We start from the raw sequence: 112,131 nt of genomic DNA on the forward strand, positions 1-112,131 counted from the left end.
GTTTGTTGTGCTTCTGGTTTCATAAGAAACCGGAAACCGTCCAAACAGTGAAGCTGACACTAGATCATCGGGTTGCCCCTACTAGCGCGACATATGTGCAGTTGTTGTCCATCGAATGAACCAAACCGCCCACATATCTCTTCAGATACCATCGATTTCAAAGAGCGTGAGAGACAAAATCAACCGGATGCGCCACTTGCTTTTTGGCGCGCCCCGCCTCATCGATCTCTCTTTTGTTTTGTCCGCCTCGTTGCCGTCTGGCCCGTCTGGCGCCCCGTTGTGCGCCTCAGCGCCGCCGGTGAGGGGGTATTTACGGTTTGGACCCGTGACCCGCAACCCCTTTTTTCACCAAACGATGCATTTTTTTGATTTTTCCGGTTTTTCCAATGAAATTAGGGGTTTGCTTGCCAAGAGTTGCGCGAATGGTCAGCGACTTGGAATTTTGTTGCCCAAGGATCGGGGTGGAAATCGGCCTTTTTGACGTCGCCTGGGGACTTATCCCCAGAATCCGGCGTGGAATCTCCTGTGCGCGGCCCGGAATCAGGTCATCGAGTCGCGACTCGGTCCGAAATCCCCGACTCGGCCGGCCGATTCCGTCGGTGGTTCAGCGTTTATGGATGACCGCGATCTGGTCTTTGCGGTGCTTCTGATAGAGCGCGGGCAGGAGGATGCAGCCCGAGATATCAGGAATGAGCGCGTTGAACGCCTCGGCCACGGCCGGATCGGAGTGGCTGAACCGGCGATCGTCCAGGAATGAGCGAAACAGGGCCGCCGTCTTGGTGATACCGGCGCGCTCGTAGGTTTCGGGCTGCCAGCGCAGATCCTCGATCACATAGAGGCCGCCCGATGTCAGCCTGGGGAAGATCTCGAGGAAGGCATTCTGCTGGTGATGCGACGCGTGGCTTGCATCGTCGAGCACGATGTCGAGCGCGCCGTCGATCTCCTGCATCGACGCGGCGATCTCGGCCGGGTTCTCCATGTCGCAACGATGGAAGGTGAAGCGGTCATGCTTGAACCAGGAAAAGTCGGAAACATCGAGGCCGTGAATCTGGGCCTTGGGGAAATAGTCCATCCACATGCGGATCGACGGCAGGTCACCGGTTTCCCGGTCGGCGTCCATCCCGTGTTCCGGTCCGCCAATGAGAAGCCCCATCTCGAGGAACGCGATCTTGCGCTGCCGATAGGGGTGGAACAGCATATGGTAGAACTCGGTATAGCGGTGCTTGGCGCTGCCCTTGTCCGACCCGTAGTGATCGGCGAGATCGGTCAGGTTCATGTTCTTCGGGTTCGATTTCGCGGGTCCTGCATCAAGCATTTCGCGTCTCACTCCACGTCGGCGGTGTCGCGCACCACGGATTTCTCGGGGATGGGGGCCTCGCGTGGGTCGATGCCATGCTTCTTGAGAAGATCGTCGAGCAACCCTCCCTCGGTCGGCAGCCCCTCGGGAAGGCTTGTCAGGTAGGCACGCAGACGGCGGCCATAGAGATGGATCGAGGTGGTCTTGTCGGTCAGATACGTCCCGACTGTTTCCCGGTGCCCCGGCTTGACCAATTGGCGCCGCTTCTGGAACGGGACCGGGTAGAGCACTTCGCGCGGAAACGCGTGTTCGACTTCTCCGGTCTCCTTGAGCCACGCGGTCACCGCATGTGGCCCCCACACGCCCCAGGGCAGCTCGCTCACGTGGACGGGATCGCCCTCGTCGATGCGCGCCTGCAGCTTCTCGCGCGCGCGGCCGGTATACCAGAAGGGAATGCCATATTCGTCTTCCGTCATCTCAAGCAGGCCGGCGAGCGCCGGGCTGTCCTGAGGAAGACCGAGCACGCCGCCGTTCAACAGGTTCTGGGATTCCCAACCCACGTAGTGCCCCGTCTCCGTCTCGAACGGTCGCATGCAATAGGCATCGGTATCGGCCCAGATCGTGCGGTCGTGTTTCGTCAGCAGATGATAGCGGAACACGTCCGAGAAAAGCGCCACGCTTCCGGTGCGGCCGTGCTGAACGAACTCGTCCCGGACAAGCACCTCGTTGCCGTGGACGACGTCGGCGCCCTCTGGCACACGCTCGACCGTGCCGTAATGATAGAGCGTGACCTCGTGGCCGGCGTCGAGAAAGGATTTGACGCAAAGCTGCTCGACATAGCTCAGGGGGCCTTCGACCCACAGCATTGCAATCCGCGGAAGTTTCTTCATTGGCTCGTCTTTCTGCCTGATGGCGACCGTTGACCGGCCTTGTAACTTGGTTTCGAGTTTATCCACCGCGCTTATTTGCGGCAATCTCAATCCTTCGGCACACTGGCAGACCGGATTGCATGAGACCGGCGCGCAACAGCGCGCTCAGGGAGAGAGGATCGTCACGCCGGGTCGCGTTCGGATCTCGGCGCAATCCGCGTCATACATCCGGGTCAGGTGGGCCCGCTCGCTCGGCTCCCAAGGATCATATCCCGGATACTCGGGGCCGCGCGGGTATCTCTCCTGTATCTCCACCCTCTGCGCCAGCGCGGCATCACCGCCGGAGCGTTCGATGGCCATGAGGATCTCCTGAACCGCGCGGTGACTGGCCGAGGGGCGGCTTCGGCTGCGCTTGGGCACCGCCAGATCGTCCACGTCAATTCCCGGTCCACACAGGTTGCCGATGATGGTGGACGACAGATCACCGAAATCCTCGTGTCGCCAGAGCGTGAGATGAGCATCGGGGAACGCCTCGCGGACCACATCTATGAACGGGGTCCAGCTTGGCACCTTTGAGAGAACCTGTCGCTTCATCTGGGCCTCGGGGAAAACCCGCTCGCCCGAGGCGGAGCGCAGGAATTCGACGTAGGTAGAGGCGAAGAAGTCCGCATAGTTGCGAATGGCCAGATGAACCTCGCGCACGGGGAAAGGGATGTTCTCGGCAAAGCCCGTTACCAGCTTGTTGCGCCAGCGATAGATCAGCCCGCGTCGCACGCAGTGGCCGCTGTGGCCCGCCATGTTCTCGTCCGAAAGGATGACTCGCTCACCGGGGCCGGCATCGATCTTGCCGAAGAATTCGGCCGTCAGCACCGCGAGTTCCTCGTCAGTTATCTTGGGATCGAAATCCAGCCCCAGCTTCTCGTAGCAGTTGAGCTGCACCGGAACGGTGTATTCCTTGCGGACATCACGATGATGGACATAGTGCACACCGCTTTTCTTCAGACGCCCGGCGTTCCGCTTGAGCCGGCCCTGGATGAAGCTCGTCGCCGTCTTGTGGACGCCACCATGCACGACGACATAGGGGAGCTCGCCGGCCATGGGCCATCAGCCCTCGATCAGTTCGGGCGCAGCATTGATCCGGCTGATCTTGTCACGGAACTCGTCCCAGCCCTCGCGCGCCTTCAACTCCTCGATCTTCGCCCGATGCCAGGCGCAGGCTTCCGCATGAAGCCGCGCCAGCGTTTCGTCTTTCATCAGCTTGGTGAATTCGCGCCGAAGACCGGGCAGACGCGCATGCAGGCTCGTGTCGGTGGTGGAGTTGAAATTCATGTTCTCCCAATACGAGACGCCCTGGTCGTCGTTCACGTGATTGGTGCGTCCACGATCGCGCTTGACGAGAAAGCTGTCGACCGAGCGGACCGCGTAATGATGCATCCGGACGAGATCGTGGGTGAACCCGTCCCATGCCTTCCATCCGCCATCGAGATAGGCGGAGGGCATCGGCTGACCCCCGCCATCGACCCAGGCCACGTCGCCGCGGTCGACGTGATAGGCGGGCCGGTGGATCTTGAGGCGCTCGAAACGCTCTGTGTTGCGCGCCAGGGTTTTCATGCCCTGCGCGCGGAAGTTCGGAAACTCGAACTCGCCGCAGCACCGGTCGAACTGCTCGACGACGAAACCCTCCTCGTATTCCAGCCGGCCACTATTGCCGAAGAGCTTCCAGCAGACCGAGATGCCATCGGCCTCGCCCACCGCCGCGAAAAGGTCATCGAGCCGCCCCTTGCCCACCCGGACGTTGAGAAACTCGTCGCAATCGGCACAGATCAGCCAATCGGCGTTCTTGTAGACCTCTTCCTTCGTCGCCGCCCGGAGCGCCGACCGCTGCGGGCTGCCACCCTTCTTGAAGGGATTGTCACGATGCTGCGCGAGACCCAGTTCTTCCAGACGCTGTGCGATCTTGTCGGTGCCGTCGTCGCAGTCATTCGTGTAAATCAGGAAATCGGTGAAGCCGATGGACCGGTTGAACGCGACCCATTCCAACATGAACGGCCCCTCGTTCTTCATCGTTGTCACGATGAGGCGGCTTCCCTTGCCCTGCTTCGCCGGTGCCTTGCCGCCTGCGTTGGCGGGCGCCACGATCTGGCAATCATGGGTGGGCGGCTTCATCTTCTTGGCGATCTTCGGGCCCGGTGGAATCTTGGCCTCCGTGGGCAGTTCGGTGATCTCGGGCTTGGCCTTCTCGGACGGCGCTTCGGCCTCGGCGCCGATCTCTGCCTTGGCCTTCCTGCGAAGGCGGCGGCGGAAGCTCTTGTCGAAATGCGTGGCCAGGTCTTCGCGCCCCTTCTCGCGGAAATAGTTCGAGACGGCCCCGCGATACCACGGAAGGTTCCGGCGCGCACGGTAGAGACGATAGAACTCCTCCTCGGTCAGCTCATCAAAGATGGCGTGCCGCATGACGGGTTTCAGCGCGTCGATCTTGCGCAGGAAAACGGCCGTCTTGTGCTGCGAGAACCAGCACTTGAAAATGCTGATGTTATCGCCCGCAAGGCGATCCACATGCTTCTGATCGAGCTCGTGATAGGGATCGTAGAAGACGTTCACGCGCCCCGCCGAGCCGGTGAGCGCGGCCGCATCGCCCATTGGTAGCGTCCAGTCTTGCCGCTGTCCCTTTTCGTAGCGCGTTTCCCACGGCACGAGCGCCGGATCGAGCGTGGTCTGCGGATTGACCGTGATCACATGGGCGCCGGGAACGTAGGATGAATAGGCAAGCGCCGCGTAGCCACCCATCGACACGCCCGCGAAGATGACGCGCTCGTAGCCCTCGAAGAAACCCTCGCCCACCAGCTTCTCGAAACGCTCCATGAGGCCCGCATCGCGATACCAGTCCGAGACATGAGCAAGGACGCCCAGATGGGCGAGCCCCTCGTCTTGCGCGAACTTGTAAGCCCAAGGCTCGCGCGCGGGGTCTTCGTTGTTCACGTTTGACAAGTTGTCGAATGTCACAAGGAGCCGGTCGCTCTTGCGCTGGGCGAAAAGGAGGCTGTGGCGGAGCGACTTGATGAGAAAGCCCTCGCCCTCGGCGCCTGGGCGCAAATCCTCGAACCAACGCGGATTTGCCTGCGACTCGTCGTCTTCGTTCTCGTCTGACGCCATCTCGTGACTGCCTGCTTCTTTCCTCGGCGCATTGGCAGTGCGTCCGCCCACGCTCTTTGCCGGCCAGTATAGGCGGAGCACCCGAAACTTCGCAACGGCGGAACCGGATCACCCTTGTTTTTTCGTTACTGTGCGCAATATGCATCGACCGATACACGCCCCGGCGCGACCGTCGGTCACGATCAGCCCGGTCGCGATAACAGCGAAACCGAGCATCGCGTCCGGACCTATATGCTCGCCCAGCAGGACCGAGCCGAGGAGGATGGCGAAGGGCGGGATCATCAGCGTCACGAGCATCAGGTTCGCCGCCCCTGCGCGGGCGAGGATCGCGAAATAGAGCATGTAGGCCATGGCGGTCGAGAACACCGCGATGCCTGCCAGCGCGCCCCAGGTCTCGGGCGCCAGAGAGAGGCGCGGCACACCGTCAACCGAGAGAACCAGGGGGATCATGATGATCGTGCTACCGCACAACATGCCGAAGGCGTTCACGACAGGCGGTTGGTCCGCGAGGCGGGTCTTGGCCCAGACGCTTGCCAGCGCGTAGGACAATGCCGCGCCCAGCACCGCGAGCTGTGCGAGGCTGCGCAGCGACATCGCGGTCAGCGCCTCGGCTCCCATGATGACGGCCACCCCTGCCACCCCCAGCACCGCGCCCGCGATCTTGCGCGGCAAAAGCGGCTCGTCGGCCAGCAGGAGCCCCGCGAGAACCGCGCCGAAAACCGCCGTTGTCGCGTTGAGGATCGAGGCAAGCCCGCCCGTGATCTCGGTCTGCCCCCAGAAGATGAGTGAAAACGGGATGGCGTTGTTGAGCGCACCCATCACCAGGTAGGCACCCCAGACCCGCGCACCCCTCGGCAGGCGCAAGCCACGCCACCGCTGCACACCATAGAGTACCGGCAGCGCCCAACCGACCCGGTGCAACGTGATGGTAAGCGGGGGCACCTCACGCAGCGCCACCTCGGCAAAGAAGAAGGAGCCACCCCAGACAAGGGCAAGCAGCACCAGCATCGCGGCAGCCACGGGGTCGATCCTGGGAGAAATCAAAGGCGTCATGCGCCTTTTCTAGCCAAGGTTCGCATTGATGCGACCCGGATCATGCGCAAGCCGGCTCAATCCGACAGGCGGCGCGCCTCTTCGATAAGAAGAACCGGGATACCGTCGCGGATCGGATAGGCCAGGTCGGCGTTGCGGCTGATGAGTTCCTGCGCTTCGGCATCGTATTCGAGAACCGCGTGAGTCTTGGGACAGACGAGCGCCTCGAGCATGCGGCGATCGAACCGGCCTTGAGCATCGTCGGCGTCGCTCATTGCATCACCTCGTCGCTCGCGCCGCCACGCAGCGCGAACTCCATCAGCGTCACCAGCGTTTCGCGCCGGGTCGCAAGCGATGGCGCCTCAAGCAGGGCCTGCTTGTCCTCGCAATCGAAGCCGAGCAGCATGGAAAGCGAGTTGATGAGCAACTCGTCATCGGCCTCCTTCAGGGAATCCCAGTCGGTCTGCAACTCCTCGGCGGCGAGGAACTGCGCGAGCAGGGCGAGGAACGCGCCCCGGTCGAACTCGGGGTCGGACTCTGACGGCCCAAGATCGCGCTCGAACCCCTCCCAGCTGACCTTGCAGCGGCGGTAGGGGGTAAATCCCTCGAGTTCTTCGAGCACGCGAAACCGCGAAATGCCGGAAAGGGTGATCATGTATCGACCGTCCTCCGTCTCGGAGAACTGCGTGACACGTCCAACGCAGCCGATCCGGTAGAGCCCCGTCTCCTCGCGGCCCGGCACCGTGACGGGCTGCACCATGCCGATCAGCCGACCGGGCGTCTTGAGGCAATCCTCGAGCATTTGCAGATAACGCGGCTCGAACAGGTGAAGCGGCAACCGCGCGCGAGGAAGCAGGAGCGCGCCCGGCAGCGGAAAGACCGGGATCACCTCGGGAAGGTCGGGTTGATGCATCATGCCCGTGAACCTAGACCGATAGGAAGGTCAGGCAAATATCATGGAACTGAGCCTGCGGCGGCCGCTCTGCACCACAGGATCGCTCGGCTTGAGCGCTTCGAAGATGGTGAAAAGCTGTTTCTTCGCGGCCCCGTCATTCCACTCCCGGTCGCGGCGGAAAAGTTCGAGCAGATGCTCGACAGCTCCCTCTGCGTCGCCGTTCGCGTGAAGCGCCTGCGCCAGATCGAAGCGCGCCTGGTGGTCGTCGGGGTCGGCCTCGACCGCCGCGCGCAGATCGTTCACCGGGCCTGCATCCGCGGCCTGCCGGCTGAGCGCGAGCTGCGCGTGCGCGGCCTCGATCTCGGGCGCCTTCGCGATCTCGGCGGGGGCGCCGTTCAGGATGGCCTCCGCCTGGTCCGCGTCGCCCATCGCGATGTGGGCGCGCGCCATGCCGGCGAAGGCTCGCGCGCTCTTGGGGTCTTCCTCGAGGATCGCGGCGAAAGTCTGGGCCGCATCCGACGCCGCGCCCTGATCCAGCATCTCTTCGGCCGCATCGAGCGCATCGTCGAGCCCACCGCTCGGATCGCCACCCGCAGATTTCGCCACCCGCTCGACGAAGGCGTCGATCTCGGATTGCGGCACCGCTCCCTGGAATCCATCGATCGGCTGCCCCTGCCAGAACGCATAGACGGTGGGGATGGATTGCACCCGGAGCTGGCCCGCGATCATCTGGTTTTCATCCACGTTGACCTTGGCCATCCGCACCGCGCCCTTGGCGCGCTGGACCGCGGCCTCGAGCTGTGGACCCAACGTCTTGCAGGGTCCGCACCACGGCGCCCAGAAGTCGACGATCACGGGAACGGTTTGCGACGCCTCGACCACCTCGGTCATGAAATCGGCCTCGGTCACGTCCTTGATAAGGTCGTTCGCCGGTTGATTTGCGCCAAGTTCGATCATGTTTCGCCTCTCGGATTGGGCCGTCGGATTATCCAGATTACATGGCGCAGCGTCCGCTTGGTTGCAAGGGGTGGCCTTGCTGCGGGTCCGCGCACCCGCGCCGTCACAGATCGAAAGTCGCGAAGACCGGCGCGTGATCGCTCGGCTTCTCCCACCCGCGCGCACGGCGCAGGATACGGCTGGAATGCGCGGCGTCGCGAATGTCGGGCGTGGCCCACACATGATCCAGCCTGCGGCCCTTGTCAGCGGCATTCCAGTCGCGGGCGCGGTAACTCCACCAACTATAGAGCTGCCCCTCGGGAATGTCGGCGCGCGTCACGTCCGTCCAGCGACCGGCGTCCATCACGTCCTCCAGATGCGCGACCTCGACGGGCGTATGGCTCACCACCTTGAGAAGCTGCTTGTGGCTCCAGACGTCATCCTCGCGCGGCGCGATATTGAGATCGCCCACGAGAATGGACCTGTCGGGCCGCTCGTCGCGCATCCAGTCGCGCATCTCGGTCAGGTAGTCGAGCTTCTGCCCGAACTTCACGTTCACATCGCGATCCGGCACGTCCCCGCCGGCGGGCACGTAGAAATTATGGATCACCACCCCGTTCTCGAGCCGCCCGGCCACGTGGCGGGCATGGCCCAGCGCGGCGAAATCATGGTCGCCCACGTCCTCGATCGGCAGCTTCGAGAGGATCGCAACCCCGTTATAGCCCTTCTGTCCCCGCGCGATCATGTAGGGGTAGCCCAGCGCGGCGAAGCTCTCGGCGGGGATCTTGTCGACCGGACTCTTGCACTCCTGAAGACAGAGGATGTCCGGCGTTTCCTCCTCGAGCAGCTTGCGCACGATGGGCTCCCGAAGCCGGACCGAATTGATGTTCCATGTGGCGAGGGTGAAGGGCATGTCAGGCTCCGTCCAGTGATCCGGTGTGACTTGGCCCTCGCTATAGACCGAAACGGCGCGGCCTGCACGTCATGACCGGCTTCGGCATACCTTCCGGCGGGCACGCTCTCTTTCTCCCGGCCGGGGAATCACGCGAGCAGGCGATAGCCTCCGGATTCCGTCACCAGGAGGCGCGCATTCGAAGGGTCGGGCTCGATCTTCTGGCGAAGGCGGTAGATATGCGTCTCGAGCGTGTGCGTCGTCACTCCGGCATTGTATCCCCAGACCTCGTGCAGCAGCGTATCGCGCGCCACGACCCCCTCGGGCGAGCGGTAGAGAAACTTCAGGATGTTGGTCTCTTTCTCGGTCAGGCGCACCTTCCGGTCGCTTTCGTCGATCAACATCTTCATCGCCGGCTTGAACGTATAGGGGCCAAGCTGGAACACCGCGTCCTCGGATTGTTCGTGCTGGCGCAGCTGCGCGCGGATGCGGGCCAGCAGGACGGGAAACTTGAAGGGCTTCGTCACGTAATCGTTTGCACCCGCGTCGAGGCCCAGGATCGTGTCGGCATCGCCATCGTGTCCGGTTAGCATCAGGATCGGGCTCTTGACCCCCTGCTTGCGCATCACGCGGCACAGCTCACGCCCGTCGGTGTCGGGCAAACCGACATCGAGGATGATCAGATCGAAGATCGTGTCCTTGACCCGGCTCGTCGCGTCGCTTCCGGTTCCCGCCTCGAACACGTCGAAATCTTCGGTCATGACGAGCTGTTCGGCCAGAGCTTCGCGCAGATCGTCATCGTCGTCCACAAGAAGGATCTTCTTCAGTTGTGCCATGTCTCGTTTTCCTTGTTCTCGATCGCTTTACGCGATGCGGGGTGCTGCGGATCACAATTGACCGCTGCGCGCCCCCGCGGCAAGCGCGGCACGGGCGTGATCACGGGCACGTGTTGAAAGCGCGGTCGTTTATTTCAATCGCGTCGAAAATGTCGTAATCGCAGGGCGCAACAACAGGATCGCTCCATGACCTTGCGCCCCTCCATGTCCGAGATGCTCGCCCGCGCGCGGGCGGACCTGCGCATGGGACTTCCCATCGCGCTCACTTCCGCTGGAAAGATCGCTCTGATCGCCGCGGCGGAAACGGTGGACGCAGACCGGGTCGCGGCGATGCGCGCCATGTCGGACACGCTGGCGCTCGCCATCACGGCGCGGCGGGCCGAAACGCTCAAGGCGCGGGCCTATGACGGCGACGTGGCGCGGGTTCTCGTGCCGGACGACGCCGATCTCGCGTGGATCGGGGCCGTGGCCGACCCGGCCGACGATCTCGCGACGCCGATGAAGGGCCCCTTCGCGACGCTGCGCGAGGGGTCGGCAGCCATGCACAGTCTCGCGATTCGTCTCGTGAAATCCGCGCGGCTGCTTCCCGCGGCGCTGGTTTCCGAGCCCGGGCGCGACGTATCCGCTGATACTCTCGCCGCGCTCACCTGTCTCGATCTGGCCGAAGCCGAGAGCTTTCTTGCCGAGGAGGTTCCACTGGACCGGGTCATTTCGGCGCGACTGCCACTGTCGGTGTCGGAGGCGGGGCGACTTCATGTTTTCCGCCCCGAGGACGGCAGCGAAGAGCATTACGCGGTCGAGATCGGGCGCCCGGACCGCGCCTTGCCGGTTCTGGCGCGGCTCCATTCGGCATGTTTCACCGGGGATCTGCTCGGTTCACTCAAGTGCGATTGCGGGCCGCAGCTTCGCGGCGCGCTGGCGCAGATGGGAACGGAAGGCGCGGGCGTGCTGCTCTACCTCAATCAGGAGGGGCGGGGGATCGGCCTGGCCAACAAGATGCGCGCCTACGCACTTCAGGATCAGGGCTTCGATACGGTGGAAGCCAATCACAGGCTGGGCTTCGAGGATGACGAACGCGATTTCCGCATCGGCGCCGCGATCCTGCGGCAGCTTGGTTTCTCGGCGGTGCGCCTCATGACCAACAACCCCGCCAAGATCGCCATGATGGAACAGACCGGCATCGCCGTGCCGGAGCGGGTGCCGTTGCAACTTGGGGAGACCGCCTTCAACCGCGCCTACCTCCGCACGAAGGCTACCAAGTCCGGGCACCTCCTCTAGGCGCGCACCCTTAGTGGGTGCTTCATCCGAGTGAGGGTCAGGCTGCGGTCCTCGAACTCCAGCCGAGAACCCCGAAGGATGAACAACCCGCATCAAGGGGTCCGTCTTACCGTCTAAAGCCGAGCGCTGATCGTTGCGCACCACGCCGAAGCGCGGCGGGTGTCGCGGGGCACGCGCGCTCAGTGAGCCGGCCAGCGGCGGCTGCGTGCGCTTTTGGCGGGCGGCCTTCACTCTTGCCTTACCCGCGTGGCCTGACGGCTCTCGTTTCTGACACACACCCGTGCCGCCATCACACCACGAATTGCCGTGGCCCCATCGCCCCGGGTTTCAAGCGCGCGCAGCGACCCCTTCCAGACGCGATCAGGTCTCGACCAAGACTCTTGGTGCAGGCATCCTGATATCAGTCGATCATCCTATGGGTCCTCGGGTGAAGTTTGGAAGTTTCCGCCTGTCTTCGAGCCGAACCAACGACCCGTCGCGAGCGCAAACCTGGTCGCGTCATCCGCCGAGCCTTTCTTGCGCCCCACCCGTCTCGCATCTCGGCCTTCCCGCCTGCGCAGTGCAACCCATCACGCGCCGGCCCGGGCATGGTCCGCGGCGACCCCGATCCAGAGCCTGCGCGCCAGCCGCGCGAAATAGTCGGGGCCCACGTCCTCCCGGTGAATCGTACCCGGGGGCGGCTCATGCTGACCGAACGCAAAGCCGGGTTGCACGCGCGATACCGCTCTCGCGAACTCTAGGTTCGAGGGCGCGAAGTGACGTTCAAGCCGCGCCAATTCGGCCCGGGTGAAGATGCAGGTCGGAGTGCTCTCTCCGAATTCCAGCGCGAAAGCGGTCTCGGCCGAGGCTTGCAGGCGCGCATCCGGTGCGCCGCACCCAGCCACCGCCAGCGCCGCCCAGAGGGCCAGGGCACGCGGCGAGACATTGGCCCGCGCGCCATGTCCGGCCGTCAGGTCGCGTTCCGTCAGATCGGGGGCGACATGGCGCAGCAGAGTGCCAAGAACACCACCGGGGGCCGCGCAGGCATCCGCGTAGTCGAAGAACCTCAACTCCTCCGCCGCGAAGACCGTTCGCAGGGATCGATGAAGCGCCGCGAAATCGCAATGAAGGCCGTCCACGAGCCCCGTTTCGAGTGCCGTTCGCAGAAGCTCGGGGGGGCGTGGGGGTACGCGGCTGCGGCAGATCTCGGCATAGACCGACTGGAGGAATTGCCCCTGCTCCCGCACGACGCAAAGCACAAGGATGTCGAAACCATCGAAGATGCCGCGCAGTTCGCGATAGTCGACGCGCCCACCGGCACCGCCCGCGCGCGACATTTCCTCGCTCGACAGAAGGAGGCAGGTGTCGGTGCCGCGCAACTCGTCCGCGATCCGGGCGAGCCCCGCTTTCCCCCCGCCTAACTTGCGATAGGCCGCCGGCAGCGCGATCCAGTCGGTGAGAAACCCGTGATGTCCCGTATGCGGGGAAAGATCGGGATAGAGGACGCCATGCGCCGCCAGCGCTTCGCGATTCGCGTGAAGGGCATTCTGAACCGTCGTCGTACCGGTCTTGTGCGTGCCGATATGTAGAACGAGCCTAGCCATGTGCCGCCCGTCGCGCCTGATATTCCTCGTCCCTCCTGCCGAGACATTCGCGGGTCACGTCGAGATACATCGAACCGAACAGGTCCGAAGGCTCCAGCATCGCTTTCTCCGCCCACTCGTTCCAGGCGTTGATGAACAATTCTTCACGGTAGGAGCCGGCCAGTGGTCCGGCCTGCAAGCCCCTCAGCCAGTTTCGGTAGGTCGCCGGGTTTGCGCCGCGCGCGATATGAGCCCGTGCGCCGCGACGCGCCGTGTTATCCCAGCTTGGCATGATGCCGGCGATCGTGCGCGGAGGCAGAGATGCGCGGTATTTCCGGGTAAGGCTTCGACGCGCGATCGCCGTGTAGTCATAGATCAATCCACCGAAATCCGGCGACGGCGTGGCCTCTCCCAAGCGATTGCCAAGCGGCCCACCGAAGACGAAATCGTCCCCCTTGACGAGGCCATGCGGGGGCATCTCGACCCAGAAGTCGAAGAGATCGTGGGCCACCTGCGTTTCGCCCGGCAGATGGAAGCTCACGGCGCCCAGTTCCACGTCACCGATGCCCCCCTCGATCCAGGCCTTCCGCAGGCGGGCGACGTTCTGCTCCGGCGCGGGCATATCCTCGGGGCGATAGATGACGAAGCGGGGCCGGCGCCCGTCGGGCCTCTGATAGCGCGGGTCACGCATGTAGGGCAGCGTCGATGCGACGAGCGCGGCCTCGAACCCCGGGCGGTATGCCTGATCGAGCAGAATCTCGCCCGAGAGACCGTCCCAGTTGCGCCGCCAGCTTTCGTTCGCCCAGCAGAGATAGAACGGGAAATCGATCTCGCGCCGTTTCATGAGATTGTCGAGCGGCGCCTCGAGCACGCGATGTCCGCCGAACCAGTAGTGATAGACGCAAAACGCATCGATCCCCGCCTGGCGCGCCAGGTCCGCCTGCGCCGCCATGACTTCGGGGGCGCGCAGATCGTAAAACCCCAAATCGGCGGGCCGCAGCGGTTGAACGTGGCCCGGAAAGGCGGACACCGCATTCACCACACCCCGCCACTCGGTGAACCCCTTGCCCCACCACGCATCATTCTCGGGGATGGGATGAAACTGCGGCAGGTAGAATGCGGAAACGAAGCGAGGTCTGCGCGGCGCCACCGGGACGGGCCTGGCGCCGATCTCGCTTGCCTGAACGATCTTCTGACCGGCTGCATCGGCGAGACCCCCTATCGCGCGTTCGAACGCGTGTGCCAGCGTGCCATCCACCTGTCCCTGCTCCGGCTCGAACATCGCCTCGCCAAGGCGCAGGGACCGGATCATGCCGACCATCAGGGGTTTCAGCCAATACATCGACCCGGCGGGGAAACTCAGCCCTTCCGTGAAATCGTCGAGTTCGACCCGCCTCAGGATGGCCGCGGCCTTGTCGCGATTCGAACCCCACCAGTCCGCGGCGCGCAATTTCTGACCATCGGCCACGAGAAACGCCGCATCGGGATCGTCGATGAACCCCTGGATCAGCCGGGAAAGCCCCTTCGGCGGCAAGATGTCCCCGACGAGATGGCGGCGCCATGCGTCGCCATCCTGGCGGTGCGGGGATTTCTTGGTGTGAAGCTTGCACACGCCCTCGTAACCATCGAACGCACCCGCCTCGACGAGGCGCAGGAACGGCAGGATGTCGCGCCCGCGGTTCGGGACCGGCGTGACGAAGGCCGTTGGAAATGCCTCCCGTATGTCATCGGCCAGCCAAGAGGTTTCGTCACCCCGCCACGTGATCGTGACGTAAAGATCGGCACCCACCGAAAGCTGCGACAATCGCGAGGCGAATTCGGGCCAGAGATCGGGATAATAAATGTGAAGATGTATGGCGAATCGCGCCTTCTCGCGCCCGGGATCGAACCTGAGCATCGGCATCCTATATGGTGGCAGCGGCGTCCTATCGACCTTGCGCCCGGCGCGGCCCTCCTTCTGCCCCGACGAGATGAAATGCCGGAACGGGGCAAGGCCCGAACTGGCGACATCGGGATTGAGGAGAAGATAGCTTTCGGGAGAGAAGTCGGGATTGGGCTGAAGCCCCGTCCGCTCCCCCCAGATCGCGTAGTGGCGCATCGGCATCGCCCGGCACAGCCGGTTCAGACCGGGATGAGCACCACGGTAGAAGTCGACATCGAAAAGCCCGCTCCGGCGCATCTCCCGCACGTAGCGCAACGTGTCGAGCCCCGGGAAAAACAGGCGCAGGCCCTTCGCTGCGCGGGCGAGCGTGTAACGCATCCGGCTCATCCAGTCCCTCCTGATCTGCTGGGTCATTCGTATCCCACGGCGGTTAACGGGCTCTGAACGCCCATCCCTTTTTCATGGTGTCGCCAGGAAATCATGCGCGCTTCGCCGCAACAGCATCAGGCCGAAGGCCATCGCGACGCCGCCTATGCCCAGCACATAGAGCGACGACACCTCGGCAGGGCCGTACCCCGCATAAAGGCCGACGCGCATCTCCGTGACCACGTGGACAAGCGGATTGAGCCAGAAGAGATCGTCGAAAGGCGGGGGCACCGCGTCGGGCAGGAAAAGAACGCCGGATAGGATGAAGAGCGGCCGGTTGAGTATCGCCCAGGCACGTTCCCAGACCGGAAACGCCTCGAAGAGGTAGGCGTTCAGGCAACCTACGCCCGCGCCCAGGAACGCGGCGAGGCCCAGCGCCGCGGCGAGGCTCGGCAACCTGAGGTTCACCGGAATGCCTGACCACGCGAAAAGCGCCGCAAGAAAGAGGACCACCACGACCAGATGCGTCAGGGTGTTGAGGATGAAACGCGCGGCAAGCGCGTCCCACCAGCTTACCGCCGGATAGGCCATGAGCGGCCGGGAGTACCGCAAGGCGACGCCGACCTTCTGCGCGAGATCGCTATAGAGCATGAAGGGGAGGTAGCCGCTTGCGTAGAAGAGCGCGAAGTCCCGCCCGAGCGGCGGCTTGTCGAATGCGAGCGTGAAGATCCCGGCAAGCAGCGCGACGGCGGCGACCGGCTCGAGGATTGCCCATATATACCCGCCCGGCGTGCGCCCGAAGCTCGATCCCATTTCGCGCAGAACGAGTGCGGACGTCGCGCGGGTTGCAGCGAATCTTCGCATGGCGGTCTCCAATCCCTCGGCGCCGGCCGTCGTCGATCCGCACGAAGGCGGGCGGCATTAGTCAAATCTTGAGAGATCATCCTTAGACCAGGGAGGTGAAGAAGCTCTTAGTGCAGCCAGATTGGTGATGATCTTCATGTCCCGTCCGATGACCACGACCAAACATTTGCCTCCTGCGCCGAAGCCGGTGGCGCAGCAGTTTCCAGCCCTCGTTCCGGCACTGCCCTCGGACCGGGCACATCCGCCGGCCAGGCCCGCGCGTGCGCGGCGGCGGCACATCCTCCTGACGGTCAGTTTCGTGGGCCTGGTGCTCGGGCAGGTGATTCTCGCGGCTTGGTATCTCTACGGGCGCGCGGCCGATCAATACGGGTCCACCTTCGGCTTCGCCGTGCATAGCGAATCGGAAACCGATGGCTCGCTGCTTCAGAGGGTCTCGGGGCTTGCCGCCATTTCGGGCGTGCAATCGTCGGATACCGACATACTTTATGAATACCTGCACTCGCAGGCGCTCGTGGCGCGGATCGACCGCGAGCTCGATCTGCGCACATTATGGGCAGCGCCCGAAAATGACCCCGTCTTCGCCTTCGATCCCGCAGGGTCGATCGAGGATCTGACCAGCTACTGGTCCCGCATGATCCGCGTCTCGTACGATTCGGGCGCCGGCATCATGACGATCGAGGCGCGTGCCTTCGATCCGGCCGACGCGCAAGCCATCGCCATGGCCATCGAGAGCGCGTGCAGCGAACTCATCAACAGGCTGAGCGCGGTCGCACGACAGGATCGGCTGGGACATGCCCAAGGCGAATTACGGCAGGCCGAACATCGGCTGAGCGACGCGCGCCAGGCTTTGACGGCCTTCCGCGTGCGCCACCGGCTCGTCGATCCCATGGCCGACCTTGCCGGCGAAATGGGCGTGATCCAGGAACTTCAACAGGCGCTGGCCGAGGAACTCGTGACGCTCGACATGCTCCGCGCCACGATCGGCAATGGCCGCGTGGGCGCCCGCAAGGGCGAGATCACCGATGTCCGCATCACACAAAGCGAACTCCAGATCGAGGTCATTCGCGACCGGATCGCGCAGGAGCGGCAGAAATTCGGCGGCGAAGGCGGATCGAGGGACTACGCCCGGCTCATGGGCGAGTTCGAGCGCCTCCGCGTCGATGTCGAAGTGGCGCAGGAGGCCTACGTGGTAGCACTCGCCGCTTTCGAGACGGCGCGGGCCGCCTCCGACAGGCAGGTGAGATACCTTGCCCCCTACAGCGCCCCGACCCTGCCCGAGACCTCGCGCTATCCTGACCGATTCGTCCTGCTGGCCGCGATCGCCGCGGGCCTCTTCCTTCTGTGGAGCGTTCTTGTCCTCGTGGCCTACAGCCTTCGCGACCGGACCTGACACAGGGGCGCCCGACCATGATCTCGCTGCATCACGTCTTCAAGACCCATGTCAGCCGCGGCGTCGAAACCTGCGTCGCCCGCGATCTCAGCTTCGAGTTTCCACGTGGCGAGGCGATGGCCCTGCTGGGCCGGAACGGTGCGGGCAAATCGAGCCTCCTTCGCCTGGTGGCGGGCACGATGAAGCCCGATTCGGGCCGTATCCGGCGACGGGGACGCGTCTCGTGGCCGGTCGGCTTCCAGGGCAGCTTTCACCCCGACCTGACAGGCCTTGAAAACACCCGCTTCGTGGCACGGGTCTACGGGGCCGATACCGATGACGTGACGGATTTCGTCGAGAGCTTCACCAACCTGGGTGCTCATTTCCGCCTGCCGGTGCGCGGCTACTCCGCGGGGATGCGCGCGCGGCTGGCCTTCGCCACGTCGATGGCGATCCCGTTCGACACCTACCTCATCGACGAGGTGACATCCGTGGGCGACGGCGCCTTTCGCCGGAAGAGCGAAGCGTTGCTCAAGGAGCGCCTCGGCACCGCCGGTGCGATCGTCGTGTCCCACGCCACCGACCTGCTGCGGCGCCTGTGCATCTCGGGCGCGGTGCTCGAAAACGGCCGCCTCTTCTTCTATGCGCGGGTCGAGCGCGCGATCGAGCATCATGACCATCTCATGCAGGGGCAGCTGCCGCCCTGGCTTCGATGACGCGCCGGGCCGCCATGGCGATCACCGTACTCATGCCGGTCCGCGACGGGGCACGATACCTGCCGGCACAGCTTCACAGCCTGGCCGCGCAGGAGCATCTGCCACACGCCCTCATCGTGTCGGACGATGGCTCGCGCGACGAAAGCCGCGCGGTGGTCGAAAAATTCGCCCGCCACGCGCCCTTCGACGTGACGATCCTCCGTGGCCCCGGCCGGGGTCTGGCCCGCAACATTCACACCCTCGTGGCCGCGATGCCGCCGGGCATGATCACGTTCTGCGACCAGGACGACGTCTGGCTTCCGCACCGGCTCGGCTCCGCCTGCGCGGCTCTCGAGGCGCAAGTTGGACCGGCGCTGCATGTTACCGCGCGGATCGTGACCGATTCCGCCCTTCACCATCGGCGCATCCTTCGCCCGCCTGCCACGACCGGCTTTGCCGAGGCGCTCCTGCGCAACGCCGCCCCCGCGAACGCCACCGTGCTGAACGAGGCGGCGGCGGCACTGGTCAAGAGCGCCCTGCCCGCGCCCGACCGCCTTCCGCATTTCCCGGATTGGTGGATCCATGCGCTTGTCACCGGGGCCGGCGGCTCGGTCTTTCGCGACCCTCGGCCGGGGCTTCTCTACCGTCAGCATGGGACGAACCTGCTTGGCGCATCGGGCAGTATCCGGGGCGGCCTCCGGCGGCTTGGCCTGCTTTTCGACGGGCGATACGGCGAATGGCTGCAATCCCATCTCGACGCGCTCGACGCCTGCCGCGCCCTGCTCGCACCGGAAGCCACCACGAAACTCGATGCGCTTCGCCGGGCCCTCGCCGACCCAAGCCGTCATCTCCCGCCCCCACGGATGGGCCAATCAGGAGCGATCCGCCACGCCGCCCTTTGCGCGGCAAGGTTTTGTGGTCGCATTTGAAAGCAACTTCGGCAAAACTTTTGGAACACGCCACGCGGAGGCCACAAATCCGCCCCGCTCCTCGCGCCCCACCCCGGCACGCTTCCGTCAGATTGATCCTCTGTCGGAGAAACCATGCTGTCACTGGCCCTACGCTCGACCCGCCTGAGCGAAGATCCCTTCAACCTGAGCGGCGTCGGAAGCCTCATCACCCATCAAGACGACGCGACCGGGCGAACGTGGCTTCATGCCGCGTCCGAGGCGACGGGAACGATTTCGCTCTTCGAGCTTGGCGAGGGCTGGAGCCTCGGCACCGAAGTCACGACCACGCTTTCGGGACCGGGCGCGACCTTCCGCGCCGCCGATCTCGCCATCATCTCCGGCGACGGCCAGACCACGCTACTCGTGAGCCGCGTGCACACCCAACAGATCAATACGTTCGACCTACAAGCCGATGGCAGCGCGACAAATCAGACCCAGATCGCCGCCCCGCTCGGGAGCGAGGTCACGCAAATGACCACGCTCAGCACGGGAGGCGCCGAGTTCCTGATCACAGGCACGCGTGACGGCCCCGGTCTTCGGGTATTCGAATGGACCGCCGCGGGCCAACCCGAGCTTCGCGATAGCATCACCGATCACCCCAAGGTCGCCGCGGGCAACACGAGCGATCTGCAGACGCTCACCGTGGCGGGAACCCCCTACGTTCTCACCGCCTCGTCCACCGATGGCGCGATCAGCAGCTTCACCATCGGCGCGGACGGAAAGATGAAGCTCGTGGACACGCTGGGGGTCAAGGACGGTCTCTGGACCTCCGGCCTCGACGCGCTCGCACCGGTCGAGGCGCATGGTCACAGCTTCCTCGCCGTCACCGCCGTCAACTCCTCATCCCTGACGCTTCTGCGCGTCAACCCCATGGGCGTCCTCTTCGTCGAGGATCACGAGGTCGACAGTCTCGGCACGCGCTTTCACCGGGCCGACGCCGTCGCGTCCTTCACGGTGGGCGCGCGGGGTTTCATCCTGGCGGGCGGGGCCGATGACGGCATCACCCTGACCGAGATCATGCCGGATTTCTCGCTGATCCCGCATGATCCCCTCGTCAACGCGACCGGGGGCGCACTGGCCAATATTTCCGCGATCGCGACCGCCACGTTCCAGGATGAGGTGCAGGTCATCGCCGCCGGTCAGCCGGGCCTCTCGCTCGCGACACTCGACACCTCGCTTATCGCGGCGCCCCGGATCGGGACCGGTGGCAGCGACGTGCTGACCGGCGGGGCGGGCGATGACCTGATCTGGGGCGAGGCCGGGAACGACACGCTTCACGGTGGCGCGGGCGACGATATCCTGATGGGCGGCGCGGGCGCAGACCGGCTGACCGGCGGCACGGGGTCCGACCTCTTCATTCTCGACCGCGGCGCGGAGCGCGACATCATCACCGATTTCACCTTGGGCGAGGACATAATCGACCCGACGCGCTGGGGCCGCATCTACGACCATCAGGCGCTTTCGATCACGGCACAATCCGACGGCGCCGAGATCCGATATGCCGACTTCCGCGTCCGGCTCTATACCGATGACGGCTCGTCACTCTCGGCGGATGATTTCTCGAATGCCGACTTCCTGTTCTGAGCGTCTGCGTTTCCGTCGATTTTGCCCGGTTATCTTGAAGGGCTGGTCATCTTTGACTGCTAGATATTGTCTCGAGAGGTCAAGAAGGAGGCGAACATCATGCCGGTAACGGGTCAGGTCGTGCGGGGTCTGGGCGGTGCAAAAGGAGTCGGCGAAACCCCTCTTCCGAGGTCGGATGACGGCTCGGTCCGGCTCGATGCGCGGGATATCTTCGAGAGCGGGCTGTCGATTTTCGGCACGTCCTACGCCGGCGACGCGATCTACGTGAACACGAACGGCGCGATCAGTTTCGGCGCGCCCCTGCCCGGTTTCCCCCAGGACGGCGCCGAGCCGATCAGCGGCAACATCCTTGCCCCGTTCTGGGCCGATATCGACACCCGTATCGACGGTGAAGGCACGGAAAGCGGGCAGATCTGGATTGACCGCGACCTCGCAACCGACACGCTGACCATCACCTGGGAGGATGTGGGCGCCTATAGGCGACAGGCCGATCTCACCAATCTCTTCCAGGTTCAGCTCATCGACCGCGGCAGCGGCGACCTCGACATCATTTTCCGCTACGAGCGCATCGAATGGACCCAGGGCACCGCCGAGGGCGATGCAGGCGCAGCGGCATTCCTGTCGGGGCCGCGCGTTCCAGAAGCGCTCGTCCTCGCGGCCGATCCCGCCGCGTTGCACACCACCATCGGCAATACCGGGGAGGTGGGGGTTTGGCATTTCGAGATGCGGCAGGGTGCGGTAGATGGCGCGATACCGGTGAACGGCCTCGTGCTGACCGGCGATGCGGGCGCTAATGTCCTGGACGGCGGAGCCGCCGACGATCTTCTTCGCGGGCGTCCCGGCCCCGATGTGCTGCGCGGCTTCGACGGGGACGACTGGCTGTTCGGTGACGATGGCGCCGACACGCTCAACGGTGGCGCGGGCGATGACGTGATCATCGGGGGAACCTCCGACGCCGATCTGCGCGACGTGATCTATGCCGGCGACGGCAACGACCGGGTCGAGGGCGGGCATGGCAACGATCTCGTCTACGGGGGGGAGGGCAACGACAGTATCGAGGGGGGCTTCGGCGTCGATGAGCTCATCGGCCAGGGCGGCAACGACGTGATCACCGGCTCGGCCCTGTCCGATCTCATCTACGGCGGCGACGGATCGGACTTCCTCAACGGCGGGTTCGGGTTCGACCGGCTCAATGGCGGCGCCGGTGCGGATCGGTTCTATCATCTCGGCATTCCCGATCACGGGTCGGACTGGGTTCAGGACTACGACGCAGCCGAGGGCGATCTGCTGTTCTGGGGCGGCGGCCCGGTCTCCGCATCGGATTTCCAGGTCAACTGGGCCGACACCGCGAATGCGGGAAAGGACGGCGTGTCCGAGGCCTTTGTCATCCATCGCCCGTCGGGACATATCATCTGGGCGCTTGTCGACGCCGCCGATCAGCCCGAAATCAACCTCCGGACACCTGCCGGGATCTATGACCTCCTTGCCTGAGAGCTGGCTGGACAGGCGACACCGATGCGCGTAACACTTTCCGACCTGGGTCCGGCACGATGGCTCACACCACCGGCGGTGCGCAATGGCCCGGACCACCGCCGATTTCCATGTTGCGGCAACGGAGGCACGGCATGGCCCTTGGCCGGTTCAAATCCATTCTCGGCGACAAGCGGGCGGTCGTTCCAGACGGTCACGTCGCGCCCGCGCCAAGTGTCGAAACCGTTCTCGCACCGGACCGCCCCTTCGTCGCCATCGGCGACGTGCATGGCCGCATCGATCTGCTCGTCCCCATGATCGACGCAATCCGCGCCGAGACCGGGCCCGATGTGCCGATCGTCATGCTGGGCGATTACATCGACCGCGGCCTGAATTCGGCTGCGACGCTCAACACGCTTTTCGAACGGCAATCACAATCGCCCGAGAGTTTCATCTGCCTCATGGGCAACCACGAGAAGATGATGCTTGAATTCATCGACGACCCCGCAGGCAAGGGCGCCCGCTGGCTCGTCAATGGCGGTGACGAGACGCTTGCCAATTACGGCGTCGCCGCGAAGCGCGCCGAGATGACGGCCGAAGACGCGGTCGCGGCCGCCGATGCGCTCGAAGCCGCCTTGCCCGAAGGGCTGCAGCCGTGGTTGCGCGCGCTGCCCCTGACTTGGTCGAGCGGGAACATGCATTGTGTCCATGCCGCGATGGATCCCGACAAGCCACCGCATGCGCAAGACCGCCGCACGCTGCTCTGGGGTCATCCCCGGTTCCTCTCGGAACCGCGTACCGACGGGTTGACGATCGTGCACGGTCACACGGTGATGGCGCAACCGGCGATCGGCGATGGCCGCATCTCGCTCGACACCGGGGCTTACATGACGGGCGTGCTGGCCGCGGCTTTCATCTCCGGGGGCGATTGCGTCTTCAACGTCTGACCGGGCGCGTCACTCGCCCTTCTGCGGACGCACGATGTGAAATGACCCGCTCATGTAGGTCAGCGGCTTCTCCCCCGCGTTCGAAATGCCGGTCACGTCACCGATGCAGATGGCATGGCTTCCGTGCACGTGCCGATGCCGCATGGTACAGGTGAACGAGGTGGCGCGGGGCAGGGTCGGGCCGAATTCCGTGATGTTCACGTCAAGCCCGTCGAACCTGTCGGGATTCTCCTGGTCGAACGCGCCGGCGAAGCGCTGGGCAAGCTCGACGCCATCCTCGGCCAGGATGTTCACGCAGAACGTCCCGTTCGCGGCAACGGCCTCGGCGATGCGCGAATCGGCCTTCAGGCACACGAGGACCGAAGGCGGATCGGCCGAAAGCGAACTGAAGGCGCTGACTGTCGCACCCGCCTGGCCGGCCGGCCCGTCGGTCGTCACGACCGTCACGGTGGATGCGACCTGCCGCATCGCGTCAATGAAATTCTGCCTGTGACTCGCCATCTGGCAAATATAGCTCCCGTCGCGCATGGATCACCCCGTTCGTCGTCTTGTGCCAATCGCAGCGCGGTGTCCAGCCCCGCCCACCGGGCCATGAACCGCGCGGGCCGGACCATCGCAGATCGCGGGAATTCGGAACATCAAAAGATTTCGCTGATATGATGCGGGATCATTGAATTAGAGGAATCAACCGCGATAGCGCTTGACGAAGTTCCTCAATATCCGCTCGGGCGCGCGCACATCGGCCGCCCGGCACATCTCGATCAGATCATCGGCGCGTTCCGGCTCGAAATATCCGCGATCCTTGTAGATATGTATGCGTGTCTCGAACCCTGCCGCGTCGGCCTCGGGGTGGAACTGCGTCGCATAGACATGCTGTCCATACCGCACCATCTGGAACGGGCACGGCTCGGACGAGACGAGGTGAACACAGCCCTCGGGCAATGTCTGCATCGCCTCCTTGTGGCCCACGAAGGCATCGAACCTCTTCGGCACGCCGTCGAGCAGCGGATCCTCGCGCCCCGCTTCCGTCACCTCGCAGGTCGAGGTGCCCACGGGCTCTCCGTAACGCGCCTTGCCGATCTCGCCGCCCAGATGCGCCCCGAGGATCCCGATGCCATAGCAACATCCCAGGAACGGCAGGTCCCTCCCCGTGATCTCGGGCATGAGCGACAGGACACTCCGCTCGATATGGGCCTCGACTTCGCTTTTCTCATCCGGGGCGTCGCTCACGCATCCCGGTCCGCCACCGACGATCACGCCGCTGAAATCCTCGAGATCAAGCTCCGGCGGGAGCGATTCCCGATCCAGCCGAACGCGTCGCACCTCGTCGGCGCCGAGGCCCCCTTTCTCGAGAAACGCGAAGAATTCGCTGTCCGAAGCCGGCGTCTCGGGCCGCAGTTGCAGGATCAGGAATGGTTTCGTCATGGCGCGCTCCGAAGGGGCCGGGAACCCGGTTGTCGATCTGTTCTAGCCCCCTCACCGGATCGCACAAGGGGCAGGCACCAAGCCCGGCCTCGCACCTTGACGCCCGGAGCCAAAGGAATAGGTTGCGCCCATCTTCTAGGAATTGGACCTTTTGTCATGACCCAACGCCTGCATCTCGTCTTCGGGGGCGAACTGACCGATCCCACGAAAAACGTGTTCAAGAACGTCGATGACCTGCATGTCGTCGGCATCTTTCCCAATTACGAAGCCGCCTACAACGCCTGGAAATCCGAGGCGCAGCGCACGGTGGACAATGCCCATACGCGGTATTTCATCGCCCATCTCCACCGCCTTCGCGACGAGGAGGCCGAGGCGTCGCCGACCGAGGAACTCGGCTGACGGGCCCTCATCATGGCCCGCTCGATCAGCCTTTCCGCCTACATGGCGATGGCCCGCAAGGGGCAACGGTCCCGCGAGGCTCCGGTCGAGCGCGCGCCGCGCCCCGATGGTGAGCTTGTCTGGGGACACGCCAGCACCGTGGATCACGCGCACGCCCTGGTGCAGATGGCCGACCGCCTGATCCAGCTCAGACCGGATCTGACATTGCTGCTTACCACGCCGCCCAAGCTCGAAGGTCTCGGCCTCTCGGCGCCGTGGCTCCGGCGCGAGACCGCGCGGGACGACACGGTAGCCGAGGCAGAGGCGTTTCTCGATCACTGGCATCCCGATCTCTGTCTCTGGACCGGCGGCAGCTTGCAACCCGCGTTGCTGACCTGCGCCGACCACCGCGAGATTCCGCTTTTTCTTGTCGATGTCGACGAGGCGGTAGTTTCGCGACCGGGCTGGCGGTTGCTGCCGGATGTCTCGCGGTCCGTGCTGAAATCCTTCTCGATGATCCTGGCCCGGAACGCGGCGACCGAGCGTGCGCTTCACCGTCTCGGCATCTCGCCGGCCGAGGTGGCGGTGACGGGCGTATTCCAGGAAGGCACCCGCCCTCTGCCCTGTGACGAAGGCGAAAGACAGGCGCTTTCCGATGTGCTCGCAAGCCGGCCCGTTTGGCTCGCCGCGATGGCGCAGCTCGATGAGCTCGATGTGATCCTTGCCGCCCATCGTCAGACGAGCCGCATCTTTCATCGGCTCATGCTGATCCTTGTTCCCGATGCTGTCGAGGATGGCGATGCCTTCGCGGAGCGGCTCGAGGCCGAGGGGTTGAGCCATGTTCGCTGGTCCGAGGGAAAAGAGCCCGACACCGGCACACAGGTGCTGCTCGGTGACACGCATGGCGATCTGGGGCTGTGGTATCGGCTTGCCACGATCTCGCTCATGTGCAGTTCCCTGGTGCCGGGTCACGGCGGCCGCGATCCGAACGAACCCGCGGCGCATGGCTCGGCGGTTCTCTACGGACCCAACGTGAGCCGCTACCTCGCAGCCTACAAGCGCTTTGCCGGGGCCGGCGCGGCCCGCATCGTGCGCGATACTGAAACGCTCGCGGCGGCGCTCGAGCGATTGATCGCCCCGGATCAATCGGCCGCCATGGCCCACGCCGCCTGGGAGGTCGCCTCGGTTGGTGCCGAAGTGACGGATCGCATTCTCGATCTCGTGCAGGACACGCTCGACGTGCTCGAGGCGACCTGATGCGCGCGCCCGCGTTCTGGAACACCCCTCCCGAACGGCCCGCGCTCGCGGCGCGGCTTCTGGCGCCGCTCGGCCATGTCTATGCGCGGGCGACGGCGCGGCGTCTCGCGCGCCCTGCGCGTCACGTGGCCTCGGTGCCGGTGATCTGCGTCGGCAACCTCAACGCCGGCGGAACGGGCAAGACGCCGACGGTCATCGCGCTGGTATCGCAGCTGCAAGGCAAGGGGATCGCCGTGCATGTGGTGAGCCGGGGCCACAAGGGCACGCTGAAAGGCCCCGTGCAGGTCGATCCGCGCCGGCACCGCGCCGCCGAAACCGGCGACGAGCCGCTTCTTCTCGCGGCCTTCGCGCCCACCTGGGTGGCCTCGGATCGCGCCAAGGGCGCCATCGCCGCGGAACGCGCCGGGGCCCAGGTCATCGTGATGGATGACGGGTTTCAGAATCCCGCCTTGGCAAAGGATCTGTCGATCGTCGTGGTCGATGCGCATATCGGGTTCGGCAACGGGCGATGCATCCCCGCAGGCCCCTTGCGCGAACCGGTCGAGACGGGGCTGGCCCGGGCCGATCTCCTGCTGTCGATCGGCGGGCCCGCCGCGCAACTGCGTTTCGCCGAGCGCTGGCAGACCTTCCTCGACCTGCCGCATCTCACCGGGCGACTCGCTCCCTTGCGCACCGGGATGGACTGGGAGGGCCTTCGCGCGCTTGCCTTCGCCGGGATAGGCCATCCCGAGAAGTTCTTCGCGACCTTGCGCCAGCTCGGCGCCGATCTGGTCCGGTCCGAAGCGCTGGCCGATCATCAACCGCTTACCCCGGCGCTGATGGCCCGGCTCGAAAACGAAGCGGCGCTCCTCGGCGCACAGCTCGTCACCACCGAGAAGGATGCGGTGCGCCTTCCACCGGAGTTTCAGCAGAAGGTGCTCACGCTTCCCGTCCGGCTCGAGATCGACGATATCGGCCCACTGGACGAGGCGTTGACCCGGCTGGGTCTTTGACAGGCCGGGGCGCCCGTACCGGACGCCCCGATCATGCTTGCCGGCTCAGTCGGATGCATCGCCGTCCGACTGCGCGCCATGGCCCGAGTGATCCATGCCCTCTTCGCCGCGCTCTTCGACGTCGAAGATCACCTCGACCTCGCCCGCCTTCTCGAAAACGAGCGTCGCCGGGATCTCCGAGCCGGCTTCCAGCGGCTCGGTCAGCCCCATGAACATGACATGGAAGCCGCCGGGCTCCAGCGTGACAGAGCCGCCCGCCGGAACCTCGAGCCCCTCGATCGGCATCATCTTCATCACGCCGTCGACCTCCTCGCTCTTGTGGATCGACACGTTCGGGAAGTCGGCCCGAACCTCCAGCAAGCGGTCGGCGGCGTCGCCTTCGTTGCTGATGACGAGGTATCCGGCGCCCGCCTTGGCGGCCGGGGCGGTCGCGTAGGCCATGGGATGATCTATGGTCAGGTCGCCCGCCTTGAAGTCATGGGCGATGCCGGGCTGTGCGACGAGGGCAGCAGCGGCCAGCGCCGCAAGGAAAGTGCGTTTCATGTTTGGTCTCCAGTCGTGTTCGGCACCGCGCATCGGCGGGCCGTTTCGATAAGTTTGAAATGACGGCGTGTTCAGACGCGCGGCGGCCCGCGCGCCTGTCTCGCGGGATCGCGCCACGGCGTGACAAGGCGCGTGCCTTGCCAGCGATTCGGCTGCTTCAGGGCTTTCCCGTCAAGGCGCGCAAGCGCATCCGCAGGCACGGGCAGGATCGCGGCTCCCACGAGGCGGCAGGCCTCGCAAATCTGCGACTTGGCGTGATCGTCGCTGCCGACATCTCCGCAGATCTCGGCCAGCGAGCCGCCCGCATCGAGATAGGCTGCCAGCCCCGGATCGGTATCGGAAGCCCCCACGCGATGCGCAAAGCCCGTGAGGGCAAAGCCAAGAACGACAGTCAGAAGGACAAGGGGCCTGAACATGATCGGTATCACACGGGTCATTCGCATCTTCCGGCGTATCCTAAGCCGCCCCGGCATCCAACACCTTGATGCGCGACAAACTCAATCACGACCGCGCGCTTCCGCCGCCACGAGTCTGAGCGCTCCGCGCAACGCCCGCGCGGTCAGACCACCCCCCGTCCCGTACCCCATCCGCGCCATCGCCGCATCCTCTTGCGGGTGTGCGGGCTGCGTGACCGATGCCGCCAAGAGCAGCAGCTTGCCCCGCAGCGAAGGCGCGAGATCGCCCAGGCGCTCGAGTGCAGGCAAGAGCACCTGCTCGATCTCGTCGAAATCGGTGCCGAACGGGAAAGCGGGAAGCCGATCGCGATGCGGAACGAGCCATTGCCGCACGGTGTCGGGCAGGTTTTGCCGCGCCGTCTGAGGGATCGTGTAGCTCTCCGGCAACTTCCCCGCCGCCTTCGCCTTCCGCAGCAGCTCGTCCTGGAACCGGCTGTCGGCGATCTCGATCATCCGGGCGATCACCTCGGCATCTGACAGCCCGCGCAGCCGGGCGATGCCGTACTCCGTCACCACCGCGTCCCGCATGTGCCGCGGCACCGTCACACTGTCGAGCGTCCAGCAGACATTGCTCTCGAGCTTGCCGCCCGACCGCCGCGTCGCCGGCAGGGTGATGACCGACAATGCGTCATCGAGCGCGAAGGCCTGCTCGACGAAGTTGAACTGTCCGCCCACCCCGCTCACAACTTGCCCGTTCGCCACCGTGTCGGACATGACGTCTCCCAGAAGCGAGACCTTCATCGCGCCGTTAACGAACCGCGCCTTGACCCGCGCCGCGCGCTTGGCGGCCTCGTCCCCGTAAAGCTGATTAGTGAAACTCACCGGCATCATCGCGATTTTCTCGCGTTTCGCCTCCGGCATCTCCCGCAGGCGGCGATAAAAATCGCGCGTGTCCACGAAAAAACCCGCATGCACGACCTTGCCGTCCACCTCGCGGCGCAGCACCCCCTCCTCGTAGAGCGTCAGAAGCCCGCCCACGAACATCTCGGTCACCGCATAAAGACCCGTCTTGAAACTGCCACCGGGGTCCTCGGAGACCGGAAACGGGCACTCGGCCTGGATGGCTTGCGCCTCGCCGCGGTGTCGCAGGCGCAGGGCATGGGCCACCGCGTCCCCGATCGCGCCGATGCCGATCTGCAACGTGCCGCCATCCGCGACGAGACGCGAGACATGCAGACCGATCGCCTGCGCCGCATCGTCCACCGGGCGCTTGACCGCCGAGAAAAGCTCGAACGGCTCTTCCGGCTCGAGCACCATCGCGAACTCCCCCGCGTCGAGGATCGCGCCCGCGCCATCGAGGAACGGCAACTCCGGCCCGATCTCGGCCACCGCCATGAAATCGATCTTGCCCGCGCGCCGCATGTCGAAGAGGTCGGTGGAGATGTCGGTGTTGCACGACAGGCTGAACCGCCCTTCCCTTTCGGGCACGAGCTGGACAAGCACGTTCGGATCGCTCTCGATCAGAACGTCACGCGCATGGGTATAATTGGCCGAGACATAGCTCTGCTGCATCGTCTCGACCCCCAGCCACCGCCCCGCCAGAAGGAAAAACTCCGTGACCTCGATGTTGGCGGGCAACCGCCCCCTGCGCATCAGGTCGGCATAGAGGATCTGCGGATACGCACCGAAAAGCCTGTCGCTCGCAGGTTCGAGAAACCGCTTTTCCACGTCGGATTTGGTTGCCGGCACCTCGAGCGTCAGCGCGGTGAAAATCGTGAGCCGCGTCTCGGGATGCTCGCAGGCGTACCTGACAAGCGCATTGACCAGCGTGACGGGCTTGCCCAGTCCGAGGGGCAGCGCAAGGCGCACCTCGCCCCCGGTCCGCTCGAAGATGGCGCGCGCGGCGGCGTCCGCATCGCTCAGGCGCTCGGGCGTCAAATCTCGCTCCACCCCTCGTCGGGCTTGAACCGGTCGCCATGCCGATCCGCCAGGTCCTCGAGCCGCTTGCGCACCTCCTCGGTGCCGCGCGACCGGGCATAGTGGATGGGGCCGCCCCGGAACGGGGCAAAGCCGGTTGCGAAGATCATTGCGCCGTCAACCTCCTCGGGGTTGCGGGCGACGTCGCGGCGCAAACATTCGACGCAGGCATCGACCATCGGAAGGATCAGCCGGTCGGTCAGGTCATCCGGGCCATCCTCCTCGGGGTCGGGATGCGGCGTGCCGTCGGACCAGTCATAGAATCCCTCGCCGGCCTTCTTGCCGGTCTCGCCCGCTTCCACCTTCTTGCGCAATCTATCGCTGATCTCGGGCATCGGCTTCTCGAGCGTCTCGCGCAGGCTCTCGGCCACGTGAAGACAGATGTCGAGCCCCACCTGATCGGCAAGCGCGATCGGCCCCATCGGCATCCCGAAATCCATCGCGGCCTTGTCGATCACTTCCTTGTCCACTCCCTCATCCATGAGGACCATCGCCTCCATGAGGTAGGGCGTCAACGCCCGGTTGACGAGGAAGCCCGGATAATCCCGCACACGCGCCGGAAGCCGGTCGATGGCGCCGCAGAACGCCGCCAGCCTGTCGATGACCTTCTTCTCGGTGCCATCATGCGCCACGACCTCGACAAGCTGCATCTTGGACACGGGGTTGAAGAAATGCAGGCCTGCGAATTTCTTGGGCCGTTTCACGCCCTCCGTCAATTCGTCGAGCGGGAGGCTCGAGGTATTGGTGGCAAGGATCGCGCCGGTTTTCATCTTCTTCTCGGCATCGGCATGGATCTTGGCCTTGAGCTCCGGGTCTTCCGGCACCGCCTCGATCACCAGGTCCGCCTGCGACAGGCCATAGCCCTTCGGATCGGGCATCAGCCGATCAAGCGCGTCGCGCGTCTCGATCCCGCTCAGGTGCTTCTCCTTGCACAGCTCGACGGCCAGCTTCATCGCCTTGCCCAGCGGGTCGAGCTTCACGTCGCCGAGCGTCACGCGCTTGCCCCTGATCGCGGCCCAGGCGGCGATCTCGGCCCCCATCGAACCTGCGCCGATCACATGCACATGCGCGATCCCGTCATCGCCCTTGGCGGCGTCCTTCAGCCCCTGCCGGAGGAAGAACACCCGGCGCAGGTTCTTGGACGTATCGGTGTCGAGAAGCCGCGCGAAGCTTTCGATCTCGGCCTTCTGCATCTCCTCGCGGTCGTCGCCATGCTCTTCCCACAGGTCGATAAGCGCGTAGGGCGCCGGGTAATGCTCCTTCGGGGCCTTCTTGGCGGTTTCCGACCGCATCCTGCGCGCGGCATAGCTCCGCGCCTGGTCAAATCCCATCGCCCGCGCCTTGAGGCCGGGACCATCCCGCTCGACCTCGCCCGCGACGATGGCCTCTACCGCGGCGCGCACATGCCGCTCCTCGGTCACGACATCCGCGATCCCGAGCTTTTTCGCCTTGCCGGTATGCGCGGTCTTGCCGGTCAGCATGAGGGTCATCGCCTCGAGCGGATCGATGAGGCTCGTGAGGCGGAATGTCCCGCCAAGCCCCGGATGCAGCCCGAGATTGACCTCCGGAAAGCCGAACTTCGCCCCGTCAACCGCGATCCGGTGGTCGCAGGCCAGCGCGATCTCGAATCCGCCGCCCAACGCGGCGCCATGCACGACGGCGATGGTCGGACATTCAAGCCCCTCGAGCCGGTCCAGCACCTCGTGCCCCTGCCGCAGCAGGTCGGCGGCCCCCTCGTCGCCCATGTCCTCGAACCCGCGGATATCGGCGCCCGCGGCAAACCCGCCGGGCTTGGCCGACCGGATCACGACGCCCTTCGGGGTATTTTCCTCAAGCCGCGTGATCTCGGTCTCGAGACCCTCGATCACCTCCCGCGAGATCGTGTTGGTCCCGCTTCCCTTGCAGTCGAGCGCAAGCCAGACGATCCCGTCCGCCTCACCCCGCCGCCACGGCTTGGCCTTGGACTCCTCGGCAGGCCCGAGCTCCAGTTTCGTCTCACCCAGATATTCAAGCACCGGTCCCGTCATCACACCGCCTCCATCAGCATCGCACCGCCCAAGCCGCCGCCGATACACTCGGTGGCGATCCCGGTCTTGTGACCCAGCCGTTTCATCGCGTTGACAAGGTGCAGGACGATGCGGTTGCCGCTCGTCCCGACCGGGTGGCCCAGCGAGATGGCACCACCGTCGACGTTGAGCCGGTCGCGGTCGATCGCGCCCGCCGCTCCATCGAGGCCCAGCACCTCGCGACAGAACCCCTCGTCCTGCCACGCGGCGAGACAGGCCAGCACCTGCGCCGCGAAGGCCTCGTTCAACTCCCAGAGGTCCACGCTCTCCATGGTCAGATCATGCCGCTGCATGAGGGGCGTTGCGCTCAACACCGGCCCGAGCCCCATGACGGACGGGTCGAGCGCGGCCCACTCACTGTCCACGATCCGCGCAAGCGGCGTGAGCCCGTGTTTCTCGACCGCCTCCTCCGAGGCCACGATCACCCAGGACGCGCCGTCGGTGATCTGGCTGGAATTGCCCGCCGTCACCTTGCCATATGGCCTCTCGAAGGCGGGCTTGGGCTTGGCGAGACCCGCCATGTCGCTGTCGGGACGCACGCCGTTGTCGTGATCATAGGCGTTGCCGTCGCGGTCGAAGGCCGGCATCACCTCGTCTTCGAGCCAGCCTTCCTCCTGCGCTCGCGCAAGGCGATGATGGCTCTCCATCGCGTAGGCATCCGCCGTCTTGCGGTCGATGTCGAACCGATGCGCCAGAACCTCGGCGGTCTGGCCCATGTTCAGCTCCGTTATCGGATCGGTGAGACCGCGCTGGAGCCCGATGACCGGCTTGAAGAATTCCGGGCGGATACCCGTCATCGCTTTCGCCTGATCAAGCGGCCCCTTCGCCTGCGCCATCTGGCCGAACCACTCCACCGCGCTTTGCCGCAGCACGAGCGGCGCATGGCTCAGCGCCTCGGCCCCACCCGCGAGGATCATGTCGTGGCTTCCGTCGCGGATATAGCGATAGGCCGTGTCGATGGATTGCATTCCGGATCCGCAGTTGATCTGCATCGTGAACGCCACCATCTCCTCGCCAAGGCCCAGCCTGAGCGCCGCGACACGCGCGGGGTTCATCTCGTCGGCGATCACGTTGACACAGCCCAGGATGACGAGGTCCAGCGCCTTGCGATCGAACCCCTGACGCGCCAAGAGCGGACGGCCGCATTGCACCGCAAGATCGACCGGGGTGAACGGTCCGGGTTTTCCTTCGGCCTTGAGAAACGGGGTTCGCGCCCCGTCGACGATATAGACAGGTCGTGTCATTCCGCAGCCACCTTCTCGATCCGATCCTTGTTGAGCCCTTCGAAGTAGTGCGCAAGCTCCTCGGGCGTGAAGTCGTCCACGGCGATCACCTTGGCCACGACCTCTTCCATCTCAGCGATCCTATCGCGATCGTCCTGCGAGATGATACCGGCGGCGAGTCCGCTGTCGGGTGTATGCTTCGCCTCCCGCAGGGTCTTCATGGTTGGCGCCAGCGCGTTCACCCGCTCGAAGGCCTCGTTCAGGATCGCGATACCGCCACGCGCGCAGCCGGGATGGATGCGGCCGGTGATCCGCTCGCGCGTGCCCGAGGGCGCATAGATCAACTCCGCGCACTCTTCGGTGAGCTTGTCGCTCGGGCCGCGCGCCGATCCGCCGGGAACGGTCAGGACCCGCGCCAGCCATGCCGCCGCCCGTGAGGGGAAATTGGCCAGCACCTCGTCCATCGCCACGCGGATCGCGCCGAACGCGCGGATCGAGGCGAAACGCAGCAGCGGGACGTCTTCCTCGGGCTTGCCGTCGTCGCGCCACCGCTTGAGCGCGGCCGAGAGCAGGTACATCTCCGACAAGATGTCGCCCATCCGGGTCGAAATCATCTCCTTGCGCTTGAGCGCACCACCCATGGTCAGGAAGGCGAGGTCGGCGACAAGCGCATAGGACGCCGCCCAGCGCGACAACTCGCGGTAGATCGGCGTCGCCGCCCCCGCATCGTCGGGCGCCGGTGCGAGATATGATCCCGACCACGACCGCAGGATGCTGCGGCCCACCGTCTTGAACGCATGACCCACGTGCTTCCAGAAATACGTGTCGAACTCGGCGAGGCTCTTGTCCTTGTCCTCTTCCTGCAAGGCCAGCATCTCGTTCAGCAGGTAGGGATGCGCCCGGATCGACCCCTGCCCGAAGATGATGAGCGACCGGGTCACGATATTCGCGCCCTCCACCGTGATCCCGATGGGCACCGCGCGATAGAGCGGCAGAAGATAGTTCGACGGCCCGTCGATCACCGCCTTGCCCGAGTGGACATCCATTGCATCGTTGATCGCCTCGCGCATCCGGAAGGTCGCATGGGCCTTCATGATCGCCGAGATCACCGAGAGCGCGCGCCCCTCGTCCAGGCCCGCACAGGTCAGGCGCCGCGCCGATTCGATGACATAGGCATCGGCGGCAAGCCGGCCCATCCGGGTCTGAACCCCGCCGAACTTGCCGATCGGCAATCCGAACTGCTCGCGGATGCGCGCGTAGGCCCCGGTCGTGTGCGCCGAGAGCGCGACCGCCGCCGCACCCATCGACGGAAGCGAGATGCCGCGCCCGGCCGCCAGCGCGCTCATCAGCATCATCCAACCGCGCCCGGCATAGTCCGGCCCGCCGATGATATGATCGAGCGGCACGAACACGTCCTCGCCGGTCGTCGGCCCGTTCATGAACATGGTCGAGGACGGAATATGGCGCCGCCCGGTTTCGACGCCCGGAAGGTCGGTGGGCACCAGCGCGCAGGTGATACCGATATCCTCTTCCTCGCCCAAGTGCCCGTCGGGATCCCGCAGCTTGAACGCAAGCCCCAGGACCGAGCAGACCGGCGCAAGGGTGATATACCGCTTCGCCCAGTTGAGCCGGATGCCGAGCACCTGCTCGCCGTCCCACTCGCCCATCTCGATGATGCCCTCGTCGACCATCGCCGAGGCATCCGACCCCGCCTGATCGCTGGTCAGGCCGAACGCCGGAAGCTCGCGCCCGTCGGCCAGCCGCGGCAGCCAGTAGTCCTTCTGTTCGTCGGTTCCGAACATGTGAAGAAGCTCGCCGGGGCCGAGCGAGTTCGGCACCATCACGGTCACCGCCGCCGCCACCGAGCGCGTCGCGATATAGCGCACGACCTCGGAATGCGCGAAGGCCGAGAAGCCCAGGCCGCCGTATTTCTTCTCGATGATCATGCCGAAGAACTTCTTTTCGCGCATGAAATTCCAGACCTCGACGGGCAGATCGGCCGCCTCCTGGTTGATCGTCCAGTCGTCGATCATCCCGCAGAGCTCTTCGCACGGTCCGTCGAGAAACGCCTGCTCCTCGTCCGTCAGAACGGGTTTCTCGACATCGTGGAGCTTAGACCAGTCGGGGTTGCCCGAGAAAAGCTCGGCCTCCCACCAGACCTCGCCGGCATTCAGTGCCTCGGCCTCGGTATCAGACAGTTTCGGAAGCACGGATTGCGCCCATTTGTGGATGGGTCGGGTAATCCACTTGGCACGAAAGGAATGTTCCATTGATGCGTTCCCCCTTTTGACGGACAACCGCGAGACAGTGCGCGCGGTTCCACCGGGAACAGCTTGCCACAGGTCAGCGTCTCAGTCTTCAACCTCGTCAAGCGACGCAGGTTCCAACGCCGCATAGTAGGCGGCCAGCGCCTCGATCTCCGCATCATCGAGATCGCGGGCCGACTTGAACATCAGCTCCGCCGCCGGCCCCCCGCCCCGTGCGCCCTCGCGCCAGAGCTTCAGTTGCGCGGCAAGATAGGGCGCACCCTGCCCGGCAAGCGACGGGAAAGCGGGGTTGAGCGGCTCCGGCCAGGGGCCGTGACAGGCGCGACAGGACGGCACGCTCTCGGATGCGCCCTCGGCATAGGCCAGCGTCTTCCCGTCCCGCGCCAGGTCATCCATCGGCGCGGCGTCCCCCTTGGGCTCGACCTCCGCGAACCTCCGCGCGATCCGCGCGATCGCATCCTCCGGCACCCCCGACATCGCCTGCGCCATGATGCCACTGTCACGCGCGCCCGTTCTGTAACCCGCGAGACTCTGCGCGATGTAGCCCTCCGAGAGGATGTCGAGGCGGGGGACATGCGGGTTGGTGCTTCGGCCGTTCTCACCGTGGCACATGGCGCAGGATCCGGCAGCCTCGCCACCCGTCAGCGTCTCGTAGTCGGTCCCGCTCATGCCATCCATCGCCCTCAGGAAGGCCACCACGGGCCAGACATCGTCCGCGCGCTCGGCGGGCCACGCGGGCATCCCGCTCATCTTCACGCCGTTGTGCACGATCCAGTGCAACTCGGCGTCGCTCCAGTCGCCGCCTACCCGGTCGAGGCGCGGCGGCACCGGTAGCATCCGCTTCACCGTCGCGCTGCGCTCGACCCCCGGCGCGCCATGGCACGCCTTGCACGCACTCTCGTAATGTCCCGCCCCCAGCGCCACCATCCCCGGCGTGTCGAGGTCCTCGGGCACCTCCGTCTCGGCCAGCGCCCGCAGCGCCACCGCATTCTCGAATGTCGTGTGAAGCGCCCAGCCGACGCCCGGAAGGTGGTCCTTGCGCGCCGACACGTTGTAGAGGCCGAAGGCCACGACCGCCGCGCCCGCCAGCGCGCCAAACCCCGCCAGCGTCAGAAGGACCACGCCCGCGGTCCGACGATCCAGGTCACGCAGTTTCATTCGCATCCTCCCGCAAACTCGACCGCGCCAGTGCCAGCGCCCCGAAGAGGTAGATCGGCGTACCGATTCCCAGCATCAGCATGCCGCCCAGTTGCTGCCCGGTCAGGTTCGGCGCCCGCCCGCAGATCTCGGCATAGAGATCGTTCGGCGCTAGGATCAGCAAGGCCCCCAGAAGCGTCATGTGCATCGACGTCACGAACAGCCCGCCGGCGCCGAGGAGCGGCTCGCGCGCGGTGAGCGCACTGGCCCAGACGGCCCATCCGGCCGCGAAAAAGCTCGCCTGCTCGACCACCGCGACCCAGAGCGAAAGCCGCGCCGGCCCGTGCAGCCCCGGCAGGTGCCAGAACCAGACGATGACGAACTCGATCAGCACGCCCAGCATGACCGGGAGTCCGACCCGCCGCGCAAGCCCCGGCGCAGCCAGCACCACGAGCGGCGCGGCGACGGCGACAAGACCCATGTGCCGCAGCATGTGCCCGGCGAACTCGCCCAGCCACGCCTCCCACGGCGGAAGGTAGAGGGCCGCGAAGGTCATCGCCGCGCCATATGCCGCGAACCTCCTCATATGCAGCTCTCGATGATGAGAGCGGGCAGCGCGCCGAAGATCACGCCGATTGCCGAGACCATCGCCAGCAGGAGCCCGGCATGGCCCAGGAACTCCTTGCGATGCGGCTTCGTAGCGCGATCATGCACGTAATTCTCTCCGGGCCGGTAATCCCACTGCCGCCAGGCCCGCCATCCGAGAAACCCGATCAGCGCCAGCGCGAGAATGGTCAGCGCACCGACGCCCAGCCGCGCAAGGTCCGGTGCACCCATCTTCACGCAGGCCAGGGACATCACCGCGTAGCACAGCACGAAATGAAACGCCCAGACCGTCGGGGCAAGGATCATGTGCCACAGGCTGCGATGACGATATGGCGGTTTCTCGTCCTGTCTCATGACACGAGCCTCGGGAAGACACCCATCATCAGCGCGGTGACAAGGCCGGTGAGGCACAGGAAATGCCAGAAAAGGGTCACGTTGCACAGGTCCGCGTCGTATCGCGGCGTGAGCTTGCCCGCCAAGCTGCCCGCAAGGCAGTAGAGAAGCATGATGACCGCCACGGCCGAATGCGCGCCGACCCACACACCCAGCGCATACATCATCGCCGGATAGGCATGGCTCGCGGGCTCCAGCCCCGGCAGCCACAGCGCGAGGCCCATCGCCCCCGCCGCCCCCAGCGTCGCCACCACCGCAGCGACCAGCAAGGCGCGCGCGGCGCCCCGCCGTTCGCGCCGGTTCAACCCGCGTGCCGCCACCGTCGCGCCCCAGGCCAGCACGAACCCGACCGCCGACACCGTCACCCACACCGCGTCGGCATGGGACGTGCCCTCGGGCGGAAAATCGGGCCGCGCCGTCCAGAAGAAGAACACGCCGAACACGATGCTGGCAAAGGCCGTCGCGTCGCCCAGCATGGTGATGAACATCGCCCACCATCCCGGCGCGCGCCAGCCCGAGACATAGACCGGCAGGCGCAGGCCCAGCCCCACGTCGCGATCCGGCGCCTTGGGAACCTGCGCCGTCGCGGTCCAGAGCCAGTAGATGATGAACCCCACGGCAACGGCCCCCGACATCGCGGCCAGCATGTAGAACTTGAAGACCGGGAGGATGAACGCCCCCCCGGTGAACGCGGCCGCCCAGAGCGTGCACCACGCCGGACCGGTGATCGGCACCACCGCCTGTGGCAAGGCATCCACCGCCGAGGTCACCATGGTCTCGCGCTTCAGCCCCGGCGCATCGGGCATGTAGAACCGCCCGCCGTCTAGCCGCTCCATGAACTTGTGATCCTCCCACAGCGGATAGCGGGAGGTGACGTAGGGCACGCTCCGCACGCCCCAGTTCTCTTCGGGAATGTCATGCGACCATTCAAGCGTTCCGGCGTCCCAGGGGTTGCGCTCGCTCAGCGGCTCATGCCGCTTGGGCCGGATCAGGTCCCACACGAAGACGAGGATGCCGGCGGCAATGATGAAGCTGCCCACGGAGGAAATCATGTTGAGCCAGCCCCACTCCATCTCGCTCGAATAGGTGGCGACACGGCGCGGCATCCCCAGAAGCCCCGTGAGGTGCATGGGCAGGAAACAGATGTTGAAGCCGGAAAAGGTCAGCCAGAACGCGATTTTCCCCAGACGGTCCGACATCATCCGCTTGGCGAAGAACGGGTAGAAGTAATAGACCCCGCCGATGATCGGAAAGACCAGCCCGCCGAAGAGCGTGTAATGCAGGTGTGCCACGATGAAATAGGTGTCGTGCACCTGCCAGTCGAACGGCGCGAGCGCGACCATGACGCCCGTCAAGCCGCCGATGGTGAAGATCGCAAGGGCGCCCGCGATCCAGAGCATCGGCAGGATCATCTTGACCCGCCCGACCATGAGCGTCGCGACGAAGGCGAATATCTGCACGCCGGTCGGGATCACCACCGCCTCGCTCGCCGCCGAGAAGAAGCCCAGCGAGAGCGAGGGCAGGCCGGTCGTGAACATATGATGCACCCAGAGGCCGAAACTCAGGAACCCCACGCCCACCGCCGACAGCACGATCCACGAATACCCGACGATCGGTCTCTGCGCGGCCGTGGGCACCACCATGGCGGCAACGGCGATCGCGGGCAGGAAGACGATATAGACCTCCGGGTGTCCGAAGATCCAGAAAAGGTGCTGCCACAGGATCGGGTCTCCGCCCCGGTCCGGATCGAAGAAGGGCCAGTCGAGCGAGCGCTGGAGTTCGAACAGGAAATCACCGGCGATGAGCGGCGGGAAAGCGAAGAGGATCATCACCCCCACGACCAGCACGTACCATCCGTAAAGCGGCATGATGTTGATCCGCATGCCGGGTGGCCGCGTCTTGACGACGCCCACGATCAGTTCGACCGCCGCGGCGATCGACGCGATTTCGATGAAGGAAAGACCCAGAAGCCAGATATCCGGCCCCACCCCCTCCTGCTCGGTGGCGAGGGGGGGATACATGAACCACCCCGACTTGGGCGAGGCATCGAACAGGATCGAACCCAACACGAACGACCCGCCGATCAGGAACGACCAGAAGCCGAAGGCCGAGAGACGGGGAAACGGCAAGTCACGCGCTCCGAGCACGGCCGGCAGGACCAGGATCGAGATCGCCTCGAACATCGGCACGGCGAAGAGGAACATCATCGCCGAGCCGTGCATCGTGAAGAACTGGTTGAAGCGGTCGGCACTCAGGAAATCGTTTTCGGGCACGGCGAGCTGCACCCGTATCAACAGCGCCAGGACACCCGCGCAAAGCATGAATCCCAGCGCCGCGAACGAGTACCAGATACCGACATCCGTATTGTTCACCTCGGACCAGTAGCGCCAGCCCTTCGGTACTTCCCACGCCTTCCTGAGCCGCCCCTCCCGCGCCTCCCGCTCCGCCGGATCGACCGGCGCATCGAGCATCTCCTCGGTGGGCGGATAGGTCCCCGAGGGCTCGGCGGCCTGCCCCTCCCCGGCTGGGGTGTCGCGATGGTCCGGTATCGTCGTCTCGGTCATTCCAGGCTCATCAGGTAGGTGGCGAGGGCGTCCAGGTCGCGCTCGGCAAGGTGATCATAAGCGGGCATCTCGACGCCGGGCTTGAACGCCGCGGGATCGGCGATCCAGTCACGCAGCGCCGCGTGGCTCATCGGCAGAATACCCGCCGCGAGCGTGGTGCGCCCCGCAAGGTGGGTGAGGTCCGGCCCGACATTTCCGCTCGCCGCCGTTCCCCGGACCCGGTGACATCCGCCGCACCCCTCCGCCAGGAAGACCTCGCGGCCCCGGCGTTCCGTCTCGGTCTCGGGCGTCATCGCATCGCGCGCCTCCCGTGCCAGCCAGTCATCGAAGGCCTCGGGCGTCATGACGACGGCCCCGAATGCCATGTAGGCATGGCTCTCGCCGCAGAACTCGGTGCACTGGCCGCGATAGACACCGGGTTTCTCGGGTTCGAGCGACATCCGCGTCTCGCGCCCCGGGATCATGTCCGTCTTGCCGCCCAGCGTCGGGATCCAGAATGAATGGATCACCCGCTCGGCATTCAGCTTGATCTCGCTCCGCTGCCCGGTCGGAAGGCGCACCTCGTTCGCCGACACAACCGGCGCTTCGGCTCCGTCGGGCCAGTATTCCACCCGCCACCAGTATTGATGCCCCGTCACCCGCAGCGTCAGCCCTTCGCCCTCCGCCCGCTGCTTCGGCATCTCCGACAGCGCATAGATCAGGAGACCCGCAAGCACGACCGTCGGGAACACGATGCCGCCCCCGATGATGAGCGCCTCCGCGCCCTTCCGGCTCAGCGGCTGCGGTGCGATCCTGGTGACGAAAAAGATCAGCCCGTTGAGCGCCACCCAGAGAATCACGGCGCCGATCAGCATCACCCAGAACAGGTCGGAAAGCACCTGCGCATCGCGCCCCGCCGGGTCGAGGACCGACTGGACCCCCTCGCAGCCGCCAAGCGGCAGGATCGTCAACGCCGCCGCCGCTCGTCTCAAGTCACCACCCTGTAGATCAGGTAGAATACGGCCCCGTATGGTAACAGGGCGATGAGGAAGAAGACGCCGTCCTCCGTCAGCATGGCCATCACGAGGAAGCAGACCGCGATCGCGCATAGCGAGGACGAGAAGGGAATGAATTCGAGGAACGGCATGGCCGCGCCGGTCACGACGCAAAGCCCCTGCGGCACCCAGATCATCGGCCGGTGGAACAGGAAGGTCATCCGGTCCTTCGTGCGCCGCTCGATCCAGCGCACATAGGGCTCCGCCGTCTCGAGCCCATCGCGGAGCTTGCGCCCCTTGATCGAACGCCTCGTCACGAACCCCGGCAGCCAGGCGCGCCGGAACCGGAACAGAAGCTCGAAGGACAGGATCGCGATCATCACGCCGCAGATCATGGACACGCCCGGTATTCCCGACAAGGGCGTCGCACAGATCAACGCGGGAATCAGCACGAGCGGAAGCAGCCCATGATCGCCAAGCCGGTCGAGCACGTCCCCGAACGACACCTCGTCCTGCGACGTCAGCGATTCGAGCTCGTCCATGATTTCCAGAAGCGGACCATCATCCGCGGCGTGCTGTCCCTGCTTCTTCGTGGCACCCGCGCTCATTGCAACGCTCCCGTCCGGCATCGCACGTCCGAAGAGGCCCGCATCACTGGTTTCGACATACGCTATACCCTCCGGACACCGGTTCACGGTCGAAGATCAACCGCGCAGGTCGCCCTGGGTTCCGCCGGTCGCGGAACGTCGAGCGGCTCTCCGGCCCTGCCACTTCCTCTCGATCTGTGCCAGAGATCGGTCCAACGATCCCGACGAAAGACCATGCCATGATTCGCACCCGCCCCGATCTCGTCTCCGCCATTCGTGACCGTTTCGCGCATGTCGATGCCTGTCCCTTCCAGGGCCCGCGCATCTTCTTCGAGAACGCGGGCGGCGCGCTCACGCTCAACTCGGTGGTGGAAACCTCCGCCCGCTTCGCCGCGATCCCCGACAACCAGGGGCGCGACAACGCGGCAAGCCATGCGCTCGTCGATATCATCACCCGCGCCAAGGCTGACATGGCCACGCTGATGAACGCCTCATCGGGTCAGTTCTTCGTGGGCGAAAGCGGCACCGAGCTACTCTTTCGCCTGATCCGCACGGCCTGTGTGAACGCACCGTCGGGCGGACGGGTCATCGGCTCGTCCATCGAACATCCCGCCAGCCGCTCGGCCGCGCGCCGCTGGGCCGGGATCGCGGGGCTGCCATATATCGACGTGGGCCATGATGACCCCACGGGACAGGTCACGCCCGATCACTACCGCGCGCATATGACACCGGACGTGGCGGTGGCGACGATCCTGCACGCCTCGCCCGTGACCGGCATCGGCATGGACGTGGCCGGCATCGCCGCAGCCATCCGCGAGGTAGCGCCCGAGGCCTTCATCATCGTCGACGGCATCCAGCACGCGGCGCATGGCCGGATCGACATCGACGCCTACGGCATCGACGGCTACGCGATCTCGCCCTACAAGATGTTCTCGCGCCATGGCTTCGGGGTCGCCTGGATCTCGGACCGGATGACCGCGCTCCCCCACGACATGCTGGCCGGTGCCCCCGAAACCGGCTGGGAGTTCGGGACACGCGACACCGGCAGCTACGCCACCATGTCCGACGTGGTCGCCTACCTCGACTGGCTGGGCGGCGAGGTCTCCGACGCCACCGACCGCCGCGCCCGGATCGAGGCGGCAGGCGCGGCGATCCACGACTACGAGACGCATCTCACCCGCGCCATGATCCACGGCACCGGGAACCTCCCGGGGCTCGCCGACCTGCCCGGCGTCACGATCCTCGGCGGCGCCGACAATCCCGCGCGCGAAGGACTGGTCTGCATCTCGGTCGAGGGTCACGCCTCGGCCGATATCGTGCGCCGGCTGGGCGAGCAGGGCATCCGCACCCACACGCGCAAGGCCGACCACTATTCGGGCAACATCCTCGATCCGCTGGGGCTTTCGGATGCCGTGCGCATCTCGCTTTGCCATTACAACACCGAGGCCGAGGTCGCGGCGCTTCTCACCGCCCTGCGCGAGATGCTCGACTGACAGGGGGACGCATCACTCCGCGGGAGGAATCTATTACGGACCATTTGGTCCGAGGCCCGTTGCGGACTATATGGTAACATATAGACGAAGAGGAGGCCCAGACATGGCGCGACCCCGTGAATTCGATCCGTCGAAGGCGTTGAACGATATCCAGAAGGCGTTCTGGATGAATGGCTATCATGGCACCTCGATGCACGATCTCGAGGACGCCACCGGCCTGCGCAAACAGTCGCTCTACCGCGAATTCGGCAACAAGGACGCGATGTACGAGCGCGCGATGGACCTCTACATCAACCGCGACGTGGCCGACCTCGCGGGCGCGCTCGAAGGGCCGGGCGATGCGTCATCGCGGTTTCGACATTTCTTCGACCGCGTTCTCGAAGCGCCCCGTGCCGGTGACAGATCGGGCTGCTTCCTGTGCAATTCCGCCATCGACCGCGCACACGAGGACGAAGCGACCGCCGAAACCGCGCGCGAGGGTATCGCGGGCACGGTTTCGTTGTTCGAGGACGTGCTGGCCGCAAGTCCGCCCTACGATTCCGATGCCGCCGCGCGCCATTTCACCGCGCTGACCATCGCGTCGGGCTACCTGGGCCTGCGCGTCATGATCCGCGCGGGCGTGCCCATCGACACGCTGGACGAAGTCGCGGACTACCTCGTCGCCTCCGTCTGAGGCTGGCGCCGCGTCATTTCAGCAAGAGCCCGCCATCGACCACCAGGTCCGCCCCGGTGATATAGGAGGCCCCGTCCGAAAGGAGGAAGGCCGCCGCGCGGGCCACCTCGTCGGGACGTGCCACCCGGCCGAGCGGGGCGAAGCTGCCCGCCTCGGCAAGCTTCTCGTCGCTGTCCCACCGCGCCTGCATGGGTGTCGCGACCGAGCCGGGATAGACGGTATTCGACCGGATCCCGTCCCGCGCGAGCTGCATGGCCAGTGACCGCGACAGCGCCGCCACCCCGGCCTTGGCGGTCGAATAGGCATCCTGTGGCTTGGGATCGCCCCGCAGGCATTGCACGGTCGAGAAATGCACCATCGCGCCGCCGCCGGTCTTGCGCATATGCGGCACCGCCGCGCGCGCGGTGTGGACCATGGATTTCAGCGTGATCCCGAAAACCTCGTCCCAGACACCCATGTCGATGTCGAGCAGGCTCACATCCCGATCGAACCAGAGCACCCCCGCCACGTTCGCGAGATAATCGAGCCGCCCGAACCGCGCCGCCCCCTCGTCGATGGCGGCGCGCACGAAGTTCTCGTCGCGCAAGTCGCCCTCGAAGAAGGCCAGCCGCGCATCATGCGCCGTCAGCGCGTCGGGACTGGGCTTCAGGTCGATCGCGATCACGCTCCCCCCCGCCTCGAGAATGATCGTGGCAAGCGCAAGGCCCATGCCTCCGCCCGCCCCGGTCACGACGGCCACGCGGTCCGAGAAATCGAAAGCGATCTGCTGGCGGTCCATCTCCTACCCCTTGCCCAGTTTCGGGGACGCCCGATCGAGCTTCAGTTCCGCATCCGAAAAGGTGATAGGCGCGCGCACGCCCGGCACACCCTCGGGCGCGATCTGCATCCCCCGCGCCACGACCTGCGGATCGGCGAATACCTCGTCCATCTCGTTGATCGGCCCCGCGGGCACGCCCTCGGCCTCACAGGCGGCCAGAAGCGCCTCCTTCGAGAATTGCCGCGTGCGCTCCTCCAGAAGCACGTTGAGCCGCTCGCGGTTCTCCACGCGGTCGGCATTGGTCGCGAACTCGGGCGCATCGGCAAGCGCGTCGACCCCCAAGAGCCCGCAAAGGCGCCGGTATTGGGCATCGTTACCCACGGCGATGATGATGTGGCCATCCTCGCAGGCAAAGACCTGGTAGGGGCTGAGATTGGGATGGAAATTGCCCAGTCTCTGCGGCGCCCGGCCCGTCGAGAGATAGTTCAGCGCCTGGTTCGCCGTCACGGCCACGGCCACGTCCAGAAGCGACATGTCGATCTGCTGGCCCTTGCCCGTGCGCTCCCGCTGGTGCAGCGCGGCGAGGATCGCGGTGGTCGCGTAGACGCCGGTGAACACATCCGTCACGGCCACGCCCACTTTCTGGGGCTGGCCATCGGGATCGCCGGTGATCGACATGAGCCCCGACATGCCCTGGATGATATAGTCATAGCCCGCGCGATGCGCATAAGGCCCGTCCTGTCCGAACCCGGTGATCGAGCAATAGACGAGGCGCGGGTTGATCTCCTTCACGCTGTCATAGTCGAGCCCGTATTTGGCGAGACCACCCACCTTGAAGTTCTCGATGACCACGTCCGCCTCGCGGATCAGGGCGCGGAGTTCGGCCTGACCTTCCTCGGTGCGAAAGTCGATGGCGACGCTCGTCTTTCCGCGATTGCAGGAATGGAAATAGGCAGCCGTCCGGTCGCCCTCGCGCTCGATGAAGGGGGGTCCCCACTTGCGCGTGTCGTCACCGGCCGGGGCCTCCACCTTGATCACCTCGGCGCCGAGATCGGCCAGGGTCTGACCGGCCCAGGGACCGGCCAGGATACGGGCCAGTTCGACAACCTTCAAACCGTCGAGAGGCGCGCTCATTCCGCAAGCTTCTCGTCGATCAGGCGGCTCAGGTCCGAATAGCTCATGTTGCCGTATTTCTCGCCGTTGATGAGGATCGTGGGCGTCGAATCGATGTCGTCCGCTTCCGCGTGCTGGCGGAACCATGCAACGAGCGTCCGCGCCTGCTCCTCGTTCTCGAGACAGGCATTCACCGTCTCGGCATCGAGCCCCGCGGCCCGGCCGATCTTGCGCAGCGCATCACCCGCCTGCACCGGGTCGCCCTCTCCGATCCAATCCCGCTGCTGGTCATAGATCATGTCCGCGATGCCGAAGAACTTCTCTTCTCCGCCGCACCGCGCCACCATCGACGCCCAGAGGCCCAGCTGATCGAAATACACGTCGCGATAGACGAAGCGTATCTTGCCCTCGTCGATATATTCCGACTTCAGCTTCTTGAACTGGGTCTCGTGGAAATCCGCGCAATGCGGGCAGGTGAACGAGGCATATTCCGTCACCGTGACCTCGGCGTCTTCCGGCCCCATCGTCATCTCGACGATACCCGACGTGTCGATATCCTCCCACGCCGCCTCCTCGGTCTGCGCCGTGGGGTCGCCCTCGGGCACGCGGCTCTGCGTCATCCACCATACGGCACCCGCGATCAGGGCAATGGCCGCAGCTCCGGCGATGAGTAGTCTGTTCATGGAAATTCCTTTCCGGTCAGTGTTCTCGTCTTGTCAGGATATTGGCGCCCAGGGCGTCGAGCGCACGCTTGAGATCGTCATCCGCGACGTCGCCAACAAGCGTCGTGGCCCGGCTCCGTGCTTCCGGGGCGGGAACGGGCGGCCCGGCTTTCGGCTTGGGGTCGAAGGCGACCTGCCCCTCGGCAAAGCCCGTGGGCGCGGTCTGCGTGATGCGGATGCGCGAAATGGCGTTGTAGCCATAGACCGCGTTCACCTTCTCCCGCAGCGTCTCCTTCTGCATCTCGAGCATCGGCGCCTGCGCCCCGGTCGTCAGCAGCGTGAGCGTCGCACCCAGGCCGCCCCGGCCATAGGACACCTCGACCGGCCGCGCGATTCCCGCCACCTCCGCGCCCGCGATCTCGGCCCAGCGCGTGAGCAGGCGCGACTGCGCGAACCCCCGGCTTTCCGAGGCGCGCCTGATGCGCTCCTGCAAAAGCTGCGAGGTCCGCTTGAATCCGCGTGACGATCTCTGCCCGTTCATGGACTGGCCCCTTCTTTCGCCCATATACTATGAGAAGCGGCGCCGGGTGCCAGCCCGAATGGCGCGGAATGGGATAAAACATGTGTGAAACCGCCGATCCCCGGCATCTGCTCGACTGGTATGACACCCACGCGCGCGACCTGCCCTGGCGCGTGCCGCCCGCCGCGCGCGCCGCGGGAGTGCGGCCAGACCCCTATCGCGTCTGGCTCTCCGAGATCATGTTGCAGCAGACGACCGTCGCGGCGGTGCGCGCCTATTTCGACCGCTTCACCGCGCGCTGGCCCACCGTGGGCGATCTCGCCCGCGCCGAGGACGCCGAGGTGATGGGCGAATGGGCGGGGCTCGGATACTACGCCCGCGCGCGCAACCTGCTCAAATGCGCCCGCACCGTGGCCGTCGACCACGCGGGCCGCTTCCCCACCACGCGCGAGGGACTTCAGGCGTTGCCCGGTATCGGCCCCTATACCTCCGCGGCCATCGCCGCCATCGCGTTCGATGCGCCCGAAACGGTCGTGGACGGCAATGTCGAGCGCGTCATGGCCCGGCTTCACGACATCCACACGCCTCTTCCCTCGGCCAAGCCCGAGCTGACCGCCCGCGCCGCCGCGCTGACGCCCGATCACCGTCCCGGCGATTATGCACAGGCGGTCATGGATCTCGGCGCCACGATCTGCACGCCGCGTGCGCCGGCCTGCGGCATCTGTCCCTGGATGCGCGCCTGCGCCGCCCGCGCGGCCGGCACCGCCGCCGACCTGCCCCGCAAATCCCCGAAAAAGGCCAAGCCCATCCGCTTCGGCATCGCCTATGTCGCGCAACGCAGCGACGGCGCCCTCCTGCTCGAGACGCGGCCGGACCGGGGGCTTCTGGGCGGAATGCTGGGCTGGCCCGGCTCCGACTGGTCCGAGGCGCCCTCTCCCGCGCCACCGCTCGCCGCCAACTGGGTCGAACTCCCCGAGGAAGCGCGGCACACCTTCACCCATTTCCATCTGCGCCTCCGCGTCATGGTGGCGCAGGTCGACATGACCGCCGCGCCCGAAATCGGCGAGTTTCACCTGCTTCCGGGCTTCCGTCCCTCGAAATTACCCACCATCATGCGCAAGGTGTTCGATCTGGCCCGTGGCGCGCTTCGCGAAATGGTATAAACTTCGCACGACGTCTCTCTCGCAGGTCCGGCCCCATGTCCACCGCAACCCCCGTCGCCCATATCCGAAGCGCGCTCCCCTTCTGGATGTCGCTGCTGCTCGTGCCGCTGGCGATCCTGGGCGCGCTCGCGGGCGGATGGACCGTGATCCTCCTGCCGCTGGCAACATGGTATCTCTTCACGATCCTCGACGCCTTCGTGGGGCTCAACCTCGAGAACAAGGACGTCGACACCCCCGAGGCCGACCTTTTCTGGTATCGCGCCATCACGCTCATCTGGGCGCCGGTGCAATTCACGCTCCTGTGCTGGCTGCTCTGGTACGTGCCCGCCGCCGATCACCTCTCGACGCTCGAGGCGGTCGTGCTCTTCTTCGGGGTCGGCGTGATCACCGGCACCGTGGGCATCAACTACAGCCACGAGCTCATGCACCAGAAACCGCGGGGCGAGCGCCTCTTGTCCGAGGCCCTTCTCGCGATGGTGCTCTACTCGCATTTCCGCTCCGAACACATGCTCGTCCATCACCGCTATGTCGCCACCCCGCGCGACCCGGTGACGGCACGCTACAACGAAGGCTTCCACCGCTTCTTCCCGCGCGTGCTGCGGCAATGCTACGTTTCGGCGTTCAACGCGGAAAAGGCGATGCTCGCGCGCAAGGGCAAGCGGTGGACCGACCTTTCGAACCCCTTCTTCCGCTATTGGGCCATGCAGGCGGGGATGATCCTCATCGCGATCCTGCTGGGCGGCGTGGCGGGGCTGCTCCTGTTCCTGTGGCAGGCCTTCATCGCGATCTGGCAGCTCGAGCTGGTGAACTACGTCGAACATTACGGCCTCACCCGCAAGCACCTGGGCGACGGACGCTACGAACACGTCCAGCCACGCCATAGCTGGAACGCCGCGCACAAGGCTTCGAACTGGCTCCTGATCAACCTGCAACGCCATTCGGACCACCATTACAAGCCCGACCGCCGCTTCCCGCTCCTGCAAAACCACACCGAGGACGATGCGCCGCAACTGCCCTACGGCTATCCTCTCATGACCATGGCCGCGATGGTGCCGCCCCTCTGGCGCCGCGTGATGAACCCCCGCGTGCGGCAATGGCGCAAGACCTACTATCCCGAAGTCACCGACTGGAAACCCTACAACAAGGCGCTCAACCCGGCGCCGCGCTGACCTTCGGGTCACTCCCTGCCCGACAGGAAAAAAGGCCCCACCACGAAGGGCGGGGCCGTCAGTTTAGCACCCATGTCAGGCCACAGGCACCGGCGGTGTTCTTGCTTGTCCCTTGAAGGCTCAGTTCGGCCGCTCGGCCATTTCGGCGCGGATCTGCTGGCGGAAGACGTCGATCGGCACGCGCTTCCCGTCCTTCTGGATGCACCAGTAGGTCCAGCCGTTGCAGCTCGGCGCGCCTTCCAGCGCCGCACCGACCTGGTGGATCGACCCTTTCACGTCATCCCCGATCAGCGTGCCGTCGGCGCGCACCTTGGCCTTGTGCCGGTTGTTCATCGAATAGAGGCTCTCGCCCGGCCGCAACATGCCCCGCTCGATCAACTGCCCGAAGGGCACGCGCGGCTCGGCGCGCTTCGAGGTGCTCACCTGCAACGCCTCGCGGTCATATTTGCGCACCTTCGACAGCCGCTTCTCGGCCACCTCGCGATAGGACGCCTCGCGCTCGATCCCGATGTAATCGCGGCCCAGCATCTTGGCCACGGCCCCCGTCGTGCCGGTCCCGAAGAACGGGTCGAGCACCACGTCGCCGGGATTGGTCGTGCCCACCAGAACCCGGTGCAGCAGGCTCTCGGGCTTTTGCGTCGGATGCGCCTTGCCGCCATCGGCGTCCTTCAGGCGCTCGTGCCCGGTGCAGATCGGCAGAACCCAGTCGCTGCGCATCTGGATACCTTCATTGAGCGATTTCAGCGCCTCGTAGTTGAAGGTGTATTTGCCACCCTCTTCCTTGCTGGCCCAGATCATCGTCTCGTGCGCATTGGTGAGGCGCTTGCCGCGAAAGTTCGGCATCGGGTTCGACTTGCGCCAGACCACGTCGTTGAGGATCCAGAACCCCGCATCCTGCAACGCCGCGCCCACGCGGAATATGTTGTGGTAGGAGCCGATCACCCAGATCGCACCGCCGGGCTTCAGGACGCGCCGCGCGGCGCGGAGCCAGTCCCGCGTGAACTTGTCATAGGCCGCGAAGGAGGCGAACTGGTCCCAGGCATCGTCCACCGCGTCCACCTGGCTGTTGTCGGGCCGATGCAACTCGCCCTTGAGCTGGAGGTTGTAGGGCGGATCGGCAAAGATGAGATCGACCGACGCTTCGGGAAGCGTGTCCATCACCTCGATGCAATCACCGTCGAGAATCGTGTTCAGGGGAAGCGCCCGCGCACTCCCGGCCTTCGTCTTTGTCGTCATCTTCTGCCTCTGTCCCCGGCGCCTTCATGCGCTCTGGTCGTTGAGGTCAAGGATGAGTCAAAGCTGATTCGCGGTCAATTTCTTTTTTGAATCAGTCACTTACAAAATCTTCTTGATACAAGATATTGTGCACAGGCCGGAAGGAACGTCTATGGTGTGGGCTGACACCGAGATTTCGAAGCGCCTCCCTGTGGCTTTTGGAGGGATAACCCGCGTTCGTCTCCCAGCCGTATCCGGGATAGTGTTGCGCCAAATCCCGCATGACATGATCTCGCCGTATTTTCGCCACGATCGAGGCCGCCGCGATCGACTGGGAAATGCCATCGCCGCGGATGACGGCCCGCGCCGGCACGCTCAGGTTGCGCGGCAGAAGGTTGCCGTCGATCAGCGCGAGGTCGGGCATGACCGGCAGTCCGGCCACCGCCCGCTCCATCGCGAGATGCGAGGCGCGCAGGATGTTGATCTCGTCGATCTCCGCGACGCTGGCCTCGGCCACCGACACATGCGCCACCGCGACGATCTCGTCATGCAGGGCAAGGCGCCGCGCATGGGTCAGCTTCTTGGAATCGTTCAGCCCGGCCGGGATCCGCACCACGTCGAGGACCACGGCCGCCGCCACGACCGGCCCGGCCAGCGGGCCGCGCCCCACCTCGTCCACCCCGGCGACGATCATGTGACCCGCCGCCATCGCCTCGCGCTCGAGGTCGAAATGCGGCCCGGCATCCGTCTTGTCGCACATCGTCTCCCTCATGCCGGCTGACACCGGACGAAATGGCCCGGTCCGATCTCGATCAGCTCCGACGGCTCGGGCTTGGCATAGACATCCGGCCGCCCCACCGTCTCGGGGTGGAAGCGATAGCCGTCGGGCGGCGCGACATCCGACTTGGCCACGGCCACCCGGTCGGGATGCAGGACCGTGTCGGGATCGGGGATGGTCGAGATGAGCTTGCGGGTATAGGGATGCGTCGGATTGGCGAAGATCGCGTTCCACGGCCCCAGCTCGACGATCTGCCCGAAATACATGACTGCGACGCGGTCGCTCATATGCTCCACCACGCCGAGGTCGTGACTGATCATCACGAAGGACAGCGACAGGTCCTCCTGCAGGTCCAGCAGGAGGTTGATGATCTGCGCCCGCACCGACACGTCGAGCGCCGACACGGGCTCGTCCAGCATCAGGATCTGCGGATCGAGGATCAGCGCCCGCGCGATGCCGATGCGCTGCCTCTGCCCGCCCGAGAACTCGTGCGGAAAGCGCGCGGCGTGCTCGGGCTTCAGGTCGACCTTCCTCAGGATATCCTCGACCCGGTCGTCAAGCTCGCTCTTGCTCGTGACGCCATGCAGGCGCAGCGGCGCGGCCAGCGACCGGCGCACCGTCTGCCGCGGGTTGAGCGAGGCATAGGGATCCTGGAACACCATCTGCGCGATCCGCGCCCGCTCCATCCGGTTCGGGGCGTTCTCGCCCACGATGGAGCGCCCCTCGAACAGGATGTCGCCCGACGTGGGTTCCTGCAAACCCATCACCGCCAGCGCCGTGGTGGACTTCCCGCAGCCCGACTCGCCCACGATGGACAGGCATTCACCCTTGGCCAACGACAGGTTCACGCCGCTCACCGCGTGCAGCGTCCGCTTGTTGCGCGCCAGGAACTGCGCGCCGATGGGAAAATGCACATGCAGATCGCGAATATCGAGGATCGGCTCCGCCGTCATGTCCTTCATCCTGCCGCCTCCGCCCGCTTGCGCGGATCACGCTCGGGGTTGCGCGGTTCGAAATAGAATTCCTGCAACAGGCTCTCGCGATCCTCGATCAGGCTGTCGATATCCACCAGCCGCGCACGCCCCGCTTCGCCATGCCGCGATCCCAGGCGCGGCAGCGCGCCCAGAAGACCCTTGGTATAGGGATGCTGCGGGTCGGTGAAAAGGTCGTAGGTGTCGCGCTCCTCGACCAGCCGCCCGGAATACATCACGCCGATTCGCTGGCACATGTTCGCGATGACCCCCAGGTCGTGCGAGATCAGGAGCACCGCCGTTCCCCGCGCCGAACACAGTTCGGCGATGAGCTTCAGCACCTCGTCCTGCACCGTCACGTCAAGCGCCGTCGTCGGCTCGTCCGCGATCAGGAGGTCCGGGTCGCAGGCAAGCGCGATCGCGATCATCACCCGCTGGCGCATTCCCCCCGACATCTGGTGGGGATAGGCCTTCACCCGCTCCTCGGGCGCCGGCACCTTGACCTGCGCCAGCGCGTCCACCGCCATCCGCTCCGCCTCGGCCCAGCCCTTGCCCCGGTGCAGCACGAACATCTCCGCGATCTGCCGCCCCACGGTCTTGAGCGGGTTGAGCGCGGTCATCGGCTCCTGGAAGATCATCGCGATCCGGTCGCCCCGCAGGTTGCGCATCGCCTTGTCCGACAGACCGCGCAGATCCTCCCCCTTGAACAGGATCTCGCCGCGCGACACCTTGAGCGGCTTCTTCAGAAGCCGGATCAGCGACAGCGCGGTCAGGCTCTTGCCGGACCCGCTTTCACCCACGAGGCCGAACGCCTCGCCCGGCATGATCGCGAAGCTCACGTCGCGCACGATATCCACCGTGCCGTGCCGCGCCGGAAGGCCCACATGCAGGTTCTTCAACTCCAGGAGGGGCGCGGAATCAGTCATTGGTCCGTGTCCTCATATGCGGGTCGAGCAGATCGCGAAGCCCGTCGCCCAGAAGGTTGAACCCGAGAACCGTGACGAAGATCGCGAGGCCCGGAAACACCGTCGCCCAGGGCGCGATCGCGATCAGCTCGCGCGCGTTGGTCAGCATGCTGCCCCAGCTCGGGAAGGGCGGACGGATGCCGAGGCCCAGGAACGACAGCGCCGCCTCGGCCAGGACCGCCGCCCCGATCCCCAGCGTCGAGATGACGAGGATCGGCCCCACCATGTTCGGCAGAAGCTGCGTCGCCATGATGCGGATATCGCCGTAACCCAGCGTCTGCGCCGCCTGCACGTATCCCTGCCCCTTGAGCGACAGGGTCGAGGACCGCGCGATCCGGCAGGTCCAGGACCAGTTGGTGAGCCCCAGCGCGATCAGAAGGCTCGTGAGGCCGGGCCCGAGGATCGCCATGATCGCCAGCGCGAAGATCAGCGACGGAATGGCCAGCATCAGGTTGGTGAGCCCGTTGACCAGGTCGTCCCACCAGCCGCCCCAATAGGCCGCCGAGATCCCCAGCGCGAGGCCGATGACCGAGTTGATGATCTGGCTCACGATTCCCACGGTGAGCGAGATGCGCGCGCCATAAAGGACGCGGGTGAAGATATCGCGCCCCTGCTCGTCCGTGCCGAACCAGAATTCGCTGCTCGGCGGCAGTTCGGCGTTCATCAGGTTGGCGTCATAGACCGGATCGTAGGGCGTCAGCAGCGGCGCGAAGATCGCGCCCACGCAGACCACGAGCGTCAGGATGCCCCCCACGATCAGGTTGAAGTTGAGATACCTCATGTCTGCTTGATCCTCGGGTCGATGGCCGCATAGATGATGTCCACGAAGGTGTTGATCAGCAGGAACCACACCACGATCACGAGGATCGTGCCCTGCACCACCGGAATGTCGCGAATGGCCACGCTGTCGACCAGCAGAAGGCCGATGCCGGGCCACGCGAACAGCTTCTCGATCACCACGGCCTGTCCCATCATCGAGCCGAACTGCAACCCGATCGTCGTGATGACAAGGACCATGACGTTGCGCAGGAGGTGCCAGCGGACCACGCGGCTGTTGCTCATCCCCTTGGAATGGGCGGTGCGGATGAAATCCTCGTTCATGATCTCCAGAACGCCCGCCCGCGTCGTCCGCGCCAAGAGCGCGAGAGGCGTCACGCCCAGCGTGATCGCCGGCAGGATCAGGTATCGCCAATCCCCGCCGCCATAGCCGAAACTCGGCAACCAGCCGAGTTGCAGCGCGAAGAAATACATGAGCAGCAGGCCCAGCCAGAATTGCGGCAGCGACAGGCCCGAGACGGCCCCGATCATGGTCGAGGTGTCGAGGATGCTCCCCGGCCGCAGCGCCGCGATGAACCCCAGCGGGACGCCGATCACGATGGCGAAGGCCATGGCCGCCACCGACAGCACGAAGGATGCCCAGATGCGCGATCCGATCACGTCCGTCACCGGCTCGCGGAACCGGAAGGACATGCCGAGATCAAGCTTCAGGATCCCGACGATATATTCGTAGAACCGGACATAGACCGGCTTGTCGAGGCCGAATTCCGCCTTGATCCGCGCGAGCGTCTCGGGATCCGCGCCGCCGCGGCCATCCGACATGAGGCTCGAGGCGAAACTGCCGGGGATGATGCTGAAGATGACGAAGATGAGAAGCGCGACCGCGAGGATCGTCGGTATCATCTGCAGGATGCGCCTGATCGTGAAACGCAGCATGGGGCCGGTCCTCCGGGGTTGGCCCGGCGGCGCGCGGGAAGGCGCCGCCGGGCCCGTTGTCGTTCAGACCTTACTTGCGCGATTCCGGCGCACTGTCGTCGATCCAGATATCCTCGTAGTTCTGGATCGCGAGTTCCGTCGCGTTGGCCTGCAAGCCGTGCACCCAGGGCTGATAGGCCATCACGGCCTTGTTGTAGTTGAAGAACCACATCGGCGCTTCATCCTGGATGATGTTGTTGGCCTGGCGCAGCAGGTCCGTGCGCTTCTCGGGATCGTTCTCGTCCCGCGCCTGCTCGTAGAGCTTGTCGAACTCCTCGTTGTCGAAGCGCCAGTAGTTGCCCGAGCTGACCGGCGTGTCCGAGTGGAAGCTCGTCATGACCGCGAACGGATCCGGTCCCGACACGTTCGACCACATGAACGACTGGAAGTCACCCCCGGGCACGCGCTCGCCCAGAACGGATGCCTCGACCGGCTCGGCCGTGACGCGGATGCCCGCCTCGCGCAGCATCGGGATGATCGCCTCCACGATGGTCAGGCCCCAGCTCTCGTTCTGCGTCGCCGTGATCGTCACGTCGAACCCGTCGGGATATCCCGCATCGGCCAGAAGCTGCTTGGCCTTCTCCACGTCATACTCGTAGGGCTCGGCGCTCTCGTCATAGGCGGGCGACGAGATGGGCAGGAACCCCGTGGCGCGATAGGCCTTGTTCTTGACCAGCCGCTCGATGATCAGGTCGGTGTTGATCGCGTGGTTGAACGCCTGCCGCACCTCCTTCTTGCTGAACGGTTCGAACTCGGGATTGAAACCCACGTTGCGGGTATAGACCTCGGCCACCTCGAGGATGTGGTCCTTGAGGTTCGGATCGGCCTGGTAGGCCACGTATTGCGACGGCCCAAGGACCGACACGTCGATCTCGCCGTTGCGGAAGGCCACGTCACGCGCCGATGCGTCCGCAAGCAGGACGAGGTTCACCGTGTCGAGATAGGGTTTTCCCTCCTCGTAGAAATCCTCGTATTTCTCCACCACGATCTTGCTGCCGGGGATGTTCTCGACAAACTTGAACGGCCCCAGGCCGACGGGATTGGTCATGAACCCCTCGTCTTCGCCCGCACCCTCGGGATAGATCGCCGCGTTGACCCGCATCAGGTCGTAGCCCGGCTCGGTCTTGCCGGTGAAGGTGATCGAGAAGGTCTTGTCGTCGATCTTCTTCAGGCCCGCGATATTCTCGGAGGATCCGTCCTGAAACGCCTCGATCCCCTCGACATTGGTGAAATACCGCGCCGAGGCAAAGGAATTGTCCGGCGTCGCCATCCGCTTGTAGGAATAGATCACGTCGTCGGTGGTCAGTTCCTTGCCATTGTGGAACGTCGCGTCGCGCAGCGTGTAGGTGAAGGTACGTCCGTCATCCGAGACCTCGACATCCGTGGCCAGTTCGAGCTCGGGCTTTCCGGTCTCCGAGTTCCAGTCATAGAGACTGCGGTGAATGGCCTTCGCGGGGAACTCGTCCTGCACCGACGAGGACGACTGGATATCCATCGTCCCGAAGGTCGACCCGTAGGGCGCGGTGAAGTTGAGCGTGCCGCCGCTCTGCGGCTCCTGCGCCCAGACGCTCGTCGCGGCACCGATCATCAGTGCTGCGGATAATGTGAGTGCTTTCATTTTACTCTCCTTGCTGGTGGTTTGTTTGGTGTTTCGCCGCCCCCGTCACGAGTCGGTCCGATGCACGATCCTTCCTCCCAGCAGCGTCATCACGCAATGGGTATCATGCAGGATCTCCTCCGGCTCCGCCGTGAGCATATCGCGCGAGAAGACCGCGATATCGGCAAGCTGACCGGGGATCAGGCGGCCCTTCTCGCCTTCGGCATTCTGCGAATAGGCGCCGTATTCCGTATAGGCGCGCAGCGCCTCCCCGATGGTCACGCGCTGGCCCTCGTCCATGACGGTGCCGTCCCATGTCTTGCGCGTGATCATGGTGTAGATATTCGGCCACGGGTCGGGCTTGCACACCGGCGCATCGCTTCCGGTCGAGGGGCGGAACCCCATGTCGGTCCACGTCCTGAGCGGATAGGCCGAATGCGCCCGGTTGCCCCCGAGGACCGAGGCATAGCTGTTGCCGAAATCGTAAAGGAACACCTGCTGCGGCGCCGGAATGATGCCCGCGGCCTTCATCCGCTCGTGCTGGCCCGCGTCGGAATAGCCGCAATGCTCGATCCGGTGGCGGTGCCTGCGGTCGGGATGGGCGGCATTGGCCTTCTCGTAGGCGGTGATCAACTGTTCGATCGCCGCGTCCCCGATCGCGTGACAGGCCATCTGGTATCCCTGCCCGACATAGCGCAGCACGAGGTCGTCAAGCTCCGCGTCGCCCAGGATCTGAACGCCGGTCGTCGCATCCTCGCCGGCATAGGGCTCCTTCATCCACGCGGTCCGGCCCCCGGTGGACCCGTCGAGAAAAATCTTCACGCCGCCCACGCGCAGCATCTCGTCGCCCACGCCCGACACCAGGCCCGCCGCGTGACACTCCTCGACGATCGACGTCTCGGGATCGCCCAGGAGGACGAGCCAGACGCGAACCGGCAACCGCCCGTCGCGCTTGGCCAGGTGATAGGCCTGCATCTCGGCCATGCCCGCCGTCATCCCCGCCGCGGCCTCCATGCACGAGGTGATGCCCCGCGACAGAAGGTATTCCCCGGCCCGCTCGGCCGCGTCGATCAGCTCGTCCACGCTCGGGCGCGGCGGCGCATCGCGCAGGAGGCCCTGCGCGTTCTCGGCCAGCAACCCCGTCAGCCGCCCGTTCACCTTCTCGATCACGCCACCGGCGGGGGCCGGCGTGGTCTCGTCGATCCCGGCCATTTCGAAGGCTTTCGAATTGCCCAGCGTCACATGCCCGCAGGCCCGCACCAGCACGACGGGCCGATCCGGCACGGCCTCGTCCAGTTCGCTGCGATCCGGGTGCCGCCCGATATCGAGCTTCACCTGGTCATAGCCCCGCGCCATCACCCAGCCACCCTCGGGCGTCTCCTCCGCCCGCTTGCGCAGGGCGGCTTGCAGGGATTTCAGCGTCGGATGCGCGTCCGGGCTCGCATCGACCCAGCTCATCGTCAGGCCAAGCGGCATCAGGTGCAGATGGTTGTCGTTGAGGCCCGGCGTCGCGAACCGTCCCCCGAGGTCCACGACCTCCGTATCGGGTCCGCGAAGCGCCATGATATCGTCGTCGCTTCCCGTCGCCAGGATCCGGTCCCCCCAGATCGCCAGCGCCGCGCAAACACCTTCATCGTGGCCCCGCCAGATCTTGCCATTATGCAGGATCACGTCGGCACTGATCGCCGCTGACATTAGCGAATCCCCATCTGTCCCCCTTGTCGCCACGATCCTCGCGCGGCACTGTGAGGATCGCAAAGGAAATTCTGTTTCCTATAATTTTATTTATGGTTCCGCCATGACCCCATCTTCCGGCGCGCGCTCCCGCCTGCGCGATCACGGCATCGAGATCGGCCATCATCCCACCGGGCCGCTCAACGCGATCACCGATGTGCCCGGTGTCATGGTCGGGCATTGCACCCTGATCGAAGGCGACCGGACACGCACGGGCGCCACCGCCATCTTGCCGCATCCCGGCAACGTCTTCGCGCGCAAATGTCCCGCCGGCCTTGCCGTGCTGAACGGCTTCGGCAAGTTCGCCGGCGCCACGCAGATCGCCGAGCTGGGCGAGATCGAAACGCCCATCCTGCTCACCAACACGCTCGCCACCGGCCGCGCGATCGAGGCGCTCATCGCGCACACTCTGGCCCAGCCCGGCAACGAGAGCGTGACCTCGATCAACGCCGTCGTGGGCGAGACGAACGATTCACGGCTCAACGACATCCGCGCATCGCGCCCGACGGTCGCGGAGATGCGCAAAGCACTCGATTCCGCCGAAACAGGGCCTGTTTCGGAAGGGGCCGTCGGCGCGGGAACCGGCACCGTGGCCTTCGGCCTGAAAGGCGGGATCGGCACCGCCTCGCGCCGCGTGTCGGGGCACATGCTGGGCGTGCTCGTGCAGTCGAACTTCGGGGGATCGCTGCGTATCGACGGCAGGCCGGTGCCACACGCACCCACGAAGGCCGATGCCGACGGCTCCATCGTCATCGTGCTCGCCACCGACGCACCCCTCTCGGCGCCCGGCCTGACCCGGCTCGCCCGTCGCGCATTCGGCGGCCTTGCCCGCACCGGCGCGGCGCTGAGCCACGGCTCGGGCGACTACGCGCTGGCCTTCGCCACACCGCCGCGCGATCCGGCCGCCCTGCCACAGTCCGACCTCTCGCCGTTCTTCGAGGCCGCCATCGAAGCCACCGAGGAAGCCATCGTCAATTCGCTTCTCATGGCCCTCGACATGACGGGTTTCGACGCCTCCCGCACCGCCGGGACCAGCGTGAAGGCGCTTCGCCTTCCGGCGACGTAATATAAGAAAAGAGGCGCAATCGCGCGCCTTCTCCCGCTCGATTCGCGACCCCGTTTAGCGGCGCGCGACCTCGTATCCGTACTTGCCCAGGCAGCGCTGGCGATAGATCACCCTGCGATACTCGCCATTTCGGTTGAGCGCGCGCACGGCGCAGCGCTCGGGCAGGCTGTTGGTGTAGGCATAATGCCGGTTGAGACAGTGACGCCCGAAGCCGCGCACCGCGCCGCGCCGCGTCTCGCCCCGCACGAGGCAGCGACCAGGCAGCAGCTTGCGCCGCACCTCCTGCGGCAGGGGCCGCGCATGGCCGTGCTTGTCCGACCAGCCCTTGCTGTGTCCGTAGGCATGGCCCCGGTTGCCCGGCACGCCGTGGCCGTAATCGTGCGCGCGTTGCCGACGCTCGCGTTTCTTCTTCTTGTTGGCATCCGCGATGGCCGCACCGATGATCGCGACGGCCGCGATCCCGGCGATCCACTGCGCGGCCTCGCGATTGTCGGCGCGCGCCGGCACGGTGCTGAGACCCGTCACCACCAGCGCCACGACCGAGATGAGGACGATGAACTTCGTCTGAATGCGATCTCTCATGATCCGATCCTTTCCGGGAACGATGTCCCTGTTGGCTCTCCCTGCCCGGCGACGCGTGAGGCCGCGGGCATCGATGGATCAATTCTCGGGCGGGCCGCACCGGACAGGCAATATCCCGGCCCCGTTATCGGATAACGTCCCCTTTGCCGGCATCGGATATTGAATAGCCGCGCGAGCTCGCGCATCTTCGGGCCATGAAACACATGACCTTCCTCCTCGCCCTCGTCTCCGTGCTCATCGGCGCACCCGCCCATGCCGGATGCCGGGTGGAATACAAGGCCAAGCGCGACAACCCGCTCGAGCTTTACTATGATGTGGCCCAGATCGACGGGCCCTGCACTGTCGCGGCGGCCACCGAGGCGTTGCAGGCCCGGCTCGCGGCGGCCGGCCTGACCCTGCTCAAGGTCCTGTCGGTCTCCGAGACCTGACGCGCGGAGGGCCCATGCAAGAGACCACGACCACCGCCGCCGAGGCGCGCAAGTCGGGCAACCGTGTCGTCATCATCGGCGTCGCGGCCATCGTCGCGATCCTGACGCTCGCGGCGGTCTTCATCTTCGTCTCGCTGCCCGACGCCAACGCTTTCAACGCGCGGGTCGAGCGGATCTTCGTCGAGAACGACGCGCTCACGTCGGACGCCGAGATCAAGCTGCTCGAGATCCTCGCACTGTCCGGCACCGCCTTCTCGGAGACGCTGGTCAGCTACCGGATGGTCATCTTCGTGCTGCTGGTTTTCGCCGCCTCGCTGCTCATCGCGGCGGTGGTGTTCCTCATCATGCTCATCGCGCTCAACCGCCGCATGGCCCAGATCGAACGATCCGGCATCCAGGTCAGCTCGCTCCTCATCAGCCGCTCCGAAAAGGCGGTCTATCTCAACAACATGGGCTTCAAGCTCACCGACGCCGCGCTCGAGACCCTCTCGGTGCTGGCCGAGGCGCGGATGGACGGCGACATTCTCTCGGGCGCCGAGATCGAGGCGATGATCTCGGGCCGCTCCGCCGCCGATTGCGAAGAGGCCGCCGGCGCCACCCGGATCAAGCGCCTGCGCGACACGCTGGGCAACCAGCTCGTGAGCGAGTTGCTGGTCAAGAACATCGCACGGCAGGGCTACGTGCTCGCCATCGACAAGGACGTGATAAGGGTGATCTGATGACACGCGACCACAGGCCATATCTCGACCGCTGCCTCGAACTTGCCACCGAGGCGGTCGAGGCGGGAGATCATCCCTTCGGTTCGGTCCTCGTGGCCGAGGACGGCACGATCCTCCACGAGGATCGCAACCGCGCCAATTCGCTCGACCCCTGCCATCACCCCGAGATCGCGCTCGCGCGCTGGGCGGGGCGCAACCTCGATCCCGACGCGCGCCGCCGGGCGACCGTCTACACCTCCGGTGAACATTGCCCGATGTGCGCGACGGCGCACGCGCTGGCGGGGCTCGGTCCGATCGTCTACGCCACCTCCTCCGAACAGCTTCGCGCCTGGTCGCAGGAGTTGGGCGCCGCCCCGCCCGCCTTCACGCCGCGCCCGATCCCCGAGGTCGCGCCGGACATCCCCGTCACGGGTCCCTTCGACGCCTATGCCGAACCCATCCGCGCCCTCCACGCGCGCAGCAGGCGTTAGCCCTCAAGGGGATCAGAGCCACCCTTCCAGCGTCTCCAGGTAGGGACGCACATCGCCGATGCACCGCGCCACCCAGTCGGCATCGTAATACGTATCGAGATACCGCTCGCCCCCGTCGCACATGAGCGTCACGACCGATCCGCGCTCGCCCCGCGCGACCATGTCCCGCGCCACCTCGAGCGCGCCCCACAGGTTCGTCCCCGTCGATGCCCCCGCCTTGCGCCCGATCAGCCGCTCGAGCCAGTGGATCGCCGCCACGCTCGCCGCGTCGGGCACCTGCATCATGTCGTCGATCACATCGGGCTGAAACGATTTCTCGACCCGTGGCCGCCCGATCCCCTCGATGCGGCTCGAACATTGCGCAACAAGCTCGGTATCGCCTGTCCTGTAGCTGTCGTAGAAAACCGAATTCTCCGGGTCGACCACCACCAGCCGCGTGTCGAAGCCCCGGAACCGGACGTAACGGCCCAGCGTGGCCGAGGTGCCACCCGTGCCGGCACTCATGACGATGGTATGCGGTACCGGCCGCGCCTCCCGCTCCATCTGGCGGAATATGCTCTCGGCGATGTTGTTGTTGCCCCTCCAGTCCGTCGCCCGCTCGGCATGAAGGAACTGGTCCATGAAATATCCGCCCGTTTCCCGCGCGAGCGCGACCGCCGCATCATGCATCTCGGGCGCGCTGTCGACGAAATGACACTCGCCGCCGTTGAGCGTGATGTTGGCGATCTTGCTCTGCGCCGTGCTCTTGGGCATCACCGCGATGAAGCGCAGCCCCAGCATCCGCGCGAAATACGCCTCCGACACCGCCGTGCTGCCCGAGGACGCCTCCACGATCACCGTCTCCGGCCCGATCTTCCCGTTGCACAGCGCATAGAGGAAAAGCGACCGCGCCAGCCTGTGCTTGAGACTGCCGGTCGGATGGGTGCTCTCGTCCTTGAGGTAGATATCCACCCCCTCGAGCTTCGGCAGATCGAGCTTGAACAGATGCGTATCCGCCGAGCGGTGATACTCCGCCTCGATCTTCGCCACCGCGTCTGACACCCAACTGCGCATTGTCGCACTCCTCGAAGGTTCGGTTGTGGCTCTATCATTCGGGGGATGGGTGAGGAAGGGCGGGGAGCGGCTTTGCTCCCCTTGCGCTCGATGTATGTGGTCTCAGCTCTTGGCTATTGGAGTGAAAGCTACTTTACGCCCAAAGCAGCAGATGCCGCGGATTACAAAAAAGTCGGCTTTTCACCCAAGTGCTTTGGTGCCCGTCCGATAAGAATGTCTAATCAGTTTGGAAAAAGGTTTCTGGAAACCCTGAAGCTTTGACGGCATCCCGCCGATTTCGAAAAGATACAAAGTCGTCCATGATGTCTCCAAGTTGATCTGTGATTGTGAACAAAAACCCGTCTTGAGTTTCCGCTGTGTTTACGACCATATCTTTAAGGCTTCGTCGGTCGTACTGACCATCGAAGTTGGACCCCAGCCATGTAGCCCAGGTCAGTTCCGGAAGTTGACGGAATGTCTTGAGATTGGGGTCGCCCGGCCCCGGAGGTCTACGAATTCCATATGGATCAATACTGTAAGTAAATGCCTGCTGACCGTGGATTCCTTCCCGTTGATAGAGCGAACGTTTGTCGGGACCGAACCCGGATGTTTCGTCCGGGCAATATAGGTGAAGCATTCCATGCGCTGCCTTTGTCAGAAGGCAGAGTCGTCGAAACAATTCAAGCCAATCTACGCGTGCGCGCCATTCAGAATGCAGTACCAAAGCCTCCGCTTGGTTCGAGAATTTGATACCACGGTGTATGATCTTGCCTTTGTTTTTGATTGCAGACCGGCGTGTCCATTCCACGCCCATGTTAATACCCGTCGATTCACGTTTCCCGCACCGCCCTTGCGAGGTGTAAATCTGCCGGTCATTTCGCCAAAGTGCAGCGAAGTCCTCGATTGACGTCACACTCGCCGACAACGTCCCAAGCCATCCTGCCCGTTGCGGTAATAGTCGCGGCTCAATTTGACTGATCAGTGAATAGAGGTCTGCTCCAAACCCATCAGAGTTCAGATCATGAAAGGTCGTCAAAGCGAGAATGACATACGGCTTCATGGCGATGTGTCCACAGACGCGCATCTAGTTAGTATTTTCATTGAAGAGCATCCAAATCAGTCTGGCAGCAAAATGCAGCTATCAATGGGGCCTCTCAAGGGAGAAAGCAGATTGTTTCCCCAGAAACCTTTCAAAGCTAACGTTGCTTTTCGCAGCGTATACGTCTGCTCCGTCTCGCAAAGCTGACTTTCTCCACCTTCAAGTAAAAGAGCCGCGAGGCTCTCACCCCGCGGCTCTTCTTCTTGGCTTAAAAACTCACATTACGACGCACGCCGTCAGTGCACCACCGCGTCATCCGGGCGCGGGCGGTCGGAACTGCCCACGCGGTCCCCGATGATCAGGCCCTCGGCCCCGGCCGTGACCGGCACGGTGCTGCCGTCGAGGATCTCGCCCGCGAGGATCGCCTCGGCCAGCGGGTCCTGCAACGCGCGCTGGATCACCCGCTTGAGCGGACGGGCCCCGAAGACCGGGTCATAGCCTTCCTCGGCCAGCCACGCCTTCGCCGCGTCATCGAGCTCGAGCGTGATCTTCCGCGCCGCCAGCCGCTTCGTGAGGCGCCGCATCTGGATATCGACGATGCCCGCCATATCCTCGCGCTTGAGCCGGTCGAAGATGATCGTCTCATCGAGCCGGTTGAGGAACTCGGGCCGGAAATGCGCCCGCACCGCGTCCATCACGTCGCGCTTGGCCTGCGCCCCGTCCGCGTTCTCCGGCAACTGGCTCAGCGCCTGGCTTCCGAGGTTCGACGTCAGCACGATCAGCGTCTGCTTGAAATCGACCGTGCGGCCCTGGCCGTCGGTCAGGACACCGTCATCGAGCACCTGCAACAGCACGTTGAACACGTCCGGGTGCGCCTTCTCGACCTCGTCGAACAGGACCACCTGGTAGGGCCTGCGCCGCACCGCTTCGGTCAGCACGCCGCCCTCGTCATAGCCCACGTAGCCCGGTGGCGCACCGATCAGGCGCGCGACCGCGTGTTTCTCCATGAACTCCGACATGTCGATGCGCACCATCGCGCTGTCGTCGTTGAAGAGGAACTCGGCCACGGCCTTCGTGAGCTCGGTCTTGCCCACGCCGGTCGGCCCCAGGAAGAGGAACGAGCCGAGCGGTCGGTTCTCGTCGTTGAGACCCGCGCGCGCGCGGCGCACGGCGTTGGCCACGGCCTTCACGGCCTGGTCCTGGCCGATCACGCGGCGATGCAGGTTGTCCTCCATGCCCAGCAGCTTCTCGCGCTCGCCTTCGAGCATCTTGGCCGTCGGGATGCCGGTCCAGCGTTCCACGACCTGCGCGATCTGCTCCGGGCGCACGGCCTCCTCGACCATGACGCCTTCCTCCTCGGCCTGTTCGGCCTCGGCAAGCTGCTTCTCGAGTTGCGGAATGACACCGTAGGACAGCTCCCCGGCCTTCGCGAGGTTGCCTTCGCGCTTGGCGGTCTCCAACTCGATCCGTGCCCGGTCGAGCTGTTCCTTGAGGTCACGCGCCGAGGCGAGCTTGTCCCGCTCCGCCTGCCATTGCGCCGTCATCTCGGCACTGCGCTCCTGGAGGTCCGAAAGCTCCTTCTCGAGCTTTTCGAGCCGGTCCTTCGACGCGGCGTCGTCTTCCTTGCGAAGCGCCTCCTGTTCGATCTGCATCTGCAGGATCTGCCGGTCGAGCGCGTCAAGCTCCTCGGGCTTGCTGTCCACCTCCATGCGCAGGCGGGATGCCGCCTCGTCCATGAGGTCGATCGCCTTGTCCGGCAGGAACCGGTCGGTGATGTAGCGATGGCTCAGCGTCGCCGCGGCCACCAGCGCGCTGTCCGAGATGCGCACCCCGTGGTGAAGCTCGTATTTCTCCTTGATGCCCCGCAGGATCGAGATCGTGTCCTCGACCGTCGGCTCCTCGACCAGGAGCGGCTGGAACCGCCGGGCCAGCGCCGCGTCCTTCTCCACGTGCTTGCGGTATTCGTCGAGCGTCGTGGCGCCCACGCAATGCAGCTCACCGCGCGCCAGCGCCGGCTTGATGAGGTTCGCGGCATCCATCGCGCCATCGGCCTTGCCCGCGCCGACAAGCGTGTGCATCTCGTCGATGAAAAGGATGATCTCGCCCGCCGCGGCGGTGACTTCGCCCAGCACGGCCTTGAGCCGTTCCTCGAACTCGCCGCGATACTTCGCACCCGCGATCAGCGCGCCCATGTCGAGCGCCAGGAGCCGCTTGTCGGCCAGGCTCTCGGGCACGTCGCCATTGACGATGCGCAGGGCCAGCCCCTCGGCGATCGCCGTCTTGCCGACGCCCGGTTCCCCGATCAGCACGGGGTTGTTCTTGGTGCGGCGGCTCAGCACCTGCATCGCGCGGCGGATCTCGTCGTCGCGGCCGATGATCGGGTCGATCTTGCCCTCGCGCGCCCGTGCCGTCAGGTCGGTCGCGTATTTCTCCAGCGCCTCGTAGGTGTCCTCGGCACTCGCCGAATCCGCCTTGCGGCCCTTGCGCACGTCGTTGATCGCCTCGTTGAGGCTCTGCGCGCTCACCGCGCCGGCGTCCAGCGCGTCCTTCGCGCCGCTCCTCACCACCGCGAGCGCGGTCAGAAGCCGCTCTACGGGCACGAAACTGTCACCCGCCTTCTTGGCGAGTTTCTCGGCCTCGGTCAGCACCTTGCCGGTCTGCTGGTCCATGTAGGTCTGGCCCGCGTCGCCGGTGACGCGCGGGATCTTCGACAGCGCGACGTCGAGCGCCTGCACCACCTGCTCGGGCGACCCGCCCGCGCGGCGGATCAGGTTGCTCGCCAACCCTTCGCCATCGTCCATCAATGCTTTCAGAATATGTTCGGGCGCCAGTTTCTGATGGCTTTCCCGCATCGCGATCGTCTGCGCCGCCTGAATGAAACCGCGCGACCGCTCGGTGAACTTCTCGAAGTCCATCCCTATCTCCTTTGTCCAAGCGTTACCCCGGGCGACGCACCCAATCTTAGGCATGCGTCTTTCGGGAACCTCGGAATGTCAGATGGGCAGCGCCGGGACGATGTTCAAGCATTCGTGATCGGGTTTCCGGGCCATTCGGAACAAAATCGAATCGGTCGCCGTTAAATTCTTCGAAACGTCCCCCATCTATGCAGGAACGGGACGTTTCCCGTGAGCAGGAGGACCATATCGATGCAGATCGAAAAGATAGAATTTGATCAGGTGCGGTATAATCCCGAGGTTGGGGCCTTCGAAACCCTCATCCGTGTCCGGGAGGAAGGTCGCACATACAGCTATCCCACATCCGTGACCGCTACTCTTTACGAGGAGTTCGACGTGATCGCGCGCCGCCTCACCGAACGCGCGGCAAAGGCGCATCGCGCCAAGGTGCCGGGCCTTCACGCCTCGCGCCCGACGACAAGCGCCGATTACCAGGCCCGCGTCGCCGAGATCCTCGCGGACGGCACGATCTGGCCCAGGCGCGGCGGCCCACGCATCGCGGCCTGAAGGGCCTGTCCGACATATCCGGCCCGAACCTCCCTGATGGCTTTGCCTTTCAGGACGCCCAGGGTCTCGCGCCGCAGGCGGGGTTCCCCTGACACCATGCTCATCCGCAAGATCCGTTTCGACCATCTGAAATTCCATTCCGCTGACGACGACCACCGCGCCGTGGTCATCTTCACCACCGATCGCGGCTCCATCTCGCTTCTGGCCCGCGCGCCCCTCCCCTCGGGGGCGGCGAGGCAGGAGGTTGCCGTCGAACTCGTGCGCGATGCGGTGCGTCAGGTGCGCCGGATGCCCGAGTTCCGGCAACGGCACGAGGATGTCGGGCTCGCCCCCGACGCGCTTCCGTCCCGGTCCACCATGGCTTGACGGCTCCCTCTCGCCTGTCCAAAACGGCGCGACCCCGCATGATAGGATCGCGCCATGTCCCACACCCCCCCGGATGACCGCCTCATCGTCGCCCTCGATCTGCCGAACGCGCTCGAGGGGCTGAAACTGGCCGACACGCTGGGCGACACGGTCGGCTTCTACAAGATCGGGCTGGGGATGCTCACGGGCGGCGGCCTCGCGCTCGCCAACGAGCTCAAGCAGGAGCACGGTAAGCGCATCTTCCTCGACATGAAGCTCTTCGATATCGGTGCCACGGTAGAAGCCGCCGTGCGGGGCCTCGCGCAGTTCGACCTCGATTTCCTCACCGTCCATGGCGACCCGCACGTGGTGCGCGCGGCGCGCGAAGGGGCGGGCGGGTCGGGGACCAAGATCCTCGCCGTGACGATTCTCACCTCCCTCGACCGCGACGACCTGGACGCCGGCATGATGCGCGCGGGCGACATCCCCGACCTCGTCGCCGAACGCGCCGGCCGCGCCTTCGAGGCCGGCGCCGATGGCGTCATCGCCTCTCCGCAGGAAGCCGCGATGATCCGCGCGCTGCCGCAAGCCGCGGATCGCCTCATCGTCACCCCCGGCGTGCGCCCATCGGGCAGCGATCTCGGCGATCAGAAGCGCGTCGCCACCCCGGCACAGGCCATCGCCGACGGGGCCGACCATATCGTCGTCGGGCGCCCCATCTGGTCCGCCGCCGCGCCGCGCGCCGCCGCCCGCGCCATCCTCGCCGAATTGCCCTGATCCTCGCCCCGTGACGACGTTAACACGGCGTTAACCTTCGCACCGACGTGATACCGACGTGGATACCGACGTTGGGAGCTCGGCGTTTACCCCCTCTTTATCTGTTCAGACACCACAAGATCTGGTGTAAACTGGCCGCAACCAACCCAAGTGCATGTCATGCCCGCCTTCTGCCGCGACTGTTTCTCCACCGCGCCCGCCGGCCCCGGCCGTTGCCCCTCCTGTGCAAGCCCGCGCGTTCTGTCCCACCCCGAGCTTTACGACCTCTCCATCGCACACATGGATTGCGACGCCTTCTATGCCAGCGTCGAGAAACGCGACAATCCCGAGCTTGCCGACAAGCCGCTGATTATCGGGGGCGGGCGGCGCGGCGTCGTGTCGACGGCCTGCTACATCGCGCGCATCCGGGGCGTCCGCTCCGCGATGCCGATGTTCCAGGCGCTCAAGCTCTGTCCCGAAGCCGTTGTTCTCAAACCCAGAATGGAGGTCTATGTGGGCGTCTCGCGCCAGATCCGCGCGATGATGGAGGATCTCACGCCATCGGTCGAACCCCTCTCGCTGGACGAGGCGTTCATGGACCTCACCGGCACAGCCCGCCTCCACGGTGCGCCGCCCGCCGTGATGCTGGCGCGGCTTGTCGCGCGGATGCGCAGCGAGCTGGGCGTCACCGGCTCGATTGGGCTCAGCCATAACAAATTCTTAGCGAAGGTCGCGTCTGATCTCGACAAACCGAGAGGATTCTCCGTGATTGGCAAGGCCGAGACAGCCGATTTCCTGCGTGACAAGCCCGTGCGCCTCATCTGGGGCGTGGGACAGGCCGCGCAAGCCTCGCTCGACAAGGCCGGCATTCGCACCTTCTCCGATCTTCTGCGGTGGGAGCGCACGGACCTCGTGGCGCGCTTCGGGTCCATGGGCGACCGGCTCTGGCATCTGGCCCGCGGCGAAGACCGGCGCCGCGTCGATGCCCGCGCGCCGGTGAAATCCATCTCGAACGAGACCACCTTCGGCGAGGATACCGCCGATGCCGACCTGCTCGACGGGCACATCTGGCGCCTGTCCGAGAAGGTGAGCGATCGCGCCAAGGCACGCCGCCTCGCCGGTCGCGTCGTGACGCTCAAGCTCAAGCGCGCGGATCATTCGCTGATCACCCGCCGCGCGGCCCTGCGGGACGCGACACAGATGGCCGACACGATCTATCGCCGCGCCCGCGCTCTTTTCGACCAGGTGGATCATGCATCGCCCTACCGCCTGTTGGGCGTGGGCATCTCCGATCTGGTGAGCGAGGGCGCCGCGGATCTCTCTGGCGACCTGCTCGACCCGGGCGCGCGCCGCCGCAGCGAGGCCGAGCGGGCAACCGACGCGATCCGCCAGCGTTTCGGCGAGAACGCGATCCTGAAGGGCCGGTCGCTGCGTTAACGGTCTCTTTACTCGGCGGCCAGGGGCCGTTCCTCGCGCCGCTGGCCGATCTCGACCAACTCGGCCAGAACCGACCGCAGGAGCGCCTTGAAGGCGTCGAAATCGGCGTTGGGCCGGATGCGCGTCTCGTCCATGTAAAGCGCGCGGTCGATCTCGATCTGGATCGCGTGACGCCCCCGCGCGGGCCGTCCGTAGGTCTGCGTGACATAGGCTCCGGCGAAGGGCGAATTGCGCGCCACGACAAGGCCCGCCCTCCGGAACGCCGCCTCCACCCGGTCCACGATTCCCGACGCGGCCGAGGCGCCGAACCGGTCGCCCAGCACAACCTCCGGCCGCGTCTGACCGCGCTGGACAACCGCGTCCATCGCTTCATGCGGCATCGAGTGGACGTCGAGCAGGATGGCTTCGCCAAGCTCGGCCACCGCCTTGTCCAGCTGGCTCTGCAACACCCGGTGATAGGGCCGCCAATACCGCTCGATACGCCGCTCCGCTTCCTCGCGCGGGATCTTGCCCGAGTAGATCGGCTGCCCGTTCGCCACCACCCGCGGAATCACACCGAGCCCCGAGGCCACCCTGGGGTTGTGACCCCCGGGGCGGACATTCGTGATCAGCGCCGGATCCAACTCGTCCGCACCCCGGTTGAGGTCGATGAACGCCCGTGGCGCATGGGCGCACAACACCGGCGCCCCCATCGCGGGCGCGGCCTCCAGAAGCTGATCGACAAACGCGTCCTCGGACGACCGGATCGCCACCTCGTCAAGCCGCGACTGCGCGAGGAACCAGCGCGGATAGTCCCGCCCGCTATGGGGCGAGGCAAAGACGACGCTCGTGGTCCTGGTCGCAGGCTCTGAAAGGTGATAGGCGCGTCTCGGCATCGGTCCTCCGGGTCTCGGCTCAGCATAGCGCGAAAAATTCGCCCTTCAAAAGCCCTTGATCACCTCCCCGACTCCTTTTATAGACGGCGACGCTGCGGCGCGGTTTTCCGCGCCCCTCTTGTTTCGGGAGGGGCCTGGGACCGGGTCACGGACATCGGGCGATTAGCTCAGCGGTAGAGCACTTCGTTGACATCGAAGGGGTCACTAGTTCGATCCTAGTATCGCCCACCATATTCACTGTTTCCGCCCCGCGCGGAAACGCCCGCAACCACCAGGCGCTGGCCCGCGCCGCGACAGAAAGAGGAGAGGAACGATGAAAGTTCGCAACTCGCTCCGTTCGCTCAAGAACCGGCATCGGGATTGCCGCGTGGTGCGCCGCAAAGGCCGCGTCTACGTGATCAACAAGACCCAGCGTCGCTTCAAGGCCCGCCAGGGCTGAGCCGCACACCGGACAACCGAAACGCCCCGCCTTCCGGCGGGGTTTTTCTTTGCCCGAACCCGTCCCGACACCGCTTGCCGACCGCGTGGCCTTGGGCTTAGGTGGATCGCGTAACGGCCCATTCGCCAAGGCAGGCGCATCATGGAACAGCACAAGAAGATCGTCGTCATCGGCGCCGGGATCTGCGGGCTCAGTGCCGCGATCTGGCTTCGCCGCGCCGGGCACCAGGTGACCCTGCTGGACAAGGAAGGGCCGGGCGCCGGCGCCTCCTTCGGAAATGCCGGGCTTCTGGCGCAATGGGCCATCGTGCCGGTCAACACCCCCGATATCCTGCGCACCGGCCTGAAATACCTGGCCGATCCCAATTCTCCTCTCTTCATGCAGTGGTCGCATCTTCCGCGGCTTGCGCCGTGGCTTCTGGCCTATGTGCGTCACGGCCGCGGCGCCGGAGCGCAGCGCATGACCGATGGCCTCCTCCCCCTGGTCAGCGATAGCGTCGAGCAGCACCGCGCCCTCACCCGTGGCACCAGCGCCGAGCCCTTCATCGCCACCAGCGATCTCGCCTATGTCTACACCGACCGCGCGGCCTTTGACCGGGATGCCTATGGATGGGCCATCAAGCGGGCCGCGGGCTATATTCCGGAACTCATCGAAGGCGATGCCGTGCGCGAATTCGATCCGATGCTGGGGCCCGACATGCAATGCCTCGCCGTGCTGCGCGATCATGGCCATATCACCAATCCCGGTGCCTACATGCAGGTCCTCGCGCGGGTGTTCGAGGAAGAGGGTGGTACCCTGCGTCGTGCCACGGTCGAGGATATCACGCTTGCCCAAGGCCGGATCGCGTCAGTCGAGACCGACGAAGGGTCATTTCCGTGCGACGCGTGTGTCATGGCGGCCGGGATCTGGTCGAAACCCCTTCTGAAAAAGCTCGGGATCAAGGTGCCCCTCGAGCCCGAGCGCGGGTATCACCTGCATTTCTCGAAACCCTCGCAGATGCCACGCTGCCCCATGATGATCGCGGGGAAATTCGCCGTGAACCCCATGGAACACGGCTTGCGCTGTGCCGGCACCGTCGAACTGGGCGGCATCACCAAGGGCCCCTCCCGGGCGCCGTTCAGGCTTATCCGGCGCCACGTCGGCAAGCTCTTCCCGAACCTCACCTATGAGAGTGCCGAGGAATGGATGGGCTTCCGTCCCTCGACACCCGACAGCCTTCCGCTGGTGGGTGAGATCGGATCGACCGGGGTTCATGCCGCCTTCGGGCACCAACATGTCGGCCTGACCGGCGGGCCAAGGACGGGGCGCTGGGTGGCCGACCTCATCTCGGGGCGCCACCCCAACATCGACCTCGCGCCCTACGACGCCAATCGCTTCAGCTGAGCATCCCGCGCAGCCGCTCCATCCGCGCCGCGACCTGCTTTGCGAGGAAATCGTTGGTCAGCGCGCCGCTTTCATCGAATTCGTTCTTGGCTTGCGCGACCAGGATCAGCGGACCATGGACCACGTTCACCTGAAGCTGCGTGAGGATCGAGACGGTCATGAAATGCGCGGTCTCGCCCCCGGTGCGACCACCGGCCGCCGACATGACCACCGCGATCTTGTCCTTCAGGATCGAGGGCTGAGGACGGCTCAGCCAGTCGATACCGTTCTTCAGCGGACCCGAAACCCCCTTGTTGTATTCGGGCGCCCCGATGATCAACGCATCGGCGCGCTTCACCTGTTCGAACAGCGTTTCGACCTTGTCGGGGTTCCCGATCGCTTCCACGTCCTCGTTGAACAGCGGCAGATCGAGATCGCCCTCGACCACCTCGGCGGGACCGAAGGTCTTGGCCGCGTGATGGATGAGCTTGCGATTGAACGACTCCTTTCGCAGCGATCCACTGAGCAGGAGAAGGACGGGTTTGGTCATGCTGTAGGGCCTTTCGCGCGGATGTCAGCTTGCGCGACAAGATGGATCGGCCCTCCACGCAAGGCAAGCGGATGCCGCGCACATGGCATGTGCATCACGCAAGAAAAAACCCCGTACGCGCAAGGCATCCGGGGTTCAGTTGGCTCTGCTATGAGCGGGGAGGAAAACTTACCACTCGGTTGGTCCCTTGTCGGCAAAGGCATGGACCAGGAAGTTGATGAACGCGCGGACCTTGGGTTGCGTGAAACGCCCGGGCGGATAGACGGCATAGATGCCTTGCGTTTCGACCGGCAGGTCGGGGATCACGTCCTCGACCAGGCCCTTCGACATCGCATCGGCGTAAAGAAAGCTCGGCAGATAGGCGATCCCGAGACCCGAGATCGCCGCATTGAGAAGCGACTGGCCATCATTGACCGAGAGACCCCCTGCCGTGCGCACCTGCCGTTTTTCGCCCGACGGCGCGGTCAGCTTCCAGACCGATCCGCCAGACTGGCTGGAGTAGTGCAGGAGCTTGTGCTCGTTCAGGTCGTCGATCTTCAGCGGCCTACCGTGCTTTTGCAGGTAGGCCGGGCTCGCGATCATGCGCTTCGTCGTCTCGGTAAGCTTGCGGGCACGCAGCGTGCTGTCCTCGAGCTCGCCGATCCGGATCGCCATGTCGAACCCTTCCGAAATCAACTCGACATAGCGGTTGTTGAGCACCATGTTGACGGTGATATCGGGGAATTCCTCGAGAAAGGTGCCCAGCACCGGGCTCAGGTGATTGACGCCGAAATCCGTCGCGACCGAGATTCGCAGAAGACCCGAGGGATCGGATTGCATGGACGAGACAAGCGCGTCGGCCTCTCCGGCGTCGTTCAGGACCCGCAGGGCACGGTCGTAATAAGCCAGGCCGATCTCGGTCGGACTCACCCGCCGTGTGGTGCGGTTCAGAAGCCGTGCGCCAAGCCGCGCCTCGAGCGACGAGACATGCTTCGACACGGCCGATTTGGAGATTCCCATCTTCCTGGCGGCGTCCGTGAACCCGCCTTGATCCACCACCGTGGCGAAGGCTTCCATCTCGGTCAGGCGATCCATCCTCGATACCTCTGTATTTCCGTTGATCAGCGTATCGCGGGAAATTCGGGCACAACTGGGGCATCCGCCGGACAATATCGGGGTTTTGCCCGGATCGCAGACGACAGGGAAACAGGGAAACGGTTGTTTCCACCGCTCAGAACAGATCGCCCTGTTCCGGGACATCGAGCTTGGAGCGCGGCGGGCGTTTCGCTGGCCCCTCGGGACTGCCGACGTTCAGCTTGCCGTCGGCGAACTCGATTTCCAGCGCCCCGGCCTTGGCCGCCGCGGCCTTGCGCGTCACCACGTCCCCGTCACCCCGCACCACCGCGTAGCCACGGTTGAGCGTCGCCTTGTAGCTCAGTGTCTCGCGCAGGCGATCGAGCGCACCGATCCTCTCGCGCAGGTCGCGCATCTGCCGGCTCCCGGTCTGCGACAGCCGCGCGCCGAAGTTTTCGAGCCGCGCACGACGCTCCGCCAGCGCAGCGTCAGGCCGGCACCGGCCATGCCGCGCCGCCATGGCATCGAACCGCTCTCGGCCCTGCGCCGCCTGCCGCCCCAGCGCGGGGGCCAGGCGCGCTGCGGTCTGATCGACACGCTGCGCTTGGTCGCGCAGCTTCCCGCGCAGGACGCCTGGGCGCAGCGCTCCTGTCACCTCCGACAATTCAACACGCCGCAATTGTACCGATCGGGTCAACGCGGCCGGCAGGCGCTCACCCCAGAAATCGAGCCGTTGCCGCGGCCCGTCAAGCAGGGTTTCCACCCTCGGGACCGCGCGGCTCAGATCGCGCAGACGCTCGCCGCGCCGTTCCATTCCCCGGCTCAACGCCTGGCTCAGCCGCGCCGCCTGCCCATCGACCCAGGCCAGCAGGTCGAGGCGCACCGGCACGGCCAGTTCCGCCGCCGCGGTCGGCGTCGGCGCCCGCCTGTCCGCGGCAAAGTCGACAAGTGTCGTGTCCGTCTCGTGTCCCACGGCCGAGATGAGCGGGATCTCCGAGGCGGCGGCGGCTCGCACCACCGCCTCCTCGTTGAAGCCCCACAGATCCTCGATCGACCCCCCGCCCCGCGCCACGATGATGAGGTCCGGCCGGGGCAACGCGCCGCCGGGTGTCAGCGCGTTGAAGCCGGCAATGGCGCGGGCCACCTCGGGCGCGCAATTCGCGCCCTGTACCGCCACCGGCCAGATCAGGACCTTGCGGGGAAAACGATCGCGCAGCCGGTGCAGGATGTCGCGGATGACCGCACCCGACGGCGATGTGACCACGCCGATGATCTCGGGCAGGTAGGGCAGGGGGCGCTTGCGCGCTTCGTCGAACAGCCCTTCTTCGGCCAGCGCCTTGCGACGCTTTTCCAGCAACGCCATCAGCGCGCCCTGACCGGCCACCGCCACCTCGTCGACGTTGAGATTGTACTTGGACTGCGCGCCGAAAGAGGTGAGCCGCCCGGTCACCACGACCTCCAGCCCCTCCTCCGGCTCGACCGAGAGATTGGCGATCTGGCCCTTCCACGTCGTGCAGGCAAGAACGTTTCGATCGTCCTTCACGTCGTAATAAAGATGCCCCGAACGGGCACGAAACACGCGGCCCACCTCGCCACGCACGCGAACACGCCCGAAGGTGCCTTCGAGCGTGCGCTTCACCTCTCCGGAGATTTCGGAAACGGTGTATTCTGGCAGGTTGCCGCCGGGGCGCGGTTCATCGATCAGGTCGGACATGACCCATCAATGACCCATCCCGGCGGCGATGAAAAGATCACGCGGCGCGGCTCTCGTGCTTGCCTTCCGCGATCTCCTCGATGAGCTTGTCACAGAACGCAGGCAGATCGTCCGGGTTGCGGCTCGTGACCAGCGCCTGGTCAACGACCACTTCGCTATCCTGCCAGTTGGCACCGGCATTGACGAGGTCGGTCTTGATCGATTTGTAGGACGTGAGGTCCCGACCTTTGGCGATCCCCGTTTCCACCAGAAGCCAAGGCGCGTGACAGATCGCTCCGATGGGTTTCTTCTGATCCCAGAACGTCTTGATGAAATTCAGCGCCTCGTCGTTCACGCGCAGCAGATCGGGGTTGATCTGGCCACCCGGCAGAACGAGGGCGTTGTAGTCATCGGCTTTCACATCGGACAGGGCCTTGTCGGCCTTGACGGTCCGGCCCCAGTCTGAGCCTTCCCACCCCTTGATGTCCTCACCATCGGGTGAGACGACATGAACTTCCGCGCCAGCGCCTCGCAGCGCCTCAAGCGGTTTTTCCAACTCGGACTGCTCGAAGCCGTTGGTGGCGAGAATTGCGACTTTCTTGTTGCTGATATCAGCCATCATGTTCTCCTTTCGTCGTTGCATTCCTTTGCACGACCAACGCGACCCCCTGCGCGCATGTTCCGCCATGCTTGCCTCTGCCGGGAAGCCAGCCTATTCAGGCGCAAATCGACCTCGGGGGCTGCGACATGAACATCCTGATCCTTGGCGGCGGCGGGCGCGAACACAGCCTCGCCTGGGCCGTGAAGCAGAACCCGAAATGCGACCGGCTGATCGTCGCGCCCGGCAATGCGGGGATCGCATGGATCGCCGATTGCGCGTCGCTCGACATCATGGATGGCGGCGCCGTCGTCAACTTCGCCGAGGCGAACGCCATTGACTTCGTCATCATCGGACCCGAGGCGCCCCTCGCCGCGGGGGTCGCTGACCGCCTGCGCGATGCCGGCATCCTTACGTTTGGCCCCTCCGAAGCGGCGGCGCGGCTCGAGGCCTCCAAAAGCTTCACCAAGGAGATCTGCGATGCCGCGGGCGCGCCCACGGCCGCCTACGGCCATTTCACCAATGCCGACGCTGCCAAGGCGCATGTGCGCAAGGGCGATATCCCGGTCGTGATCAAGGCCGACGGACTTGCGGCCGGCAAGGGCGTGATCATCGCCGAGACCGAGGACGAGGCGATCGCGGCCATCGACGACATGTTCGGCGGCGCCTTCGGCGGCGCGGGCGCAGAGGTCGTGATCGAGGAATTCATGGCGGGCGAGGAGGCTTCGCTCTTCGTGCTCTGCGACGGAGAAACTGTCCTCTCGATCGGCACCGCGCAGGATCACAAGCGCGTGGGCGAGGGCGATACCGGCCCCAATACCGGCGGCATGGGCGCCTATTCCCCCGCCCCTGTCATGACGCCCGAGGTCGAGGCCCGCGCGATGGACGAGATCGTGCGCCCCACCATGGCCGAAATGGCCCGGCGCGGCACGCCGTTTCAAGGGGTGCTCTATGCCGGTCTCATGATCGAGAACGGGGCGCCGCGGCTCGTGGAATACAACGTGCGGTTCGGAGACCCCGAATGCCAGGCCCTCATGATGCGCCTTGGCGCACAAACCCTCGATTTGCTTGAGGCCTGCGCGGAAGGCCGCCTTTCGGAGGTCGAAGTCACCTGGGCCGACGATCACGCGATGACTGTCGTTCTCGCAGCCAAGGGATATCCCGGCAGCTATGCGAAAGGTTCGGTGATCGGCGGGATCGAGAGTTGCCCCGAGGACAGTTTTCACATGATGTTTCATGCAGGCACCGCCATGAAGGACGGCCGCATCGTCGCCGCAGGCGGGCGTGTGCTGAACGCGACAGCGCGCGGCGCGTCCTTGCGGGAAGCTCGCGACCGGGCCTATGCACTGGTGGAAAAGGTCGATTGGCCCGAGGGCTTCTACCGCCGCGATATCGGCTGGCGGGCGCTCTGATTGCGCGGTTCTGGATCATCTCGATGATCCGACCCGGGCGGGGCTGCTGCGCTCCGCACGCCCCGCTGCACGGTTACGAAGGTTCCGAGATGTCCCGATCCCGCAAGGGGATCAGATCTGCTTCTCCGGCATCTGAACGATCAGCCCGTCAAGCTCGTCGGTGACTTTCACCTGGCAGGTCAGGCGCGAGCGCTCGGGGTCGGGCTCGAACGCGAAGTCGAGCATGTCCTCTTCCATGTCGTCCTTGGCCGGCAGTTTCTCGACCCAGTCCGGGTGAACATAAACGTGGCAGGTTGAACAGGCACACGCTCCGCCGCAATCGGCCTCGATGCCCGGAATGTTGTTGTCGCGCGCGCCTTCCATCACGGTCAGGCCGTTCGGTACATCCACGACATGCTCGGTGCCATTGTGTTCGATATAGGTGATTTTCGCCATGATGCGCGGCCCCCTCAAACTTTCTTCCGCATGTTCCTACCTATGGCAGGCAAGGCGCGCCATACCCTTTTGCGCGGTGCGAGAAAAGAGTTGCGGCAAAATACGTGGGCGGGGATCCTGTGCGATCTTTCGGGCTGGCTTTCGCGACGGATACTTTGCGGCTAAAGTCGCCTCAAAATGAGCCCCCGAGGCACGAGCACCATGTCACGACCCCATTACCTCGCGCTTGCAGCCGCGTGTCTTCTTGCCGCCTGCGGCGCAGCCACCACGTCCGGGACGACCGAACCGTTCGACACATGGGCCGACGCCCCCGAGGGCGCCGAGCCGGGAACATGCTGGGGCAAGGTGGAAACGCCTGCGGTGGTCGAGACGATCACGGAGCAGATCATCCTGCAACCGGCGGAGACGCTCGACGACGGAACGGTTCTTCGACCTGCCGCCTACAGGACGGAAACCAGGCAAGCCATCGTCGAGGAACGAAAAATCACGTGGTTCGAAGCGGTGTGTGCCGACGATCTCAAGCCCGAATTCGTCGCGTCCGTGCAACGGGCGCTGCAGGTGCGCGGCCTTTACCGAGGCGCGATCACTGGTCAGATGGACGCCCGTACCCGCGCCGCCATTCGCAAGTTCCAGGCGCCCGATGGTCCCGATAGCGGGCTTCTGTCCGTCGACGCCGCAAGGCAACTCGGTCTCGTCGCCGTGGAACGGCCGGAAGACGCATAGCGCCTCAACGCTCCGGGCGGAGCCGCCGGACATTCAACGGATAGAAGATCGCGCTCACCATGATGGCTCCCAGTACCAGAGTGGCTGTTGGGATCGAATCCTCGACCCGAAACATGCCGTATGCCAGGCCAAGGGCTGCCGGGACCGGCACCAGTGCCACGAGATAGAAAATCAGAAACCGGTCATTCCGCACGCCCCAGTAAGCGCAGAGCCACACCGCCACCAAGAGGATGATCGCTCCGATCAGGATCATCCGCTATCCCAGCCACCGGGCCGCACCAACCCCGGCAGTCGCGGCGGTTCCGGTCAAGAGCGTGCCCCAGGCAAGGTCAGTAACCACCATCCGCCAGGACCACCCCTTGAGGGTCGCGAGATTCGTGAATTCGTAAGTACCGTAGGCCATCGCACCCAAAAGAGCCCCGGAGGCGAATACCCACAGAAGCGACTTATGCTGGGTGACGGCCGGCCAGCTCACGAACCATAGAAGCACGGCTACATAAAACGCGTAAAACACCACCGCGGGCCCGAGGCGCGGAGTGTCGAGCAGCATCCCGGCGACGTCACGCTCGAAAGTGGGCTTCATAAGATATGTGAGCCCGAGATAATCCAGACCGAGAAACACCGCCAGCGTGACGATGTAGAGGATCGCGATGGTCATTATTTCCTCCTGCCGGGACGACCTTTCCATGAGCTAGGCCGCCCCGGCAGGCGGTCAAACGATTCCGCCTTTCGTCAGCCTGTCGGCAAGCGCGGCATAGGCTTCGGCCATCGGCCCCTCCCCCGCGGCGACCGGCGTGCCTTCGTCACCCGCCAACCGTGTTGCGAGGTCGATTGGAAGCGCCCCGAGAAACGGCAGTCCCAGCTTTTCCGCTTCCGCCCGCACGCCGCCTTCTCCGAAGATATGGGCCTCGTGGCCGCAATTCGGGCAATGGAAGGTGGACATGTTCTCGATCATCCCGAGGATCGGCGTTTTGAGCGTGCGAAACATGTCCATGGCCTTGCGGGCGTCGAGCAGGGCCACGTCCTGCGGTGTCGACACGATGATCGCGCCGGTCGGCTCGGCCTTTTGGCACAATGTCAGCTGGACATCGCCGGTTCCGGGAGGAAGGTCGACGATCAGCACGTCGAGATCGCCCCATTTCACCTGGCTGATCATCTGCTGCAACGCGCCCATCAGCATCGGACCGCGCCAGACCACTGCCTTGTCCGGGTCGAGCATGAAACCGATCGACATGATCGTCACGCCATGGGCATGCAGCGGCTCGATGGTCTTGCCATCCGGGCTGGCGGGACGCTTGTTCACCCCCATCATTCGGGGCTGGCTCGGTCCATAGATATCGGCGTCGAGCAATCCGACCCGCTTGCCCTTGCGGGCGAGCGCGACGGCCAGATTGGATGCCACCGTCGATTTGCCGACTCCGCCCTTGCCCGATCCCACCGCGATGATCGACTTTATGCTTGCAGGTTTCAGCGACCCTTGGGTGGGCTTCGGATGACCCCCGACCTTGAGGCCGGGAGGAGATCCCGGCGCCGATTTCGCCGCCGGACCATGTGCGGTAAGAGCCACCGACACGCCCGTCACCCCGTCGAGCGCACCGATGAGCCGCTCGGCGGTAGCACGAAGCGTCTCCATCTGCTGCGCCATCTCCGGGCTCGGCGCCTCGATCACGAAGCGGACCTGCCCGTCCTCGATACTCAGCGCCCTGACCATATCGCGCGAGACGACATCCCCGCCATCCGGTAGCTCCAGTCGCGAAAGCTCGGCCTCTATCCGCTCTTTGGAAACCTCCATCTCAACCTCCTCGATAACCTACCTCCCTACTTGGCAGGTTTTGCCGCAGGGACAAGGCCATCATCCGACGCTACGTCAATGAAATATGGCAAAATTATGTCAGTATCTCTTATGCAGTTTCTGCATAGCGGCATTGAGATTACGGCCATTGTGCAAATGCAGCATTTGGCTATCTATCATCTCAGATGAACACCACAGCGAGGCCCGACACTCCGGGTCCCAACAACCGAAGGACGCATGATATGGTTTTCGCATCTGATATCCTCAGCGGACGCGGCGCCGGCAACGAGACCGCACGGAATGGCTTTTTCGGTCAGACGATCAGCCAGATCCAGAAATGGCGTGAGTTCAACAAGACCCGCAATGAGCTGGCATCGCTGAGCGATCGCGCTCTCGCAGATCTCGGCATCAGCCGCGGCGAGATCGACTCGATCGCACGCCGCTCGGTCTACGGCCACGCGTACTGAGCCAAGGAACAGGCGTCCTGATATCAGGGCGTCGACACGGGTGGATCGGGAATTTCTCCTCCCTTTCAATGTTCCGATCTGCCCCTTGCACGTAGGGTTCGCTCCTCCCTGTCGGACGTCAGTCCGGGAACCCCACGTCAATGAACGGTGACGCCATCCTCCCTTGGCGTCACCGTTTTTTTATGCCACGCCAAGCCGCAACGCGTCGTGAATGTGGATGAGACCGTGAAGTCTCCCGTCGTCGGAAACGACGAAAAGCGCGCTGATCTTGTTGGCGTTCATCGCGCCTAGTGCTTCGTACATCAGCGCATCCGGCCCGATCGTGCGCGGATGGCGCGTGGCGACCTCGCCCGCCGTTCGGTCCATGAGCCCCTCGAGGTTTCGCCGCAGGTCACCGTCGGTGATCACCCCGGTCAACATCCCGTCTTCGACCACCGCAGCCACACCGAACCCCTTGGCCGTCATCTCGATCAGGGTCTGTCCCATGTCGGTGTTTTCGTGAACGACGGGAAGGGCATTACCCGTATGCATCACCGACCCGACCTTGAGCAGTTTCGCTCCAAGCGTTCCGCCCGGGTGGAAATCCAGGAAATTCTCACGCTGAAAGCCCCGCAGCTTCATCAGCGCAACCGCCAACGCATCGCCAAGCGCCAGCGTGCATGTTGTCGAGGTGGTAGGCGCCATGCCGATTCCGCAAGCTTCGGGCGCATCGGGAAGCTCAAGCACGTGATCCGCCTGCTGACCCAGCGTGCTTTCGGGTTTCTTGGTGATCGCAATCAATGGAATCGAGAACCGCCGAGTGTGTGCGATGAGATCGGCCAACTCTCGCGTTTCGCCCGAATTGGAGATCAGAATGACGGCATCCTCGGCCGTAACCATTCCCAGGTCGCCATGGCTCGCCTCGCCGGGATGAACCGATTGCGCGGGCGTGCCGGTGCTGGCCATCGTCGCCGCGATCTTATGGGCGATATGTCCCGATTTGCCCATGCCCGACACGATGACGCGGCCCTTGACACCGAGCAGAACCTGGATCGCGGCATCGAACGCGCGCGGAAGATTGTCACGCATGGCCAGAAGCGCGTCGGCCTCTATACCGAGAACTTCTCGGGCCACGTCTACGGATGAGGGGGGGTGCGTCGTCATGATCGCTCCAAACTTGCATTCGCTTCCGCGTGATAGCCTGCGCGGCGCTTGAGCGAAAGGGCGATGGGACCGGGCGACCGATGCAGGGTGGGCGCGATCCAGGAAAAACGCGGCATCGGGCAGGCTATCGAAAGCGCTCTCTCATTGACTTGACCATCCGTCACGGCCAAGAGTCGTGGCAAAAAAATCGCGCAGAAGGGGCAGTTCATGAAAATCGCCATGATCGGAACGGGCTATGTTGGCCTCGTCTCGGGCGTGTGTTTCTCGGATTTTGGTCATGATGTGATCTGCGTCGACAAGGATCCCGCCAAGATCGCAATGCTCGAGCAGGGCGAGGTGCCGATCTTCGAGCCGGGGCTCGATACCCTCATGGCGAAGAACGTGGAGGCAGGCCGACTGTCCTTCACCGGCGATCTGGCTGCCGCCATCGACGGCGCCGGGGCGATCTTCATCGCGGTCGGCACGCCCACGCGACGCGGAGACGGCCACGCAGACCTCACCTATGTCATGGCCGCCGCCGAGGAAATCGCGCGGATGGCGACGGACTACGTTGTGATCGTCACCAAGTCCACGGTGCCTGTCGGCACCAACCGCAAGATCAAGCAGGTCGTCAAGAAAGCCAACCCCGAGCTCGAGTTCGACGTGGTCTCCAATCCCGAGTTCCTTCGCGAAGGCGCCGCGATCGACGATTTCATGAAGCCCGATCGCGTCGTGGTCGGTGTCCAGAGCGACCGCGCCGCCGAGGTCATGGCCGAGATCTATCGCCCCCTCTACCTGCGCGATTTCCCGATCCTGACGACCGATCTGGAAAGCGCGGAAATGATCAAATACGCAGCCAACGCGTTTCTCGCCACCAAGATCACCTTCATCAACGAGATTGCCGCGCTTTGCGAACGCACCGGCGCGGACGTGAAGCAGGTAAGTCACGGCATCGGCCTGGACGGTCGTATCGGCAACAAGTTCCTTCATGCCGGGCCGGGCTATGGCGGAAGCTGCTTTCCCAAGGATACGCGCGCCTTGGCCCGCATAGGTCAGGATCATGGCCTTCCGATGCAGATCACCGAGAAGGTCATTTCCGTCAATGAAGAGATGAAGCGGAGGATGATCGACAAGCTTCTCGATCTCTGCGACGGAAGCTTCAACGGCAAGACCGTCGCCGTTCTCGGCGTCACGTTCAAACCGAATACCGACGACATGCGCGATGCTCCTTCGCTCACCATCGTGCCGGCAATGGTCGGCGCCGGTGCCAAGGTCCGCGTCTGCGACCCCCAGGGCCGGCACGAGGGCGAAGCGCTGCTGCCGGGCGTCAACTGGGTCGAAGATCCCTACAAGGCGATCCAGAACGCCGATCTGCTCGTCATCCTGACCGAGTGGAACGAATTCCGCGCCCTCGATCTCAAGCGGATCGCCCGACGCATGGAAACCCCGCGCCTCGCCGATCTGCGGAACATCTACTCACCGAAGGACGCCCGCCGCGCGGGATTCATCGCCTATGCATCCGTAGGGCGCACGGGTTTCATGTCCCCAGAAAAGGAATGATGGTCCTTCTCCTGCATCAAGTATCCCGGGGTTTGGGGCAGAGCCCCAAGGCCTGCGTGGCCTGAACGCAAATCGGAATGCCGTGCGCATCGCGCACACCGGTGGATCAGTCGAGAAACCGCATGTGTCTCTCGCCCCGCGCCTCGGCGAGCGCGATCTGCTTCTGGCGCTCGCGAAATCGCTCTTTGTCCGCCTCTGACGTCTCGTCCTTGCAATACCGGCACGAGACGCCCTGCTCATAATCCTCGCGTGACATGTCCTCGGGCAGGATCGGGCGGCGGCAGGCATAGCAGAGTTCATGCGGCCCCTCGCTCAACCCGTGACCGACCGAGACCCGGCCATCGAAGACAAAGCAATCTCCTTGCCAGAGACTCCGGTCCTCCGGAATTTCCTCGAGATACTTCAGGATGCCGCCCTTGAGGTGATAGACCTCCTCGACTCCCTGGCCGAGCAGAAAATTCGTCGATTTCTCGCACCGGATGCCGCCGGTGCAGAACATCGCGATGCGCTTGTTGTGAAAGCGCTCCCTGTTCTTCTCCCACCAGTCGGGAAAGTCGCGGAAACTCGTTGTTTCCGGGTCGATCGCGCCCCGGAACGTCCCGATGGCCACCTCGTAGTCGTTGCGCGTGTCTATCACGGCGACATCGGGCGATTCTATCAGGTCGTTCCAGTCCTCCGGCTCGACATAGCGCCCGACCTTCTGGCGAGGGTCCACATCGGGTTGCCCCATGGTGACGATTTCGCGCTTCACGCGCACCTTGAGCCGCCGGAAGGGTTGATCCTCCGACAGGCTTTCCTTGTGTTCGAGATCGTCGCATCCCGGGAGCGCGCGAAGGTGCGCGAGGACGCGGTCTATGCCCGACCGCGTCCCGGCTATCGTGCCGTTCACGCCTTCGCGCGCAAGCAAGAGCGTGCCGCTGATCCCTTCCGAACGACAAAGTTCAAGAAGCGGCGGACGAAGCGCGTCGGGATCATCGAAGCGTGCGAAGCGGTATAGGGCAGCGACCGTGAACATGCTCCCGCATTTATGCGCGTAAGCCCATTTCGGCAAGCCGGCATTGACGCGACGAAACACCGACCCTACCCATGGTGGAAACTGCCAGGGAGCGAAGGATGACACCGGACCGCCACGCCCTTCTCGTGATCGACGTCCAGAACGATTTCTGCCCCGGCGGCGCGCTCGGCGTCGACGGCGGTGACGAGATCGTGGCCGGCATCAACGACCGGATGAAGGACGCCGGAAGCGTCATCCTCACGCAGGACTGGCATCCGGCAGATCATCGGTCATTCGCCTCGGCGCACGAGAAGGCCCAACCGTTCGACGTGACCGAAATGCCGTATGGACAACAGGTACTCTGGCCCGATCATTGCGTTCAAGGGTCCCACGGTGCCGAGTTTCACCCGGACCTCGCCACGGATCGCGGCCATCTCGTGATCCGCAAGGGATTCGACCCGGCGATCGACAGCTATTCGGCCTTCTTCGAGAATGACCGCATGACCCCGACCGGCTTGCACGGATACCTTCAGACCCGTGGCATCCGGGCTTTGACCCTCGTGGGCCTCGCCACGGATTTCTGCGTCAATTTCTCGGCCGTGGATGCGGCCAAGCTAGGATATGGCGTCACGGTCGAGCTTTCCCTCTGCCGGGCGATCGACCTGGATGGCTCCTACGAGCGCGCACTTTCCGACATGAAGGACGCGGGTGTCACGCTGACCTGAGGCGACGATTTCGCCAATGTCCGATCGCGGCCCCGATACAGACCCCAAGCGCCGCACCGAGCGCGTCCGCGTCCAGATCGGCAAGTTCCGCCGCACGGCCCGCAAGCGGCTGGATCACCTCGATCAGCCCGCCATATGCCACGGCCGAGAACCAGATCGCCATCGCCCAGGATGGTCGCACCACCGCTAGCGGAAAAACCAGGGCGGTGAACGCCAACACATGACCCATCTTGTCATTGGAAACGGAGACGACATCGACCCCCGGCGGCAGGAGGAGCAGGACCCCCGAAATCAGAACCATGCCGAGCGTCACAACTATCGCCACGTGCAAGCTGGACCAGCCGATCCCTTTGTCTGACATCAAGCCACTCCCATGCACCGCTCGATACCCGGTAGATGCCTTTATGCCGAAGTCGCCGCAACCTGCACCTGCGGCAAAAGGCGGATTTTCGCGACAATCGCCGAGGTGAAGAATTGTGGCTCAATTCGCACTCGCCATCGCTCGCACGCAGAAGTATAGCGGGGCATCCCCGCCAACGGTAACAGTGAATGGAGAGTGATTCATGGCACGCAAATACTTCGGCACCGATGGCATCCGGGGCACCGCTAACACTTTCCCGATAACCGCAGAAAACGCGTTGCGCATCGGGGCTGCGGCGGGCCGCCATTTCCGCACCGATGGCAGCAATGGTCATCGCGTCGTCATCGGCAAGGACACGAGGCGTTCGGGCTACATGATCGAGACCGCGCTGACCGCCGGTCTGACATCGACCGGCATGAACGTGCTTCTTCTCGGGCCGATCCCGACGCCGGCAGTCGGATACCTGACACGTTCCATGCGGGCCGATCTGGGCATCATGATCTCGGCCAGCCACAACCCCCACTACGACAACGGGATCAAGTTCTTCGGCCCGGACGGGTTCAAGCTTTCGGACGCGGCAGAGGCGGATATCGAGCGGATTCTCGAGGGCGAGATCGTGCCGGCACAGCCGATGAATATCGGTCGCGCCAAGCGGATCGACAGCGGGCAGGGCAGGTATGTCGAATACGCCAAGACCACGCTGCCGCGTGCCACGCGCCTTGACGGGCTGAAAGTCGTGGTCGATTGCGCGAACGGTGCCGCCTACAAGGCCGCTCCGGAAGTGCTTTGGGAGCTCGGTGCGGATGTCATTCCGCTGGGGGTCGCGCCCAACGGCTTCAACATCAACGAGGCGTGCGGATCGACATCTCCGGAGACCGCGGCGCGCACAGTCGTCGAGCATGGGGCCGACCTCGGTATCTGTCTCGACGGGGACGCCGATCGCGTCATTCTCATCGACGAAACGGGCGCGATCGGCGACGGAGACCAGATTATGGCACTCTTCGCAAGCCTCTGGGCCGAGCAGGATCGCCTCTCGCACGGAACGCTCGTGGCGACGGTGATGTCGAATCTCGGGCTCGAGCGCTTCGTCACCGAGCGCGGATTACGGCTCGAGCGGACAAGCGTCGGCGACCGCCACGTGGTCGAGCGGATGCGGGAAGGCGGCTTCAACCTCGGTGGTGAGCAATCGGGTCATATCGTCATGACGGACTTCGCGACCACGGGCGACGGCCTCATCGCCGGGCTGCAATTCCTCGGCGCCATGGTCGAGAGCGGCAAACCGGCCAGCGCGTTGATGCGGAATTTCGCTGCCGTGCCTCAACTGCTCGAGAATGTCAGGTTCGAGAACGGCTCGGACCCGCTCGCATCGCAAAGCGTGAAGACCGTCATCTCGGACCAGGAGAAACGGATATCTTCCTGTGGTCGACTTCTCATTCGCAAGTCGGGAACGGAGCCGCTCATCCGCGTGATGGCCGAGTGTGAGGACGAAGCCCTCCTGCGCGATGTGGTCGGGGAAATCTCGGCCGCGGTTCGCAACGCTGCTTCAGCCACCCACGGCTGAATCTTCGCTCAGCGCCGCGCCTCCCAGCTCAGGGATGCCTGCTGGCGCGTGTAGAATTCGCCGAGAAGCCCGAGCATCAGGAAGATGATCCCCATTATCAAGGGATACTCGATCGATGAATTGCGCGGGAGATAGTTCACGAAGACGAAGCCGCGTGACTGATCGATGCAATGGAAAAGCGGGTTCCAGTCGAACATGGCCAGCATGTAGGACGGCAGGGCGTTCGCAACGAACATCTTGCCGGATGCGATCATGTTGGCCCGCTGGTAGATCGTGGTGAAAATCTGCACGAAGCTGGGGAACCACGGCTTGAGCGCGAAGAGGACGACACCGATCGCCACGCCCGTGAACCATGCGAGAACGAAGGCGCCGAATGCCTTGAACGGGTATTCGACCTCGAAAGGCGTGATCGCCACGTGATAGACGAAGAGCACGATCACAAGGGTCAGAAGCTGCATGTAGAGCGACCCGAGCGCGCTTGCCGTGACCGAAACGACCGTGTTCATGGGCGCGTGTTTCATCATCGGAGACGAAGGTCCTTCTGCGCCCGCCACCGCGCCCACGGCCTTGATATGCGTGAGGAACAGGAAGATTCCCGACATGATGTAGAGCAGGAAATCGCCCCTGAGCGCCGCCCCCCGGAGGCCAAGCACAGAGAACATGAAGTAGAACGCCGCGATGAAAATGACCGCCTGAAGAATGTTCATGACCAACGCCAGAAGGGCGTTGCCGTGGCTCTTGCGCACGTCCCGTACAATCGAATGATAGATAAGCTCGAGAATCGAGAACGCCGACTGCGTGCGGGATCTGGGTTTGACCTGTTGAAACATAACCTCACCGCGGTCTGCGCTGCTCGGGCGGTATCACGGATTTCTTGCCGTCCGGTTAGGCACACACCATAAGTGGCCCGGGAAAACGGATCAAGCATTCACGAATTTATCTCAAGGAGCAGTCTTTTGGATCACGCGAAACTCGTGAACGTCATGCGCCGCCTCGCGCTCGAGGCGGGCGACCGGATCATGGAAATCTATGAAGCCAGCGACTTCGAGGTGAAGGTGAAGTCCGACCAGAGCCCGGTGACCGCCGCGGACGAGGCGGCCGATGCGATCATCTCGGCCGGTTTGCGACAGGCCTTCCCGGATCTGCCCCTCGTCACCGAGGAACAGGCCGAGTCCCATGGTCAGAAGGCCGACACGTTTCTCATTGTCGATCCGCTGGATGGCACCAAGGAGTTCATTCACCGTCGCGGCGACTTCACGGTCAACATCGCGTATGTCGAGAATGGGGAGCCCGTCAGGGGGATCGTCTATGCACCCGCGAAGGGCCGGATGTTCTTCACCGATGAGGTCGGTCACGCCAAGGAAGAGACCGGCCCCTTCGACAAGAAGCAGGTCGGGATGCTGACGGCGCTTCGTGTGGCGCAATCCGACAATGGCGCGCTCATGGTCGTCGCGTCCAAGTCGCATCGCGATCAGGCAACCGACGACTACATCGCGAAATATGCCGTGAAGGACATGAAAAGTGCTGGATCGTCACTCAAGTTCTGTCTTGTCGCCACCGGCGAGGCCGACATCTATCCAAGGCTGGGACGCACGATGGAATGGGACACCGCAGCCGGCCATGCGGTGCTGAGGGGCGCGGGCGGCAAGGTCGTTCGTTTCGACGATCACACGCCGCTGAGATATGGCAAGGAAGGGTTCGCCAACCCGTTCTTCATCGCCCATGCCCCGTCCGTCGATCTGAAGGAGGCGTGATGTCGGTCCTTGTCGTAGTTCCCGCGCGCTATGCGTCGAGCCGCTATCCGGGAAAGCCACTGGCAACGCTCACCGGCGCCACGGGAGAGACCAAGAGCCTCGTGCAAAGATCGTGGGAAGCCGCCGCGTCGGTTTCGGGTGTGGATCGCGTCGTCGTGGCCACCGATGACGACCGGATCGAGACGGCGGCAAGGGCCTTCGGTGCCGAGGTGGTTATGACCTCCCCCGCCTGCGCCAACGGGACCGAGCGCTGCGCCGAGGCGCTCGCGAATCTCGGCGGCGGCTACGATCTCGTGGTGAACCTTCAGGGCGACGCGCCGCTCACACCGCCCTGGTTTGTCGAGGACCTCGTTGAAGGACTGCGCGAGGACGAGGCCGCGCAGGTCGCGACGCCGGTGCTCCGATGCGACGGCACCGCGCTGGCAGGATTTCTCGAGGACCGGCGGCACGGCCGGGTCGGGGGCACGACAGCAGTTTTCACCCCGGATCGACACGCACTCTACTTCTCCAAGGAAGTCATTCCCTACACCGGCCAAACCTACGCGGCCGACGCGGAAACCCCGGTCTTTCATCATGTCGGTGTCTATGCCTACCGCCCCGAAGCGCTTGCGCGGTATCGCTCACTTCGAACCGGACCGCTTGAAGGGCTCGAAGGGCTAGAACAGCTACGGTTTCTCGAAAGCGGCATTCCCATCCTCTGTGTCGAGGTCGATGCGCGTGGGCGCCAGTTCTGGGAGCTCAACAATCCCCAAGATGCACCTCGCCTCGAACGAATGATGGCCGAGATGGGCATGCCCTGATCGTCGGGTCGCCGGAAACCGCGAATTCGCGGAAGTTATCCCGCAACACCGCCAAAAAATTGCCGACTTCCTCGGTATTCCTTGGCCAAACGCCGGGCCCGCGTTGTATCATGAGGGAAAAATACAAGACTTTTTGAGGATCAGGCGATGCGTAACAAGGTCACCAAGGCCATCTTTCCCGTCGCGGGCATGGGGACCCGCTTTCTACCCGCGACCAAATCCGTGCCCAAGGAAATCATGACGCTGGTGGACAGGCCGCTGGTGCAATACGCCATCGACGAAGCACGCGCGGCGGGGATCAAGGAGTTCATCTTCATCACCTCGCGCGGCAAGGGCGCGCTCGAGGATTATTTCGATGTCGCACCTCAGCTCGAGCAGGAGTTGCGCAAGAAGGGAAAGACCGAACTTCTCGAAATCCTGAAATCCACCAACATGGATTCCGGTGAAATCGCCTACATGCGGCAGCACAAGCCCCTGGGTCTCGGTCACGCGGTGTGGTGCGCCCGGAGGCTCATATCGAACGAGCCCTTCGCTGTCATCCTGCCGGACGATGTCATCGCCGCCGAGAAGCCGTGCCTTGCCCAAATGGTCGAAGCCTTCGAGGAGACGCAGTCCAACATCGTCGCCGCGATGGAAGTGCCCGATGACATGGCCTCTTCCTACGGGATTCTCGACGTGAAGGAGGACATGGGTTCCATCGTTTCGACCAAGGGAATGATCGAGAAACCGGCCCCTGGCGAGGCGCCGTCGAACCTCGCGGTGATCGGCCGCTATATCCTGACGCCGACCGTCCTGCAAAAGCTCAACAAGAAGAAGCCCGGTGCGGGCGGCGAGATCCAGTTGACCGATGCCATCGACGACGCGCGTGAGGATGGTGAGGAAGTCTACGGATTCCGCTTCCGCGGCCAGCGCTTCGATTGCGGATCAAAAGCGGGGTTTCTCCAGGCGACCGTGGCCTTTGCCCTGGCACGCGACGATCTTCGCGAAGACCTCGAAAACTACCTGCACGACGTCATCCACTCGCGCCAGGCTGCCCAGTAGGGCGATCCGTGAGAAGACGTGAGCGCGGCTTGCGGCCGAATGTCCGTCACGTTATGCGCGCGCCATGCGTTTCGTTCCGGCCGATCCATTGTCGCGGCAATGAAACGGTCGGACCGTCCCAGGGGGTGAAATGACACATATCCTCGTCACCGGAGGCGCCGGGTACATCGGGTCGCACGCCTGCAAATCGCTGCGGGACGCCGGCTACACCCCCGTGACTTTCGACAACCTGTCCACCGGCTGGGAAGACGCGGTGAAGTTCGGCCCATTTGAAAAGGGCGACCTTCTGGATCGAGCGCGGCTCGACACGGTATTCGCCCAGTATCGGCCGACCGCCGTCATGCATTTCGCAGCGCTCAGCCAAGTGGGCGAGAGCATGGCCAAACCGGGTCTCTACTGGCGCAACAACGTCGCCGGTTCCCTCACGCTCATCGAAGCCGCGATCGCCGCCGGGTGTCTCGACTTCGTATTCTCCTCGACATGCGCCACCTACGGCGATCAGGATAACGTGGTTCTGGACGAGGATTGCGCCCAGCATCCGATCAACGCTTACGGCGCCTCCAAGCGGGCGATCGAGGACATGCTGCGCGATTTCGAAGCTTCGAACGGGTTGCGGCACGTCATTTTCCGCTATTTCAACGTAGCCGGCGCCGATCCGGACGCGGAAGTTGGCGAGTTTCACCAACCCGAGACACACTTGATTCCCCTGGTTCTCGATGCCGTGGCAGGGCGACGCGACGCGCTTACCATTCACGGCACCGACTATGACACGCCCGACGGCACTTGCATCCGTGACTACGTGCATGTGATGGACCTGGTCGAGGCGCATGTTCTGGGCCTGGAACGGTTGCGCAACGGCGGGGAGAGCCGCGTCTACAATCTCGGCACCGGCACCGGGTTTTCCGTAAGGGAGGTCATCGACCACGCGGCCCGGATCACCAATCGGCCGGTTCCCGTCACCGAAGGCCCCCGCCGCCCCGGCGACTGCACCCGTCTTGTGTCCGGTTCGATCCGGGCGAGCGCCGAACTCGGTTGGAGCCCCGATCGCTCGACCATGGATCAGATGGTGCGGGACGCGTGGCGCTGGCACCAAACTGGACAATACGAGAAATAACCGCGATTTTCCCTGTATCGGCCATCGCCACACGGCATGACGTCCGAAGCGTTGCGCGAAAAAGAAGGTCGGGATGCACGGAAAGGTCGTTACAGGAACTCGGCTGTCGGAGCTGTCGATGGCCTACCGCATGCGTTGGAAACGGCGCCGGCTACTCTTTCGCGCGATCCGCAAACGTCGACAACTGAAGGTGGTCGCTGACCGGACCGAGCGGATCGGACCCCGCGACGTGCTTTGCTTCTCGACCGTTCGCAACGAGGCCGTGCGTCTGCCTTATTTCCTGGACCATCACCGTCGGCTGGGCGTCAATCACTTCCTCTTCGTGGACAACCAAAGCGACGACACGACCGTCGAGCTCCTGCGAGATCAGCCCGACGTCTCGCTCTGGTCCACCGGCCACAGCTATCGGCTGTCACGGTTCGGGGTCGATTGGCTCACGTGGCTCCAGATGAAGCATGGTCACGGACACTGGTGCCTGACCCTCGATGCGGATGAACTCCTGATCTATCCTTTCCACGACACCCGCCCTCTTTCCGCGCTGACCGAATGGCTGGACGATCGCGAGATCGGGTCCTCGGGGCGTTGATGCTCGACATGTATCCCAAGGGTGCTCTCGGGTCGCAGCCCTACGAACAGGGCGACGATCCGACCGGGGTCCTGCAATGGTTCGACGGCGGCAACTACATGATCCAGCACCAGCCAAAGCTCGGGAACCTCTGGATTCAGGGCGGACCACGGGCACGTGCATTCTTCGCCGACCGACCGCGCCGCGCTCCGACGATGGGCAAGGTGCCACTTGTGAAATGGAACCGCCGTTTCGCCTATGTCAGCTCGACGCACTCGGTGCTGCCGAGACGGCTTAACCGTGTCTATGACGACGAGGGCGGCGAGAAACTGTGTGGCGTGCTGCTGCACACCAAGTTCCTTCCGACCATCATTGAGAAGTCCGTGGAAGAAAAGAACCGGCGCGAGCATTTCGCGAATTCCGATCTGTACGAGGCCTATTATGATCAGCTGATCGAGGAACCCGATCTCTGGTGCGCACATTCGACCCGGTATCACGGCTGGCGACAGCTTGAGGCAATGGGGCTGATGTCACGCGGCCTATGGTTGTAAATTCATTAATTGTTTACCCTTTGGAAACAAACCGTTATCGTCCGTTCAGAGCGTGCGGAGACGTCGAAAATTCCGAAGGCAAGTGAATGTTAAGGTCGGATGAGTAAGGTCGAGCGCATATCGAACCGTTTCCTTCGGATGGGCGCAGCGTGAGCATCTGGCAATCATACAAGATGCGCATTCGGCGCAAATACGTCAAAGCACGCGCAATTCGCAAACATTTCTCGCTGCGCTGCATGGCCGACCGCACCGATCAGATAAGGCCGGGTGATGTGCTTCTTTTCTCGACCCTTCGCAACGAACATATTCGCCTGCCGTTCTTCCTGAAGTATTACCGCGACCTCGGCATCGATCATTTCCTCATCGTCGACAATGGAAGCGATGACGGAAGCGGCGATTACCTTGCCGACCAACCCGACGTCTCCGTATGGCACACGAAAGGAAGCTACCGCCGCTCGCGTTACGGCGTCGACTGGCTCAACTGGCTTCAACAGAAATACGGTCACGATCATTGGACCTTGGTGGTCGATCCGGACGAGTTCTTCATCTACCCCTTCTGCGATACGCGGCCCATCCGGGCGCTGACCGATTGGCTCGACAGTTCGTCGATCAAGTCCTTCGGCGCCATGCTTCTCGACATGTATCCGAAGGGCCGGATCGACGCCGTGCCCTATCGCCGCGGCCAGGACCCGATCGAGATCGCATCGTGGTTCGACCCTGGCAACTACATGATCGAGAAGAACCGCAAATACGGGAATCTCTGGATTCAGGGCGGGCCGCGCGCGCGCGTTTTCTTTCCCGACGCACCCAAGAAGGCACCCGCGCTCAACAAGATACCGCTCGTCAAATGGCACCGCCGCTACGCCTATGTCAGCTCGACCCACATGCTGCTGCCGCGCGGGCTCAACCATGTCTATGACCAATGGGGGGGCGAGATGGCTTCGGGTATCCTGCTTCACGCCAAGTTCCTCGACACCTTCACCCACAAGGCCGAAGAGGAACTGACCCGCGGCCAGCACTATCGCAGGTCGGTGGAATACAAGGCATACGCGGAAAACCTTCGCGACACGCCAGAGCTTTGGTGCAAATGGTCGGAAAAATATATAAACTGGCGCCAACTCGAGATCCTCGGACTTATGTCGAAGGGGAACTGGGCATGAGGGAAAGGGCAGCGGACCGGTGAGTGTCGGAATCGTCATGCTGGTCCATACGGCGCTGGGGCGGGCCGAACAGGTGGCGCGCCACTGGGCGGCGGCCGGCTGTCCCATCGTGATCCATGCCGACGCGAATGTGCCCCGCGCCTCCTACAAGGCCTTCACCGAAGCGTTGTCGGATCTTCCCGACATCCGCTTTTCCAAGCGCCACCGCTGCGAATGGGGCACCTGGGGCCTCGTCGCCGCGTCTCAGGCCGCGTCAAGGGTCATGCTCGATGAGTTCCCAGATGTCCGGCACGTCTATCTTGCCTCCGGCTCGTGCCTGCCCCTGCGCCCTGTGCAGGAGCTTCTGGATTACCTCGCCGAACGCCCGCAAACCGACTTCATCGAAAGCGCGACAACCGCCGATGTGCCATGGACGATCGGCGGCCTCGACGAGGAGCGTTTCACGCTGCGCTTCCCGTTCTCGTGGCGCAAGCACCGGCTTCTCTTCGACAGGTATGTCCAGTTCCAGCGACTGCTGGGATTCAAGCGGAAGATCCCCAATGGCCTCGTGCCGCATATGGGGTCGCAATGGTGGTGCCTCACCCGGCAAACCTTATCCGCGATCCTCGATGACCCCGAGCGCGAGCGGTATGACCGATACTTCAAACGTGTCTGGATACCCGACGAAAGCTACTTCCAAACTCTCGCACGGCAATATTCCCGGCAGATCGAAAGCCGCTCCCTGACCTTGTCGAAATTCGACTACCAGGGAAAACCGCACATCTTCTACGACGATCACCTGCAACTCCTGCGGCGGTCGGACTGCTTCGTCGCGCGCAAGATATGGCCGCATGCGAACCGCCTTTACGAGGCCTTCCTCACCGACGAAGCCGGGGCGATGAAAAAGACCGAGCCCAATCCCGGCAAGATCGACCGCATCTTCGCCAAAGCGGTCGAGCGCCGAACCCGTGGACGCACCGGCCTCTACATGCAAAGCCGCTTCCCGGTCGAAACGCGTGAGAATGGCCTGACCTCGGCGCAATACTCGGTCTTCCAAGGCTTCACAGAACTCTTCGAGGACTTCGAAACGTGGCTTTCAAGGATGACCGGCACCCGTGTGCATGGTCATATCTTCGCGCCCGAACGTGCCGAGTTCTCCGATGGCCAGACGATCATGAATGGCGCCCTGAGCGACAGTGCCGCGCTGCGCGATTACAACACGCGCGCGTTTCTCGCCAACCTGATATGGAACACGCGCGGCGAAAGACAGTGTTTCCAGTTCGGTCCGCGCGACAATCAGAAGGTCAACTGGGACATCGCCAAGGATCCCAATGCACAGGTGTCGATCATTTCCGGCGCCTGGGCGGTGCCTCTGTTCCAATCCAACATGAATTTCGCCGACATCCGCCGCGAGGCTGCGCGTCTGCAACAGATCGAAAGCAAACACCTCGAGATTCTCCGCTCGTCCTGGACCAAGGCGCGCGTCCGCATCTGGAGCATGGCGGAATTCGTCGAGGCCCCCATGGAGCCGCTTCAACTGATTATCGACGAGATCGGGTCCCCCCAAGGGAGCCGCGGCCTGGCCGAAGTGCCGCGGATGGCGGATCTCACTGGCTTCGGACAGTTTCTCCAGAATCTCAAAAACCAGGGTATGCATCCTTATCTCATGGGCAATTTTCCCGTGTCCCAGGACCCGCAGCAAAGCCAGCAACCGAAACGCAAACCCTACCTGGTGCGATAGCCCGGCATGACTGCGCGCTTCGATTACTTCGTACTCTTCGCGGAAATGCGTACCGGCTCGAACCTGCTCGAGGCGAACCTCAACGCGTTCGAGGGCTTTCAGTGTCACGGAGAGGCATTCAACCCCCATTTCATCGGCTACCCGAACACGACGGAAATCCTAGGCGTGACGCAAGCCATGCGCGAGGGGGACCCCGAGCGGCTGATAAAGGCCATCCGCGAGCGAAGCGAAGGACTTGGCGGCTTTCGTTATTTCCACGATCACGACCCCCGCGTCCTCGACATCTGTCTCGACGATCCGCGCTGCGCCAAGATCATCCTGAACCGCAATCCCGCCGAAAGTTACGTCTCGCTCAAGATCGCCCGCGAGACAGGCCAGTGGAAACTGACCAACGTCAAACGGCGCCGCGACGCCAGGGTGGTGTTCGAGGCCGATGAGTTCGACGACCACATCCAGCAGCTACAGGAGTTTCAGCGCACCCTCATGCGGCGCCTTCAGGTGACCGGGCAGACCGCGTTCCATATCAACTACGACGATCTGAACGATCTCGACATCATCAACGGTCTGGCCCGTTTTCTGGGCAGCGACGAGCGGCTCGAGACACTGGATTCCGGGCTCAAGATACAAAATCCCGAACCTCTTTCCGAGAAGGTCTCGAACTTTGAGGAGATGGAGAAAGCGCTGGCCGGACTCGACATGTTCAACCTCTCGCGCACACCCGATTTCGAACCGCGGCGCGGCCCGGCCGTGCCCGGTTTCTACGTTGGTCTCAGGGCTCCGCTCATCTTCATGCCCGTTCGGGGTGGCCCCGAGCACGAGGTCACGACCTGGCTTGCCGCGCTCGATGGAATCGCCCCCGAGGATCTGCCGACCAGGCTGGCGCAGAAGGAGTTGCGCAAATGGAAGCGACAGACCCCGCTTCACCGCAGCTTCACGGTCCTGCGTCACCCCGTCGCGCGTGCGCATCATACGTTCTGCAACCGTATCCTGAGCCGCGGGGCGCAATGCTTCCCCGAGATCAGACGGACCATGCGCAACTTCCACAAGCTTCCAATTCCCGGCTCAGGGCCGGACGAAGGTTACGACAGGCGGGCCCATAGAGCCGCCTTCCTGGCCTATCTCGAAATCATCAAGGCGAACCTTCGTGGCCAGACCGGCTTTCGCGTGGACGCGGCATGGGCGACGCAATCATCCGTTGTCACCGGGATGGCAAACTTCATTCTACCGGACATGATCCTGCGCGAAGAGGAGATGGCCGAGACCTTGCCCGCATTGGCACGCGCCCTCGGCCACGACGGGACCGCGCCCATGCCTGCGCCCGAACCGGACGAGCCGTTCTCGCTGGCCGAAATTTACGACGAGGAGATCGAAGCGGCCGTCACTGACATCTACCAGAAAGACTACGTCATGTTCGGCTTCGGCCCTTGGGCCTGACGCCGCTACGCGGCCTGCACGGATTGCGCTTCGGTCACGATGGCATGGATCGTCGCCGGATCGGGGTTCGCGCGGATTTTCTCGCAGACGGCCTTGTCCCGCAATGTCCGCGAAACAAGCGCGAGCGCCTTCAAATGCTCCACCCCGGCATCACGCGGCGCGAACAGCGCAAATACCAGATCGACGGGCTGCCGGTCCACCGCGTCGAACTCGACGGGCTGTTCGAGAAGCAGGAACGCGCCGCATACCTCGGACACGCCCTCCAGCCGCGCGTGCGGAAGGGCCACGCCATGCCCGACACCTGTGGGACCCAGGCTTTCCCGTTCCAGCAAGGCGTCGACAACGTCCTGGGGGTCCAGACCGTGGACCGCTGCGGCGACGTCGCCCAATTCGTGCATCAACCTCTTCTTGCTCGAAACGCGGGATAAAATCCGAACGGCCTCGGGCTTGAGGATAGTGGAAAATTCCATGAACTGCTCCGATGGCGGGGCGACGCCCGTCGCCCATTGCCTTCTACATCACGGATCGATCCACCCGATGTTGCCGTCTTCGCGACGATACACCACGTTCAATCCGTCTTTCGCCTCGTTTCGAAAGACGAGGACCGGCGCCCCGGCAAGTTCCATCTGCATCACGGCCTCACCGACGCTAAGGGCGGGGATCTTCGTCTCCGTCTCGGCGATGATGATCGGTTGCAGGGAGTCGGGTTCCGATTCTCCGTCCCGGTTATCAGAGGCGAGGATATAGGAGGATGCGCCCAAGAGTTCAACCGGCTGCGCGCGGTCGCGATGATGATCCTTCAGCCGACGCTTGTAGCGGCGCAGTTGTTTTTCCATCTTTTCGCAGCAGGAATCGAACGCCGCGTAGATTTCATGCGCATGGGCCTTGGCCTGCACGGTCAGACCGGTGGAAAGATGGACGGTCGCCTCGCACACGAATTCGCTCGCGCTCTTGGAAAAGACCACATTGGCATCCGTCGGCCGCTCGGCATATTTCTCGACCGCTGCGCCCAGGGAATTCTTGACGTGGGTTTGCAGGGCAGCGCCGATGTCGATCTGTTTTCCGCTGATTTGATACCGCATCTCATCTCCTTCATCTGGTCAGGTCGCACCAATCCCGCCTGCGGCTACTGCCGGGTCCGGCGTTCAGGTTCGTCCGTGGAATAATGACGCCCGTCCGGCTTGTTCAAGACCGCCCCCGGAATCATCGGGGCAGGATGCTGAAAGCGCGAAGATCACGAATGTCATGTTTCAATTGAGGCTTCCTGCGACACGATTGTCAATGTCGAACGGATGGCTGGGCGCAGATATCGGCCTTGCGCGGGAGACCGATCAGTAGATCTTGAAATTCTCGCCCAGATAGACACGCCGCACATTCTCGTTCGCGACAACGTCATCCGCGGTGCCTGACATCAGGACCTTGCCGTCGTGAAGGATATAGGCCCGGTCCACGATCTCGAGCGTTTCGCGCACGTTGTGATCTGTGATCAGCACGCCAATGCCGCGCTTCCTGAGATCGGCAACAAGATGCCGGATATCGCCCACGCTGATCGGGTCGACACCGGCGAAGGGTTCGTCGAGCAGAAGATACTTGGGATCCGCGGCCAGGCAGCGCGCGATCTCGACGCGCCGACGTTCCCCGCCCGACAGGGCAAGCGCCGGCGCGCGCCGCAGATGCTCGATCGAGAATTCCGACAGAAGCTCCTCGAGACGCTTGCGCCGCGTATAGCGATCCGAATGGGTGATATCGAGGATCGCCATGATGTTGTCCTCGACCGACAGGCCGCGAAAGATCGACATCTCCTGCGGCAGATAGCCGATCCCCAGTTTCGCGCGGCGATACATAGGAAGGCGCGTGACATCGCGACCGTCGATCTCGACCTTGCCGGCCTCGGGTTGGATGAGGCCCGCGATCGCATAGAAGGTCGTGGTCTTGCCCGAACCGTTCGGCCCCAAGAGGGCCGCCACCTCGCCTTGCCTCACGTCGAGCGACACGTCGCGGATCACCACCCGCTTGCGATAGCTCTTTCTCAGGTTGGAAATCCTGAGACCCTGCGCCTCGTGCGCAAGCTTGAGGTCGGGCGCTTGGCTCATTGTGTATCCGATTGCGGCTGAAGCACCGTCTTCACTCGGCCCGTCATGCGCGCGGTGCCCGCCACGGTATCCACGAACATGTTGTCCCCGGTGATCGCGTTGCGTCCCTGGACCAGAAGAACATCGCCCGACATGGTGATCACGCCGGTCTGCACATTGTAGTCCGCGCTCGCCGCCTCTGCCGCGTCCTCGCCGCTGACAAGCGTGACGCCCTGCTTGGCCTCCAGGCGGTCAATGCGGCCCGTCTCATCCTCGACGTAATGGACCTTGACCCACGGCGCCGAAAGACGCATCGCGCCCTGCGCGATGACCACGCCGCCGGTGAAGATGGCGGTGCCGTCATTCTGATCGACCGCGAGGTTGTCCGCAGTCACCTCGACCGGCAGGTCGCTTTCCTGCGGCGAGGCGCCGAACGCCACCTGCGCGCCTTGCGCATGAAGGGCGGTCGCGCCAATACCAAGACACACCACCGTCACGATCGTGCGGATCAAACCCGTCATTCTTCGTTCTCCCGCGGTTGGTATAGCAGCTTCACACCGTCGGTGAACAGCAAATGCACGCTGCCATCGGACCCCTCCGAAACCAGTTTCATTCGTCCGGCCTCGAGATCTCCGGCCGGCCCCGTTCCCGTGACTTGCCCGGGTGCTTCCGCGCCCATCGTCTCGAAATCGGCCTCCAGAAGTTCCGTGCGAAGGTCGTACCCGGTTGTCGTCGTCACACGCACATCCCCACGCAGTTCCGCATCGCGCATATCCCGCCCAGCCGTGCCATGGTCGGCGGTCACGTCGATCTCCGTGCCATTCTCGAGGATGAATTTCGCCACCACGCGATCCGCCAGCACGCGTTCGAGGTTCTCGGGATCGGGCCGAACCGTCTCGGCCCGGAACGTCACCTCCTCGCCCCCGCTCGTCACACCGGAAAAGCTCGGGTTGCTCACGCCCTGATCCTGCGCCCGCTGCTCGAGATCGACATCGGAAAGCGGCAGGTTCGAGGTGGGATCCACCTTGCGCGACAACAGGAAAAGTGTCGAGAGGAGGCCCAGCGCGACCAGCGGCAGGACCACCTTGAGCCAGCCGATGAGGCGCGTATAGAACTCGTCGCTCGCCACGTCGCAATCAGTGCGCGAAAATGTCTTCGTCCGGCCATCCGGCCAGATCGAGACGTGCACGCATGGGAAGAAAGTCGAAGCAGGCTTGCGCCATCTCCATGCGCCCTTCGCGAAGCAGGCGTGCATTCAGCTCGTCGCGCAGTCGATGCAGGTAGAGCACGTCCGACGCGGCATATTCGAGTTGCGCCTCGCTCAGCGTCTCCGCGCCCCAGTCCGAACTCTGCTGCTGTTTCGAGATATCGACGCCCAGAAGTTCCTGGAGAAGATATTTCAGGCCGTGCCGATCGGTATAGGTGCGGACGAGCTTGCTGGCGATCTTGGTGCAATAGACGGGCGCCGTCAGCGCGCCGAAAGCGTTCAGCAGGGCCGCGATATCGAACCGCCCGAAGTGAAAGAGCTTCAGTACGTCGGGATCTTCCAGCATCCGCAGGAGGTTCGGCGCCTCGCTCTGGCCTTTCTCGATCTGGACCAGGTGCGCGTTCCCGTCCCCACCCGACATCTGGATGACACACAGCCGGTCGCGATGCGGTCGAAGGCCCATCGTCTCGCAATCTATGGCCACGATGGGCCCGAGGTCGAGATCATCGGGCAAATCGCCCCGGTACAGCGTGTTTGTCATGATGCGGCCCTTCGGATGTTCACGCTCGGGATATATAGGATCGCGGGGAGCGGCCACAAAAAATTCGCCTGAACCTGCGCTCAGGTCTCGGGGTCGACCTTGCCACGCAGGGACTTGACCTCGCCCCGTGCCTTCTTGGCCTTGAGCCTGCGTTTTTTCCACCCGAGCGTCGGTCGCGTCGGGATCCGCCTCTTCGGCTTTCGGGCCGCCTTCGCGATGAGCTCGATCAGCCGTTCGCGCGCGATATCGCGGTTGCGTGCCTGGCTGCGTTCCTCATCGCACTGGATCACGATGGTGCCGGCGTCGGTCCATCTCCGGCCTGCCAGGCGTTTCAGCCGTTTCTTCACGGGATCGGGAAGGTTCGGCGACCGTTCCGCCTCGAAGCGCAGCTCGACGGCGGAGGCAACCTTGTTGACGTTCTGGCCACCCGGTCCGCTTGACCGCACGAACTGTTCGGTCAGCTCCCAGTCCTCGATGCTTATCTGGTCGTTTACTCTCAGCATGAGCGAAAAATAGCACCAAATGGCGACCTTCAGGAACGGAACGAGCCCCCGTTGGGGGCTCGCCTCGAGAATCGGAGGTGGCAAGCAGGGCCGGTTCGGCACCCGAAGCCAGGATCAGATCAAGAGGGGCTGCCCCCTAGATCGACACCTCGCTCGTAACCTTGTCCAGCTGCTCCAGTTTCCCAATAATCATAGGCACCTCCTTTCTCGTTGTTATCCACATCTAGGAGCCTGCCATAGATTTTGCAGAAGTCAAAAGTTTTTACCCAAGACCATGCGAAACCTTTCTCACGATGATGCGAAATGGAATCAGCGAGATGATGCCCACGCACAGCTTCACGCCCCAATCGGTGACCGCGAGGGTGATCCAGAGCGGTGCCACCGGGCCACTCAGCAGGAACGGCACCGGCTCCCACGCCCAGTTTATCGCCGCGTCGGCGTCGGGGCCGAAGACGGTGATGCTGGCCGCGAAGGCGATCGAGAAGAAAAGGGCCGTGTCCACCGACGACCCCACGACGGTCGAAACGAGCGGAGCGCGCCACCATGCACCCCCCCGTAGCCGGTCGAAGATAACCACGTCCAGAAGTTGCGCGACGAGAAACGCCGTGGCGGATCCCACAGCGATGCGCAAAGCGACTGCCGGCCCATGCTCGAGCATGATCTGCGATCCGACAAGGCTCGAAAGCACGCCGACGACGAACCCGACGAGCACGACACGCCGGGCCGCGGCCACGCCATAGATGCGGTTCATGATATCAGTGACCAGGAATGCCAGCGGATAGGTGAACGCCCCCCAGGTCAGAAGCCCGTCCAGGATCAGGAACTGAACCAGGATGTTCGACGCCACCACGATGGCGGCCATGGCAAGAATGCCGGTCATGTATCGCATGAGATTTTTCCGTTTTCACAAGGTTGCGGAGACTTGGCCCCGAGCCTGCGGGGCAGGCGGGGTCTAGTCCTCCGCGCCTGCCCGGTCAATATCTCACGCGCATCGCGCTTACGGGGACTGCAACACGCTTACGCACTGGTTGGGCAGGTTCGCCATGGTCAACTCGACCCGAGGCTTCGGCTTCGGAGCGTCGGGATCCGGCGGCGGCGGGTTGAGGATGTTGTTGACCCAGCGCTGCGCGTCTGCGCATCCGTCACCACGCGGCGGCGGCGATTGGTCCACGCATCCCCGCGCGCCCCGCGGACATTTCAGCCGGACGTGGAAATGGTAGTGATGCCCATACCATGGCCGGATCTTGTTGAGCCAGGACCGATCGCCGGTTTCGTCCTTGCACATCCGGACCTTGGCCCCCGGGAACACGAAGATGCGCGCCGTTCGCGGATCCTGCGCAGCGGCCTTGATGATCTCGTGATGCGCGCGGGTCCAGTCCCCGTTGGTAAACGCGCCCTTGGACCGGCGCATCGAGATCGACGACAGGTTCTCGCGCTCGGTGCGGCTCAGGTTCAGGCGGTTCGCCGGTCTCATCCAGATGTCGATATCGAGACCGACCTGGTGGCTGCGATGCCCGGTCAGCATCGGTCCGCCCCTCGGCTGGCTGATATCCCCGATGTAAAGCCCGTTCCAACCCGGTTGTTGCGCCGCCTTGGCCGAAAGCCTCTGGATGAAATCGATCGTCTCGGGATGACCCCAGTTGCGGTTGCGGCTCAGACGCATGGCCTGCCATGTCGGTCCCGTCTCCGGAAGCTGCACACCACCGGCAAGGCATCCTTTCGAATATCCGCCATAGGGTGCCGGCGCTTGCCGTGACCCGGTCGCTCTCGCGCCGAAAAGTTGCTTGGCCGGCACCTTCTGCATCGCGCCGGGAATGTCGATGCTCTTGACGCTCGCCTCGGACTGCGCTTCGGACTCGCCGCATGCCGCCAGCGCGAGGACCGCGCAAATTGCCAGAATCCGTTTCATGTAGGTTGATCTCCCTCTGCCCTGACCCAGCGTAGCAGGAGAAGTCCGATCAGGAAAAGCCCGATGACCGGCGTGATCCCTATACGCGCATTCCCACTCATCTCCGTCGCGGCCCAGACGAGCGCCGGGGCGAGAAACGCGGTGGCGCGACCTGACAGGCCGTAAAGGCCGAAGCTCTCGGTCGGGGCGTCCGGATCGGTATGACGGACCATGAGCGACCGGCTCGCCGCCTGGAGGGTCCCGCCAAGGCCCCCGATCAGTGCGCCGCATATCAGGAACGTGACATCCGGCAGGCCCGACCCATCCTCGAGCGGCATCCAGAGAAGCTGGCTCCGATCCATCGAGACGATGATCACGCAGACGATCGTCAGGCCGAGAATGGCGCCGATGATGACGGGCTTCGGACCGAAGCGACCGTCGAACCGCCCCCCGATCCAACTGAACGCCGCCGCCGACAGGGCACCCACGATACCGAATACCCCCACCCGGACGATATCCCAGTTGAGAACCAGAAGCGCGTAGGTGCCCCCGAACCCGTACAGCCCGTTCAGCGCGTCGCGGTAGAGCATCGAGGACCCGAGATAGGTCAGCAGGCTGCGCCGCGCACCGAGATTCATGATCGAGCGTTTCAGAAGCCGCAGCGCGTCGCCGAACCCTCGCCCACGGCGGCCGGGGCCAAGATCGGGAACCCAAAGAAAGTAGGGGATCATGAATACCGCGAACCAGAGCGCGGTGAATGGTCCCACGAATCTCGCACCCTCGCGCTGCGCGGGATCGAGACCGAAGGCCGGATCGAGCCCCACCAATGTCTTGCCGGTGGGCTGTTCGAGGAAGAAGACCAGCATGATGAGAAGCGACAGAAGCCCTCCCGCGTAACCGAACGCGAAGCCCGACCCCGAGATCTTGCCCACATCCTCCCGCGTGCCCAGAGAGGGAAGCTGCGAGTTGATGAAGATGAGCGCGTATTCCGCACCGATGAACCCCACTCCGAAGGTGACGAGCGCCCATGTGAGGTTGGAGCCGTCCGGGTTGGTCCACCAGATTCCCGACGCGCCGATCACGTAGAGCGCCGAGAAAAACACGATCCAGGGCAGCCGTTTGCCGACGGTGTCCGCCATCGCGCCCAGCAGGGGCGCGCCGAATCCGATGATGAGCCCCGTGATCGTGAGGCATCCCGACCAGAGGCTCTGGGCCTTCGCGTCCGCCAGTGTCTCGTTCAGCCCCATTCCGGCATAATGGGCCGTGGCGATACTCGCGAAGAAGGGTCCGAAAACGAAGGTGACGAGGAGCGTATGATAGGGCTGGCTCGCCCAGTCGAAGAAATACCAACCCCAGATGCGTTTCCTGCTCGCTGCTTCGTCCATGCCCGTCCCCGCTTGCCTTGTGCGATATGACAGGTGGTCACGTGAAGGAGCAAGGCATTGTTAGTCGGCGTCCTGCATGGGTGGCCAGGGCCGCGCATCCTCCGCCGCGATCCATCGCGCGATCCATTCGGGCATCTCCGGGCTCTCGTCCCCGCGGCCCAGCGCGGCCATCACCTCGCCGGGCGGCACGATCCCGTTCTTCCCGGTCACGGCCATCCGCAAAAGCGCGTGGCTCGAACATTCGCCGTTCCGCTTCCACATGGACTGCTCGACATAGACGAACCGCTCGTCCCAACAGGTCGCGCGGCTTCGCATTTCGATGCGGTCGAACATCCGCACCCGCCGCCGGTATCTCACGACCGATCCGGCCACCGTGAGGCCCCACCCCTTCTCGCGCAGCACGTCGATCAGGCCGACACGCTGGGCAAGCGGGATCCGTCCCAGGTCGAAAATTGTCAGGGTTCGCCCGTTGTTCAGCTCCCACCAGAGATCGATATCCCAAGGCAGGCAATAATGCGTTGAGACATGCGTCCCGGTCAGCGGAAGACGCGCGTCCCTGCGATGCTTGACGACCTGCCAGACCAGGCGAATGAAAGGGTACATGGGCACTCTCCTTCGCTGGAGCCTCTACCGCACCTGACGCCGGCGTCAACCGGGACCGCGCGTCAGGCTTGCGCTTTGCCGACCCGCGCCTTACCTCTGGCCCAGTCGAAACTTGGGAAAGAACGATGCTGGCGATTTACGGACCTCTGCAACTGATCCTGTCGGTCGTCTACTGGGTGATCCTCATCCATGTCATCATGAGCTGGCTCATCAGCTTCCAGGTCCTGAACCTCAACCAGCAATTCGTCGCCCAGATCTGGTACGGTCTCAATCGCCTGCTCGAGCCCATTTACGGCCCCATCCGACGCATCCTGCCCGACACGCGCCCGCTGGATCTCGCGCCGTTGGTCGCCTTTCTCATCGTGATTTCACTCCAGATGTACATCCTTCCGGTGATCTTCGGTTTCGCCTGAGGCTTGTTTACCGAATCTTGATGTGAAACAGTCCTGATCAGAGCAGGAGCAAAGAAAATCTGACAGGATCCCCAATGCCCGGCGCTGCCACGCTTTTGCGCGATGTGTTTGGATTCGACGCCTTCCGTCCCGGACAGGAGGAGATCGTCCACTCCGTCACCACGGGCCAGAACGTGTTGGCCATCATGCCGACGGGCGGCGGCAAGTCCTTATGTTATCAACTTCCCGCGCTCATGCGCGAGGGTGTTACCGTCGTCATCTCTCCGCTCATCGCGCTCATGCGCGATCAGGTCCGCGCCCTGCGCGCGGCGGGTGTCGAGGCGGGGGCGCTCACCTCCGGCAACACCGAGGAGGAAACCGACGCGGTCTGGGCCGCGCTTTCCGAAAATCGGCTGAAACTTCTCTATATCGCACCCGAGCGGCTTGCCGCGGGATCGTCGCTCGGCATGCTCCGCCGGGCGGGCGTCTCGCTCATCGCGGTGGACGAGGCGCACTGCGTCTCGCAATGGGGACATGACTTCCGGCCCGACTATCTTCGCATCGGTGAATTGCGGCGCGCGCTGGGTGTGCCCCTCGCCGCCTTCACGGCCACGGCCGACGCCGAAACACGCGACGAGATCGTCGAGAAGCTCTTCGACGGGCAACCTCCCATCACCTATCTTCACGGGTTCGACCGGCCCAACCTCCACCTGGCCTTTGCCCCCAAGGACGGCCCGCGCCGCCAGATCATGAATTTCGCCGCCGCCCGACAGGGACAATCCGGCATCGTCTACTGCGGAACGCGCGCCAAGACCGAGACACTGGCTCAGGCGCTGCGCGAGGGGGGGCACAATGCCGTTGCCTATCACGGCGGGATGGAGGCTGACGACCGCCGCCAGGTCGAGCATCGCTTCAACACCGAGGACGGGCTTGTCGTCGTGGCGACGGTGGCTTTCGGCATGGGCGTGGACAAGCCCGACATTCGCTGGGTCGCCCACGCCGATCTGCCCAAGTCGATCGAAGCCTATTACCAGGAAATCGGCCGCGCCGGACGCGATGGCGCACCGGCCGAAACGCTCACGCTCTTCGGCCCTGATGACATTCGCCTGCGCCGCGCCCAGATCGACGAAGGCCTCGCCCCGCCCGAGCGCCGCATGGCCGATCACGCCCGGCTCAACGCGCTTCTCGGCTTGGCCGAGGCCCAGACCTGCAGGCGTGCCACTCTCCTGCGCTACTTCGGCGATTCGGAAACGACCTGCGGCAATTGCGACCTTTGCGACAATCCCCCCGATCTCTTCGACGGGACCGAGGCCGTGCGCAAGGCGCTTTCGGCAATCCTGCGCACGGGCGAGTATTTCGGCGCCGGCCACCTGATCGACATCCTGACCGGCAACGATACCGAAAAGGTGCGCGCCCGCGGACACGATCGGCTTCCGACCTTCGGCGTTGGCCGCGATCTGCCGCACGGCGAGTGGCAAAGCATCTTCCGGCAGATGATGGGTCTTGACCTCGTGCGCCCCGATCCCGACCGGCATGGCGCCCTTCGGATGACCGAAGGCGCCCGCCCGGTGCTGCGCGATGAGGAAAACGTCACGCTCCGACGCGACACGCTCGCCTCCAAATCCCCACGCCCGGCAGTCAGGACGCTTGTTTCGGACGAGGACGCGCCGCTCCTTTCCGCGCTCAAGGCCAAGCGCCGTGCGTTGGCCGAGGCCGCGAACGTGCCCGCCTACATCGTCTTCAACGATCGCACCCTCATCGAGATGGCCGAACGCCGACCCGCCACGCTCGACCAGATGGCGGGTATAACGGGCGTGGGCGCCAAGAAGCTCGAACAATATGGCGACGCCTTCCTCACCGTGATCACCGGCGCCTCCGAGCAGGTCCACCCGACCCGTCGCAAGCTGGCAGGAAAGGAGGCAGGAACGCTCTACGACCGGCTGCTCGACGCACAGAACAGTCTCAGACAGGGCGAGTCGGGTACCGAGAAACCGCTTACATGCTCCACATCTCTCTTGGCCAGGCTCGCCTCCAGCCGGCCGCGCGATACGGCCGGTCTCGTTCGTATTCTTGGAGAGCGGCGCGCCGAGCGGTTCGGCCCCGCCTTTCTGGACGTTCTGGCTGACGCGGACTAAGTGAGACGCCACAGGTCCGAAAGGAAATCGCATGCTGATCGTCGTCTCGCCCGCCAAGAAACTCGACATGGAACCCGCGGCCGGCTTTGTCTCAAGCGAACCCGCCTTCGCCGCGCGCGCGCAGGAACTGGCCGGTATCGCGGGAAAGCTCGACACGGACGGTCTTCGAAAGCTGATGGGCATCAGCGAGAATCTCGCCAAGCTCAATGCCGACCGTTTCGCGAATTTCGGCGAGATGGAGACGAAACAGGCCGCGCTCGCCTTTGCCGGGGATACATATCAGGGGCTCGAAGCCAAATCCCTCGACGAGGACGAGATGGCTTGGGCGCAGGACCACCTTCGCATCCTCTCGGGGCTCTACGGCCTTCTCCGGCCCCTCGACCGGATCGAGCCTTATCGGCTCGAGATGGGCAGCCGTCTCGAGACGCCGCGCGGCAAATCGCTCTATGACTATTGGGGCGACACGCTCGCACAGGCGCTCAACGCGCAGGCGGAAAAGCTGGGCACCGAGACACTCGTCAACTGCGCGAGCCAGGAGTATTTCGGCGCCGTCTCGCCCGATGCGTTGAAACTCAGGGTCATCACGCCGGTCTTCATGGAAGAGAAGAACGGCGAGCCCAAGGTGGTGAGCTTCTATGCCAAGCGCGCCCGTGGCGCGATGGCCCGGTTCATCGTGCAGAAGCGGCTGACCGACCCTGATGCACTGCGGGATTTCGACAGCGGAGGCTATGAGTATCGCGCCGACCTGTCCGAGGGCGACCGGATCGCCTTCGTTCGTCCGGGCTGAGCCGGTTCACCTGATCCGCCCGTCACTCGGGCTCCGGCGCGCCGGAGGGAGAGCGGACATCGACTGGACAGGCGGCCTCGATCCGTTCCACGAGCGGCCCCTTGCGCAGGGGCTTCGTCAGGTAGTGGTCGAGACCGGCGGCAAGAATGTCCTCCGCATCACCGGACATGGCATGCGCCGTCATCGCGACGATCGGCACATGGCCGCCCCTCTTCGCCTCCAGCGCACGGATCGCCCTCGTCGCCTCCTTGCCATCCATTTCCGGCATCGAGATGTCCATGAAGATCACATCCGGGCCGATTTCCTCGAAAAGCGTCACGGCTTCCCGTCCGTTTCCGGCAAAAGCGATGTCCACGTCGAGCGACTTGAGCATCTTCGAAAACACCAATTGATTAGTCTTGTTGTCCTCGGCCGCGAGGACACGCATCCGCCGCTTCTCAGCGCTCCGAGGCGTCGCTGGCTCTTGAAGCTGCCGTCGGCGGCTGGCCCGAAACACGGGCTCATGACCGGGTGGCGCGCCGTCGCCCTGCGCCTTGCCGTCGCGCGGCGCGGCCCTGAAGACCAGCTGCGTGGCCAGGGCGGCATCGCTTTCGGAACGACCGTCGCGCCGCTTGGTCGGCCGCGCTGAAACTGCGCCCATCGCCGCGAAGAGTTCGGCACGCGCCATCGGTTTCTGAACCACGCGCGCGACGTGCCGCATCGCGGGCTCGCCCTCCGAGGCCTTGCTGGAGTTGCTCAGCACGATGACTGGCAGATCATGCCCCGTCTCCGCCATTGCCTCGGCAAGCTCGAACCCGTCCATGCCCGGCATCTCGTGATCGGCCACCACGAGGTCAACATCTCTGTCCTGTTCGATCAGCCTGAGCGCTTCGGGCGCAGAAGCACATCCCAGCACCCGCAGGCCGAGCTGGCCGAATTGGCGCTCGAGGATGAGCCGGTTGGCGTCCTTCGCATCGACGACCATGACCGTCGAGACGCCCGGCCCCGGCAACACCGGCTCGGGCGGCGCCGGTTCCGCCACCCGAAGCGACAACCCGATGCCGAAAACCGAGCCCGCCCCCTCGCGGGAGTCGCACCAGATCTCGCCATCCATCAGCCTGACGAGCTTCTGAGAGATCGCAAGACCAAGCCCCGTACCCTCGAACTTCCGGCTTTGCGCATCGTCCACTTGGTTGAACTCCCCGAAAACATGATCGACCTTGTCCGCGGGGATGCCGATGCCGGTATCCTCGACCAAGATATGCAGCCGCGCGATGTCCCCGTCCCGATCCACGCCGACGACGCGGATCAGCACATGGCCCTCCTGCGTGAACTTGACGGCGTTGCCGATGAGATTGGTCAGGACCTGCCGCAAGCGCCCCCGATCACCGATCAGCCGGGTCGGCAGAAACAGGTCGTAATCGAGCATAAGGTCGACGCCCTGATCCCTCGCCTTGGGCTGCATGAGCATGATCACTTCATGCAGGCACCGCTCGAGATCGAAGGGTTCGGGATGAAGAACAAGCTTCTCCGCCTCGATCTTGGAGTAATCGAGAACATCGTTGATGATGACCAGCAGCGCCTCGCCGGAGTTCCTTATCGTGGTGGCATAGAGCCGCTGTTCGTCGGTCAACTCGGTCTCGCGCAGGAGATCCGCCATGCCCACGACACCATTCATCGGTGTGCGTATCTCGTGGCTCATGTTGGCGAGAAACGAGGACTTGGCCCTGTTCGCTGCTTCCGCCCTTTGTTTGGCCTCGCGCAGCTTCTCCTGGTAGCGCACCGTATCGGTGATATCGAGCGCGAGGCTCACCACGTCGCCACTCGTTCCCCGTTCGTCGAGGAGCTTGATCGACCGGCCGTTCCAGAGCCTGATGACACAGGGCGGCTGCTCCTCTCCCTGCCAACGGTCGAGCATCATCTCGCGCCATGCTGCGGGCGATACATCCCCGATATCGACGATCCCCTCCTCGGTGGCGAATTGCAGGATCTCGACGTAGGAAATGCCCGGCTTGATGTCCTTCAGCCCGTCGAAGACCGACAGGTAGGCATGGTTCGCGGCGATCATCCGGCCGTCCGCATCAAAGAACGCGAAACCGTCCTGGATCGTTTCGATCGAATGCCACAGACGCCGCTCGGCCACTTCGACCTTCTCGTTCGCGACCGTGAGCTCGGTCTTCACGCGCTGGTTTTCGTCCTCGACATCGCGCACCTTTGCGCGGGTTTCCACGATTTCATCCGACAGGGCGCGCGCATGCTTCCCCAGCTTGCGGTTCGCGGCATGAAGCTCCGCCTGCTTCTGCTCGAGCAGTCGTTCCGCGGCAAGTCGTCCGCGCCGTTCCTCCGCCAGCTTGTTGGCAAGGTTCATGCCGATGCTCCGCGACCATTCCCCTTTTGCGTCACCCTCGCGCATCCTGGTGAAGAATTCGTTTCTCTCCGCCGTCGCGGACCTACCGGCGACGCATCACTGATTTCGAGCCGGCCCGGAATCGTGGACAGGATGGGGTTCCCATGTCACGATGAAGTCATTTCCGACTTTATCTTACGAGGACGCCATGCTCCGCCGGCTTATCTCCACAGTTCTTCTCCTCATTCTCGCACTTCCGGCAGCGGCCGAATCTCCCGTTCCCGACCGGCGTTTCGCAGTCGTTCCCAACATGGATTTCTACGGCGCCGACCTGCAATCCATCTTTGACACCTCCTACGATGCCTGCCGCCTCGCCTGTTTGAACAACGCCGATTGCGCCGCCTTTACATTCAACACGAAATCCAAGGCGTGCTTCCCGAAATCCAGCATCAGCGACCGCGTCCCGTTCGAAGGCGCCTATTCCGCGCGCGCGCTGCCGACCGATCCGGCGGTGCTGCAGGCGGCCGATGCGCGCCGGGCCGACCTCGGCTTCCTGACCGATTACGCCATGGATAACGTCCGTGACCTCGCGCTTCGCATCGGAACCCTGCATCCCGCCGGCGACTGGACCGAGGAGCAGCTTCTCCAGGCTGCGCGTGACCGGGAGGCGCAGGGCGACATCCTGAACGCGATGCGCTGGATGGGAGCCGCGGTTTCGCTCTCGGACACCGCCGATCAATGGACCGATTACGCCCGGCTGTCGCTCGCATTGCAGCATTCCAACAGCAGTGAACGGCGGGAAAACATCCGCCGCGCCATCAACGCTTCCACGAACGCCTATTTCCGCGCACTCAGCCCACCCGCGCAAGTGAG

The 112,131-nt window shown here is 64.3% G+C and carries 109 protein-coding genes, 1 tRNA gene and 1 pseudogene (1 of these 111 only partly in view); 43 read left to right on the forward strand and 68 right to left on the reverse strand.

Going from position 1 to position 112,131, the window contains the following annotated elements:
• Nucleotides 1-604: 604 nt before the first annotated feature.
• The 10 genes from K1T73_RS00100 to K1T73_RS00145 all read right to left on the reverse strand — a co-directional run bounded on the left by K1T73_RS00100 (nt 605) and on the right by K1T73_RS00145 (nt 9,910).
• Nucleotides 605-1,315, reverse strand: coding sequence for a hypothetical protein (locus K1T73_RS00100; protein ID WP_259400362.1), 711 nt, complete (start codon nt 1,313-1,315; stop codon nt 605-607).
• Nucleotides 1,316-1,323: 8 nt separating this feature from the next.
• On the reverse strand, nt 1,324-2,187 hold the full coding sequence (locus tag K1T73_RS00105) for a hypothetical protein (RefSeq protein WP_259400363.1): 864 nt from the start codon (nt 2,185-2,187) through the stop codon (nt 1,324-1,326).
• A 144-nt stretch (nt 2,188-2,331) separates the two neighbouring features.
• Nucleotides 2,332-3,264, reverse strand: a complete 933-nt coding sequence (locus K1T73_RS00110; RefSeq protein WP_220601991.1) for a hypothetical protein — start codon at nt 3,262-3,264, stop codon at nt 2,332-2,334.
• Nucleotides 3,265-3,270: 6 nt separating this feature from the next.
• A complete protein-coding gene (locus K1T73_RS00115; protein ID WP_220601992.1) occupies nt 3,271-5,319 on the reverse strand; it encodes a glycosyltransferase family 2 protein in 2,049 nt (682 codons plus the stop codon).
• Nucleotides 5,320-5,427: 108 nt separating this feature from the next.
• Nucleotides 5,428-6,372, reverse strand: a complete 945-nt coding sequence (locus K1T73_RS00120; RefSeq protein WP_259400364.1) for a DMT family transporter — start codon at nt 6,370-6,372, stop codon at nt 5,428-5,430.
• 56 nt (nt 6,373-6,428) lie between these two features.
• A complete protein-coding gene (locus K1T73_RS00125) occupies nt 6,429-6,626 on the reverse strand; it encodes a Trm112 family protein (protein ID WP_220601993.1) in 198 nt (65 codons plus the stop codon).
• Complete coding sequence (locus tag K1T73_RS00130; RefSeq protein ID WP_220601994.1) at nt 6,623-7,267, reverse strand: LON peptidase substrate-binding domain-containing protein; 645 nt, start codon at nt 7,265-7,267, stop codon at nt 6,623-6,625. Before K1T73_RS00130 ends, K1T73_RS00125 begins: the two co-directional genes overlap by 4 nt.
• Nucleotides 7,268-7,294: 27 nt before the next feature.
• Nucleotides 7,295-8,203 carry a co-chaperone YbbN gene (locus K1T73_RS00135; protein ID WP_220601995.1) on the reverse strand — a complete coding sequence of 303 codons (909 nt, stop codon included), beginning with the start codon at nt 8,201-8,203 and terminating at the stop codon, nt 7,295-7,297.
• A 103-nt stretch (nt 8,204-8,306) separates the two neighbouring features.
• Entirely contained in the window at nt 8,307-9,095 is a 789-nt protein-coding gene (locus K1T73_RS00140) for an exodeoxyribonuclease III (RefSeq protein ID WP_220601996.1), read from the reverse strand.
• 128 nt (nt 9,096-9,223) lie between these two features.
• Nucleotides 9,224-9,910, reverse strand: coding sequence for a response regulator transcription factor (locus K1T73_RS00145; RefSeq protein WP_220601997.1), 687 nt, complete (start codon nt 9,908-9,910; stop codon nt 9,224-9,226).
• A gap of 186 nt (nt 9,911-10,096) precedes the next feature.
• On the opposite strand from K1T73_RS00145, the gene ribA reads away from it, so the two are divergent.
• Complete coding sequence (gene ribA / locus K1T73_RS00150; protein WP_220601998.1) at nt 10,097-11,188, forward strand: GTP cyclohydrolase II; 1,092 nt, start codon at nt 10,097-10,099, stop codon at nt 11,186-11,188.
• A gap of 569 nt (nt 11,189-11,757) precedes the next feature.
• Here ribA and K1T73_RS00155 read toward each other — a convergent pair.
• From K1T73_RS00155 to K1T73_RS00165, 3 genes are read right to left on the reverse strand one after another with little or no spacing between them, the layout of a single operon-like run.
• Complete coding sequence (locus K1T73_RS00155; protein ID WP_220601999.1) at nt 11,758-12,771, reverse strand: hypothetical protein; 1,014 nt, start codon at nt 12,769-12,771, stop codon at nt 11,758-11,760.
• Nucleotides 12,764-15,046, reverse strand: coding sequence for a glycoside hydrolase family 99-like domain-containing protein (locus tag K1T73_RS00160; RefSeq protein ID WP_409077720.1), 2,283 nt, complete (start codon nt 15,044-15,046; stop codon nt 12,764-12,766). The genes K1T73_RS00155 and K1T73_RS00160 overlap by 8 nt, the downstream gene beginning before the upstream one ends.
• A gap of 45 nt (nt 15,047-15,091) precedes the next feature.
• Nucleotides 15,092-15,862, reverse strand: coding sequence for an ABC transporter permease (locus tag K1T73_RS00165; protein WP_220602000.1), 771 nt, complete (start codon nt 15,860-15,862; stop codon nt 15,092-15,094).
• Between the two features lie 148 nt (nt 15,863-16,010).
• On the opposite strand from K1T73_RS00165, the gene K1T73_RS00170 reads away from it, so the two are divergent.
• The 6 genes from K1T73_RS00170 to K1T73_RS00195 all read left to right on the forward strand — a co-directional run bounded on the left by K1T73_RS00170 (nt 16,011) and on the right by K1T73_RS00195 (nt 22,877).
• A complete protein-coding gene (locus K1T73_RS00170; RefSeq protein WP_220602001.1) occupies nt 16,011-17,252 on the forward strand; it encodes a sugar transporter in 1,242 nt (413 codons plus the stop codon).
• Nucleotides 17,253-17,269: 17 nt separating this feature from the next.
• Nucleotides 17,270-17,947: an ABC transporter ATP-binding protein gene (locus K1T73_RS00175; protein ID WP_220602002.1), complete on the forward strand. Its 678-nt coding sequence runs from the start codon at nt 17,270-17,272 to the stop codon at nt 17,945-17,947.
• A gap of 14 nt (nt 17,948-17,961) precedes the next feature.
• The gene (locus tag K1T73_RS00180) at nt 17,962-18,855 is read left to right on the forward strand and encodes a glycosyltransferase (protein ID WP_220602003.1); all 894 of its coding nucleotides are present in this window, start codon (nt 17,962-17,964) and stop codon (nt 18,853-18,855) included.
• A 114-nt stretch (nt 18,856-18,969) separates the two neighbouring features.
• Nucleotides 18,970-20,460 carry a calcium-binding protein gene (locus tag K1T73_RS17970; protein ID WP_220602004.1) on the forward strand — a complete coding sequence of 497 codons (1,491 nt, stop codon included), beginning with the start codon at nt 18,970-18,972 and terminating at the stop codon, nt 20,458-20,460.
• A gap of 99 nt (nt 20,461-20,559) precedes the next feature.
• Nucleotides 20,560-21,951, forward strand: a complete 1,392-nt coding sequence (locus K1T73_RS00190; RefSeq protein ID WP_220602005.1) for a nidogen-like domain-containing protein — start codon at nt 20,560-20,562, stop codon at nt 21,949-21,951.
• A 134-nt stretch (nt 21,952-22,085) separates the two neighbouring features.
• On the forward strand, nt 22,086-22,877 hold the full coding sequence (locus tag K1T73_RS00195) for a metallophosphoesterase (protein WP_220602006.1): 792 nt from the start codon (nt 22,086-22,088) through the stop codon (nt 22,875-22,877).
• 9 nt (nt 22,878-22,886) lie between these two features.
• Here K1T73_RS00195 and K1T73_RS00200 read toward each other — a convergent pair whose 3' ends face one another.
• Both K1T73_RS00200 and K1T73_RS00205 read right to left on the reverse strand, forming a co-directional pair.
• Nucleotides 22,887-23,378, reverse strand: coding sequence for a flavin reductase family protein (locus K1T73_RS00200; RefSeq protein ID WP_220602007.1), 492 nt, complete (start codon nt 23,376-23,378; stop codon nt 22,887-22,889).
• Between the two features lie 183 nt (nt 23,379-23,561).
• Nucleotides 23,562-24,302: a glutamine amidotransferase gene (locus K1T73_RS00205; protein ID WP_220602008.1), complete on the reverse strand. Its 741-nt coding sequence runs from the start codon at nt 24,300-24,302 to the stop codon at nt 23,562-23,564.
• Between the two features lie 156 nt (nt 24,303-24,458).
• Between K1T73_RS00205 and K1T73_RS00210 the strand changes: the two genes are divergently transcribed.
• The 3 genes from K1T73_RS00210 to lpxK are packed head-to-tail and all read left to right on the forward strand — an operon-like array spanning nt 24,459 to nt 26,929.
• A complete protein-coding gene (locus K1T73_RS00210; protein WP_220602009.1) occupies nt 24,459-24,701 on the forward strand; it encodes a DUF4170 domain-containing protein in 243 nt (80 codons plus the stop codon).
• A 12-nt stretch (nt 24,702-24,713) separates the two neighbouring features.
• Complete coding sequence (locus tag K1T73_RS00215) at nt 24,714-25,937, forward strand: 3-deoxy-D-manno-octulosonic acid transferase (protein WP_220602010.1); 1,224 nt, start codon at nt 24,714-24,716, stop codon at nt 25,935-25,937.
• Entirely contained in the window at nt 25,937-26,929 is a 993-nt protein-coding gene (gene lpxK / locus K1T73_RS00220; RefSeq protein WP_220602011.1) for a tetraacyldisaccharide 4'-kinase, read from the forward strand. The genes K1T73_RS00215 and lpxK overlap by 1 nt, the downstream gene beginning before the upstream one ends.
• 45 nt (nt 26,930-26,974) lie before the next feature.
• Here the strand turns inward: lpxK and K1T73_RS00225 are convergent, their stop codons facing one another.
• From K1T73_RS00225 to K1T73_RS17770, 12 genes are all read right to left on the reverse strand, one after another.
• Complete coding sequence (locus K1T73_RS00225) at nt 26,975-27,472, reverse strand: copper chaperone PCu(A)C (protein WP_220602012.1); 498 nt, start codon at nt 27,470-27,472, stop codon at nt 26,975-26,977.
• 71 nt (nt 27,473-27,543) lie between these two features.
• On the reverse strand, nt 27,544-27,909 hold the full coding sequence (locus K1T73_RS00230) for a hypothetical protein (RefSeq protein ID WP_220602013.1): 366 nt from the start codon (nt 27,907-27,909) through the stop codon (nt 27,544-27,546).
• A gap of 60 nt (nt 27,910-27,969) precedes the next feature.
• On the reverse strand, nt 27,970-29,805 hold the full coding sequence (locus K1T73_RS00235; protein WP_259400367.1) for an acetyl-CoA hydrolase/transferase C-terminal domain-containing protein: 1,836 nt from the start codon (nt 29,803-29,805) through the stop codon (nt 27,970-27,972).
• A complete protein-coding gene (locus tag K1T73_RS00240; protein ID WP_220602014.1) occupies nt 29,802-31,871 on the reverse strand; it encodes a 3-hydroxyacyl-CoA dehydrogenase NAD-binding domain-containing protein in 2,070 nt (689 codons plus the stop codon). Before K1T73_RS00240 ends, K1T73_RS00235 begins: the two co-directional genes overlap by 4 nt.
• Nucleotides 31,871-33,154: an acetyl-CoA C-acetyltransferase gene (locus K1T73_RS00245; RefSeq protein ID WP_220602015.1), complete on the reverse strand. Its 1,284-nt coding sequence runs from the start codon at nt 33,152-33,154 to the stop codon at nt 31,871-31,873. Before K1T73_RS00245 ends, K1T73_RS00240 begins: the two co-directional genes overlap by 1 nt.
• Nucleotides 33,151-35,403, reverse strand: a complete 2,253-nt coding sequence (locus K1T73_RS00250; protein WP_220602016.1) for an acyl-CoA dehydrogenase — start codon at nt 35,401-35,403, stop codon at nt 33,151-33,153. Before K1T73_RS00250 ends, K1T73_RS00245 begins: the two co-directional genes overlap by 4 nt.
• An 81-nt stretch (nt 35,404-35,484) precedes the next feature.
• Entirely contained in the window at nt 35,485-36,558 is a 1,074-nt protein-coding gene (locus tag K1T73_RS00255; RefSeq protein WP_220602017.1) for a c-type cytochrome, read from the reverse strand.
• Nucleotides 36,545-37,123: a cytochrome c oxidase assembly protein gene (locus K1T73_RS00260; protein WP_220602018.1), complete on the reverse strand. Its 579-nt coding sequence runs from the start codon at nt 37,121-37,123 to the stop codon at nt 36,545-36,547. Before K1T73_RS00260 ends, K1T73_RS00255 begins: the two co-directional genes overlap by 14 nt.
• Nucleotides 37,120-37,497 (reverse strand): hypothetical protein, encoded by a 378-nt coding sequence (locus K1T73_RS00265; RefSeq protein WP_220602019.1) that lies wholly within the window; start codon nt 37,495-37,497, stop codon nt 37,120-37,122. Before K1T73_RS00265 ends, K1T73_RS00260 begins: the two co-directional genes overlap by 4 nt.
• A complete protein-coding gene (ctaD, locus tag K1T73_RS00270; RefSeq protein WP_220602020.1) occupies nt 37,494-40,100 on the reverse strand; it encodes a cytochrome c oxidase subunit I in 2,607 nt (868 codons plus the stop codon). Before ctaD ends, K1T73_RS00265 begins: the two co-directional genes overlap by 4 nt.
• Complete coding sequence (locus tag K1T73_RS00275; protein WP_259400368.1) at nt 40,097-41,071, reverse strand: cytochrome c oxidase subunit II; 975 nt, start codon at nt 41,069-41,071, stop codon at nt 40,097-40,099. The genes ctaD and K1T73_RS00275 overlap by 4 nt, the downstream gene beginning before the upstream one ends.
• Complete coding sequence (locus tag K1T73_RS17770) at nt 41,068-41,682, reverse strand: exopolysaccharide biosynthesis protein (RefSeq protein ID WP_259400370.1); 615 nt, start codon at nt 41,680-41,682, stop codon at nt 41,068-41,070. The genes K1T73_RS00275 and K1T73_RS17770 overlap by 4 nt, the downstream gene beginning before the upstream one ends.
• 218 nt (nt 41,683-41,900) lie before the next feature.
• Here K1T73_RS17770 and K1T73_RS00280 point away from each other — a divergent pair, with 218 nt between their 5' ends.
• Both K1T73_RS00280 and K1T73_RS00285 read left to right on the forward strand, forming a co-directional pair.
• A complete protein-coding gene (locus K1T73_RS00280) occupies nt 41,901-43,154 on the forward strand; it encodes an aminotransferase class V-fold PLP-dependent enzyme (RefSeq protein ID WP_220602022.1) in 1,254 nt (417 codons plus the stop codon).
• A 103-nt stretch (nt 43,155-43,257) separates the two neighbouring features.
• A complete protein-coding gene (locus K1T73_RS00285; protein ID WP_220602023.1) occupies nt 43,258-43,827 on the forward strand; it encodes a TetR/AcrR family transcriptional regulator in 570 nt (189 codons plus the stop codon).
• Between the two features lie 13 nt (nt 43,828-43,840).
• Here K1T73_RS00285 and K1T73_RS00290 read toward each other — a convergent pair whose 3' ends face one another.
• From K1T73_RS00290 to K1T73_RS00305, 4 genes are read right to left on the reverse strand one after another with little or no spacing between them, the layout of a single operon-like run.
• Entirely contained in the window at nt 43,841-44,605 is a 765-nt protein-coding gene (locus K1T73_RS00290) for an SDR family NAD(P)-dependent oxidoreductase (RefSeq protein WP_220602024.1), read from the reverse strand.
• 3 nt (nt 44,606-44,608) lie between these two features.
• Nucleotides 44,609-45,718, reverse strand: coding sequence for a CaiB/BaiF CoA-transferase family protein (locus K1T73_RS00295; protein ID WP_220602025.1), 1,110 nt, complete (start codon nt 45,716-45,718; stop codon nt 44,609-44,611).
• The gene (locus tag K1T73_RS00300) at nt 45,715-46,380 is read right to left on the reverse strand and encodes a DsbA family protein (RefSeq protein WP_220602026.1); all 666 of its coding nucleotides are present in this window, start codon (nt 46,378-46,380) and stop codon (nt 45,715-45,717) included. The genes K1T73_RS00295 and K1T73_RS00300 overlap by 4 nt, the downstream gene beginning before the upstream one ends.
• A 16-nt stretch (nt 46,381-46,396) precedes the next feature.
• The gene (locus tag K1T73_RS00305; RefSeq protein ID WP_220602027.1) at nt 46,397-46,900 is read right to left on the reverse strand and encodes a DUF721 domain-containing protein; all 504 of its coding nucleotides are present in this window, start codon (nt 46,898-46,900) and stop codon (nt 46,397-46,399) included.
• A gap of 80 nt (nt 46,901-46,980) precedes the next feature.
• On the opposite strand from K1T73_RS00305, the gene K1T73_RS00310 reads away from it, so the two are divergent.
• Nucleotides 46,981-48,042, forward strand: coding sequence for an A/G-specific adenine glycosylase (locus tag K1T73_RS00310; RefSeq protein WP_220602028.1), 1,062 nt, complete (start codon nt 46,981-46,983; stop codon nt 48,040-48,042).
• 35 nt (nt 48,043-48,077) lie between these two features.
• Complete coding sequence (locus tag K1T73_RS00315) at nt 48,078-49,211, forward strand: alkane 1-monooxygenase (RefSeq protein WP_220602029.1); 1,134 nt, start codon at nt 48,078-48,080, stop codon at nt 49,209-49,211.
• A 120-nt stretch (nt 49,212-49,331) separates the two neighbouring features.
• Here K1T73_RS00315 and K1T73_RS00320 read toward each other — a convergent pair whose 3' ends face one another.
• From K1T73_RS00320 to K1T73_RS00355, 8 genes are all read right to left on the reverse strand, one after another.
• Nucleotides 49,332-50,447, reverse strand: a complete 1,116-nt coding sequence (locus tag K1T73_RS00320; RefSeq protein ID WP_220602030.1) for a site-specific DNA-methyltransferase — start codon at nt 50,445-50,447, stop codon at nt 49,332-49,334.
• Nucleotides 50,448-50,538: 91 nt separating this feature from the next.
• Nucleotides 50,539-51,198 (reverse strand): ribonuclease HII, encoded by a 660-nt coding sequence (locus K1T73_RS00325; RefSeq protein ID WP_259400371.1) that lies wholly within the window; start codon nt 51,196-51,198, stop codon nt 50,539-50,541.
• The gene (locus tag K1T73_RS00330; RefSeq protein WP_220602031.1) at nt 51,195-52,166 is read right to left on the reverse strand and encodes an ABC transporter ATP-binding protein; all 972 of its coding nucleotides are present in this window, start codon (nt 52,164-52,166) and stop codon (nt 51,195-51,197) included. The genes K1T73_RS00325 and K1T73_RS00330 overlap by 4 nt, the downstream gene beginning before the upstream one ends.
• Entirely contained in the window at nt 52,163-53,101 is a 939-nt protein-coding gene (locus K1T73_RS00335) for an ABC transporter ATP-binding protein (protein WP_220602032.1), read from the reverse strand. Before K1T73_RS00335 ends, K1T73_RS00330 begins: the two co-directional genes overlap by 4 nt.
• Nucleotides 53,094-53,921: an ABC transporter permease gene (locus K1T73_RS00340; RefSeq protein ID WP_220602033.1), complete on the reverse strand. Its 828-nt coding sequence runs from the start codon at nt 53,919-53,921 to the stop codon at nt 53,094-53,096. The genes K1T73_RS00335 and K1T73_RS00340 overlap by 8 nt, the downstream gene beginning before the upstream one ends.
• On the reverse strand, nt 53,918-54,853 hold the full coding sequence (locus K1T73_RS00345; RefSeq protein ID WP_220602034.1) for an ABC transporter permease: 936 nt from the start codon (nt 54,851-54,853) through the stop codon (nt 53,918-53,920). Before K1T73_RS00345 ends, K1T73_RS00340 begins: the two co-directional genes overlap by 4 nt.
• Nucleotides 54,854-54,923: 70 nt before the next feature.
• Nucleotides 54,924-56,510, reverse strand: coding sequence for an ABC transporter substrate-binding protein (locus tag K1T73_RS00350; RefSeq protein ID WP_220602035.1), 1,587 nt, complete (start codon nt 56,508-56,510; stop codon nt 54,924-54,926).
• A 45-nt stretch (nt 56,511-56,555) separates the two neighbouring features.
• A complete protein-coding gene (locus K1T73_RS00355) occupies nt 56,556-58,184 on the reverse strand; it encodes an amidohydrolase (protein WP_220602036.1) in 1,629 nt (542 codons plus the stop codon).
• Between the two features lie 103 nt (nt 58,185-58,287).
• Here K1T73_RS00355 and K1T73_RS00360 point away from each other — a divergent pair, with 103 nt between their 5' ends.
• Nucleotides 58,288-59,289 (forward strand): P1 family peptidase, encoded by a 1,002-nt coding sequence (locus K1T73_RS00360; RefSeq protein ID WP_220602037.1) that lies wholly within the window; start codon nt 58,288-58,290, stop codon nt 59,287-59,289.
• Between the two features lie 54 nt (nt 59,290-59,343).
• Here K1T73_RS00360 and K1T73_RS00365 read toward each other — a convergent pair whose 3' ends face one another.
• Nucleotides 59,344-59,871, reverse strand: coding sequence for a hypothetical protein (locus K1T73_RS00365; RefSeq protein ID WP_220602038.1), 528 nt, complete (start codon nt 59,869-59,871; stop codon nt 59,344-59,346).
• Between the two features lie 194 nt (nt 59,872-60,065).
• Between K1T73_RS00365 and K1T73_RS00370 the strand changes: the two genes are divergently transcribed.
• Genes K1T73_RS00370 through K1T73_RS00380 form a run of 3 tightly spaced genes read left to right on the forward strand, consistent with a single transcriptional unit; the run spans nt 60,066 to nt 61,488 of the window.
• A complete protein-coding gene (locus K1T73_RS00370; RefSeq protein ID WP_220602039.1) occupies nt 60,066-60,299 on the forward strand; it encodes a hypothetical protein in 234 nt (77 codons plus the stop codon).
• Between the two features lie 14 nt (nt 60,300-60,313).
• Entirely contained in the window at nt 60,314-61,018 is a 705-nt protein-coding gene (locus K1T73_RS00375) for a hypothetical protein (protein ID WP_220602040.1), read from the forward strand.
• Nucleotides 61,018-61,488: a nucleoside deaminase gene (locus K1T73_RS00380; protein ID WP_220602041.1), complete on the forward strand. Its 471-nt coding sequence runs from the start codon at nt 61,018-61,020 to the stop codon at nt 61,486-61,488. The genes K1T73_RS00375 and K1T73_RS00380 overlap by 1 nt, the downstream gene beginning before the upstream one ends.
• A 12-nt stretch (nt 61,489-61,500) precedes the next feature.
• Here K1T73_RS00380 and K1T73_RS00385 read toward each other — a convergent pair whose 3' ends face one another.
• The 3 genes from K1T73_RS00385 to clpB form a co-directional block, all read right to left on the reverse strand.
• Nucleotides 61,501-62,541: a PLP-dependent cysteine synthase family protein gene (locus K1T73_RS00385; protein WP_220602042.1), complete on the reverse strand. Its 1,041-nt coding sequence runs from the start codon at nt 62,539-62,541 to the stop codon at nt 61,501-61,503.
• Nucleotides 62,542-62,758: 217 nt separating this feature from the next.
• Nucleotides 62,759-63,580, reverse strand: a complete 822-nt coding sequence (locus K1T73_RS00390) for a hypothetical protein (RefSeq protein WP_220602043.1) — start codon at nt 63,578-63,580, stop codon at nt 62,759-62,761.
• 275 nt (nt 63,581-63,855) lie between these two features.
• The gene (gene clpB / locus K1T73_RS00395; RefSeq protein WP_220602044.1) at nt 63,856-66,474 is read right to left on the reverse strand and encodes an ATP-dependent chaperone ClpB; all 2,619 of its coding nucleotides are present in this window, start codon (nt 66,472-66,474) and stop codon (nt 63,856-63,858) included.
• A 231-nt stretch (nt 66,475-66,705) separates the two neighbouring features.
• On the opposite strand from clpB, the gene K1T73_RS00400 reads away from it, so the two are divergent.
• The 4 genes from K1T73_RS00400 (at nt 66,706) to K1T73_RS00415 (ending at nt 69,558) form a co-directional block, all read left to right on the forward strand.
• On the forward strand, nt 66,706-67,020 hold the full coding sequence (locus K1T73_RS00400) for a hypothetical protein (RefSeq protein ID WP_220602045.1): 315 nt from the start codon (nt 66,706-66,708) through the stop codon (nt 67,018-67,020).
• Between the two features lie 96 nt (nt 67,021-67,116).
• The gene (locus K1T73_RS00405) at nt 67,117-67,386 is read left to right on the forward strand and encodes a hypothetical protein (protein ID WP_220602046.1); all 270 of its coding nucleotides are present in this window, start codon (nt 67,117-67,119) and stop codon (nt 67,384-67,386) included.
• Between the two features lie 54 nt (nt 67,387-67,440).
• Nucleotides 67,441-68,142 (forward strand): orotidine-5'-phosphate decarboxylase, encoded by a 702-nt coding sequence (gene pyrF, locus K1T73_RS00410; RefSeq protein WP_220602047.1) that lies wholly within the window; start codon nt 67,441-67,443, stop codon nt 68,140-68,142.
• Between the two features lie 159 nt (nt 68,143-68,301).
• Nucleotides 68,302-69,558 carry a DNA polymerase IV gene (locus K1T73_RS00415; protein ID WP_220602048.1) on the forward strand — a complete coding sequence of 419 codons (1,257 nt, stop codon included), beginning with the start codon at nt 68,302-68,304 and terminating at the stop codon, nt 69,556-69,558.
• Between the two features lie 8 nt (nt 69,559-69,566).
• Here K1T73_RS00415 and K1T73_RS00420 read toward each other — a convergent pair whose 3' ends face one another.
• Nucleotides 69,567-70,433 (reverse strand): N-formylglutamate amidohydrolase, encoded by an 867-nt coding sequence (locus K1T73_RS00420; RefSeq protein ID WP_220602049.1) that lies wholly within the window; start codon nt 70,431-70,433, stop codon nt 69,567-69,569.
• A 156-nt stretch (nt 70,434-70,589) separates the two neighbouring features.
• On the opposite strand from K1T73_RS00420, the gene K1T73_RS00425 reads away from it, so the two are divergent.
• The 3 genes from K1T73_RS00425 to K1T73_RS00435 all read left to right on the forward strand — a co-directional run bounded on the left by K1T73_RS00425 (nt 70,590) and on the right by K1T73_RS00435 (nt 72,255).
• Nucleotides 70,590-70,664 (forward strand) — tRNA-Val (locus tag K1T73_RS00425).
• Between the two features lie 82 nt (nt 70,665-70,746).
• Entirely contained in the window at nt 70,747-70,872 is a 126-nt protein-coding gene (gene ykgO / locus K1T73_RS00430) for a type B 50S ribosomal protein L36 (RefSeq protein ID WP_005850168.1), read from the forward strand.
• Nucleotides 70,873-71,013: 141 nt separating this feature from the next.
• A complete protein-coding gene (locus K1T73_RS00435; protein WP_220602050.1) occupies nt 71,014-72,255 on the forward strand; it encodes an FAD-binding oxidoreductase in 1,242 nt (413 codons plus the stop codon).
• On the opposite strand, the gene K1T73_RS00440 is transcribed toward K1T73_RS00435, so the two are convergent.
• The 4 genes from K1T73_RS00440 to K1T73_RS00455 all read right to left on the reverse strand — a co-directional run bounded on the left by K1T73_RS00440 (nt 72,248) and on the right by K1T73_RS00455 (nt 76,149).
• Nucleotides 72,248-72,784: an NADPH-dependent FMN reductase gene (locus K1T73_RS00440; protein ID WP_220602051.1), complete on the reverse strand. Its 537-nt coding sequence runs from the start codon at nt 72,782-72,784 to the stop codon at nt 72,248-72,250. The two genes, K1T73_RS00435 and K1T73_RS00440, sit on opposite strands and share 8 nt — an antisense overlap.
• A gap of 168 nt (nt 72,785-72,952) precedes the next feature.
• Complete coding sequence (locus K1T73_RS00445) at nt 72,953-73,858, reverse strand: LysR family transcriptional regulator (RefSeq protein ID WP_220602052.1); 906 nt, start codon at nt 73,856-73,858, stop codon at nt 72,953-72,955.
• A gap of 136 nt (nt 73,859-73,994) precedes the next feature.
• Entirely contained in the window at nt 73,995-75,551 is a 1,557-nt protein-coding gene (gene xseA, locus K1T73_RS00450; protein ID WP_220602053.1) for an exodeoxyribonuclease VII large subunit, read from the reverse strand.
• A 37-nt stretch (nt 75,552-75,588) separates the two neighbouring features.
• On the reverse strand, nt 75,589-76,149 hold the full coding sequence (locus tag K1T73_RS00455; protein ID WP_220602054.1) for a type 1 glutamine amidotransferase domain-containing protein: 561 nt from the start codon (nt 76,147-76,149) through the stop codon (nt 75,589-75,591).
• Nucleotides 76,150-76,277: 128 nt separating this feature from the next.
• On the opposite strand from K1T73_RS00455, the gene purD reads away from it, so the two are divergent.
• On the forward strand, nt 76,278-77,540 hold the full coding sequence (purD, locus tag K1T73_RS00460) for a phosphoribosylamine--glycine ligase (RefSeq protein ID WP_220602055.1): 1,263 nt from the start codon (nt 76,278-76,280) through the stop codon (nt 77,538-77,540).
• Between the two features lie 111 nt (nt 77,541-77,651).
• On the opposite strand, the gene K1T73_RS00465 is transcribed toward purD, so the two are convergent.
• Entirely contained in the window at nt 77,652-77,975 is a 324-nt protein-coding gene (locus K1T73_RS00465; RefSeq protein WP_220602056.1) for a 2Fe-2S iron-sulfur cluster-binding protein, read from the reverse strand.
• Between the two features lie 201 nt (nt 77,976-78,176).
• Here K1T73_RS00465 and K1T73_RS00470 point away from each other — a divergent pair, with 201 nt between their 5' ends.
• Nucleotides 78,177-78,698, forward strand: a complete 522-nt coding sequence (locus tag K1T73_RS00470; RefSeq protein ID WP_220602057.1) for a peptidoglycan-binding protein — start codon at nt 78,177-78,179, stop codon at nt 78,696-78,698.
• 4 nt (nt 78,699-78,702) lie between these two features.
• Here K1T73_RS00470 and K1T73_RS00475 read toward each other — a convergent pair whose 3' ends face one another.
• From K1T73_RS00475 to K1T73_RS00485, 3 genes are read right to left on the reverse strand one after another with little or no spacing between them, the layout of a single operon-like run.
• Complete coding sequence (locus K1T73_RS00475) at nt 78,703-78,951, reverse strand: hypothetical protein (RefSeq protein ID WP_220602058.1); 249 nt, start codon at nt 78,949-78,951, stop codon at nt 78,703-78,705.
• A 3-nt stretch (nt 78,952-78,954) separates the two neighbouring features.
• Nucleotides 78,955-79,356, reverse strand: a complete 402-nt coding sequence (locus K1T73_RS00480; protein ID WP_220602059.1) for a DUF2177 family protein — start codon at nt 79,354-79,356, stop codon at nt 78,955-78,957.
• A gap of 54 nt (nt 79,357-79,410) precedes the next feature.
• Entirely contained in the window at nt 79,411-80,490 is a 1,080-nt protein-coding gene (locus tag K1T73_RS00485) for an Mrp/NBP35 family ATP-binding protein (RefSeq protein WP_220602060.1), read from the reverse strand.
• Between the two features lie 242 nt (nt 80,491-80,732).
• Between K1T73_RS00485 and K1T73_RS00490 the strand changes: the two genes are divergently transcribed.
• On the forward strand, nt 80,733-80,957 hold the full coding sequence (locus K1T73_RS00490; RefSeq protein WP_220602061.1) for a DUF1127 domain-containing protein: 225 nt from the start codon (nt 80,733-80,735) through the stop codon (nt 80,955-80,957).
• Between the two features lie 180 nt (nt 80,958-81,137).
• On the opposite strand, the gene K1T73_RS00495 is transcribed toward K1T73_RS00490, so the two are convergent.
• Nucleotides 81,138-82,100: an SIS domain-containing protein gene (locus tag K1T73_RS00495; RefSeq protein ID WP_220602062.1), complete on the reverse strand. Its 963-nt coding sequence runs from the start codon at nt 82,098-82,100 to the stop codon at nt 81,138-81,140.
• A 207-nt stretch (nt 82,101-82,307) separates the two neighbouring features.
• Between K1T73_RS00495 and K1T73_RS00500 the strand changes: the two genes are divergently transcribed.
• The gene (locus K1T73_RS00500; protein ID WP_220602063.1) at nt 82,308-83,639 is read left to right on the forward strand and encodes a UDP-glucose/GDP-mannose dehydrogenase family protein; all 1,332 of its coding nucleotides are present in this window, start codon (nt 82,308-82,310) and stop codon (nt 83,637-83,639) included.
• 106 nt (nt 83,640-83,745) lie between these two features.
• Here the strand turns inward: K1T73_RS00500 and K1T73_RS00505 are convergent, their stop codons facing one another.
• Entirely contained in the window at nt 83,746-84,654 is a 909-nt protein-coding gene (locus K1T73_RS00505; RefSeq protein ID WP_220602064.1) for a rhodanese-related sulfurtransferase, read from the reverse strand.
• 98 nt (nt 84,655-84,752) lie between these two features.
• On the opposite strand from K1T73_RS00505, the gene pncA reads away from it, so the two are divergent.
• Entirely contained in the window at nt 84,753-85,358 is a 606-nt protein-coding gene (gene pncA / locus K1T73_RS00510; protein WP_220602065.1) for a bifunctional nicotinamidase/pyrazinamidase, read from the forward strand.
• Here the strand turns inward: pncA and K1T73_RS00515 are convergent.
• Entirely contained in the window at nt 85,345-85,719 is a 375-nt protein-coding gene (locus K1T73_RS00515; protein WP_220602066.1) for a VanZ family protein, read from the reverse strand. The genes pncA and K1T73_RS00515 overlap by 14 nt on opposite strands.
• A gap of 202 nt (nt 85,720-85,921) precedes the next feature.
• On the opposite strand from K1T73_RS00515, the gene glmM reads away from it, so the two are divergent.
• Nucleotides 85,922-87,280 (forward strand): phosphoglucosamine mutase, encoded by a 1,359-nt coding sequence (glmM, locus tag K1T73_RS00520; protein ID WP_220602067.1) that lies wholly within the window; start codon nt 85,922-85,924, stop codon nt 87,278-87,280.
• Between the two features lie 8 nt (nt 87,281-87,288).
• On the opposite strand, the gene K1T73_RS00525 is transcribed toward glmM, so the two are convergent.
• Entirely contained in the window at nt 87,289-88,110 is an 822-nt protein-coding gene (locus tag K1T73_RS00525; RefSeq protein ID WP_220602068.1) for an ABC transporter permease, read from the reverse strand.
• 126 nt (nt 88,111-88,236) lie between these two features.
• Here K1T73_RS00525 and cysQ point away from each other — a divergent pair, with 126 nt between their 5' ends.
• From cysQ to K1T73_RS00565, 8 genes and pseudogenes are all read left to right on the forward strand, one after another.
• The gene (cysQ, locus tag K1T73_RS00530) at nt 88,237-89,034 is read left to right on the forward strand and encodes a 3'(2'),5'-bisphosphate nucleotidase CysQ (RefSeq protein ID WP_220602069.1); all 798 of its coding nucleotides are present in this window, start codon (nt 88,237-88,239) and stop codon (nt 89,032-89,034) included.
• On the forward strand, nt 89,034-89,834 hold the full coding sequence (locus tag K1T73_RS00535) for a 3-deoxy-manno-octulosonate cytidylyltransferase (RefSeq protein WP_220602070.1): 801 nt from the start codon (nt 89,034-89,036) through the stop codon (nt 89,832-89,834). Before cysQ ends, K1T73_RS00535 begins: the two co-directional genes overlap by 1 nt.
• A gap of 147 nt (nt 89,835-89,981) precedes the next feature.
• Complete coding sequence (gene galU / locus K1T73_RS00540; RefSeq protein WP_220602071.1) at nt 89,982-90,875, forward strand: UTP--glucose-1-phosphate uridylyltransferase GalU; 894 nt, start codon at nt 89,982-89,984, stop codon at nt 90,873-90,875.
• Between the two features lie 130 nt (nt 90,876-91,005).
• On the forward strand, nt 91,006-91,989 hold the full coding sequence (gene galE, locus K1T73_RS00545; protein ID WP_220602072.1) for a UDP-glucose 4-epimerase GalE: 984 nt from the start codon (nt 91,006-91,008) through the stop codon (nt 91,987-91,989).
• 130 nt (nt 91,990-92,119) lie between these two features.
• Nucleotides 92,120-93,105, forward strand: a pseudogene (locus K1T73_RS00550) (glycosyltransferase family 2 protein).
• 173 nt (nt 93,106-93,278) lie between these two features.
• On the forward strand, nt 93,279-94,265 hold the full coding sequence (locus tag K1T73_RS00555) for a glycosyltransferase family 2 protein (RefSeq protein WP_220603554.1): 987 nt from the start codon (nt 93,279-93,281) through the stop codon (nt 94,263-94,265).
• Nucleotides 94,266-94,284: 19 nt separating this feature from the next.
• A complete protein-coding gene (locus K1T73_RS00560; protein ID WP_220602073.1) occupies nt 94,285-95,985 on the forward strand; it encodes a beta-1,6-N-acetylglucosaminyltransferase in 1,701 nt (566 codons plus the stop codon).
• A gap of 6 nt (nt 95,986-95,991) precedes the next feature.
• Nucleotides 95,992-97,419 (forward strand): sulfotransferase family 2 domain-containing protein, encoded by a 1,428-nt coding sequence (locus tag K1T73_RS00565; RefSeq protein WP_220602074.1) that lies wholly within the window; start codon nt 95,992-95,994, stop codon nt 97,417-97,419.
• Nucleotides 97,420-97,424: 5 nt separating this feature from the next.
• On the opposite strand, the gene K1T73_RS00570 is transcribed toward K1T73_RS00565, so the two are convergent.
• From K1T73_RS00570 to K1T73_RS00620, 11 genes are all read right to left on the reverse strand, one after another.
• Nucleotides 97,425-97,889 (reverse strand): PTS sugar transporter subunit IIA, encoded by a 465-nt coding sequence (locus K1T73_RS00570; protein WP_220602075.1) that lies wholly within the window; start codon nt 97,887-97,889, stop codon nt 97,425-97,427.
• 48 nt (nt 97,890-97,937) lie between these two features.
• Complete coding sequence (gene hpf, locus K1T73_RS00575) at nt 97,938-98,501, reverse strand: ribosome hibernation-promoting factor, HPF/YfiA family (protein WP_220602076.1); 564 nt, start codon at nt 98,499-98,501, stop codon at nt 97,938-97,940.
• Nucleotides 98,502-98,750: 249 nt separating this feature from the next.
• On the reverse strand, nt 98,751-99,512 hold the full coding sequence (lptB, locus tag K1T73_RS00580) for an LPS export ABC transporter ATP-binding protein (RefSeq protein WP_220602077.1): 762 nt from the start codon (nt 99,510-99,512) through the stop codon (nt 98,751-98,753).
• Nucleotides 99,509-100,012, reverse strand: a complete 504-nt coding sequence (locus K1T73_RS00585) for an LptA/OstA family protein (RefSeq protein ID WP_220602078.1) — start codon at nt 100,010-100,012, stop codon at nt 99,509-99,511. Before K1T73_RS00585 ends, lptB begins: the two co-directional genes overlap by 4 nt.
• The gene (gene lptC, locus K1T73_RS00590) at nt 100,009-100,620 is read right to left on the reverse strand and encodes an LPS export ABC transporter periplasmic protein LptC (protein ID WP_220602079.1); all 612 of its coding nucleotides are present in this window, start codon (nt 100,618-100,620) and stop codon (nt 100,009-100,011) included. The genes K1T73_RS00585 and lptC overlap by 4 nt, the downstream gene beginning before the upstream one ends.
• A gap of 7 nt (nt 100,621-100,627) precedes the next feature.
• Nucleotides 100,628-101,239 carry a ribonuclease D gene (locus tag K1T73_RS00595; RefSeq protein WP_220602080.1) on the reverse strand — a complete coding sequence of 204 codons (612 nt, stop codon included), beginning with the start codon at nt 101,237-101,239 and terminating at the stop codon, nt 100,628-100,630.
• An 80-nt stretch (nt 101,240-101,319) separates the two neighbouring features.
• Complete coding sequence (gene arfB / locus K1T73_RS00600; RefSeq protein ID WP_220602081.1) at nt 101,320-101,742, reverse strand: alternative ribosome rescue aminoacyl-tRNA hydrolase ArfB; 423 nt, start codon at nt 101,740-101,742, stop codon at nt 101,320-101,322.
• 262 nt (nt 101,743-102,004) lie between these two features.
• Complete coding sequence (locus K1T73_RS00605; protein WP_220602082.1) at nt 102,005-102,631, reverse strand: queuosine precursor transporter; 627 nt, start codon at nt 102,629-102,631, stop codon at nt 102,005-102,007.
• A 108-nt stretch (nt 102,632-102,739) separates the two neighbouring features.
• Nucleotides 102,740-103,651 carry a penicillin-insensitive murein endopeptidase gene (mepA, locus tag K1T73_RS00610; protein ID WP_220602083.1) on the reverse strand — a complete coding sequence of 304 codons (912 nt, stop codon included), beginning with the start codon at nt 103,649-103,651 and terminating at the stop codon, nt 102,740-102,742.
• Nucleotides 103,648-105,015, reverse strand: coding sequence for an MFS transporter (locus tag K1T73_RS00615; RefSeq protein WP_220602084.1), 1,368 nt, complete (start codon nt 105,013-105,015; stop codon nt 103,648-103,650). The genes mepA and K1T73_RS00615 overlap by 4 nt, the downstream gene beginning before the upstream one ends.
• Nucleotides 105,016-105,075: 60 nt before the next feature.
• Nucleotides 105,076-105,618 (reverse strand): acyl-CoA thioesterase, encoded by a 543-nt coding sequence (locus K1T73_RS00620; RefSeq protein ID WP_220602085.1) that lies wholly within the window; start codon nt 105,616-105,618, stop codon nt 105,076-105,078.
• Between the two features lie 125 nt (nt 105,619-105,743).
• Here K1T73_RS00620 and K1T73_RS00625 point away from each other — a divergent pair, with 125 nt between their 5' ends.
• The 3 genes from K1T73_RS00625 (at nt 105,744) to yaaA (ending at nt 108,932) form a co-directional block, all read left to right on the forward strand.
• Nucleotides 105,744-106,031 (forward strand): YggT family protein, encoded by a 288-nt coding sequence (locus K1T73_RS00625; RefSeq protein WP_220602086.1) that lies wholly within the window; start codon nt 105,744-105,746, stop codon nt 106,029-106,031.
• 74 nt (nt 106,032-106,105) lie between these two features.
• Nucleotides 106,106-108,145 (forward strand): DNA helicase RecQ, encoded by a 2,040-nt coding sequence (recQ, locus tag K1T73_RS00630; RefSeq protein WP_220602087.1) that lies wholly within the window; start codon nt 106,106-106,108, stop codon nt 108,143-108,145.
• Between the two features lie 31 nt (nt 108,146-108,176).
• Nucleotides 108,177-108,932 carry a peroxide stress protein YaaA gene (gene yaaA / locus K1T73_RS00635; RefSeq protein WP_220602088.1) on the forward strand — a complete coding sequence of 252 codons (756 nt, stop codon included), beginning with the start codon at nt 108,177-108,179 and terminating at the stop codon, nt 108,930-108,932.
• Between the two features lie 22 nt (nt 108,933-108,954).
• On the opposite strand, the gene K1T73_RS00640 is transcribed toward yaaA, so the two are convergent.
• The gene (locus K1T73_RS00640) at nt 108,955-111,279 is read right to left on the reverse strand and encodes a response regulator (protein ID WP_220602089.1); all 2,325 of its coding nucleotides are present in this window, start codon (nt 111,277-111,279) and stop codon (nt 108,955-108,957) included.
• Between the two features lie 187 nt (nt 111,280-111,466).
• Between K1T73_RS00640 and K1T73_RS00645 the strand changes: the two genes are divergently transcribed.
• Nucleotides 111,467-112,131, forward strand: the 5' portion of a protein-coding gene (locus K1T73_RS00645; protein WP_220602090.1) for an alpha-2-macroglobulin family protein. Its footprint extends 4,765 nt past the window's final position; only the first 665 of its 5,430 coding nucleotides appear in the window; it begins with the start codon at nt 111,467-111,469; its stop codon lies off the right edge, out of view.

This window comes from Roseovarius sp. SCSIO 43702, from assembly GCF_019599045.1.
Taxonomy (GTDB): domain Bacteria; phylum Pseudomonadota; class Alphaproteobacteria; order Rhodobacterales; family Rhodobacteraceae; genus Roseovarius.

What these genes read in the sequence shown, in the direction of transcription:
- K1T73_RS00100 (WP_259400362.1), bottom strand. Translation starts at nt 1,315, where the DNA reads ATGCTTGATGCAGGACCCGCGAAATCGAACCCGAAGAACATGAACCTG.
- K1T73_RS00105 (WP_259400363.1), bottom strand. Translation starts at nt 2,187, where the DNA reads ATGAAGAAACTTCCGCGGATTGCAATGCTGTGGGTCGAAGGCCCCCTG.
- K1T73_RS00110 (WP_220601991.1), bottom strand. Translation starts at nt 3,264, where the DNA reads ATGGCCGGCGAGCTCCCCTATGTCGTCGTGCATGGTGGCGTCCACAAG.
- K1T73_RS00115 (WP_220601992.1), bottom strand. Translation starts at nt 5,319, where the DNA reads ATGGCGTCAGACGAGAACGAAGACGACGAGTCGCAGGCAAATCCGCGT.
- K1T73_RS00120 (WP_259400364.1), bottom strand. Translation starts at nt 6,372, where the DNA reads ATGACGCCTTTGATTTCTCCCAGGATCGACCCCGTGGCTGCCGCGATG.
- K1T73_RS00125 (WP_220601993.1), bottom strand. Translation starts at nt 6,626, where the DNA reads ATGAGCGACGCCGACGATGCTCAAGGCCGGTTCGATCGCCGCATGCTC.
- K1T73_RS00130 (WP_220601994.1), bottom strand. Translation starts at nt 7,267, where the DNA reads ATGATGCATCAACCCGACCTTCCCGAGGTGATCCCGGTCTTTCCGCTG.
- K1T73_RS00135 (WP_220601995.1), bottom strand. Translation starts at nt 8,203, where the DNA reads ATGATCGAACTTGGCGCAAATCAACCGGCGAACGACCTTATCAAGGAC.
- K1T73_RS00140 (WP_220601996.1), bottom strand. Translation starts at nt 9,095, where the DNA reads ATGCCCTTCACCCTCGCCACATGGAACATCAATTCGGTCCGGCTTCGG.
- K1T73_RS00145 (WP_220601997.1), bottom strand. Translation starts at nt 9,910, where the DNA reads ATGGCACAACTGAAGAAGATCCTTCTTGTGGACGACGATGACGATCTG.
- ribA (WP_220601998.1), top strand. Translation starts at nt 10,097, where the DNA reads ATGACCTTGCGCCCCTCCATGTCCGAGATGCTCGCCCGCGCGCGGGCG.
- K1T73_RS00155 (WP_220601999.1), bottom strand. Translation starts at nt 12,771, where the DNA reads ATGGCTAGGCTCGTTCTACATATCGGCACGCACAAGACCGGTACGACG.
- K1T73_RS00160 (WP_409077720.1), bottom strand. Translation starts at nt 15,046, where the DNA reads ATGACCCAGCAGATCAGGAGGGACTGGATGAGCCGGATGCGTTACACG.
- K1T73_RS00165 (WP_220602000.1), bottom strand. Translation starts at nt 15,862, where the DNA reads ATGCGAAGATTCGCTGCAACCCGCGCGACGTCCGCACTCGTTCTGCGC.
- K1T73_RS00170 (WP_220602001.1), top strand. Translation starts at nt 16,011, where the DNA reads ATGACCACGACCAAACATTTGCCTCCTGCGCCGAAGCCGGTGGCGCAG.
- K1T73_RS00175 (WP_220602002.1), top strand. Translation starts at nt 17,270, where the DNA reads ATGATCTCGCTGCATCACGTCTTCAAGACCCATGTCAGCCGCGGCGTC.
- K1T73_RS00180 (WP_220602003.1), top strand. Translation starts at nt 17,962, where the DNA reads ATGGCGATCACCGTACTCATGCCGGTCCGCGACGGGGCACGATACCTG.
- K1T73_RS17970 (WP_220602004.1), top strand. Translation starts at nt 18,970, where the DNA reads ATGCTGTCACTGGCCCTACGCTCGACCCGCCTGAGCGAAGATCCCTTC.
- K1T73_RS00190 (WP_220602005.1), top strand. Translation starts at nt 20,560, where the DNA reads ATGCCGGTAACGGGTCAGGTCGTGCGGGGTCTGGGCGGTGCAAAAGGA.
- K1T73_RS00195 (WP_220602006.1), top strand. Translation starts at nt 22,086, where the DNA reads ATGGCCCTTGGCCGGTTCAAATCCATTCTCGGCGACAAGCGGGCGGTC.
- K1T73_RS00200 (WP_220602007.1), bottom strand. Translation starts at nt 23,378, where the DNA reads ATGGCGAGTCACAGGCAGAATTTCATTGACGCGATGCGGCAGGTCGCA.
- K1T73_RS00205 (WP_220602008.1), bottom strand. Translation starts at nt 24,302, where the DNA reads ATGACGAAACCATTCCTGATCCTGCAACTGCGGCCCGAGACGCCGGCT.
- K1T73_RS00210 (WP_220602009.1), top strand. Translation starts at nt 24,459, where the DNA reads ATGACCCAACGCCTGCATCTCGTCTTCGGGGGCGAACTGACCGATCCC.
- K1T73_RS00215 (WP_220602010.1), top strand. Translation starts at nt 24,714, where the DNA reads ATGGCCCGCTCGATCAGCCTTTCCGCCTACATGGCGATGGCCCGCAAG.
- lpxK (WP_220602011.1), top strand. Translation starts at nt 25,937, where the DNA reads ATGCGCGCGCCCGCGTTCTGGAACACCCCTCCCGAACGGCCCGCGCTC.
- K1T73_RS00225 (WP_220602012.1), bottom strand. Translation starts at nt 27,472, where the DNA reads ATGAAACGCACTTTCCTTGCGGCGCTGGCCGCTGCTGCCCTCGTCGCA.
- K1T73_RS00230 (WP_220602013.1), bottom strand. Translation starts at nt 27,909, where the DNA reads ATGACCCGTGTGATACCGATCATGTTCAGGCCCCTTGTCCTTCTGACT.
- K1T73_RS00240 (WP_220602014.1), bottom strand. Translation starts at nt 31,871, where the DNA reads ATGACGGGACCGGTGCTTGAATATCTGGGTGAGACGAAACTGGAGCTC.
- K1T73_RS00245 (WP_220602015.1), bottom strand. Translation starts at nt 33,154, where the DNA reads ATGACACGACCTGTCTATATCGTCGACGGGGCGCGAACCCCGTTTCTC.
- K1T73_RS00250 (WP_220602016.1), bottom strand. Translation starts at nt 35,403, where the DNA reads ATGGAACATTCCTTTCGTGCCAAGTGGATTACCCGACCCATCCACAAA.
- K1T73_RS00255 (WP_220602017.1), bottom strand. Translation starts at nt 36,558, where the DNA reads ATGAAACTGCGTGACCTGGATCGTCGGACCGCGGGCGTGGTCCTTCTG.
- K1T73_RS00260 (WP_220602018.1), bottom strand. Translation starts at nt 37,123, where the DNA reads ATGAGGAGGTTCGCGGCATATGGCGCGGCGATGACCTTCGCGGCCCTC.
- K1T73_RS00265 (WP_220602019.1), bottom strand. Translation starts at nt 37,497, where the DNA reads ATGAGACAGGACGAGAAACCGCCATATCGTCATCGCAGCCTGTGGCAC.
- ctaD (WP_220602020.1), bottom strand. Translation starts at nt 40,100, where the DNA reads ATGACCGAGACGACGATACCGGACCATCGCGACACCCCAGCCGGGGAG.
- K1T73_RS17770 (WP_259400370.1), bottom strand. Translation starts at nt 41,682, where the DNA reads ATGAGCGCGGGTGCCACGAAGAAGCAGGGACAGCACGCCGCGGATGAT.
- K1T73_RS00280 (WP_220602022.1), top strand. Translation starts at nt 41,901, where the DNA reads ATGATTCGCACCCGCCCCGATCTCGTCTCCGCCATTCGTGACCGTTTC.
- K1T73_RS00285 (WP_220602023.1), top strand. Translation starts at nt 43,258, where the DNA reads ATGGCGCGACCCCGTGAATTCGATCCGTCGAAGGCGTTGAACGATATC.
- K1T73_RS00290 (WP_220602024.1), bottom strand. Translation starts at nt 44,605, where the DNA reads ATGGACCGCCAGCAGATCGCTTTCGATTTCTCGGACCGCGTGGCCGTC.
- K1T73_RS00295 (WP_220602025.1), bottom strand. Translation starts at nt 45,718, where the DNA reads ATGAGCGCGCCTCTCGACGGTTTGAAGGTTGTCGAACTGGCCCGTATC.
- K1T73_RS00300 (WP_220602026.1), bottom strand. Translation starts at nt 46,380, where the DNA reads ATGAACAGACTACTCATCGCCGGAGCTGCGGCCATTGCCCTGATCGCG.
- K1T73_RS00305 (WP_220602027.1), bottom strand. Translation starts at nt 46,900, where the DNA reads ATGAACGGGCAGAGATCGTCACGCGGATTCAAGCGGACCTCGCAGCTT.
- K1T73_RS00310 (WP_220602028.1), top strand. Translation starts at nt 46,981, where the DNA reads ATGTGTGAAACCGCCGATCCCCGGCATCTGCTCGACTGGTATGACACC.
- K1T73_RS00315 (WP_220602029.1), top strand. Translation starts at nt 48,078, where the DNA reads ATGTCCACCGCAACCCCCGTCGCCCATATCCGAAGCGCGCTCCCCTTC.
- K1T73_RS00320 (WP_220602030.1), bottom strand. Translation starts at nt 50,447, where the DNA reads ATGACGACAAAGACGAAGGCCGGGAGTGCGCGGGCGCTTCCCCTGAAC.
- K1T73_RS00325 (WP_259400371.1), bottom strand. Translation starts at nt 51,198, where the DNA reads ATGAGGGAGACGATGTGCGACAAGACGGATGCCGGGCCGCATTTCGAC.
- K1T73_RS00330 (WP_220602031.1), bottom strand. Translation starts at nt 52,166, where the DNA reads ATGAAGGACATGACGGCGGAGCCGATCCTCGATATTCGCGATCTGCAT.
- K1T73_RS00335 (WP_220602032.1), bottom strand. Translation starts at nt 53,101, where the DNA reads ATGACTGATTCCGCGCCCCTCCTGGAGTTGAAGAACCTGCATGTGGGC.
- K1T73_RS00340 (WP_220602033.1), bottom strand. Translation starts at nt 53,921, where the DNA reads ATGAGGTATCTCAACTTCAACCTGATCGTGGGGGGCATCCTGACGCTC.
- K1T73_RS00345 (WP_220602034.1), bottom strand. Translation starts at nt 54,853, where the DNA reads ATGCTGCGTTTCACGATCAGGCGCATCCTGCAGATGATACCGACGATC.
- K1T73_RS00350 (WP_220602035.1), bottom strand. Translation starts at nt 56,510, where the DNA reads ATGAAAGCACTCACATTATCCGCAGCACTGATGATCGGTGCCGCGACG.
- K1T73_RS00355 (WP_220602036.1), bottom strand. Translation starts at nt 58,184, where the DNA reads ATGTCAGCGGCGATCAGTGCCGACGTGATCCTGCATAATGGCAAGATC.
- K1T73_RS00360 (WP_220602037.1), top strand. Translation starts at nt 58,288, where the DNA reads ATGACCCCATCTTCCGGCGCGCGCTCCCGCCTGCGCGATCACGGCATC.
- K1T73_RS00365 (WP_220602038.1), bottom strand. Translation starts at nt 59,871, where the DNA reads ATGAGAGATCGCATTCAGACGAAGTTCATCGTCCTCATCTCGGTCGTG.
- K1T73_RS00370 (WP_220602039.1), top strand. Translation starts at nt 60,066, where the DNA reads ATGAAACACATGACCTTCCTCCTCGCCCTCGTCTCCGTGCTCATCGGC.
- K1T73_RS00375 (WP_220602040.1), top strand. Translation starts at nt 60,314, where the DNA reads ATGCAAGAGACCACGACCACCGCCGCCGAGGCGCGCAAGTCGGGCAAC.
- K1T73_RS00380 (WP_220602041.1), top strand. Translation starts at nt 61,018, where the DNA reads ATGACACGCGACCACAGGCCATATCTCGACCGCTGCCTCGAACTTGCC.
- K1T73_RS00385 (WP_220602042.1), bottom strand. Translation starts at nt 62,541, where the DNA reads ATGCGCAGTTGGGTGTCAGACGCGGTGGCGAAGATCGAGGCGGAGTAT.
- K1T73_RS00390 (WP_220602043.1), bottom strand. Translation starts at nt 63,580, where the DNA reads ATGAAGCCGTATGTCATTCTCGCTTTGACGACCTTTCATGATCTGAAC.
- clpB (WP_220602044.1), bottom strand. Translation starts at nt 66,474, where the DNA reads ATGGACTTCGAGAAGTTCACCGAGCGGTCGCGCGGTTTCATTCAGGCG.
- K1T73_RS00400 (WP_220602045.1), top strand. Translation starts at nt 66,706, where the DNA reads ATGCAGATCGAAAAGATAGAATTTGATCAGGTGCGGTATAATCCCGAG.
- K1T73_RS00405 (WP_220602046.1), top strand. Translation starts at nt 67,117, where the DNA reads ATGCTCATCCGCAAGATCCGTTTCGACCATCTGAAATTCCATTCCGCT.
- pyrF (WP_220602047.1), top strand. Translation starts at nt 67,441, where the DNA reads ATGTCCCACACCCCCCCGGATGACCGCCTCATCGTCGCCCTCGATCTG.
- K1T73_RS00415 (WP_220602048.1), top strand. Translation starts at nt 68,302, where the DNA reads ATGCCCGCCTTCTGCCGCGACTGTTTCTCCACCGCGCCCGCCGGCCCC.
- K1T73_RS00420 (WP_220602049.1), bottom strand. Translation starts at nt 70,433, where the DNA reads ATGCCGAGACGCGCCTATCACCTTTCAGAGCCTGCGACCAGGACCACG.
- ykgO (WP_005850168.1), top strand. Translation starts at nt 70,747, where the DNA reads ATGAAAGTTCGCAACTCGCTCCGTTCGCTCAAGAACCGGCATCGGGAT.
- K1T73_RS00435 (WP_220602050.1), top strand. Translation starts at nt 71,014, where the DNA reads ATGGAACAGCACAAGAAGATCGTCGTCATCGGCGCCGGGATCTGCGGG.
- K1T73_RS00440 (WP_220602051.1), bottom strand. Translation starts at nt 72,784, where the DNA reads ATGACCAAACCCGTCCTTCTCCTGCTCAGTGGATCGCTGCGAAAGGAG.
- K1T73_RS00445 (WP_220602052.1), bottom strand. Translation starts at nt 73,858, where the DNA reads ATGGATCGCCTGACCGAGATGGAAGCCTTCGCCACGGTGGTGGATCAA.
- xseA (WP_220602053.1), bottom strand. Translation starts at nt 75,551, where the DNA reads ATGTCCGACCTGATCGATGAACCGCGCCCCGGCGGCAACCTGCCAGAA.
- K1T73_RS00455 (WP_220602054.1), bottom strand. Translation starts at nt 76,149, where the DNA reads ATGGCTGATATCAGCAACAAGAAAGTCGCAATTCTCGCCACCAACGGC.
- purD (WP_220602055.1), top strand. Translation starts at nt 76,278, where the DNA reads ATGAACATCCTGATCCTTGGCGGCGGCGGGCGCGAACACAGCCTCGCC.
- K1T73_RS00465 (WP_220602056.1), bottom strand. Translation starts at nt 77,975, where the DNA reads ATGGCGAAAATCACCTATATCGAACACAATGGCACCGAGCATGTCGTG.
- K1T73_RS00470 (WP_220602057.1), top strand. Translation starts at nt 78,177, where the DNA reads ATGTCACGACCCCATTACCTCGCGCTTGCAGCCGCGTGTCTTCTTGCC.
- K1T73_RS00475 (WP_220602058.1), bottom strand. Translation starts at nt 78,951, where the DNA reads ATGATCCTGATCGGAGCGATCATCCTCTTGGTGGCGGTGTGGCTCTGC.
- K1T73_RS00480 (WP_220602059.1), bottom strand. Translation starts at nt 79,356, where the DNA reads ATGACCATCGCGATCCTCTACATCGTCACGCTGGCGGTGTTTCTCGGT.
- K1T73_RS00485 (WP_220602060.1), bottom strand. Translation starts at nt 80,490, where the DNA reads ATGGAGGTTTCCAAAGAGCGGATAGAGGCCGAGCTTTCGCGACTGGAG.
- K1T73_RS00490 (WP_220602061.1), top strand. Translation starts at nt 80,733, where the DNA reads ATGGTTTTCGCATCTGATATCCTCAGCGGACGCGGCGCCGGCAACGAG.
- K1T73_RS00495 (WP_220602062.1), bottom strand. Translation starts at nt 82,100, where the DNA reads ATGACGACGCACCCCCCCTCATCCGTAGACGTGGCCCGAGAAGTTCTC.
- K1T73_RS00500 (WP_220602063.1), top strand. Translation starts at nt 82,308, where the DNA reads ATGAAAATCGCCATGATCGGAACGGGCTATGTTGGCCTCGTCTCGGGC.
- K1T73_RS00505 (WP_220602064.1), bottom strand. Translation starts at nt 84,654, where the DNA reads ATGTTCACGGTCGCTGCCCTATACCGCTTCGCACGCTTCGATGATCCC.
- pncA (WP_220602065.1), top strand. Translation starts at nt 84,753, where the DNA reads ATGACACCGGACCGCCACGCCCTTCTCGTGATCGACGTCCAGAACGAT.
- K1T73_RS00515 (WP_220602066.1), bottom strand. Translation starts at nt 85,719, where the DNA reads ATGTCAGACAAAGGGATCGGCTGGTCCAGCTTGCACGTGGCGATAGTT.
- glmM (WP_220602067.1), top strand. Translation starts at nt 85,922, where the DNA reads ATGGCACGCAAATACTTCGGCACCGATGGCATCCGGGGCACCGCTAAC.
- K1T73_RS00525 (WP_220602068.1), bottom strand. Translation starts at nt 88,110, where the DNA reads ATGTTTCAACAGGTCAAACCCAGATCCCGCACGCAGTCGGCGTTCTCG.
- K1T73_RS00535 (WP_220602070.1), top strand. Translation starts at nt 89,034, where the DNA reads ATGTCGGTCCTTGTCGTAGTTCCCGCGCGCTATGCGTCGAGCCGCTAT.
- galU (WP_220602071.1), top strand. Translation starts at nt 89,982, where the DNA reads ATGCGTAACAAGGTCACCAAGGCCATCTTTCCCGTCGCGGGCATGGGG.
- galE (WP_220602072.1), top strand. Translation starts at nt 91,006, where the DNA reads ATGACACATATCCTCGTCACCGGAGGCGCCGGGTACATCGGGTCGCAC.
- K1T73_RS00555 (WP_220603554.1), top strand. Translation starts at nt 93,279, where the DNA reads ATGCGCATTCGGCGCAAATACGTCAAAGCACGCGCAATTCGCAAACAT.
- K1T73_RS00565 (WP_220602074.1), top strand. Translation starts at nt 95,992, where the DNA reads ATGACTGCGCGCTTCGATTACTTCGTACTCTTCGCGGAAATGCGTACC.
- K1T73_RS00570 (WP_220602075.1), bottom strand. Translation starts at nt 97,889, where the DNA reads ATGGAATTTTCCACTATCCTCAAGCCCGAGGCCGTTCGGATTTTATCC.
- hpf (WP_220602076.1), bottom strand. Translation starts at nt 98,501, where the DNA reads ATGCGGTATCAAATCAGCGGAAAACAGATCGACATCGGCGCTGCCCTG.
- lptB (WP_220602077.1), bottom strand. Translation starts at nt 99,512, where the DNA reads ATGAGCCAAGCGCCCGACCTCAAGCTTGCGCACGAGGCGCAGGGTCTC.
- K1T73_RS00585 (WP_220602078.1), bottom strand. Translation starts at nt 100,012, where the DNA reads ATGACGGGTTTGATCCGCACGATCGTGACGGTGGTGTGTCTTGGTATT.
- K1T73_RS00595 (WP_220602080.1), bottom strand. Translation starts at nt 101,239, where the DNA reads ATGACAAACACGCTGTACCGGGGCGATTTGCCCGATGATCTCGACCTC.
- arfB (WP_220602081.1), bottom strand. Translation starts at nt 101,742, where the DNA reads ATGCTGAGAGTAAACGACCAGATAAGCATCGAGGACTGGGAGCTGACC.
- K1T73_RS00605 (WP_220602082.1), bottom strand. Translation starts at nt 102,631, where the DNA reads ATGCGATACATGACCGGCATTCTTGCCATGGCCGCCATCGTGGTGGCG.
- mepA (WP_220602083.1), bottom strand. Translation starts at nt 103,651, where the DNA reads ATGAAACGGATTCTGGCAATTTGCGCGGTCCTCGCGCTGGCGGCATGC.
- K1T73_RS00615 (WP_220602084.1), bottom strand. Translation starts at nt 105,015, where the DNA reads ATGGACGAAGCAGCGAGCAGGAAACGCATCTGGGGTTGGTATTTCTTC.
- K1T73_RS00620 (WP_220602085.1), bottom strand. Translation starts at nt 105,618, where the DNA reads ATGTACCCTTTCATTCGCCTGGTCTGGCAGGTCGTCAAGCATCGCAGG.
- K1T73_RS00625 (WP_220602086.1), top strand. Translation starts at nt 105,744, where the DNA reads ATGCTGGCGATTTACGGACCTCTGCAACTGATCCTGTCGGTCGTCTAC.
- recQ (WP_220602087.1), top strand. Translation starts at nt 106,106, where the DNA reads ATGCCCGGCGCTGCCACGCTTTTGCGCGATGTGTTTGGATTCGACGCC.
- yaaA (WP_220602088.1), top strand. Translation starts at nt 108,177, where the DNA reads ATGCTGATCGTCGTCTCGCCCGCCAAGAAACTCGACATGGAACCCGCG.
- K1T73_RS00640 (WP_220602089.1), bottom strand. Translation starts at nt 111,279, where the DNA reads ATGAACCTTGCCAACAAGCTGGCGGAGGAACGGCGCGGACGACTTGCC.